96 protein-coding genes, 1 tRNA gene and 2 pseudogenes (1 of these 99 running past the window's edge) are annotated in these 108,253 nt (G+C 54.5%); 44 read left to right on the forward strand and 55 right to left on the reverse strand.

The features are described 5' to 3' along the window. The 4 genes in view from ABK821_RS12220 to ABK821_RS12235 are tightly spaced (at most 59 nt apart) and all read left to right on the forward strand, a layout consistent with a single transcriptional unit that may run on beyond the window. On the forward strand, window positions 1-866 hold the 3' portion of the coding sequence (locus tag ABK821_RS12220; RefSeq protein ID WP_138360951.1) for an ABC transporter permease. Its footprint begins 76 nt before the window's first position; the window shows 866 of its 942 coding nt (coding positions 77-942); the start codon falls outside the window, past its left edge; its stop codon occupies window positions 864-866. Between the two features lie 24 nt (window positions 867-890). Then, a complete protein-coding gene (locus tag ABK821_RS12225; RefSeq protein WP_138360952.1) occupies window positions 891-1,763 on the forward strand; it encodes an ABC transporter permease in 873 nt (290 codons plus the stop codon). A gap of 23 nt (window positions 1,764-1,786) precedes the next feature. Next, entirely contained in the window at window positions 1,787-3,457 is a 1,671-nt protein-coding gene (locus ABK821_RS12230) for an ABC transporter ATP-binding protein (protein ID WP_343178208.1), read from the forward strand. A gap of 59 nt (window positions 3,458-3,516) precedes the next feature. Further along, window positions 3,517-4,992, forward strand: coding sequence for an amidase (locus ABK821_RS12235; protein ID WP_241675626.1), 1,476 nt, complete (start codon window positions 3,517-3,519; stop codon window positions 4,990-4,992). Between the two features lie 416 nt (window positions 4,993-5,408). Here ABK821_RS12235 and ABK821_RS12240 read toward each other — a convergent pair whose 3' ends face one another. From ABK821_RS12240 to ABK821_RS12290, 11 genes and pseudogenes are all read right to left on the reverse strand, one after another. Beyond that, window positions 5,409-6,107, reverse strand: coding sequence for a hypothetical protein (locus tag ABK821_RS12240; protein WP_343178209.1), 699 nt, complete (start codon window positions 6,105-6,107; stop codon window positions 5,409-5,411). A 210-nt stretch (window positions 6,108-6,317) separates the two neighbouring features. Then, a pseudogene (locus tag ABK821_RS12245) lies at window positions 6,318-7,235 on the reverse strand (primase-like DNA-binding domain-containing protein); the annotation flags it as partial. Window positions 7,236-7,350: 115 nt separating this feature from the next. Further along, complete coding sequence (locus ABK821_RS12250) at window positions 7,351-8,277, reverse strand: DUF4435 domain-containing protein (protein WP_343178210.1); 927 nt, start codon at window positions 8,275-8,277, stop codon at window positions 7,351-7,353. Between the two features lie 7 nt (window positions 8,278-8,284). Then, a complete protein-coding gene (locus tag ABK821_RS12255; RefSeq protein WP_343178211.1) occupies window positions 8,285-9,721 on the reverse strand; it encodes an AAA family ATPase in 1,437 nt (478 codons plus the stop codon). 147 nt (window positions 9,722-9,868) lie between these two features. Further along, window positions 9,869-11,047, reverse strand: coding sequence for a tyrosine-type recombinase/integrase (locus tag ABK821_RS12260; RefSeq protein WP_343178212.1), 1,179 nt, complete (start codon window positions 11,045-11,047; stop codon window positions 9,869-9,871). Between the two features lie 162 nt (window positions 11,048-11,209). Continuing rightward, window positions 11,210-11,304 (reverse strand) — tRNA-Sec (locus ABK821_RS12265). Window positions 11,305-11,648: 344 nt separating this feature from the next. Next, the gene (cysE, locus tag ABK821_RS12270) at window positions 11,649-12,470 is read right to left on the reverse strand and encodes a serine O-acetyltransferase (protein ID WP_138360954.1); all 822 of its coding nucleotides are present in this window, start codon (window positions 12,468-12,470) and stop codon (window positions 11,649-11,651) included. Between the two features lie 339 nt (window positions 12,471-12,809). Further along, entirely contained in the window at window positions 12,810-13,838 is a 1,029-nt protein-coding gene (gpsA, locus tag ABK821_RS12275) for an NAD(P)H-dependent glycerol-3-phosphate dehydrogenase (protein ID WP_343178213.1), read from the reverse strand. Then, window positions 13,838-14,305, reverse strand: coding sequence for a protein-export chaperone SecB (secB, locus tag ABK821_RS12280; RefSeq protein ID WP_138360956.1), 468 nt, complete (start codon window positions 14,303-14,305; stop codon window positions 13,838-13,840). The genes gpsA and secB overlap by 1 nt, the downstream gene beginning before the upstream one ends. Window positions 14,306-14,362: 57 nt before the next feature. Beyond that, window positions 14,363-14,614 (reverse strand): glutaredoxin 3, encoded by a 252-nt coding sequence (grxC, locus tag ABK821_RS12285; RefSeq protein ID WP_138360957.1) that lies wholly within the window; start codon window positions 14,612-14,614, stop codon window positions 14,363-14,365. A 109-nt stretch (window positions 14,615-14,723) separates the two neighbouring features. After that, window positions 14,724-15,155, reverse strand: a complete 432-nt coding sequence (locus tag ABK821_RS12290) for a rhodanese-like domain-containing protein (protein ID WP_138360958.1) — start codon at window positions 15,153-15,155, stop codon at window positions 14,724-14,726. Between the two features lie 244 nt (window positions 15,156-15,399). On the opposite strand from ABK821_RS12290, the gene gpmM reads away from it, so the two are divergent. Genes gpmM through ABK821_RS12305 form a run of 3 tightly spaced genes read left to right on the forward strand, consistent with a single transcriptional unit; the run spans window position 15,400 to window position 19,149 of the window. Further along, entirely contained in the window at window positions 15,400-16,944 is a 1,545-nt protein-coding gene (gpmM, locus tag ABK821_RS12295; protein WP_343178214.1) for a 2,3-bisphosphoglycerate-independent phosphoglycerate mutase, read from the forward strand. Between the two features lie 9 nt (window positions 16,945-16,953). After that, the gene (gene envC / locus ABK821_RS12300) at window positions 16,954-18,225 is read left to right on the forward strand and encodes a murein hydrolase activator EnvC (RefSeq protein WP_138360960.1); all 1,272 of its coding nucleotides are present in this window, start codon (window positions 16,954-16,956) and stop codon (window positions 18,223-18,225) included. 3 nt (window positions 18,226-18,228) lie between these two features. Beyond that, the gene (locus ABK821_RS12305; protein ID WP_171034867.1) at window positions 18,229-19,149 is read left to right on the forward strand and encodes a divergent polysaccharide deacetylase family protein; all 921 of its coding nucleotides are present in this window, start codon (window positions 18,229-18,231) and stop codon (window positions 19,147-19,149) included. Here ABK821_RS12305 and ABK821_RS12310 read toward each other — a convergent pair. The 3 genes from ABK821_RS12310 to kbl form a co-directional block, all read right to left on the reverse strand. Further along, window positions 19,146-19,943 (reverse strand): glycosyltransferase family 2 protein, encoded by a 798-nt coding sequence (locus ABK821_RS12310; RefSeq protein WP_138360961.1) that lies wholly within the window; start codon window positions 19,941-19,943, stop codon window positions 19,146-19,148. The two genes, ABK821_RS12305 and ABK821_RS12310, sit on opposite strands and share 4 nt — an antisense overlap. A 365-nt stretch (window positions 19,944-20,308) precedes the next feature. After that, entirely contained in the window at window positions 20,309-21,334 is a 1,026-nt protein-coding gene (gene tdh / locus ABK821_RS12315; RefSeq protein ID WP_138360962.1) for an L-threonine 3-dehydrogenase, read from the reverse strand. A gap of 9 nt (window positions 21,335-21,343) precedes the next feature. Beyond that, a complete protein-coding gene (gene kbl, locus ABK821_RS12320; protein ID WP_138360963.1) occupies window positions 21,344-22,537 on the reverse strand; it encodes a glycine C-acetyltransferase in 1,194 nt (397 codons plus the stop codon). 442 nt (window positions 22,538-22,979) lie between these two features. On the opposite strand from kbl, the gene rfaD reads away from it, so the two are divergent. From rfaD to rfaC, 3 genes are read left to right on the forward strand one after another with little or no spacing between them, the layout of a single operon-like run. Continuing rightward, the gene (gene rfaD / locus ABK821_RS12325) at window positions 22,980-23,912 is read left to right on the forward strand and encodes an ADP-glyceromanno-heptose 6-epimerase (protein ID WP_138360964.1); all 933 of its coding nucleotides are present in this window, start codon (window positions 22,980-22,982) and stop codon (window positions 23,910-23,912) included. Between the two features lie 9 nt (window positions 23,913-23,921). After that, the gene (gene rfaF, locus ABK821_RS12330; protein ID WP_138360965.1) at window positions 23,922-24,980 is read left to right on the forward strand and encodes an ADP-heptose--LPS heptosyltransferase RfaF; all 1,059 of its coding nucleotides are present in this window, start codon (window positions 23,922-23,924) and stop codon (window positions 24,978-24,980) included. A 3-nt stretch (window positions 24,981-24,983) separates the two neighbouring features. Beyond that, window positions 24,984-25,955 carry a lipopolysaccharide heptosyltransferase RfaC gene (gene rfaC, locus ABK821_RS12335; RefSeq protein WP_343178215.1) on the forward strand — a complete coding sequence of 324 codons (972 nt, stop codon included), beginning with the start codon at window positions 24,984-24,986 and terminating at the stop codon, window positions 25,953-25,955. 180 nt (window positions 25,956-26,135) lie between these two features. Here rfaC and ABK821_RS12340 read toward each other — a convergent pair whose 3' ends face one another. Further along, the gene (locus ABK821_RS12340; RefSeq protein WP_138360967.1) at window positions 26,136-27,098 is read right to left on the reverse strand and encodes a polysaccharide deacetylase family protein; all 963 of its coding nucleotides are present in this window, start codon (window positions 27,096-27,098) and stop codon (window positions 26,136-26,138) included. A gap of 111 nt (window positions 27,099-27,209) precedes the next feature. Here ABK821_RS12340 and rfaQ point away from each other — a divergent pair, with 111 nt between their 5' ends. The 7 genes from rfaQ (at window position 27,210) to coaD (ending at window position 34,142) form a co-directional block, all read left to right on the forward strand. Continuing rightward, the gene (rfaQ, locus tag ABK821_RS12345) at window positions 27,210-28,286 is read left to right on the forward strand and encodes a putative lipopolysaccharide heptosyltransferase III (RefSeq protein WP_142503201.1); all 1,077 of its coding nucleotides are present in this window, start codon (window positions 27,210-27,212) and stop codon (window positions 28,284-28,286) included. Next, window positions 28,283-29,410: a glycosyltransferase family 4 protein gene (locus ABK821_RS12350; protein WP_395033945.1), complete on the forward strand. Its 1,128-nt coding sequence runs from the start codon at window positions 28,283-28,285 to the stop codon at window positions 29,408-29,410. The genes rfaQ and ABK821_RS12350 overlap by 4 nt, the downstream gene beginning before the upstream one ends. A 2-nt stretch (window positions 29,411-29,412) precedes the next feature. Further along, window positions 29,413-30,507: a glycosyltransferase gene (locus ABK821_RS12355; protein WP_395033946.1), complete on the forward strand. Its 1,095-nt coding sequence runs from the start codon at window positions 29,413-29,415 to the stop codon at window positions 30,505-30,507. Window positions 30,508-30,536: 29 nt separating this feature from the next. Then, the gene (locus ABK821_RS12360; protein ID WP_138360971.1) at window positions 30,537-31,526 is read left to right on the forward strand and encodes a glycosyltransferase; all 990 of its coding nucleotides are present in this window, start codon (window positions 30,537-30,539) and stop codon (window positions 31,524-31,526) included. Between the two features lie 92 nt (window positions 31,527-31,618). After that, window positions 31,619-32,893: a lipid IV(A) 3-deoxy-D-manno-octulosonic acid transferase gene (waaA, locus tag ABK821_RS12365; protein WP_138360972.1), complete on the forward strand. Its 1,275-nt coding sequence runs from the start codon at window positions 31,619-31,621 to the stop codon at window positions 32,891-32,893. Next, window positions 32,893-33,669: a glycosyltransferase family 2 protein gene (locus ABK821_RS12370; RefSeq protein ID WP_138360973.1), complete on the forward strand. Its 777-nt coding sequence runs from the start codon at window positions 32,893-32,895 to the stop codon at window positions 33,667-33,669. The genes waaA and ABK821_RS12370 overlap by 1 nt, the downstream gene beginning before the upstream one ends. Then, window positions 33,666-34,142 (forward strand): pantetheine-phosphate adenylyltransferase, encoded by a 477-nt coding sequence (gene coaD, locus ABK821_RS12375; protein ID WP_138360974.1) that lies wholly within the window; start codon window positions 33,666-33,668, stop codon window positions 34,140-34,142. Before ABK821_RS12370 ends, coaD begins: the two co-directional genes overlap by 4 nt. A gap of 118 nt (window positions 34,143-34,260) precedes the next feature. Here coaD and ABK821_RS12380 read toward each other — a convergent pair whose 3' ends face one another. From ABK821_RS12380 to ABK821_RS12395, 4 genes are all read right to left on the reverse strand, one after another. After that, window positions 34,261-35,976 (reverse strand): AsmA family protein, encoded by a 1,716-nt coding sequence (locus tag ABK821_RS12380; RefSeq protein ID WP_395033947.1) that lies wholly within the window; start codon window positions 35,974-35,976, stop codon window positions 34,261-34,263. 145 nt (window positions 35,977-36,121) lie between these two features. Beyond that, a complete protein-coding gene (locus tag ABK821_RS12385) occupies window positions 36,122-37,513 on the reverse strand; it encodes an NCS2 family protein (RefSeq protein ID WP_138360976.1) in 1,392 nt (463 codons plus the stop codon). Between the two features lie 433 nt (window positions 37,514-37,946). Beyond that, complete coding sequence (gene glpK / locus ABK821_RS12390) at window positions 37,947-39,458, reverse strand: glycerol kinase GlpK (protein WP_138360977.1); 1,512 nt, start codon at window positions 39,456-39,458, stop codon at window positions 37,947-37,949. 21 nt (window positions 39,459-39,479) lie between these two features. Continuing rightward, entirely contained in the window at window positions 39,480-40,340 is an 861-nt protein-coding gene (locus ABK821_RS12395) for an MIP/aquaporin family protein (RefSeq protein ID WP_138360978.1), read from the reverse strand. A gap of 444 nt (window positions 40,341-40,784) precedes the next feature. Here ABK821_RS12395 and zapB point away from each other — a divergent pair, with 444 nt between their 5' ends. The 4 genes from zapB (at window position 40,785) to ABK821_RS12415 (ending at window position 44,645) form a co-directional block, all read left to right on the forward strand. Continuing rightward, the gene (zapB, locus tag ABK821_RS12400; protein WP_171034868.1) at window positions 40,785-41,030 is read left to right on the forward strand and encodes a septal ring assembly protein ZapB; all 246 of its coding nucleotides are present in this window, start codon (window positions 40,785-40,787) and stop codon (window positions 41,028-41,030) included. Window positions 41,031-41,178: 148 nt separating this feature from the next. Then, window positions 41,179-42,168, forward strand: coding sequence for a sulfate ABC transporter substrate-binding protein (locus ABK821_RS12405; protein WP_138360979.1), 990 nt, complete (start codon window positions 41,179-41,181; stop codon window positions 42,166-42,168). Between the two features lie 170 nt (window positions 42,169-42,338). Further along, the gene (locus ABK821_RS12410) at window positions 42,339-43,094 is read left to right on the forward strand and encodes a CDP-diacylglycerol diphosphatase (protein WP_138360980.1); all 756 of its coding nucleotides are present in this window, start codon (window positions 42,339-42,341) and stop codon (window positions 43,092-43,094) included. A gap of 246 nt (window positions 43,095-43,340) precedes the next feature. Continuing rightward, a complete protein-coding gene (locus tag ABK821_RS12415) occupies window positions 43,341-44,645 on the forward strand; it encodes an SLC13 family permease (protein ID WP_138360981.1) in 1,305 nt (434 codons plus the stop codon). 58 nt (window positions 44,646-44,703) lie between these two features. Here the strand turns inward: ABK821_RS12415 and tpiA are convergent, their stop codons facing one another. Together tpiA and ABK821_RS12425 are read right to left on the reverse strand one after the other, a co-directional pair. Then, window positions 44,704-45,471, reverse strand: a complete 768-nt coding sequence (tpiA, locus tag ABK821_RS12420) for a triose-phosphate isomerase (RefSeq protein ID WP_138360982.1) — start codon at window positions 45,469-45,471, stop codon at window positions 44,704-44,706. A gap of 108 nt (window positions 45,472-45,579) precedes the next feature. Further along, window positions 45,580-46,179, reverse strand: a complete 600-nt coding sequence (locus ABK821_RS12425; RefSeq protein WP_138360983.1) for a DUF1454 family protein — start codon at window positions 46,177-46,179, stop codon at window positions 45,580-45,582. Window positions 46,180-46,291: 112 nt separating this feature from the next. Between ABK821_RS12425 and ABK821_RS12430 the strand changes: the two genes are divergently transcribed. After that, window positions 46,292-46,720 carry a DUF805 domain-containing protein gene (locus ABK821_RS12430; RefSeq protein WP_138360984.1) on the forward strand — a complete coding sequence of 143 codons (429 nt, stop codon included), beginning with the start codon at window positions 46,292-46,294 and terminating at the stop codon, window positions 46,718-46,720. Here ABK821_RS12430 and fpr read toward each other — a convergent pair whose 3' ends face one another. The 7 genes from fpr to gmk all read right to left on the reverse strand — a co-directional run bounded on the left by fpr (window position 46,721) and on the right by gmk (window position 54,633). Then, on the reverse strand, window positions 46,721-47,467 hold the full coding sequence (gene fpr, locus ABK821_RS12435; protein ID WP_138360985.1) for a ferredoxin--NADP(+) reductase: 747 nt from the start codon (window positions 47,465-47,467) through the stop codon (window positions 46,721-46,723). A 95-nt stretch (window positions 47,468-47,562) separates the two neighbouring features. Then, window positions 47,563-48,573, reverse strand: a complete 1,011-nt coding sequence (gene glpX / locus ABK821_RS12440; RefSeq protein WP_138360986.1) for a class II fructose-bisphosphatase — start codon at window positions 48,571-48,573, stop codon at window positions 47,563-47,565. A 53-nt stretch (window positions 48,574-48,626) separates the two neighbouring features. Continuing rightward, entirely contained in the window at window positions 48,627-50,708 is a 2,082-nt protein-coding gene (gene recG / locus ABK821_RS12445; RefSeq protein ID WP_142503192.1) for an ATP-dependent DNA helicase RecG, read from the reverse strand. Between the two features lie 4 nt (window positions 50,709-50,712). Next, window positions 50,713-51,402 carry a tRNA (guanosine(18)-2'-O)-methyltransferase TrmH gene (gene trmH, locus ABK821_RS12450; RefSeq protein WP_138360988.1) on the reverse strand — a complete coding sequence of 230 codons (690 nt, stop codon included), beginning with the start codon at window positions 51,400-51,402 and terminating at the stop codon, window positions 50,713-50,715. A gap of 138 nt (window positions 51,403-51,540) precedes the next feature. After that, on the reverse strand, window positions 51,541-53,661 hold the full coding sequence (spoT, locus tag ABK821_RS12455; protein WP_138360989.1) for a bifunctional GTP diphosphokinase/guanosine-3',5'-bis pyrophosphate 3'-pyrophosphohydrolase: 2,121 nt from the start codon (window positions 53,659-53,661) through the stop codon (window positions 51,541-51,543). Window positions 53,662-53,679: 18 nt separating this feature from the next. Then, entirely contained in the window at window positions 53,680-53,955 is a 276-nt protein-coding gene (gene rpoZ / locus ABK821_RS12460; protein WP_004106927.1) for a DNA-directed RNA polymerase subunit omega, read from the reverse strand. Between the two features lie 54 nt (window positions 53,956-54,009). Then, complete coding sequence (gene gmk, locus ABK821_RS12465; RefSeq protein ID WP_138360990.1) at window positions 54,010-54,633, reverse strand: guanylate kinase; 624 nt, start codon at window positions 54,631-54,633, stop codon at window positions 54,010-54,012. Window positions 54,634-54,891: 258 nt separating this feature from the next. On the opposite strand from gmk, the gene ligB reads away from it, so the two are divergent. The 5 genes from ligB (at window position 54,892) to fabY (ending at window position 60,362) form a co-directional block, all read left to right on the forward strand. Next, a complete protein-coding gene (gene ligB / locus ABK821_RS12470; protein WP_138360991.1) occupies window positions 54,892-56,568 on the forward strand; it encodes an NAD-dependent DNA ligase LigB in 1,677 nt (558 codons plus the stop codon). Between the two features lie 920 nt (window positions 56,569-57,488). Continuing rightward, window positions 57,489-58,088 carry a glucose-1-phosphatase gene (gene yihX, locus ABK821_RS12475; RefSeq protein WP_308561994.1) on the forward strand — a complete coding sequence of 200 codons (600 nt, stop codon included), beginning with the start codon at window positions 57,489-57,491 and terminating at the stop codon, window positions 58,086-58,088. Continuing rightward, on the forward strand, window positions 58,082-58,942 hold the full coding sequence (locus ABK821_RS12480) for a virulence factor BrkB family protein (RefSeq protein ID WP_138362809.1): 861 nt from the start codon (window positions 58,082-58,084) through the stop codon (window positions 58,940-58,942). Before yihX ends, ABK821_RS12480 begins: the two co-directional genes overlap by 7 nt. Beyond that, window positions 58,939-59,376 (forward strand): D-aminoacyl-tRNA deacylase, encoded by a 438-nt coding sequence (dtd, locus tag ABK821_RS12485; protein WP_138362810.1) that lies wholly within the window; start codon window positions 58,939-58,941, stop codon window positions 59,374-59,376. Before ABK821_RS12480 ends, dtd begins: the two co-directional genes overlap by 4 nt. Window positions 59,377-59,420: 44 nt before the next feature. Beyond that, entirely contained in the window at window positions 59,421-60,362 is a 942-nt protein-coding gene (gene fabY, locus ABK821_RS12490; RefSeq protein ID WP_171034944.1) for a fatty acid biosynthesis protein FabY, read from the forward strand. A gap of 19 nt (window positions 60,363-60,381) precedes the next feature. On the opposite strand, the gene ABK821_RS12495 is transcribed toward fabY, so the two are convergent. From ABK821_RS12495 to fdnG, 5 genes are all read right to left on the reverse strand, one after another. Beyond that, window positions 60,382-61,299, reverse strand: a complete 918-nt coding sequence (locus ABK821_RS12495) for an alpha/beta hydrolase (protein WP_142503189.1) — start codon at window positions 61,297-61,299, stop codon at window positions 60,382-60,384. A gap of 182 nt (window positions 61,300-61,481) precedes the next feature. Beyond that, window positions 61,482-62,411 carry a formate dehydrogenase accessory protein FdhE gene (fdhE, locus tag ABK821_RS12500; RefSeq protein ID WP_138362813.1) on the reverse strand — a complete coding sequence of 310 codons (930 nt, stop codon included), beginning with the start codon at window positions 62,409-62,411 and terminating at the stop codon, window positions 61,482-61,484. A 526-nt stretch (window positions 62,412-62,937) separates the two neighbouring features. Then, window positions 62,938-63,567 carry a formate dehydrogenase cytochrome b556 subunit gene (gene fdoI / locus ABK821_RS12505; RefSeq protein WP_138362814.1) on the reverse strand — a complete coding sequence of 210 codons (630 nt, stop codon included), beginning with the start codon at window positions 63,565-63,567 and terminating at the stop codon, window positions 62,938-62,940. Continuing rightward, the gene (fdxH, locus tag ABK821_RS12510) at window positions 63,564-64,466 is read right to left on the reverse strand and encodes a formate dehydrogenase subunit beta (RefSeq protein WP_343178860.1); all 903 of its coding nucleotides are present in this window, start codon (window positions 64,464-64,466) and stop codon (window positions 63,564-63,566) included. Before fdxH ends, fdoI begins: the two co-directional genes overlap by 4 nt. 12 nt (window positions 64,467-64,478) lie before the next feature. Next, window positions 64,479-67,529: a formate dehydrogenase-N subunit alpha gene (gene fdnG / locus ABK821_RS12515; protein ID WP_142503187.1), complete on the reverse strand. Its 3,051-nt coding sequence runs from the start codon at window positions 67,527-67,529 to the stop codon at window positions 64,479-64,481. A gap of 191 nt (window positions 67,530-67,720) precedes the next feature. On the opposite strand from fdnG, the gene fdhD reads away from it, so the two are divergent. The 6 genes from fdhD to ABK821_RS12545 all read left to right on the forward strand — a co-directional run bounded on the left by fdhD (window position 67,721) and on the right by ABK821_RS12545 (window position 73,322). After that, entirely contained in the window at window positions 67,721-68,521 is an 801-nt protein-coding gene (gene fdhD / locus ABK821_RS12520) for a formate dehydrogenase accessory sulfurtransferase FdhD (RefSeq protein ID WP_374043500.1), read from the forward strand. Window positions 68,522-68,649: 128 nt separating this feature from the next. Continuing rightward, window positions 68,650-68,862 (forward strand): YdgH/BhsA/McbA-like domain containing protein, encoded by a 213-nt coding sequence (locus ABK821_RS12525; protein ID WP_138362818.1) that lies wholly within the window; start codon window positions 68,650-68,652, stop codon window positions 68,860-68,862. Between the two features lie 527 nt (window positions 68,863-69,389). Continuing rightward, window positions 69,390-70,601, forward strand: coding sequence for a PfkB family carbohydrate kinase (locus ABK821_RS12530; RefSeq protein WP_138362819.1), 1,212 nt, complete (start codon window positions 69,390-69,392; stop codon window positions 70,599-70,601). 16 nt (window positions 70,602-70,617) lie between these two features. After that, on the forward strand, window positions 70,618-71,541 hold the full coding sequence (locus tag ABK821_RS12535) for a dihydrodipicolinate synthase family protein (protein ID WP_343178859.1): 924 nt from the start codon (window positions 70,618-70,620) through the stop codon (window positions 71,539-71,541). 15 nt (window positions 71,542-71,556) lie between these two features. Further along, window positions 71,557-72,048 carry a YhcH/YjgK/YiaL family protein gene (locus ABK821_RS12540; RefSeq protein ID WP_343178858.1) on the forward strand — a complete coding sequence of 164 codons (492 nt, stop codon included), beginning with the start codon at window positions 71,557-71,559 and terminating at the stop codon, window positions 72,046-72,048. After that, window positions 72,045-73,322 (forward strand): MFS transporter, encoded by a 1,278-nt coding sequence (locus tag ABK821_RS12545; protein ID WP_343178857.1) that lies wholly within the window; start codon window positions 72,045-72,047, stop codon window positions 73,320-73,322. Before ABK821_RS12540 ends, ABK821_RS12545 begins: the two co-directional genes overlap by 4 nt. 230 nt (window positions 73,323-73,552) lie before the next feature. Here ABK821_RS12545 and rhaM read toward each other — a convergent pair whose 3' ends face one another. From rhaM to rhaB, 9 genes are all read right to left on the reverse strand, one after another. After that, window positions 73,553-73,867 (reverse strand): L-rhamnose mutarotase, encoded by a 315-nt coding sequence (gene rhaM, locus ABK821_RS12550; protein WP_138362823.1) that lies wholly within the window; start codon window positions 73,865-73,867, stop codon window positions 73,553-73,555. Beyond that, on the reverse strand, window positions 73,864-75,012 hold the full coding sequence (gene fucO, locus ABK821_RS12555; protein ID WP_138362824.1) for a lactaldehyde reductase: 1,149 nt from the start codon (window positions 75,010-75,012) through the stop codon (window positions 73,864-73,866). Before fucO ends, rhaM begins: the two co-directional genes overlap by 4 nt. Window positions 75,013-75,145: 133 nt before the next feature. Next, entirely contained in the window at window positions 75,146-76,150 is a 1,005-nt protein-coding gene (locus ABK821_RS12560; RefSeq protein ID WP_343178856.1) for an ABC transporter permease, read from the reverse strand. Beyond that, entirely contained in the window at window positions 76,147-77,151 is a 1,005-nt protein-coding gene (locus ABK821_RS12565) for an ABC transporter permease (protein ID WP_142503183.1), read from the reverse strand. The genes ABK821_RS12560 and ABK821_RS12565 overlap by 4 nt, the downstream gene beginning before the upstream one ends. Further along, complete coding sequence (locus ABK821_RS12570; protein ID WP_343178855.1) at window positions 77,151-78,662, reverse strand: sugar ABC transporter ATP-binding protein; 1,512 nt, start codon at window positions 78,660-78,662, stop codon at window positions 77,151-77,153. The genes ABK821_RS12565 and ABK821_RS12570 overlap by 1 nt, the downstream gene beginning before the upstream one ends. A 145-nt stretch (window positions 78,663-78,807) precedes the next feature. Next, window positions 78,808-79,794 carry a rhamnose ABC transporter substrate-binding protein gene (gene rhaS, locus ABK821_RS12575; RefSeq protein ID WP_343178854.1) on the reverse strand — a complete coding sequence of 329 codons (987 nt, stop codon included), beginning with the start codon at window positions 79,792-79,794 and terminating at the stop codon, window positions 78,808-78,810. Window positions 79,795-79,989: 195 nt separating this feature from the next. Then, on the reverse strand, window positions 79,990-80,820 hold the full coding sequence (gene rhaD, locus ABK821_RS12580; protein ID WP_142503182.1) for a rhamnulose-1-phosphate aldolase: 831 nt from the start codon (window positions 80,818-80,820) through the stop codon (window positions 79,990-79,992). 59 nt (window positions 80,821-80,879) lie between these two features. Further along, complete coding sequence (rhaA, locus tag ABK821_RS12585) at window positions 80,880-82,139, reverse strand: L-rhamnose isomerase (protein WP_138362830.1); 1,260 nt, start codon at window positions 82,137-82,139, stop codon at window positions 80,880-80,882. Then, entirely contained in the window at window positions 82,136-83,602 is a 1,467-nt protein-coding gene (rhaB, locus tag ABK821_RS12590; protein ID WP_138362831.1) for a rhamnulokinase, read from the reverse strand. Before rhaB ends, rhaA begins: the two co-directional genes overlap by 4 nt. Window positions 83,603-83,913: 311 nt before the next feature. On the opposite strand from rhaB, the gene rhaS (ABK821_RS12595) reads away from it, so the two are divergent. Together rhaS (ABK821_RS12595) and rhaR are read left to right on the forward strand one after the other, a co-directional pair. Beyond that, entirely contained in the window at window positions 83,914-84,750 is an 837-nt protein-coding gene (gene rhaS, locus ABK821_RS12595) for an HTH-type transcriptional activator RhaS (RefSeq protein ID WP_142503180.1), read from the forward strand. Window positions 84,751-84,905: 155 nt separating this feature from the next. Further along, the gene (gene rhaR / locus ABK821_RS12600) at window positions 84,906-85,754 is read left to right on the forward strand and encodes an HTH-type transcriptional activator RhaR (RefSeq protein WP_343178853.1); all 849 of its coding nucleotides are present in this window, start codon (window positions 84,906-84,908) and stop codon (window positions 85,752-85,754) included. A gap of 6 nt (window positions 85,755-85,760) precedes the next feature. On the opposite strand, the gene rhaT is transcribed toward rhaR, so the two are convergent. Then, complete coding sequence (gene rhaT, locus ABK821_RS12605; RefSeq protein WP_308561980.1) at window positions 85,761-86,795, reverse strand: L-rhamnose/proton symporter RhaT; 1,035 nt, start codon at window positions 86,793-86,795, stop codon at window positions 85,761-85,763. A 291-nt stretch (window positions 86,796-87,086) separates the two neighbouring features. Between rhaT and sodA the strand changes: the two genes are divergently transcribed. Next, a complete protein-coding gene (gene sodA, locus ABK821_RS12610; RefSeq protein WP_138362835.1) occupies window positions 87,087-87,707 on the forward strand; it encodes a superoxide dismutase [Mn] in 621 nt (206 codons plus the stop codon). 72 nt (window positions 87,708-87,779) lie between these two features. Then, window positions 87,780-88,454 carry a 6-hydroxyaminopurine reductase gene (gene yiiM, locus ABK821_RS12615; protein WP_142503178.1) on the forward strand — a complete coding sequence of 225 codons (675 nt, stop codon included), beginning with the start codon at window positions 87,780-87,782 and terminating at the stop codon, window positions 88,452-88,454. Window positions 88,455-88,493: 39 nt separating this feature from the next. On the opposite strand, the gene cpxA is transcribed toward yiiM, so the two are convergent. Beyond that, complete coding sequence (gene cpxA / locus ABK821_RS12620; protein ID WP_138362837.1) at window positions 88,494-89,867, reverse strand: envelope stress sensor histidine kinase CpxA; 1,374 nt, start codon at window positions 89,865-89,867, stop codon at window positions 88,494-88,496. Next, the gene (cpxR, locus tag ABK821_RS12625) at window positions 89,864-90,562 is read right to left on the reverse strand and encodes an envelope stress response regulator transcription factor CpxR (protein ID WP_138362838.1); all 699 of its coding nucleotides are present in this window, start codon (window positions 90,560-90,562) and stop codon (window positions 89,864-89,866) included. The genes cpxA and cpxR overlap by 4 nt, the downstream gene beginning before the upstream one ends. A 149-nt stretch (window positions 90,563-90,711) precedes the next feature. Here cpxR and cpxP point away from each other — a divergent pair, with 149 nt between their 5' ends. The 3 genes from cpxP (at window position 90,712) to pfkA (ending at window position 93,428) form a co-directional block, all read left to right on the forward strand. Beyond that, window positions 90,712-91,215 carry a cell-envelope stress modulator CpxP gene (gene cpxP, locus ABK821_RS12630; RefSeq protein WP_138362839.1) on the forward strand — a complete coding sequence of 168 codons (504 nt, stop codon included), beginning with the start codon at window positions 90,712-90,714 and terminating at the stop codon, window positions 91,213-91,215. Window positions 91,216-91,365: 150 nt separating this feature from the next. Continuing rightward, window positions 91,366-92,262 (forward strand): CDF family cation-efflux transporter FieF, encoded by an 897-nt coding sequence (gene fieF / locus ABK821_RS12635; protein WP_138362840.1) that lies wholly within the window; start codon window positions 91,366-91,368, stop codon window positions 92,260-92,262. 203 nt (window positions 92,263-92,465) lie between these two features. Continuing rightward, complete coding sequence (gene pfkA, locus ABK821_RS12640) at window positions 92,466-93,428, forward strand: 6-phosphofructokinase (protein ID WP_138362841.1); 963 nt, start codon at window positions 92,466-92,468, stop codon at window positions 93,426-93,428. A gap of 59 nt (window positions 93,429-93,487) precedes the next feature. Here the strand turns inward: pfkA and rraA are convergent, their stop codons facing one another. The 7 genes from rraA to priA form a co-directional block, all read right to left on the reverse strand. Beyond that, window positions 93,488-93,973: a ribonuclease E activity regulator RraA gene (gene rraA / locus ABK821_RS12645; protein WP_138362842.1), complete on the reverse strand. Its 486-nt coding sequence runs from the start codon at window positions 93,971-93,973 to the stop codon at window positions 93,488-93,490. 92 nt (window positions 93,974-94,065) lie between these two features. Further along, on the reverse strand, window positions 94,066-94,992 hold the full coding sequence (gene menA / locus ABK821_RS12650) for a 1,4-dihydroxy-2-naphthoate polyprenyltransferase (protein WP_138362843.1): 927 nt from the start codon (window positions 94,990-94,992) through the stop codon (window positions 94,066-94,068). 207 nt (window positions 94,993-95,199) lie between these two features. Further along, window positions 95,200-96,534 (reverse strand): HslU--HslV peptidase ATPase subunit, encoded by a 1,335-nt coding sequence (gene hslU, locus ABK821_RS12655; protein WP_138362844.1) that lies wholly within the window; start codon window positions 96,532-96,534, stop codon window positions 95,200-95,202. 9 nt (window positions 96,535-96,543) lie between these two features. Beyond that, entirely contained in the window at window positions 96,544-97,074 is a 531-nt protein-coding gene (gene hslV / locus ABK821_RS12660) for an ATP-dependent protease subunit HslV (protein WP_138362845.1), read from the reverse strand. Between the two features lie 90 nt (window positions 97,075-97,164). After that, window positions 97,165-98,121 (reverse strand): cell division protein FtsN, encoded by a 957-nt coding sequence (ftsN, locus tag ABK821_RS12665; protein ID WP_138362846.1) that lies wholly within the window; start codon window positions 98,119-98,121, stop codon window positions 97,165-97,167. Window positions 98,122-98,211: 90 nt separating this feature from the next. Beyond that, a complete protein-coding gene (gene cytR, locus ABK821_RS12670) occupies window positions 98,212-99,240 on the reverse strand; it encodes a DNA-binding transcriptional regulator CytR (RefSeq protein ID WP_142503177.1) in 1,029 nt (342 codons plus the stop codon). A 150-nt stretch (window positions 99,241-99,390) separates the two neighbouring features. Further along, window positions 99,391-101,586, reverse strand: a complete 2,196-nt coding sequence (gene priA / locus ABK821_RS12675; protein ID WP_343178852.1) for a primosomal protein N' — start codon at window positions 101,584-101,586, stop codon at window positions 99,391-99,393. Between the two features lie 241 nt (window positions 101,587-101,827). Between priA and rpmE the strand changes: the two genes are divergently transcribed. Continuing rightward, window positions 101,828-102,043 (forward strand): 50S ribosomal protein L31, encoded by a 216-nt coding sequence (gene rpmE, locus ABK821_RS12680; protein ID WP_138362849.1) that lies wholly within the window; start codon window positions 101,828-101,830, stop codon window positions 102,041-102,043. Between the two features lie 101 nt (window positions 102,044-102,144). Here the strand turns inward: rpmE and metJ are convergent, their stop codons facing one another. Further along, a complete protein-coding gene (gene metJ / locus ABK821_RS12685) occupies window positions 102,145-102,462 on the reverse strand; it encodes a met regulon transcriptional regulator MetJ (protein WP_004869405.1) in 318 nt (105 codons plus the stop codon). A 267-nt stretch (window positions 102,463-102,729) separates the two neighbouring features. Between metJ and metB the strand changes: the two genes are divergently transcribed. Both metB and ABK821_RS12695 read left to right on the forward strand, forming a co-directional pair. Then, window positions 102,730-103,890, forward strand: coding sequence for a cystathionine gamma-synthase (gene metB / locus ABK821_RS12690; RefSeq protein ID WP_308561969.1), 1,161 nt, complete (start codon window positions 102,730-102,732; stop codon window positions 103,888-103,890). 2 nt (window positions 103,891-103,892) lie between these two features. After that, window positions 103,893-106,325: a bifunctional aspartate kinase/homoserine dehydrogenase II gene (locus ABK821_RS12695; protein ID WP_138362851.1), complete on the forward strand. Its 2,433-nt coding sequence runs from the start codon at window positions 103,893-103,895 to the stop codon at window positions 106,323-106,325. 135 nt (window positions 106,326-106,460) lie between these two features. Here ABK821_RS12695 and ABK821_RS12700 read toward each other — a convergent pair. Next, window positions 106,461-106,598, reverse strand: a pseudogene (locus ABK821_RS12700) (carboxymuconolactone decarboxylase family protein); the annotation flags it as partial. A gap of 362 nt (window positions 106,599-106,960) precedes the next feature. On the opposite strand from ABK821_RS12700, the gene metF reads away from it, so the two are divergent. Further along, window positions 106,961-107,848 carry a methylenetetrahydrofolate reductase gene (metF, locus tag ABK821_RS12705; protein ID WP_142503173.1) on the forward strand — a complete coding sequence of 296 codons (888 nt, stop codon included), beginning with the start codon at window positions 106,961-106,963 and terminating at the stop codon, window positions 107,846-107,848. 188 nt (window positions 107,849-108,036) lie between these two features. Here metF and ABK821_RS12710 read toward each other — a convergent pair. Next, window positions 108,037-108,253 (reverse strand): hypothetical protein (locus tag ABK821_RS12710; protein WP_395033948.1); only part of this gene is annotated, 217 nt, incomplete at its 5' end.

Raw genomic sequence — 108,253 nt, forward strand, 5'->3', positions numbered from 1 at the left:
TCGTGCGCCTGACCCCCGGCGATCCGGCGGCCATTATCGGCGGCAATGGCGCCAGCAGTGATGATCTGGAGCGTATTCGCAGCCAACTGGGACTCAACTTGCCACTGTGGCGGCAGTTTGTTATCTGGTGCCAGCATCTGCTGAATGGCGATCTGGGTTACTCCTTCTTCCTTAATACTCCGGTCAGCTCGCTAATCTCTCAGCGCCTGGGGCCGACGCTATCGCTGACATTGTTGACGCTACTCTTCACCGTGGTCATTGCCGTGCCGCTGGGCACGTTGGCAGCATGGCGGATGGGCGGGTGGCTGGACAGGGCCGTGATGGCATTTTCTGTTGCTGGTTTTTCCGTTCCGGTATTTGTTATCGGCTATGTGCTGATCTACTTCCTGGCAGTAAAAACGTCATTATTTCCGGTTCAGGGCTATCAGCCGTTGTCTGCGGGTTTCTGGCTCTGGCTGAACCATTTGATTTTGCCCTGTCTCTCTTTGTCTATTACCTACGTCGCTTTGTTGGCGAGGATGACGCGCGCGGCGGTCAGTGAGGCGCTGACTGAAGACTATATTCGCACTGCGCGGGCGAAGGGTATTCGCGAGTGGCAAGTGGTCACGTTTCATGCTTTGCGTAATGCGGCGGTACCCATCGCAACCATTATCGGCATTAGCGCGGCGTTATTGCTGGGTGGCGTTGTGGTCACGGAAACCGTATTTGCGGTACCGGGTCTGGGCCAGTTGACGGTAGACGCGGTACTTAACCGTGATTTTCCGGTACTACAGGGCGTGGTGCTGTTTTTTGCGCTGGCCTATGTGGTGGTGAATATGCTGGTGGATATTAGCTACCTGGTACTCGATCCGCGCATTCGTTATTGAGGCGTTAACTGAAGAGGCTAAGCAATGAACACACTGACAACGTTGTGGCATAACCTTTCGGTCCGTTCGGGTGGCGCAGTTCTCATATTGCTGCTGTGTTTAGGCGGGTTGGCGCCGCTGCTGGGAACGTTCGATCCCGCCACCATGGATTACAACTTTATTTCCGTTGCTGCCGGTACTCGGGGCGAGGTGACGCTGGTAGACGGTGAGGTCATTCCCCATCTGTTTCTGATGGGGAGCGACAGCATGGGGCGTGATATCTGGAGCCGGGTTCTGTTCGGTACCCGTATTTCGCTGTTGGTGGGGGTCGCCACTGCGCTGATTGCGGTGGCCGGTGGCAGTCTGCTAGGGATGCTTGCGGGCTATTACCGTCGGCTGGACATGATTCTGATGCGTATTGTCGACGGTATGATGGCCATTCCCTCCGTGCTGCTGGCAATTACGCTGGTAGCGATGCTGGGAGCCAGCCTGCCCACGGTAGTGCTGGCGATTGCGATCCCCGAAGTGCCGCGGGTAACACGATTGGTGCGTTCCCTGGTCATCAGCCTGCGTGACGAACCTTTTGTTGAAGCGGCAAGGACCATGGCAACGCCCTCAATCACCATTCTTTGGCGCGATATTCTGCCTAATGCTCTGGCGCCGATTCTGGTTCAGGGGACGTTTATTGCTGCTTCCGCCATCATCACGGAAGCCATCCTGAGTTTTCTGGGGCTCGGTCTACCGGCGGATATACCTACCTGGGGCAATATCATGTCTGAAGGGCGCATTCAGTTCGCCCAGCATCCCGGGAATGTGCTGTTCCCGGCGCTGTTTCTGGTTCCCGCCGTTCTGGCATTCAATCTGTTGGGTGACGGACTGCGTGATGTTTTCGACCCTAAACTCGCCCGGCGCGCCTGATGGCCGACCATAAGGAGGTAACCATGTCTGCCGTGTTTACGCTTGATTTCGACCCCGGCATCATTCCTCACAGCGATCCGGCGCTACTGACTATTGAGGGCCTGAAAATTGCGCTCCCCCCGGGCGGCGATCGCGCGGAGGCCATTGAAGATCTCTCTTTATCGCTGCCGGCAGGACGTACTTTGTGCGTGGTCGGGGAGTCCGGTTCCGGAAAATCAGTTCTCGCCATGACGTTGATGGGGTTGTTAGACCCTGAGCTGAGCGTACAAGCCGGCAGGGTGAAGATTGGAGAAACCCTGTTACTTGACCAGGGGCGTTATGCGTCGCCTTCGGTGATCAATGCGCTACGCGGCGCACAAATCGGCATGGTATTTCAGGAACCGATGACGGCACTCAACCCGGTGGTGACCTGCGGTAAACAACTTGACGAAATGCTACGGGCGCACCAGCGCTTATCCCGCCGCGAGCGGCGGGCAGCAATCCTGGCGATATTTGCCCGGGTCCAGTTGCCAGATCCTGAGCGTATCTATCACAGCTATCCCCATCAGCTCTCTGGCGGTCAGCGGCAACGGATTGTGATCGCGATGGCCGTGATCCTGCGCCCAAGGCTGTTGATTTGCGATGAACCCACCACGGCGCTGGATGTGACTACCCAAAAAGAAATCCTCGGTTTGATCCGCGAACTGCAACAGGAAAACGACTGCGCGGTGTTGTTTATTACGCATGACATGGGGGTGGTGGCGGAAATTGCCGACAGCGTCATGGTGATACATCTCGGGAGGGTGGTTGAGCAGGGCGACGCCGCCCAGGTGTTGCGCCAGCCGCGTCAGGCGTATACCCGAATGCTGCTGGGTAGCGTTCCTGACGGCATACCACGGCGTAGCGGAGATAAACGGCGTGGCCAGCCTTTGTTGAGTGCCGAGCTGGTCGCTAAAACCTATACCCGACGTTCGCTTCTGGGACGCAGCCAAAGGATAGCGGCTTTAAATGACGCCAGTCTGGCCGTGCATTACGGAGAGACGGTGGGCATTGTCGGGGAATCGGGCTCCGGTAAATCGACCTTTATCCGTTGTCTGATGCGGCTGATCGACCCATCCTGCGGCGTGATTCGTTGGGGGGAAAAAGAGGTGCAGTCTTGTCGGGAGAGCGAATTATGGGCGCTGCGTTCCCGGGTACAGATGGTATTTCAGGATCCTAACCGCTCGTTTAATCCCCGTCGTACCGTTGGATCGTCGATTTGTGAAGGCGCTATTAACTTTGGCCTCGACCGCGCGAGCGCATGGGCGCTCGCGGAAACATTAATGGATCGCGTGCGGCTGCCTCGCGAGGCGTTATTTCGCTTTCCTCGTCAGTTTTCCGGTGGTCAGCGTCAACGGCTGGCTATTGCCCGAGCGCTGGCTTGTCGTCCACGTGTTCTGGTGGCCGATGAAGCGGTATCGGCGCTTGATGTATCGGTCCAGCAACAGATCCTTTCATTGCTGGAAGAGATTCAACGCGATCTTGGGCTGGGAATGATTTTTGTTACTCACGATCTGCGTGTGGCTGCGCGTTTGTGCGATCGGCTAATCGTGATGCAGAAGGGCGAAATTATTGAACAGGGGCCGACAGCCGAGCTGTTTGCCGCGCCAAAACGGGCCTACACGCGGAGTTTATTGGCTGCGATGCCGCGCTGGGAAGCGCCAGCGACGCTTTAATCTGCCGTATCCGGTCCGCAAAACGACAATATTCAGTGTGACAAGTACAGGATAGCGTGATGATGAAAAACGTAATGAGTTGGGATGAATGGGGTGCCTGTGATGCAACCGCGATGGCAGAGCTAATTAAAAAAGGAGATGTCACACCAACGGCGTTAGCGCAACAGGCGGCGCAAGCCACAGCGCTGGTGAATCCGCATCTCAGTGCCGTCGTTGAACTGTTCGATGATGTTATCGCCGATCCGCAACGCGATGGCACCCGACTTGACGGACCGTTCGCCGGCGTACCTTTTTTGATCAAAGACCTGGGGCCGGGAGTGAAAGGCCGTTTGCAGGAACAAGGGTCGAAATTTATGCGCGGCAACAGGCCTACTGAAGATGCGTTTCTTACCACCAAAATCCGTGCTGCCGGGCTGAACATCATTGGGCGTAGCGCCGCGCCAGAATTTGGCGTCTGCGGTTCGGCGGAAAATCCCGACATATATGTGACGCATAATCCCTGGAACCCGGATTACACCACGTTTGGTTCTTCTGCTGGGGCGGCTGCGTCGGTTGCGGCTGGAGTGCTTCCCCTTGCACATGCGACTGATGGCGGCGGTTCTATCCGCATTCCCGCCGGATCTCACGGGTTGATCGGTCTGAAATGTAGCCGCGGCGTTTTCTCTATTGCTCCCGGGCTTTCTGATATCAGCGGTTATGTTTCCACTCAAGGTTGCGTGAGTCGTAGCGTCCGGGATTCGGCTCTGTTTGTCGACAGCTGTCGTGGCGGCGCACCAGGGGAATTTATGCCCTACTGGCAAAGCAATGAGCCGTTTAGCGAACTGATTAAACGCGATCCTGGTCGATTGCGTATCGCGGTATCACACCAATGGGGGCAATATCATGCCGACCCGCATTTTGTCAGCGAGCTGGAGCGAACGGTAACGCTGTTACGAGAGCTGGGGCATGAGGTGGAATGGGTGACGCCGGATATCGATTTTGACGCCGCATTCGCGGCGCAAACCACCTGCTATATTAGCAATTTTGCCCAGTTTATTCAGCGTTTACTGGAGAAGAAAGGCCTTTCCTCCCCGCCGGAAGATCAGGTGGAGCCAATTAACATCAAAATCTGGCAGAAAGGGATTGATATGTCCTATAGCGAACGGTGGAAGATGCAGGATGTGTTTAACACGACATCGCGCAAGCTGGGGCAGTTTTATGAACAATGGGATATCATTCTGACGCCTACTTTTTCAAAACCAACGCCATTGATGGGCGAAAAAAAGTACCTGACCCTGAGTGATAACCCGGATGTATTGAGCTGGTTTTATGACTTGTGGGACATTTTTTCTTATACACCGCTCGCCAGCTTAACCGGCACGCCCGGTATTTCTGTGCCGCTGGCCTGGCAGCAATCCGGCATTCCGCTGGGAATGCATTTTCAAACCCGGCAGGCCAATGACGGAACATTATTACAGTTGGCAGCTCAGTTGGAACGCGCTCTGGACGGGCATTTCCTGCGCGGAGCCCGACCTCAGGTACATGTGACACGCTAACTTGGCTTATTTTGGCCATTTTTATGGGAAATGGCCATTTTTACCGCTCTTACTTCAATAACGCGTTTTCTTCCCGCTTTGCCACGCGAATCGAGTATTCCGGGTGACAAACCATCAAATTTTCTGCTTGTGGGCTGAGGAAGTGATTGTCCTGCACTTTGCCAGTAGATTCAGCGTGTCCCCGTTGCCTTATGTGTTACGAGTGATGGAGATTTGCGGATGAGGCATTTGCGAAAATAAAGCGACTTTTTGGATGTTATCGGCGGGGGAGAAATGACGTTTGGCGGAAGATCACAGGAGTCCTTTTTTAAATATAAAATACTGTTTTTATTGCATTTTGTTTCAATGTTGTATTTTGGTTATACACATCGCTATACACATTTTTCCAAGTGTATGGTTCAATCTGACGGATAAAGCTAAAGTCCCTTCATCATCTCTCGAGCTGTTTCAATTAACTCTTCTGAAGGTTTAAATCTAGACATATGACGGACACATATTACAGGGATTTTCACATCATTTATTACGGCTGAGAAAGCGAAAGTTGTGTAATAACCCTTCTGCTGCGTATAGATGAGAGTGCTTGGATCACCGAAGTGTTTTAGCAAAATATTTGCTGCTGAAATGCTTTGTAGGCTATTGCTATAAGCGATAATCAGTTCAGGCTTACACAGAGGGATTGTGACATTCTCAAAAAATCTTGTTGAGTATTTTACGAGTTGTTCGACAGTTAGTTTGTGTCGACTCGCCTCCTGTTTGAGTGCTGAAGCATTGGTTGAGCACATCATTAGAGCATTCGTAAATACTACGTCTTCCCATCTGTAACCGAGGCTGATAGGTAGCTGTTGTAGTCGCTTAGCTAGGTGAGTAATTCCCCATTCCCCTTGCGTCCCTAAATGGACATTCGAGACAAGAGGCTTTGAATGATCCTGAATAATAGACTGGCTGTTGGTCATATGGGAATCAGCCGACGAACCATTGAAGCCCATCACAATGAGGCGTTTGCGTATAGGTGGGGAGGCTATTAATTCAAAAGCAGAATCGTAAGGTCTGCCGGGCAAATCAGCCAAGCCAAAGCGAGAAAGCCCTCCAAGAATAAAGTCTCTAGTCTTATCCATTATTCAAATTCTCTTGTGAAACCTCATACCGACATCATACGCAAAAAAAGTTTTTTTGCATTTAACTGTTCACACTGTTCACCTTTGACTTTTTATTAATAATTTCATAGTGATACGGGGTGAATATACGGTGAAGGGTGAACAGTGGAGTGTTCACCTTGTGGCAATTGCCGGAAAGAAAAAGACCGGCTGTAGCCGGTCTGGAGTGGGTTATGTCGCTGCGGGTTCGTCGCATTTCGGCAGCCAGTCGCCGTAGCTTTCTTCTTTCAGCGACAGGTTAGTTTGTATCCCCTGCTTTGTGTGCCGCTTTTCATAATTCAGGCCGTACTCTTTCAGCATCATGGGCAGCCCCAGCCCGAACATTTTCAGGCTGAGCACGTTCCTGTATCCGTTAGCCTCCATATAGGCCAGATACGCGTGATAGAGATATTTACGGTAATTGCGCGGGACGATGCTGGCATTACCCATAAACATCCCGTTGGTCTGCGGCAGCATTTCCAGATAGCCGCAAAAATCAAACGTCGGGTCAGCATCACGCTTGATGCTGAGCGCTTCATCGGAGTTCTGCTGCGACTGGAGCAGTGCGCGCGCGGCCATCGGGTCGCTGAATTTCTGCATAAGCTGGCGCACGATAACGGCCAGCTCGCGCGCAATTTTATCCCTGAGCTGCGGGTCGCGCTCTTCCGGGGCAATCTGCTCCGGGAAATGAATAATCACCCGGCGACGCGACACACCGCCACTGCGGTCAGTGAAGCGCATTGGGTTATTGTTCACGGCCAGAATCACCGCAGGGATATGCGTTGAGTACGGATTCTGGTATTTCGGGTCAACTGAAACTGCATCGCCGCCGGTGATGGCCTTCAGCCCTGCACCGTCACCGCTCCATTTTTCCTGGTCAGGCAGACGTATCAGCGAGAAGCCAATCAGGGATGCACGCTTGCGCGGGTCTTCCAGCGTATCGATATCGGCCGACGTGGCGTTATCCTCTCCGGCGAGCAGGGTCGCAATTTCGGCCAGAATACTTTTCCCACTTCCGCCGGGACCGGTGACTTCGAGAAAGAGCTGCCAGTCGTAGCGGTTCGCCAGCACCATAAACAGCGCGGCCAGAATCACGTCGCGTTTTTCTGGTCTGCTGCGCCAGTTGCGGCGCAGCCTGAGGCCACCTTTGCACCTGCATTAAAAGCAGTCCCTTAAGCGGGCAGGCGTGGCGGGGAGAGCATTGCGCGCTGTGTTTAATTATGAATTAATTAATTCTTTTTAAAAAAGTATCCAATTCTTTTACTTTCATACATGCAGGGACAAGCCTCGCGATTGATAGATCAGTATGATCGTATTGTTGTTTGGATAATTTTTTTACATTCGCTGCTGGAGTGTCAGAATTTAATTTGTTTTCATTGTTTATATTTTCTATCCTTGAGTTGATGTATTTTTTTATGCGAATTAACCACTCGCTTACAAAATAGTAAACATACTTACCTCTAGTAAGTTTGTCGTTATCTAGCGTAGAAATTACATTGTAATAATTCCATTCATCTTTGGTGAGGTTTTTTAATCGCTCAGTAATGAAGGGGATTTCACTTATTTTTAGAGTAACTTTGTCTTTTTCAATTTTGTCGAATACATCACTATTGGAAGGGAACTCAATCCCTAGGCCAAGTATTCTAGACATATAAAGTTGCACAGATATGTTTTTTATCTCAGAATAAAAACTGACCTTTGCTTTAGTATAATGTTCCATGACACTATCTATAATTTTTCTATGCCTTTCATCAAATTTAAATGTTGAGACTATAAAATGTTTTATCACTCTATCATCGGATAATGGATTTTCAATGGCATAAAATGGAAGGGTTACTATGTTTTTGTTAAAGTAGCAAAAGTTAGAATAATCTTGATCAACAAAAAAATATGTGTTTGTTAACTTGTCACTATTTTCTTCATATAGTTCTTTATAAAGTGAAATTGATTGATCTTTTCCTGCACCATTTATATGGGTATATTCTTTATCAAACCCCGAAATAGTTATAGCATGATGATAGAAATCATAGTCATCATCACCCTCGAAAACAAATAAAGTTTTTCCAGCCTCTTTGTTTTTTATTAGCTTTAATCTCAAAACGCACGGTTTTTTGATAGCATCCATCATCATGTTAAAACGAAGATCGTCCATTTTATCCTCAATGCTTGATAACTTTTAAAGATTTTACTTGGGTTTTCAGTTCATTATTAAAAACAAAAGGTGAATGTGTTATTGCAAGCATTTGAGTAACTGAAGGACTATTCACTATGTCTACGAGGACATGCTCTTGCCATTCAAGTGAAAGTGATAATTCTGGTTCGTCTATTAAAACAATTTTTTTCTTAGTATGGTCAAGATACATATGAGCCATTAAAGAAATTATTTGCTTTTCACCAGATGAAAGGTCTTCTAATTCAATGGTGTTGTTGGTATATAAATCCTTTACAATAACCTGTAATGTTTCAATATCAAAGTTTAGTGATTTTGAATCATCTGATAACTGTAGATATTTATTGCAAATGGTAACGAAGCTCTCTATTTTGAATTCAAGCTCTTTTGTTGAGTCAATGACAGCCTTTAACTTCGATAAAAAGTAGCTCAGCATGTCATTTGATGCGAGCATGTCTTTATTTTCCATAATATTTGTAACTTCTTGAATTATCCTCTTATTGCTTTCCTTATCTTTATTAACGACCCTGCCTAAAAACCTTGATAATTCAGATACAGACGGCAGTTTAGGTCTTGTTGGAGCACTGGCTTTTCCTGTCATCATATCTTCAATTATGGTTGCACTTAACGTTCTATAGCCTAAACTAGAGCGCCGCTCAATGGAGGAGCTTAAATCCTTTAATTTTGATTCAACATCAAATAATCCAAATTCTATATTTGAGCCAATTTCACTTTCCTCTCGAATGCTGATGACCTCTCCATCTCTAACGACAAGTTTTTCATTTTCATCTCGAGTAAACTTATCACGCAGTGTAGATTTTTCAATGCGACGATATGTGGGTAAGTAAATCACTTCTATATTTTTTGTTTTTTGTTTTATTTCCTCTATTGCTTGAATAGTTTTAGACAATTCAGGTTTACTTACATCGAAAAGATCAGGCTTTTCAAGAGATGAATAATGATTTTTTAATAATATTTTAATCTCGGCTAATGTTGAATCGATATCACTGAAATTATAAGGAGTTGAATGATACATTTTTTTGTACCATGGAGTCTGACGGGCATCCCTCACAGATTTATGCCTTAAGAAGGCTAAAGCATCTTCAATTTGTGTATTATTGAGTTTTCTTGTGATTTCATGAAATCTAGATGGTAATAATGCACTATTTAAAAAATCAGAATAACTTAACTCTGCAATATTTAATGTGAAGTTTTGATCGGTAAACTCAATTTCAATACTTTCACACTTGATTCTTCTCAATTCATCAAGTTCACCTTTTAGGGTGGATTTGAGCGCATTGATTAATGTAGTTTTACCAGCGCCATTCTCTGCTATAATAATTGTGCTTTTTTCATTAAAAATTAAGTGTATATCTTTATAACCATATAATTTGTTAATTGAGAATTTTTTTAATTCTATGCTCATTGCGAGACTCCTTTCTATTAAAAACATTAATATATTTCAAAAAAACAACAGTTTCCAGTATGTATCTGTATGATATTTGCTATATCCTCGTAATCGCTTGATAACTAATCAATTATATTCACTTCGAACGTTGCTTGTGACTTTTGATTACCTTATATTGCATATATAATTAGCATACCAATTCATCATTTTTTTTCTGCCTTCAAAATACTGAGCATGGTTATATGTCCCACGAATACTGTTTTTATCCACATGTGCTAATTGCATCTCAATCCAAGCAGTATCAAAGCCTTGTTCGTGCAGAATTGTCGACATTGTATGCCTAAAACCGTGACCAGTAGCACGTCCTTTGTAACCAAGTAACTCAATCACTTGCGATACACTTTCTTTCGAGATTGGTTTAGTACGGTTATTCCTACCAATGAAAATGTATGGGTAATGGCCGGTAATGGGCTTGAGCTGCTTAAAGAGGTCAATCACTTGAGTAGATAAAGGGACAATATGAGGCCTACGCATTTTCATCCGTTCTGCCGGGATTTCCCACACACCTTTTTCGAGATCGACTTCATCCCATGTAGCAAATCGCATCTCCTGTGTTCTTACACCAGTTAACATGACTATCTTTGTAGCATTTTTGGTGATGATGCTTCCGGTATACGCTTCAAGATCCCGAATAAAATGAGGCAACTCTTCGGCAGATAAAAAAGGGTGGTGCTTTTGTTTAGGAACGGCTAGAGCGATAGCTAAATCAGGTGCTGGATTGTACTCAGCGCGGCCAGTTATGATTGCATAGCGATAGACCTCGCCGCATCTTTGGCGCACTTTTCTGGTCTTCTCTAGTGCTCCACGCTTCTCTATTCGTCGCAATACTTCAAGCAGTTCTAATGGTTTGATTTCACTGATAGGGCGTTTACCAATAAACGGGAACACATCTTGTTCAAATGTCTTAATGATTTCTTCGCGATAGGCTACTGTCCAGCGGTCAGCTTTGTTGGTGTGCCATTCTCGACATATGACTTCGAATGAGTTCTCTGTTGAGATTTGCTGTGCCAGCTTTTGGGCTTTACGTTCTTCTACTGGGTCTATGCCGTTTGCTACCTGCTTACGAGCTGTATCGCGTTTCTCACGTGCTTCTGCGAGGCTCACAAGGTCGTAGCTGCCAAATGACATTAGCCGTGCTTTACCGGCAAAGCGAAAGCGAAAGCGGAAGCGCCAGCCCTTTGAGCCGTCTGGATTGATAAGCAATGACAGGCCTTGCCCGTCGTTCAATGTGTATGGCTTGTCTTGGGGCTTTGCTCGTTTGATTTGTATATCTGTAAGTGCCATGTGTATAAGCCATAAATGTGTATAAAAAATCTATACACATCACTATACATATTTTTCATGGATTCAGGGAGATCTTGTCGGACTGCTACGGATGATTAATCTACAATGGTGATTGAAAATAAAGAATTTTTAAGACTTTCTCGGATGGGTGAGGAGGAACTTTGGCGGAAGATCACAGGAGTTGAACCTGCCCGGGACCGCTGGCGGCCCCAACTGGATTTGAAGTCCAGCCACCTCACCGGAGATGACGATCTTCCGCGCCTCGATTGCTACATGGAGGCGGGCGCATTATAGCTACTTTCCTGCATTAACCACATCCCCCAACGCACTTTTTTACTGTGAAAACTGGGCTTTACAGAACCTTCCGAAACAATTCCTTGCAAAATCCGTGGGTTACAATTCTGAACGATTTTCAGGTTAACCCTGTTGCCACATTGCTGACAGATCGTTTGCTGACCTCTTATGCTGTATCCCGGTTTTTGGGCTGCAGAATTTTTTCTGATGGCGTGAAAAATATCAATAGTGGACGATGATAAGCACGTTATTCAGGATGACTCTGACCCTGTGTGTACGCGAAGGGAGCCTCGCTGCCGGGAACGCGTTAAATACCATCACCGTATTCAAAGGTATGGTGTATCCCATTGAAATGCTGATCCATATCCATCGCGGGCTTATCGCTCTCCGGCTTGCCGACGATGCGAGCGGGAACGCCTGCGGCGGTGGTATGCGGCGGTACCGGCTGTAACACCACGGAACCGGCGCCGATTTTCGCGCCACAGCCCACTTCAATATTGCCGAGAATCTTCGCTCCGGCACCAATCATCACGCCTTCGCGAATTTTCGGGTGGCGATCGCCGCTGGTTTTACCGGTACCGCCAAGCGTCACGGATTGCAGAATGGATACATCATCTTCAATCACCGCCGTTTCACCGACGACAATACCGGTGGCGTGGTCAAGCATGATCCCGCAGCCAATCTTCGCCGCCGGATGGATATCCACCTGGAAGGTTACAGAAACTTGATTTTGCAGGAAAATCGCCAGTGCCTGACGCCCCTGGTTCCACAGCCAGTGGCCGATACGATAGGCCTGCAGCGCGTGAAACCCCTTCAGGTAAAGCAGCGGCGTGGAATATTTATCCACCGCCGGGTCGCGGGTGCGCACGGCCTGAATATCGCAGGCGGCTGAGGCGATCATTTCCGGGTCAGCGGCATAGGCTTCTTCCACCACTTCACGAATCGCGATAGCGGGCATAATCGGGGAGGCCAGTTTGTTTGCCAGCATATAGCTCAGCGCGCTGCCGAGGTTTTCGTGCTTGAGGAGTGTGGCGTGGTAAAAACTGGCGAGCATCGGCTCACAGTCTGCTAAAGCCCGGGCTTCGGCTTTAATATTATTCCAGATAGTATCCAGTTCTTCACACGGCATTGCTGACTCCAGACGATATAATAATGACCGGCCAGTTCTTTGCTGACCGGGTCATACAGACGATAAATGTTCCCTTGTGACGATCCCCATTATACTCGCCATCCTTCATGTTGCCTCTGTGGTGGCTGTGCTGATTCGCCCCGGTTTAGTAAGCCCCGGGGATTCGATTGCTTGCCGCCTTGATGCAACTTGCATGAATGATTTTGTGTATATACTTCAGGCTGCATAGACGCTGGCTGCTGATTTACTGGTCTCATTCATGAGACTTACCCTTGCGAGCCATTACTCCGCGACGGCGAGATCCTTTCCGGACATGCTTATCGCTTTCTGCAGCACGAATTATTTCGTGGAGAAACTGCTTCGCTCGTCCTTGCGTTCACGACCTAATAAGGTTAATGCTGCCTCGCGCGTAATTTTTCCGCAATACAATACCTGATAAATTTCCTCAGTTATTGGCATTTCGACGCCTAAACGCTGCGCCAGCACGCGAACTTCTTTGGTATTACGGTAGCCTTCAACCACCTGACCAATTTTATCCTGTGCGCTTTGCACATCCATGCCCTGACCGAGCATCATGCCGAAGCGGCGGTTACGCGATTGGTTATCGGTACAGGTCAGCACCAGATCGCCCAGCCCCGCCATGCCCATAAAGGTTTCCGGATCGGCGCCAAGCGCCTCTCCCAGACGAGACATCTCCACCAGTCCGCGGGTGATAAGCGCGGTGCGCGCGTTGGCGCCGAAGCCAATACCGTCCGACATCCCGGCGCCGATGGCGATAACGTTTTTCACCGCGCCGCCGAGCTGAACGCCAATAAAATCCGGGTTGATATAGACGCGGAAGCTCTTGCCGCAGTGCAGCAGGATTTGCAGGTCGTCAGCGAACTGCGGTTCGGTGGAGGCCAGGGAGATAGCCGTCGGCAGGCCTGCCGCCAGCTCTTTGGCGAACGTTGGACCGGAAATTACCGCCAGCGGGATATCATCGCCCAGCGCTTCCCGCGCCACATCCTGCAGCAGACGGCCGGTTTCTGCTTCGAGGCCTTTTGTCGCCCAGACCAGGCGCGCATCAGGGCGCATCAGCGGTTTAATCTGCCGCAAAACCTCGCCAAATACATGGCTTGGTACGACGACCAGGATGTCGCGGCTGGCTGCCAGCGCGGTCGCCAGATCGCTCTCCAGATGCAGCGTATCAGGAAAAGGCACATCAGGAAGGAATGCGGCGTTGCAGCGATCGTGTTGCAGCGTCGCAATATGTTTCGGGTCATGGCCCCAGAGCACAACATGGTGGCCATTTCTTGCCAGGGTGATGGCAAGAGCGGTGCCGTAAGAGCCGGCACCGATCACAGTCATTGCAGCATTAAGCGCGTTCATCAGGCATCCTGATGTTGTTCAGCACCTTCGCCAGTTTGCTGCTGCAGATAGTTCATAAACAGCGCATCGAAGTTCACTGGCGCAAGGTTCAGTTGCGGGAAGGTACCGCGAGAAACCAGGCTGGTGATGCACTCACGCGCGTACGGGAACAGAATGTTCGGGCAGTATGCGCCGAGGCAGTGCGCCATCTGGGTGCCTTCAATGCCATCAATGGAGAAAATACCGCCCTGCTGTACTTCACACAGGAATGCAGTTTCTTCGCCCAGCGAGGCGGTGACGGTCACACGCAGCACCACTTCATACACGCCTTCAGCGAGTTGGCTGGACGCGGTATCCAGATCAAGTTTAACTTCCGGCTGCCAGTCTTTCTGGAAAACTTGCGGAGCATTCGGCGCTTCGAAGGAGATATCCTTGGTGTAGATACGCTGAATCTGGAAAGTCATTTCGGTGCTGTTTTGTTCTGACATAGTAAAACCCTTTCGTGTTGTCCTTAAATACGCCCGTCGATGGGATGGGCGTAAAAATTAGCGCAAGAGGGGATCGAGTCCACCACGTGAATCAAGCGCGTACAAGTCGTCACAGCCGCCAATGTGCTGCGTATCAATAAAAATCTGCGGAACCGTCGTCCGGCCGCTGCGCTGAATCATCTCTTCACGCTTTGCGGCATTGCCATCGATAGGCAACTCGTTGAACGTCACGCCCTTGCTGTTCAGCAGCGCTTTCGCACGCACGCAGAACGGACAGGTCGCTTTGGTATAGATATCAATATTGGCCATGACTTCACTCCTGTTTTACCCGCGAGGATTTTACGCCGCAGACATCATTTCCCCCTGACGAAAAGGCGCCAGAGGGAAAACGCGCTACGCCATAAAAGGCGCGGGTAAATTATTTACCGCGTACCAGCGGAAGGTTTTCGCCGCTCCAGCCGGCGATGCCTTCTTTCAGTACGAAGACCTTTTCAAAACCGGCTTTATTCAGCGCGCTGGCGGGTTCTTGCGCCTGCATACCGGAGCCGTCTACCACTATAATGGGTTGCGCTTTGTGCTTTTCCAACTCGCCGACGTTATTTGCTTTGATATCGCTCGGCAGCAGGTTAACGGAGCCAGCAATATGGCCTTTACGAAAATCGTCACGCTGACGCAGGTCGACAACCACAGCATCTTCTTTATTGATCAGGCGCGTCGCTTCACCACGGGTGATGACTTTAACTTTCGACATCAGCCCTTTAAAGGTAGTGAACAGCACCGCCACCAGCAACGCGACCCACGCGATGCTCAGGACGGGGTGACGGCCGATGAATTGCATTATTTCTTGCATGGGGGGTTACAACTCCCGACTAAGTGATAAAAAAACCAGGGAAGGAGTATACCTGTGCATTGCGGCAAATACAGCCAGTGAGCACGATGTAATGTATTTTCTGCGGTTCGTCACGAAAAAAAACCGCTTTCAAGCTAATGCTGCGCTCTGGCCGCTCTCTTTCTTTGATCTTTTACGGTAATTTGATCGATTCAGCTGTAGTAAAATTACGCAAATTTTTGTCTTTGAGCATGAGGTTGTCGCAATGTCGGTTTCTAAAAAACCTATGGTACTGGTGATTCTGGATGGCTACGGCTATCGCGAAGAGCAGCAGGATAACGCAATTTACAGCGCAAAAACCCCCGTTATGGACGCATTGTGGGCGAAACGTCCTCATACCCTGATTGATGCTTCCGGTCTTGAAGTGGGCTTGCCGGATCGTCAGATGGGCAACTCCGAGGTGGGCCACGTCAATCTTGGCGCAGGCCGCATTGTCTATCAGGATCTGACCCGCCTGGACGTTGAAATTAAAGATCGCGCATTTTTCGCTAACCCGGTACTGACAGGCGCTGTGGATCAGGCGAAAAACACAGGTAAAGCCGTGCACATTATGGGTCTGCTCTCTGCGGGCGGCGTACACAGCCATGAAGATCATATTATGGCGATGGTGGAACTGGCCGCGGAACGCGGCGCAGAAAAAATTTACCTGCATGCTTTCCTTGACGGTCGCGATACCCCGCCGCGCAGTGCTGAATCTTCGCTGAAAAAGTTTGAAGACAAATTTGCCGCATTAGGCAAAGGCCGCGTGGCTTCTATCGTTGGTCGTTACTATGCGATGGACCGCGACAACCGCTGGGATCGCGTTGAGCAGGCTTACGATCTGCTGACCCTGGCAAAAGGCGAGTTTCAGGCGGATACCGCCGTCGCGGGTCTGCAGGCGGCTTATGCTCGCGACGAAAACGATGAGTTTGTGAAAGCGACGGTTATCCGCGCAGAAGGCGAAGCCGATGCGGTAATGGAAGATGGCGATGCGCTGATTTTCATGAACTTCCGCGCCGACCGCGCGCGTGAAATCACTCGTGCGTTTGTTAATGCTGATTTTGACGGCTTCGCTCGTAAGAAAGTGGTTAATATCAACTTTGTGATGCTGACCGAATATGCTGCTGACATCAAAACCGCCGTCGCTTATCCGCCTGCTTCGCTGGTGAACACCTACGGCGAGTGGATGGCGAAGCACGATAAAACCCAACTGCGTATTTCTGAAACGGAAAAATATGCGCACGTAACCTTCTTCTTTAACGGCGGCGTCGAAGAGCCGTTCAGGGGCGAAGATCGTATTCTGATCAACTCGCCGAAAGTGGCAACCTACGATCTGCAGCCGGAAATGAGTTCTGCCGAGCTGACCGAAAAACTGGTTGCCGCGATCAAAGGCGGTCAGTACGACACTATCATCTGCAACTATCCGAACGGCGATATGGTTGGCCACACCGGGGTGATGGAAGCCGCAGTGAAGGCGGTGGAAGCGCTGGATCACTGCATCGACCAGGTCGCTCAGGCGGTAGAGTCGGTCGGCGGCCAACTGTTAATTACCGCAGACCACGGCAACGCCGAACAGATGCGCGATCCCGCCACCGGCCAGGCGCATACCGCGCACACTAACCTGCCGGTTCCTCTGATTTACGTTGGCGATAAAAACGTCAAAGCGGTCAACGGCGGCAAACTTTCCGACATCGCGCCGACGATGCTGACGCTGATGGGAATGGAAATCCCGCAAGAGATGACTGGCAAGCCGCTGTTCATCGTGGAATAATCCTTCCCCATGAGGGGAAAGGCGACTTATTCAACTACATGGATCGCAACGGCAGTTCGATCCGTCCTTTACGCCAGCGCGCTTAGCGCTGGCGTATTGCTGTGCGCCGCATCTGCGCATGCAGATGATCGTGACCAGCTAAAATCCATTCAGGCCGATATCGCCGCCAAACAGCGGGCGATTAAGCAGCAGCAGCAGCAGCGCGCTTCCCTGCTCGCCCAGCTTAAGGCGCAGGAAGAAGCCATTTCCGCCGCCGCGCGTAAACTGCGAGAAACCCAGGAGACGTTGAATCAGCTGAATAAGCAGATCGACGAAATGAACGCCGCGCTTGCGAAGCTGGAACGCCAGCGCGCTTCACAGGAGCGTAATCTGGCGGCGCAGCTTGACGCCGCGTTTCGTCAGGGGCCGCATACCGGCATCCAGATGATCCTCAGCGGCGAAGAGGGCCAGCGTAATGAGCGTCTGCAGGCCTACTTTGGCTATCTGAACCAGGCGCGTCAGGAGACCATCGCCCAGCTAAAGAAAACGCGTGAAGAGGTGGCGGTGCAGAAATCCATGCTGGAAGAGAAACAGAGCCAGCAGCAAACCCTGGTATATGAGCAACGCGCCCAGCAGAACAAACTGGAACAGGCGCGCAACGAACGTAAAAAAACCCTCGCCAGCCTTGAATCGTCGATCCAAAAAGGTCAGCAGCAGCTGAGTGAAATGCGGGCAAACGAATCGCGCCTGCGTAGTCGTATTGCGCAAGCGGAGGCGGCAGCCAAAGCCCGCGCGGATCGTGAAGCCCGTGAAGCGCAGGCGGTGCGCGATCGCCAGCAGGAAGCTTCACGTAAAGGTACCACCTATAAGCCCACTGAAAGCGAACGTTCGCTGATGTCCCGTACCGGTGGTCTTGGCGCGCCGCACGGCCAGGCTTTCTGGCCGGTACGCGGGACAATTCTGCATCGTTATGGCGAACGGCTGCAAGGTGAACTACGTTGGAAGGGGATGGTTATCGCTGCGTCTGAAGGCAGCGAGGTTAAAGCGATCGCTGATGGCCGCGTTATTCTTGCCGACTGGCTGCAGGGCTATGGCCTGGTCGTCGTCGTTGCGCACGGTAAAGGCGACATGAGTCTTTACGGCTATAATCAAAGCGCGTTGGTCAGCGTTGGCACTCAGGTCCGGGCGGGTCAGCCGATCGCGCTCGTTGGCAGCAGCGGTGGTCAGGGCCGTCCGTCGCTCTATTTCGAAATTCGCCGCCAGGGTCAGGCGGTCAATCCACTGCCGTGGTTGGGAAGATAAGTTTTGCTTCAGTTTCGCCGAATTGTACTCGCAGTAACCACTACACTGATTATGGCGTCGCCGGTTTTTGCCGGCAAACTCTCCATCGTTATTGACGACTTTGGTTACCGTCCGCAAACAGAAAATCAGGTGCTGGCGCTGCCTGCGACGATTTCCGTTGCCGTACTCCCTAATGCCCCTCACGCCCGTGAAATGGCGATCAAAGCGCATAATCTCGGGCACGAAGTGCTGATTCACCTGCCGATGGCGCCGATAAGCAAACAGCCGCTGGAAAAAGACACGCTTCGTCCGGATATGAGCAGTGACGAGATCGCGCGTATTATCCGCGACGCGTATGGCAAAGTCCCCTACGCCGTGGGGCTGAACAACCATATGGGCAGCGCCATGACTTCGAATCTGTTTGGCATGCAGAAGGTGATGCAGGCTCTGGAGCACTACAACCTCTATTTCCTTGATAGCGTCACCATCGGCAACACTCAGGCCATGCGCGCGGCGCAGGGCACTGGCGTGAAGGTGATTAAGCGTAAGGTGTTCCTCGACGATACGCAGAACGAAGCGGATATCCGCTATCAGTTCAATCGCGCGATTGCTCTGGCGCGCCGTAACGGGTCGGCGATCGCCATTGGCCATCCCCATCCAACCACGGTACGCGTACTGCAGCAGATGGTGTATAACCTGCCGTCAGATATTACTCTGGTGCGCCCGAGTAGCCTGCTCAACGAGCCGCAGGTCGACACCTCAACGCAGCCGGTTCAGCCGCCGCGTAATCCGTTCCGCGGCGTGACGCTGTGTAAAACGAAGCATCCGCCGAAGCCGGTAAATGCCAGCCGCTTCTTTACCATTCTCAGCGAAAGCATCAGCCAGAGTACGCTGGTGCAGTACTATAAATTGAAGTGGCAGGGCTGGAATAGCCCAACTCACTAAACCGTTCGGGAATCCGTGTGCTTTTTCGCCGCGGGTTCCTGCTTATCCTGATGGGCATACCAGGCCTTAAAGTATTTCAGAAAGCTGTAAAACGTCGCGTATAGCCCGGTCACCACGCCTACCTTACCTTTCCGCCATGCGCCGCTGAACAGATACCACTTAAAGAACGCGCCAATTGCGCTGATAATTCCGCGCCCGATCGACGGCCTGATCTTCTGATGCACAACCAGCCGCGTGGTGTAGCTATTCAGCTTACTGAATACCTCGTGCAGGGAATAGAAAGTGTCATGGCGAACGAAACCCGGCAGCTTACTGTCGTGTTTAAAACCCACTACCTGATCGTCCACCGGGCGGTCATTGAATCTGGCAACGGCGCGATTAAATAAGCGCACCGGAAAATCCGGCGATGACACCGGGTAAATGGTGCGCACTTCTTCACCCAAAACAAACCAGTAGCGCGGCAGACGCCATGCACAGGCTGGGTCAGGCTCATCACCCGCCTTTAGCGCCAGAATTGCCGCTGTTACCTCATCATCAAGAATTTCATCGCTATCCATACACAGTACCCAGTCATGCGTAGCCCGTGAGATGGCGTAATTCATCTGCGCGCCGTGAGTGACATAAGGATGATGGTGAGCGGTGAGGCCAAATTGCTGGCAAATCTGCAGCGTGGCATCCGTGCTGCCTGAGTCGATGACGATAAGTTCATCGGCTACCTTGAGCAAAGGGGGTAAAACTTCCCGTAACAAGCGGGATGAATTACAGGTCAATAAGCATACAGAAAGTTTAAGCATGTTTTTTGTAAGGGATAAACGTTGACTAAACAGACTGTATAAATGATTAAGTAAGAAAGCACTTTAAAAAAAGTGCGGCGTGGGAGCGATATCGTAAAACTGTAAGTTAATTCTCAAAAATCGTCCGGGTCATGCCGGTCAGTTAAGTAAGTCATCGGGTTTCTATGTGGCTTCATTTGCCAGCGAGTATTGTCTTTTTTATAACTTTCAGCACTCCGGTAGCTGAAGATTTGCAGGGGGTTGGGCGCGAGTAAAACGCCCCCATGCTATTCACAGGCTGCGGAGATGGCGAATATCTTCTTTCTGACCGGTAATAAAGCCCGGCAAGACCCGCTGGCGCTTTTTATGGCGCCGCGCGGGTTAAATTAATCCCAGTTGAGGATCACTTTTCCGGACTGACCGGAACGCATGGCATCAAAGCCCTGCTGGAAGTCATCAATCGCAAAACGGTGGGTGATAATCGGCGACAGATCGAGACCAGACTGGATGAGCGCAGCCATTTTGTACCAGGTTTCAAACATTTCCCGGCCATAAATCCCTTTGATAAACAGCCCTTTAAAAATTACCCTGGTCCAGTCGATAGACATATCCGATGGCGGAATTCCGAGCATCGCGATTCGCCCGCCGTGGTTCATGGTATCCAGCATGGTACGGAACGCTGATGGCGCGCCGGACATCTCCAGACCGACATCAAAACCTTCGGTCATGCCCAGCCCGGCCATCACCTCGTTAAGGTTCTCTTTCGCCACGTTTACCGCCCGGGTAACCCCCATTTTACGCGCCAGATCCAGACGATATTCGTTCACATCGGTGATCACGACGTTACGCGCGCCGACGTGCTTCGCTACCGCTGCCGCCATCACGCCGATCGGGCCTGCGCCGGAAACCAGCACGTCTTCACCGACCAGATCGAAAGAGAGCGCGGTATGAACCGCATTACCAAATGGATCGAAAATCGACGCCAGATCGTCAGAGATATTGTCCGGGATTTTAAACGCGTTAAATGCCGGGATCACCAGATACTCAGCAAAGCAGCCCGGACGGTTTACGCCAACGCCGGTAGTATTGCGGCACAGATGCGTGCGTCCGGCACGGCAGTTACGGCAGTGGCCACAGGTAATATGCCCTTCACCGGAAACGCGATCGCCAGTCTTAAAACCGCGAACTTCCTGGCCAATACCTACCACTTCGCCGACGTATTCATGGCCTACCACCATCGGAACCGGAATGGTTTTTTGTGACCAGTCGTCCCAATTGTAGATATGCACGTCGGTACCGCAAATCGCGGTCTTACGGATTTTAATCAGCAAATCGTTGGGGCCGACCTCCGGTTCCGGTACGTCGGTCATCCAGATGCCTTCTTCCGCCTTCAGTTTGGATAATGCTTTCATATCACACCCTCAGGCAATGACGCCCAGTTGTTTACCGATGCGGGTAAAGGCCGCCACCGCACGTTCAATTTGTTCAGGGGTATGCGCCGCAGACATCTGGGTACGGATACGCGCCTGGCCTTTTGGCACCACCGGATAGAAAAATCCGGTGACGTAAATGCCTTCTTTTTGTAACTCGCGCGCAAACGCCTGCGCCACGGTAGCCTCGCCGAGCATCACCGGGATAATGGCATGATCGGCACCCGCCAGAGTGAAGCCCGCGGCGGTCATTTTTTCACGGAACAGACGAGCGTTAGACCACAGACGATTGCGTAATTCGCCGCCTGCCTCCACCATCTCCAGCACTTTGAGGGAGGCGGCAACAATCGCCGGAGCCAGCGAGTTGGAGAAGAGGTACGGACGAGAGCGCTGGCGCAGCCATTCAACAACCTCTTTACGCGCCGCGGTATAACCGCCGGATGCGCCGCCCAGCGCTTTACCCAGGGTGCCGGTGATAATGTCTACCCGGCCCATCACGTCGCAGTATTCATGGGAGCCGCGGCCGTTTTCGCCCACGAAGCCGACGGCGTGGGAGTCATCGACCATCACCAGCGCATCGTATTTATCCGCCAGATCGCAAATGCCTTTCAGGTTGGCGATCACGCCGTCCATGGAGAATACGCCGTCGGTGGCGATCAGCACATGGCGCGCGCCGGCCTCACGGGCTTCTTTCAGACGGGCTTCCAGCTCCTGCATATCGTTATTGGCGTAGCGAAAGCGCTTCGCCTTGCACAGGCGCACGCCGTCGATAATCGATGCATGGTTCAGGGCGTCGGAAATAATCGCGTCTTCTGCTCCGAGCAGGGTTTCAAACAGACCGCCATTGGCGTCAAAGCAGGAAGAGTAAAGAATGGCATCTTCCATGCCGAGGAAATCCGCCAGCTTCTTCTCAAGCGCTTTATGGCTGTCCTGAGTGCCGCAGATAAAGCGCACGGAGGCCATGCCAAAGCCGTGGCTGTCCATCCCACTTTTCGCGGCGGCAATGAGCTCCGGATGATTGGCAAGGCCCAGATAGTTATTGGCGCAGAAGTTAATCACCTGGCTGTTGCCGACGGTGATAGCGGCTTGCTGCGCCGAAGTGATAATACGTTCTTCTTTAAACAACCCCTCCGCACGCGCGGTATCCAGGTCATTGGTTAACTGTTTGTAGAAATCCCCACGCATTGCAATTCTCCAGATTCGGCCAAATTTGGCACATATTACCTAAAGCTATACGTTGATACGAGATGATGCATTACCAGATGAATTATTTGCAGCATATACCCGTCATACTTCAAGTTGCATGTGCGTTGGCTTTCCTCGTTCACCCCAGTCACGTACTGGAGTACGCTCCCGGGGATTCACTGCGTCGCCGCCTTCCTGCAACTCAAATAATTTAGGGTATAGATACGTTATCCGTCGGCTGCAACGCCGGTCACCGCGCTATCCTTGTTGCTGGCGGTTTCGCCGCCTGCCGCCCTGATGCATCCTGAATGATCTTGTGGATAAAACGTGAGACCTGCGGCACCTTCTCGGCGAAGGGCTGAAGCCTTTACGATGTGGTGATATGATAGAAATATTCGTGTCCGGATTGTCTCTGGACTCCCTACATTTAAAGGTTACAGTTATGATCATCGTTACCGGCGGCGCAGGCTTTATCGGCAGCAATATCGTTAAAGCGCTGAATGACCAGGGCATTACCGACATTCTGGTCGTGGATAACCTGAAAGACGGCACCAAATTCATCAATCTGGTGGATCTGAATATTGCCGATTATATGGATAAAGAAGACTTCCTGATCCAGATTATGGCTGGCGAGGAATTCGGCGATATCGATGCTATTTTCCATGAAGGCGCTTGCTCTTCCACCACTGAGTGGGACGGCAAGTACATGATGGATAACAACTATCAGTACTCAAAAGAAGTGCTGCATTACTGCATGGAGCGTGAAATCCCGTTCCTGTACGCTTCTTCCGCGGCGACCTACGGTGGCCGCACCAGCGACTTTATCGAATCCCGCGAATATGAGCAGCCGCTCAATGTTTATGGTTACTCCAAATTTCTGTTCGACGAATACGTTCGCCAGATTTTGCCGCAAGCGGATTCGCAAATTGTCGGCTTCCGTTATTTCAACGTTTACGGGCCACGAGAAGGCCATAAAGGCAGCATGGCGAGCGTCGCTTTCCATCTCAATACTCAGTTGAATAATGGCGAAAACCCGAAACTGTTCGAAGGCAGCGACGGCTTCAAGCGCGACTTCGTCTACGTCGGCGACGTTGCCGCGGTGAACCTGTGGTTCTGGGAAAGCGGCGTGTCCGGTATTTTCAACCTTGGCACCGGTCGCGCGGAATCCTTCCAGGCAGTCGCCGATGCGACTCTGGCTTATCATCAGAAAGGCAGCATCGAATACATTCCGTTCCCGGATAAACTAAAAGGCCGCTATCAGGCGTTTACCCAGGCGGATCTGACTAACCTGCGCGCTGCGGGCTATGACAAACCGTTTAAGACCGTCGCCGAAGGCGTAACGGAATATATGGCCTGGCTCAATCGCGACGCGTAAGAAGTAAGCATGAAGATATTGGTGGTGGGCCCGTCTTGGGTGGGCGACATGATGATGTCGCAAAGTCTGTATCGCACGCTCAAGGCGCGCTATCCCCAGGCGATAATCGACGTGATGGCGCCCGCGTGGTGTCGTCCGTTGCTGTCACGTATGCCGGAAGTTAACGAAGCGATTCCGATGCCGCTCGGTCATGGCGCGCTGGAGATCGGCGAACGACGTAAGCTGGGACACAGCCTGCGCGAGCGTCGCTACGATCGCGCTTACGTGCTGCCGAACTCGTTTAAATCCGCTTTAGTTCCTTTTTTTGCCAATATCCCGCTGCGCACCGGCTGGCTCGGCGAGATGCGCTACGGCCTGCTAAACGATGCCCGCAAGCTGGATAAAGCGGCCTGGCCGCTGATGGTTGAACGCTATGTGGGTTTAGCCTACGACAAAGGGGTGATGCGCTCGGCGAAAGACCTGCCGCAGCCGCTGCTCTGGCCGCGACTACAGGTTCATGAAGGCGAGAAATCACAAACCTGTAGCGCGTTCAATATCTCAGCAGATCGGCCGATTATCGGCTTCTGCCCCGGCGCGGAGTTCGGCCCGGCGAAACGCTGGCCGCACTACCACTACGCAGAACTGGCAAAACAGCTTATTGATGACGGTTATCAGATCGTTCTGTTCGGTTCCGCTAAGGATAACGACGCGGGTAAAGAGATCGTTGCGACGCTGAGCAGCGAGCAGCAGGCATGGTGCCGCAATCTGGCCGGGGAAACTCAGCTTGAGCAGGCCGTTATCCTGATTGCCGCCTGCAAAGCGGTGGTCAGCAACGACTCCGGCCTGATGCACGTCGCAGCCGCGCTGGACCGCCCGCTGGTGGCGCTCTATGGTCCGAGCAGCCCCGACTTCACGCCGCCGTTGTCGCATAAAGCGCGCGTTATCCGCCTGATTAGCGGCTACCACAAAGTACGTAAAGGCGATGCTGCCGAAGGTTATCACCAGAGCCTGATCGATATTACCCCACAGCGCGTACAGGAAGAGCTAAATGCGCTGTTGCTGGAAAAAACGGAACAAAAGGAAGCGTAGCGGATGCGGGTATTAATCGTAAAAACCTCGTCCATGGGCGACGTGCTGCACACGTTGCCCGCGTTGACCGATGCCGCGCAGGCCTTTCCTGGTATTCGCTTCGACTGGGTGGTTGAGGAAGGTTTCGCCCAGATCCCTTCCTGGCATGAAGCCGTCGACCGGGTTATCCCGGTGGCGCTTCGCCGCTGGCGCAAGGCGTGGTTTTCCGCGCCAGTTAAAGCTGAGCGCAGGGCCTTTCACGACGCCATACAGGCGGAAAAGTATGACGCCATTATTGATGCTCAGGGGCTGGTGAAAAGCGCCGCGCTGGTGACCAGACTGGCTCGCGGCGTGAAGCACGGCATGGACTGGCAGACCGCGCGTGAACCGCTGGCGAGCCTGTTTTATAACCGTCGTCATCATATTGCTAAAGCGCAGCACGCCGTTGAACGCACCCGCGAGCTGTTCGCCAAAAGCCTCGGCTATACTCAGCCGCAAAGCCAGGGCGATTACGCCATCGCCCAACATTTTTTGCGCCAGGATGACACCTCTGCCGCGCCGTATCTGGTGTTTCTTCATGCCACGACCCGCGATGATAAACACTGGCCGGAAGAGAACTGGCGGGCGCTTATCGCGCTGCTGGCCGACAGCGGTCTGATAGTGAAGCTGCCGTGGGGCGCGCCGCACGAAGAGGCGCGGGCCAGACGGCTGGCGGAAGGGCACGATTTTGTCGAGGTGCTGCCGCGTATGAGTCTGGAACATGTCGCTCAGGTGCTGGCTGGCGCGCGCGGGGTGGTTTCCGTCGATACCGGACTGAGCCATCTCACCGCCGCGCTCGATAAACCGAACTTCACGCTGTACGGCCCGACCGATCCGGGATTGATTGGCGGCTACGGTAAAAATCAGTATGTGGTGCGCCCTGAAAGCGGTAACAGCACCGGGGATATTGCCGCTTCTCAGGTGCTGCAATTGTTGCAATCTCAGGGGCTGGCTTAATGGCGTGATGATTTACGCTGCCTGGCGCTACATGTATTGACAACATCATCTGTATCGCCAGCGCTAACGCCGTAACCTGTCGGACAAGAGGAAACGGCCACGCTGGTTAATCTGAGTGACATGAGGAATAGCCAGCAGAACGCTGTGCTGCTGATTACACCGATGCCGGGCCACGAGCTTTTATCGCTGCGCGTATTTCTGTTGGTAGTATTCCGCCAGCGTCATCCCCTTCACCTGCGGCGCCAGCCAGCTGAAAAACGCCTCCAGATCGGCGTATAAGCGCTCGATATCCTGCTCGTTCTTAAACGTCGGGCTGCCGCCAGGCATGTACTCGGAAGAGTGCAGCATATATTCGACGTAGTCATTGCCCTGCGCCAGCGTCTGCTGAACAACGTTCTTCATCGTCTCGACGTTGCCGCCCATCGGGCGCAGCCAGTGTACCGACGGGGAGCGCACTTTACCGCGCAGGCGGTCGTAACCCTGTTTCAGGCTATTCATCCACGCCGAATGCTTGAACTGAATGCTCATTGGCACTTCAAGCAGCGGTGAGTGGCCTTCGCGGCTGATATCATTTTCATCAAGGAAGTAGGCATGCTGGGGGAAGCGGCGATAATCGGTGCCGCCGTCGCCCTGCGGCGCGCCTTTGGCGGTTTTCCAGTTCACCCGCGGCGTTACCGAGCAATCCACCTGATAACCATACTCCACCAGCAGACGCGCGTAGCGCTCATCAAATGCCCAGCGTCCGGCGCGGTGGCTGACCATTTTGGTCTGGAAGGTGTCCTCCAGCAGTCGGGTCATATAGTCGACTTTTTCACGCATCAATGCATCGCTGTACTCGATCAAATACGGTTTATGCCGCCAGTCGTCATCGGTGAGCGGATCGGTCGGCGGACTGTTCCAGGCATGAAGATGCATACCGATTTCCGCAGTTCCCCGGGCGATGACATCTTTGGCGAATTCGATATACGCGGGATCGATGGCCATCTCATAGTTGGTCAAATATACCGGTTTGAAGCCATACTTTTCGCAAAGCTGCTGAAAACGCGGTAAATAGCGTGCATTCTCGGTGGTGATGCTGTCATGTTTTTGCCAGAGGTTGTCGCCCTCTGTATCAATCGTGATGAGAAATGCGGGTTTGTGCACGAAAACGTCCTCAGGTCATACCTATCGGCTCATGGTAGAGCAAGACAACGCTTCTCTCAATCTATCTGATCCCCTAGAATTGGAACCTTGATCCTGAATGAAGAACAGAGCATGACGCCTGAAACCCGCACTTCCGGCCGCGTGAACCCGGCGCGAATCCTGGTCATTAAGCTTCGCCATCATGGCGACATGTTATTGATAACGCCGCTTATTCATGTGCTAAAACAGCAATATTCCACCGCCTGTGTGGATGTGCTGCTTTATGAAGAAACCCGGGATATGCTGGCGGCAAATACCGATATCAACCACATTTATGGCATTGACCGGCGCTGGAAAAAACAGGGAACCGCGCATCAGCTTAAGATGGAGTGGCGGCTTATTCGCACCCTCCGCCAGCAGCGCTACGATATGGTGTTTAACCTTGCCGATCAGTGGCCCAGCGCGATCATCAGCAAACTGACCGGCGCGGCGACCCGTATCGGTTTTGACTTCCCAAAGCGTCGGCATCCGGCCTGGCGTTTTTGCCATACCGCACTTGCTTCCACGCAGCAGCATAATCAACTGCATACGGTTCAGCAGAATCTGTCGATTCTGGCGCCATTAGGGCTGAATATTGACGATGCGCCGGCAAAGATGGGCTACAGCGAGCAGGACTGGGCCACCAGTTGCGCGCTGCTACCAGATGGGTTTCAGGACCGCTACATTGTGATTCAGCCAACCTCCCGCTGGTTCTTTAAGTGCTGGCGAGAAGAGCGTATGAGCGCATTAATTAACGCCCTCTCTGCGGCGGGTTACCCGGTGGTGCTGACTTCCGGGCCGGACGCCAAAGAGAAGCAAATGATAGCCACCATTATGGCGGGCTGCCCCGATGCCCGCCTGCACTCCCTTGCCGGGCAACTGACCCTGCGCCAGCTGGCGGCGCTTATCGCTCATGCCCGCCTGTTTATCGGCGTCGATTCCGTACCGATGCATATGGCCGCCGCGCTGGGCACGCCGCTGGTGGCGCTGTTCGGCCCCTCCAAACTCACCTTCTGGCGACCCTGGCAGGCGCGGGGCGAGGTGATCTGGGCGGGGGATTTCGGCTCTATTCCCGATCCTGATGATATCGACACCGACACAGACGAACGTTATCTCGATTTAATTCCCACCGACGCGGTTATCGCGGCGGCGAAAAAGGTACTGGCATGAGTAAATTCAGGCTGGCTCTGGTACGCCAGAAATATCGCCCGGATGGCGGCGCGGAACGCTTTGTCTCCCGCGCGCTGGAAGCCCTCGACGACAGTGACCTTGAACTGAACGTCATCACCCGTGAGTGGCAGGGGCCGGTGAAACCGGAGTGGAACATTCATATCTGCAACCCGCGCAAATGGGGGCGGATCAGCCGCGAGCGTGGATTTGCCGAAGCCGCGCGCCAACTGTGGCAGCGCGAGTCTTTCGACCTGGTGCAGAGCCATGAACGCATCCCCGGCTGCGACCTGTATCGTGCCGGAGACGGCGTACATCGTCGCTGGCTACAGCAACGCTCGCGCATTTTACCCGGCTGGAAAAGCCGCCTGCTGTTTGCTGACCGCTATCATCGCTATGTGATGCAGGCTGAGCGCGAAATGTATCTGGATTCGCACCTGCGCGGCGTTATCTGCAACGCGGAGATGATTAAACAGGAAATCATTGAAGACTTCGGTCTGCCGGCGGAGAAAATCCACGTTATCTATAACGCTATCGATAATCAGCGTTTTCTGCCGCCTGCGGAAGCTGACTTTGCCGCGCTGCGCGCCAAATGGGATCTTCCGCAGCAGGCGACCTGCCTGATCTACGTGGGCTCCGGGTTTGAGCGTAAGGGGCTGGATGCGGCGATTCGCGCCATCGCCCCCACCGATCGCTACCTGCTGGTGGTCGGTAAAGATAAAGAGCAGAAGCGTTACCAGCAACTGGCGAAAACCCTGGGCTGCGAGGCGCGGGTCCGCTTTTTCGGTATGCAGTCGGAAACCCTGCCGTTCTATCAGATGGCCGACGGTCTGCTGCTGCCAACGCTGTACGATCCGTTCCCTAACGTGATCCTTGAAGCGATGGCCTGCGGTCTGCCGGTGATCACCACCACTGGCTGCGGCGGCGCGGAATTTATCGTTCAGGGGCGCAACGGTTATGTTTGCGATGCGCTGGATATTCCGGCCCTGCGGGAGTCGGTTATTGCGCTCCCCGCCCGCGCTTTAGGTTCGGCAGAAGGCGAATGCGCCCGCGAGCGTATCATGGCCTGCACCAGCGAACGCTTATCGGCGCAGTTGCTCTCCCTTTATCAGGATTTGGTGAAATAACAATGCGCATACTGTTTGTCATCGACGGTCTGCCGGGCGGCGGCGCGGAAAAAGTGGTGTTGACCCTGGCGGAGCAGTTTCTCAGCGAGGGCGAACAGGTCTCGCTATTTTCCCTGCGCGACGTCTGCGATTATCCGTTGCCGGAAGGCCTGGATTATCAGGTCATCGTTGACCGTTGCCGCAAACCGTGGCGCAAGCTAACCGAGCTTTCCCGACGCGCGCGCCAGCTTGATGCGGCAGTGGAGAAAGCGGAACAGCAGGGGCGTTTCGACCTGGTGCTCTCGAATCTGCATAAAACCGACCGTATTGTCCGCCGCAGTCGACTGTTGCGCGGGCGTAACCTCTGGTTCTGCCTGCACGGTATGTTTTCCGCTTCATATCTCGGCCATCGCACCGGCTTCGATCGCTGGATAAAGCAACAGAAGATCAAGCGCGTTTACCAGGGGCGCAACATCGTTACCGTCTCCGATGCGGTTGGCAGGGATCTGGTGGAACAGTTCGCTATTCATCCCGCCCAGTTGAAAACTATTTATAATCCGTTTGATATCGCCGCCCTGCGCGCCGCGGCGGCAGAAGCCAGCGAGCGGCCTGAGGGCGACTATATCATTCACGTAGGACGCTTCCATCCCGGCAAACGTCACGATCGGCTGATTGAAGCCTATGCGCAGAGTGGTATTGATGCGCCGCTGGTGCTGTTGGGGCAGGGGAAAACGGAGCAGGAACAGCGCCTGCGTCAGCTGGCGCAGACGCTGCAGGTTGGCGATCGCGTCCTGTTTAAAGGCTTCCAGAAAAACCCGCAGCCGTGGATTAAAGGCGCGCGGATGCTGGTGCTGAGCTCCGATAGCGAGGGCTTCGGCAATGTGATCGTTGAAGCGCTGTTGCTGGAGACGCCGGTCGCCAGCACCCGCTGTCCGGGCGGCGTGAGCGAAATTTTAACCGGCGGGCTATCGCGCGGTCTGGCGGATCTGAACAGCCAGGCACTGGCTCAGACGATGCAAAGCATTTACCATAGCCCGCCTGCCATCGACGTATCGGCGCTGGAAAAATTTAGCGTCGCGTCGATTTGTCAGCAGTACCGTCAGCTGCGCAGCGTCTGACACCGTTATTTAACCAGGACGAATGAGTGATGAGTCAAACGCCTTTGTTGAGCATCGTGGCCGCCGTTTATAACGGTGAAAAATTCCTTGCGCAATTTTTTGCGTGTCTTGAGCAACAGCAACTGGAAAGCTATGAGCTGATCCTGGTAAACGACGGTTCGACGGACGGCAGCCTCGGGGTTATTGACCAGTGGAAAGATCGTCTGCAAAACGTGAAGGTGCTGGAGCAGGAAAATCAGGGCGTTTCGGTGGCGCGTAATACCGGGCTTGCGGTGGCCGCCGGTAAGTACCTGGCCTTCCCGGATATTGACGATAAGTTTTACCCTGGCATGTATCGTACCCTGCTGGAGATGGCGGAAAAGGGCAACCTCGACGTAGCGACCTGCAATGGCCGCTACGTCTACGAGACGAAAAAAGATATCCACCCCATTTTCCCGCCCGACCGTCTGCGGTCTACCGGCGTGTTGCCCGGCCACGCGTGGTTAAAGCAGGCGCTGGATTCACGCAAGTTCCTGCATGTCACCTGGCTGAATATCTACCGTCGTGCATTTATCGCTCAGCACAACTTTCACTTTGAGCCGGGTCTGCGCCATCAGGATATTCCCTGGACCACGGAAGTGTTGCTGGCGGCTGAACGGGTGCAGTACACCAGTGAGCCGTTCTACGATTACTATATTCATTCGCAATCGGTGTCGCATAAGCCGGATAACGACGATACGCTGATGCGCTCGGCGCGCCACTATATGAAGATTCTGGAGATGCTGGAGATTATCAACCAGCGTTATCCGGATAAGGTTCGCGATATTTCCGCCTGCCGCTGGCAGATAGCCAAAGAGGGGCTGGGAATTATCCATACCTTCGATAGCATGAAAGATGAGGCAAAAAAACATATTATCGTTAAAGAATTTTTTGAGCGCGGCATCTGGCGTCTGATCTGGAAAAACGCCCGTACGCCGCGTTTACGCTGGCGTCTCGGGCGCCGCTATCTGCGCATCAGGCGCTATCGCGACGCGGCTTAATACAGAATCCCTTCGTTTCTGCCAAAGAGATAGCTTTACGCGGGGTAAATGCTTAGAATTTGCCCGCAAAAACATAAATACGGATAAATCGCTTGGAATTGCTTTATACCGCCTTACTCTACCTTATTCAGCCGCTGGTGTGGCTGCGGTTGCTTTTACGCAGCCGTAAGGCCCCTGCCTATCGTAAACGCTGGGCGGAGCGTTATGGCTTCTGTCAGAACAAGGTAGAACCGGATGGCATTTTGCTGCATTCCGTTTCCGTAGGCGAAACTCTGGCGGCTATCCCGCTGGTACGCGCGTTACGCCATCGTTACCCCTCTCTGCCGATTACTGTCACTACCATGACCCCAACCGGTTCGGAGCGAGCGATGTCCGCTTTCGGTAAAGACGTGCATCACGTCTATCTGCCTTACGACCTGCCCGGTGCGATGAATCGTTTCTTCAATACTGTACAGCCGAAACTGGTTATCGTCATGGAGACCGAGCTATGGCCGAATATGATCGCAACGCTGCATAAGCGTAAAATCCCGCTGGTGATCGCTAACGCCCGTTTGTCCGAACGTTCGGCGAAGGGTTATGCCAGACTGGGCAAATTTATGCGCCGTTTGTTGAGCCGCATTACGCTTATCGCCGCGCAGAATGAAGAAGATGCAAACCGCTTTATTAGCCTGGGTCTGAAGCGCAATCAACTGGCGGTCACCGGGAGTCTGAAATTCGACATCTCGGTGACGCCGGAGCTGGCCGCACGCGCCATTACTTTGCGTCGCCAGTGGGCACCGCATCGCCAGGTCTGGATTGCCACCAGCACCCACGACGGCGAAGAACAAATTATTCTCCAGGCGCACAGAAAGCTGCTGGAGACCTTCCCCGGTCTGCTGTTGATCCTCGTCCCTCGTCATCCGGAGCGCTTTATCGACGCCCGCGAGATGGTGCGCAAAGCGGGGATGAGCTACACCCTGCGCAGCACCGGTGAGATTCCCTCTGGCAGCACTCAGGTGGTGATTGGCGATACCATGGGGGAACTGATGCTGCTGTACGGCATTGCCGACCTTGCGTTTGTCGGCGGTAGCCTGGTGGAACGCGGGGGCCATAATCCGCTGGAGCCCGCTGCCCACGCAATCCCGGTGCTGATGGGCCCGCATACTTTCAATTTCAAAGATATCTGCGCCAGGCTGCAGCAGGCCGACGGCCTGATTACCGTCACCGACGTCAGTTCTCTGGTGACGCAGGTGTCTAACCTGCTGACGGATGAAGACTACCGCCTGTGGTATGGCCGCCACGCGGTGGAAGTGCTGCACCAGAACCAGGGCGCGCTCTCCCGTCTGCTACAGTTACTGCAACCCTATCTGCCACAGCGGAGCCATTAATGTCGCCTCGACTTTCGGTCGTGATGATCGCCAAAAACGCCGCAGATCTGTTGCCCGATTGCCTGGCGTCGGTAAACTGGGCCGATGAAATCATCCTGCTGGATTCCGGCAGTAGCGACAATACGGTTGAATTAGCCCGCAGCCTGGGCGTGCAGGTTCATATCAATCGCGACTGGCAGGGCTACGGAATTCAGCGTCAGCGGGCCCAGGAGTACGCCTCCGGCGATTACGTACTGATGCTCGATACCGATGAGCGCGTCACCCCAGAGCTTGCGCAAGCTATCCGCAGCGTGCTGGCCGCACCGCAAACCGGCGCGATATACAGCATCGCCCGGCGCAACTATTTTCTTGGCCGCTTTATGCGCCACAGCGGCTGGTACCCTGACCGCGTGATGCGCCTGTATCAACGCGAGCGTTATCGCTATAACGATAATCTGGTACATGAATCTCTCGACAGTAAAGGCGCGCAGGTCGTTGAACTTTCCGGCGACTTACTGCATTTAACCTGCCGTGATTTTTCCGCCTTTCAGCAAAAGCAGTTAGCTTATGCCGCCGCCTGGGCGCTGGAGCGTTACCAGAAAGGTAAAAAAACCTCGTTGGTTGCGATCTTCGGCCATACTCTGGGAGCATTTGTGAAAACGCTGCTGCTGCGCGGCGGAATTCTGGATGGCAGACAGGGCTGGCTGCTGGCGGTGGTCAATGCGCAATATACGTTTAATAAATACACCGAGCTGTGGGCGCTAAGCCGCGGCTACTCGGAGAAAGTGTCATTATGAGCACAAAAGCGATCTATCCGGGAACCTTCGATCCTGTCACTAACGGCCATATTGATATCGTCACCCGTGCGGCCAGCATGTTTGATAAAGTCCTGCTGGCGATCGCCGCCAGCCCGAGTAAAAAACCCATGTTCACCCTCGATGAGCGGATTGCGCTGGCAACGCAGGCCACGGCGCACCTGGTCAACGTTGAAGTTATTGGCTTCAGTGATTTAATGGCTAATTTCGCCCGCGCGCAGCAGGCGAATATTTTAATTCGCGGTCTGCGGGCGGTAGCGGATTTTGAATATGAGATGCAGCTGGCGCATATGAACCGGCATCTGATGCCAACGCTGGAAAGCGTTTTTCTGATGCCGTGCAAAGAGTGGTCGTTTATCTCGTCATCGCTGGTCAAAGAAGTCGCGCGCCACCAGGGCGATGTCTCCCACTTCCTGCCCGCTAACGTACACCAGGCACTGCTGAAGAAGTTGTAGATCGCCCCTCAATTTGCAGGCCGTTCACAGGCTGAGGATATAACCGATGTCCTCGTAATGGCGGTGAACGGAACAGTCCGCCGAACAAAAACAGGCGAAAAGAAAATCCCCCTCGCATTTAAGGCGTGGCAACTGTTGGAGCTGAAGGCTCCTGAGTCGTAGTGACGTCTCCATTGTGCATTATCTGCGCAACCTGCTGCTTCTCCATATTGATCGCACTAAGCTGGCCGTTGACGGTTGGCTTCAGCGACGCATCGGCCAGGACGCTGCCGGTAGCGGTCAACTGGAGATTACCGTCGCCGGAAATCGGCAGCGCCGGCCAGCCCCACGCCTGTAAAATATTCAGCGGCACGCCGCGGCCATTCAGACTTACATTAACCCGTCGCTGCGGGAGCTGTGAGACCACCGCTGTGGCCTGCAAAATGCCGCGTTCAGTAAAGGCGCTGAGTTCGTTAATGTTCACCGTTGAGGCGTTTGCGCTAAGCTTCAGCGATGGACGGCGGACGTCGATACGATTAAAGGTGGCGGCAGCGGCGTTCAGCGTCGCACTGCCGTTCCATATGCCCCAGCTGCGGTTTTTCACCAGCTGTAGCTCGCCGCCGTAGCCATCAAGGGCGGTAATCTGCCACGGGAATGTCGGTTCAACATCAATAATCAGGTTACGGCTGGCGCTAAATTTTTTCAGCGTCAGGCTTTGCAGCCACTCCGGTAGTGGTTCCATCCACAACTGCTTCCAGTTGGCGGGCAGGGTATATTCGAGACCCGCGAACGCGGTGTCATCCAGCACCAGGGCACGGTCGGCGCGCAGCCAGTTGCCGGACGTGCGCACCATCCCTCCCTCCCAGCGCGAGGTGAACTGGCGCAGGGCGAGGCCCTGCGGCGAGAAACCGGCGTTGAGAATAGGATCGAGAAAATGCAATGAGCCGTAAATAAATTCGTCGGCATTCATCGACAGCGCACCATCCTGGCTTTGCCAGTCGCCGTGATTCAGGGCGAGGTTGCGCAGATTTAGATCGAGGTTGGTGACCGCCCAGCCAGGCCCCTGCAGGCTGGCGTCGGTGATATCAATACGACCAATTTGCAGAGAAGGAAGGGTGCCCAGTGGCGCAAAAAAGTCGGCAAGCGATTTATTGCTTTGCAGGCGGATCTCGTTGAGGCGTAAATTATTGACCTGCCAGCCACCGTCGGCGCTACGTTTCGCCGTGCCGGTGAGTGTGCCGCGCGCAACATCCGCTCCGATGGTTGAGAGCGTCACTTCCCCGTTATCAATATTGCCCTGAATCAGCACATTGCTGGCTTCAATCCCGTTGAGCGTCATTGATCCGGCGCTCATCTGAATCTGTGTTTTCTTGCCAAGGACATTACCGGCTTCCGGTACCCATGGGCTGACGCCGCCGGTGACGCGTTGAGCGCTGAGATCCCAGTCGCTTTCCGGGCTGTTGAACGCCATGTTGCGCAACTGCAGACGGTCCGCAGCAAACGGCAGTGCCGCGGAAGACGGCGAGAAATTGAGCGTGCCGTTACTGAGAACAATATCGTCAGCGTGCAGCGGGTTGCTAAACTGGCGACTGCTAAAACCGATATCCACCGTTTTAGCGACCAGCGTGGCGGGTTTGCCGTCGCGACCGAGGGTGACGTTTTGCAGCCGCAGGTGCAGGGGCGAGGAGAAATTATGCTCCATCTTGTCGAAGGAGACCTGCCAGCCAGTACCGTCGCTTAGCCAGGCGCTGGCCTGGCGCGCCCCCCAGCGGGTTTGCAGCAGGAAATAAGCGGCGATAACCGCCACCAGCAGGGCAATCAACAGCCAGAGAATCAGCTTTTCGAGAAATTTCATGGTCTTCGATCCTGAGCGAGGCATATAAGGCTGTTATGCCCGAATTATGCACAATCCTCAAGACAGGAATTGTGTAATGAGATGATGTGGCGTTGATGATACTCGCGCCCCGACCATCAGTATGTGGCCGGGGCACCAGACAGGATCAGTTTTTTTCTGGCGGGAAAATCAGATTCAGTATAATTGCCGTGATACCACCGGCAGCGATACCGGAAGAGAGCAGATTCTTCAGCCAGTCAGGGGCGAACTGCAGGATCAGCGGCTGTTGGGAGACGCCAAGACCGACGGCCAGCGACAGGGCGATAATCAGGATTGCGCGGCGGTTCAGCGGCTCGCGGGAAACAATACGCACGCCGGAAGCGGCGATAGTCCCGAACATCACCAGCGTTGCGCCGCCGAGTACCGGCTCAGGAATATGCTGTACGAAACCGCTTACCGCCGGGAACAGACCGAGCACGATCAGCATCAACGCCACGACGAACCCGACATAGCGGCTGGCGACGCCGGTCAGTTGGATGACGCCGTTGTTCTGGCCGAAGCATGAATTGGGGAAAGTATTGAACACCGCAGAGACAAACGAGTTCAGACCGTTTGCCAGCACGCCGCCTTTCAGGCGTTTCATATATAGCGAACCGGAAACCGGCTGCTCGGAGACGTCAGAAGTGGCGGTGATATCGCCGATGGTTTCCAGCGAGGTAATCATAAATACCAGCATCAGCGGCAGTAGCAGGTTCCAGTCGATGCCCAGCCCATAGTAAAGGGGGGTTGGCACCATAATCAGGCTGCTTTCCGTCGGGGCGCTATTGGTCGGAAGCATACCCAGGAACCATGCCGCCAGATAACCGGCCGCCATCGCGATAACCAGGGAAGCGATGCGCAGGTACGGATTGCGTTGGCGGTTAAGGATAATAATCAGCGCCAGGACGATACCTGCCAGTAGCAGATTTTTCGGCGCGCCGAAGGTATGATCGGCCATCGCCCCGTAGCCGCCTCCGATGGAGGTCAGGCCAACCTGAATCAACGACAGGCCGATAATCATCACCACCACGCCGGAGACCAGCGGGGTAATGATACGGCGTGCGAGGTGCAGCACGCGGGAGAGTACCATTTCCGTGCAGCTGGCCAGCATCAGCGTACCGAACAGCGCGGCCATCATGGTCGGCACATCGGCGCCGCCGGTTTTCAGCGCGGTCCCCCCCATAATGAGCGGCGCGACAAAGTTAAAGCTGGTGCCCTGAATAGAGAGCAACCCGGAACCAACCGGGCCCCAGGCCTTAATTTGGATAATTGACGCCACACCGGAGGCGAAGAGGGACATGCTGATGATGTGTTGTGTGTCCTGAGCAGGAAGGCCCAGAGCCTGGCAAATTAACAGCGCCGGGGTGATTACCGCGACAAACATCGCCAGCAGGTGCTGGAAAGCGGCGAATAACGTTTGCGGTAACGGCGGGCGGTCTTCAAGCCGATAGATCAATTCGCTGGTTTGCTTATGCGCAATCGGTTGCGCATTTTCTGGCTCTGCGGTATTCACGGACATCACAACAATCCCAAAAGTGGCAAAGCAGGAATTTTATCGGACTGCCGGTCAAAAGCAAACGTTTGCCAATGTTTCATCGGTAAATATTGCTACAGGGGAAATACGCTAATTTATTGTTAACACTTTGCATCATTGATCGCAGCAGTATCCCGACAAAATATCTTTTTTTGTCACTTTTCTCTGCTCTTCTGATGAAAAATTCTTCCTGATTTCTCGGGATCGGCCATCCGGCGCCTTGCGGTGTGCGAATGCATTCGGTGTCGATAAGACGTCGTTCCGGTCAGTGAGAGGACTGTCTGGACGTTGATGATCATAAAAACAGCGTATTGCAACCGAATCCGGGCAGAAAAAGCCCGGATTGGCGAGGTATGCCCGTCCGGGCCTGGGTGATTACCCTGCCAGCGGGCGAGAGTGGAACTCACCCGCGACAATATTACCCCTCGTCGTGCTCTTCCCACGCCAGGGCGCGTTTTACCGCTTTCTTCCAGCCGCTATAGCGATAGTTACGCTCGGTGGTTTCGATCCCCGGACGGAACTCGCGCTCAATAACCGCTTTTTCCTGCAGCTCATCCAAGTTCTGCCAGAAACCGACCGCCAGACCAGCCAGATAGGCTGCGCCCAGCGCGGTAACTTCACGTACTTCCGGGCGCTCCACGCGAGTGCCGAGAATATCGGACTGGAACTGCATCAGGAAGTTGTTGGCCACAGCGCCACCGTCGACGCGCAGAGCGTGCAGACGAATTCCGGAGTCTGCCTGCATGGCTTCCAGCACATCGCGGGTCTGATAAGCAATCGACTCCAGCGTCGCGCGAATAATGTGATTCGCGTTCACGCCGCGGGTCAGACCGAAAATCGCGCCACGGGCATACGGATCCCAGTACGGCGCCCCAAGGCCGGTAAACGCCGGTACCACGTACACGCCATTGGTATCTTTCACTTTGGTGGCGAAATATTCGGAATCGAACGCGTCGCTAATCAGCTTCATTTCATCACGCAGCCACTGGATGGAGGCACCAGCCATAAACACCGCGCCTTCCAGGGCGTAGTTCACCTCACCGCGGGGGCCGCAGGCGATGGTGGTCAGCAGACCATGCGTTGACGCCACGGCTTTTTCGCCGGTATTCATCAACATAAAGCAGCCGGTGCCGTAGGTGTTTTTCGCCATCCCTTCTTTAACGCACAGTTGGCCGAATAGCGCAGCCTGCTGGTCGCCCGCGATACCGGCGATGGGAATACGCGTGCCGCCTTTACCGCCAATATTGGTCTGGCCGTACACTTCGGAGGACTTGCGCACTTCCGGCAGCATGGCGCGCGGGATATCCAGCGCATCAAGCATTTTGTCGTCCCAGTCCAGCGTGTGGATATTGAACAGCATGGTACGTGAAGCGTTGGTGTAATCGGTAACGTGGACGCGCCCCTGGGTCATTTTCCAGATAAGCCAGGTATCCACGGTGCCGAACAGCAATTCGCCGCGTTTCGCGCGTTCGCGCGCGCCATCGACATGGTCGAGGATCCACTTCACTTTGGTGCCGGAAAAGTAGGGGTCAACCACCAGGCCGGTGGCCTTGCGGATGTACTCTTCCATACCGTCGCGCTTAAGCTGCTCGCAGATTTCAGCGGTACGACGGCACTGCCAGACGATAGCGTTGTAAATCGGCTTACCGGTCTCTCGCTCCCACACGATGGCGGTTTCACGCTGGTTGGTGATGCCAATCGCCGCGATTTGATCGGAGCTGATATCGGCTTTTGCCAGCACTTCTACCAGCGTCGAGCTTTGCGATGCCCAGATCTCCATTGGGTCGTGTTCAACCCAACCCGGGCGGGGATAGATTTGTTCGAATTCTCGCTGAGAGACGCTGACGATATTGGCATCGTGATCCATTACAACGGCGCGGGAACTGGTGGTGCCCTGGTCGAGCGCTACGATATATTTTTTGTCGGTCATAGTATGAGTCCCGTAGTCAGATTACAGCGAAGCTTTGTGTTGCGACGTTGAGTGTGAAGTGGTTGCTGCTTTTTCTTCGACTTCGACGACGCAGGTGTCGCAGGGGAGATGGCGGCCAATCAGCTTGCGGTAGCCGAACGCACCCAGTGCAGCACCGACCACTGGCGCACAGAGCGGCACCAGGAAATAAGGGATATCTTTGCCGCCAGTGAAGGCGATGTTTCCCCAGCCGGCCAGCCAGGCGAAGGCTTTTGGGCCAATATCACGCGCCGGGTTCATGGCGAAGCCGGTCAGTGGGCCCATAGATGCGCCAATAACGGCGATCAGCAGGCCGATCAACAGCGGGGCCAGCGGGCCACGCGGCACGCCATTACCATCGTCAGTCAGCGCCAGAATGACGCCCATCAGGATAGCGGTAATCACCATTTCTACCGCGAAGGCCTGCACAAAATTGATATGTGGATTGGGGTAAGTGGAGAATATGCCGGCCAGTTCAAGACTTTCGACGCTACCGCGCACCATATGGTGAGTATGTTCGAAATCGAAGAAAAGATTGTAATAAAGCCCGTAAACCAAAGCCGCAGCGCAAAAGGCGCCAGCGAATTGCGAAAAGATAAAAGGAACGACTTTACGACCATCGAAACAGGCGAACAGCCATAGCGCGATGGTAACCGCCGGGTTAAGGTGCGCCCCGGACACGCCTGCGGTCAGGTAAATCGCCATTGCGACACCGAGACCCCAGATGATGCTGATTTCCCATTGACCGAAGCTGGCCCCCGCGACCTTGAGCGCAGCGACGCACCCAACGCCGAAAAAGATCAACAACCCGGTACCGAGGAACTCTGCAATGCACTGGCCTTTTAGTGTTGATGTTTGGCTCATAATTGAATCCTGAAGCGTAATGATGGTTATTGTATGTCTGAAGGTCGCGGGCGACCACGCTGCCGTGTAGGCATAGTGTTAATTTATCGTTAACGAGCAAAAACGAGAAATATCGAAATTCAAATGTGTGTGCTGCGTCAAGAAAATGAGCGTTTTCGCGCTATAAACGGGTGTTCAGCCATTTTGCGGGAGCGTTTCACCGCTCAATTTTTTAACCTGAAGATTAACAATTATGAAAAAGTCGCGGGGAAACACAGTTAGCAGACCAGGTAAAGGCTGAAAAGTGTTGCAAACCGCAATCTGCGCGGCTTGCCGCTGGACAGTGACGGCGGGGCTTCATACAATCGACTACATCATTACTGTAGTGCGCTAATTTTCGTTAAGGCGTCAACGCGTATACGAAACGGACGGTTTCTATCAACGCCTTGCAAGTTCAGGAGAGGTATGACGATGTCATTAGAAGTGTTTGAGAAATTAGAATCTAAAGTTCAGCAGGCGATTGATACCATCACTCTGTTACAGATGGAAATCGAAGAGCTGAAAGAAAAGAACAACACGCTGGCGCAGGAAGTACAGAGCGCGCAGCACACCCGTGAAGAAATTGAGCGTGAAAACGGTCAGTTGAAAGAACAGCTGCAGGGCTGGCAGGATCGTCTGCAGGCGCTGCTGGGCCGCATGGAAGAAGTATAATGATTTCCCCCTCTCCCGTTTGGGAGAGGGTATTCCCCCCCGCTTTATATATTCACAAGTTATAGCAAATCTTTTTTTATTCTTTAATCATCGATTGGCTTTCTGGCACGCTTAACCCCTCACAACACAACACAAAGAGAGCGGTGCGATGAATAAATGGGGCGTAGGGTTAACTCTGTTGCTGGCATCCGCCAGCGTTCTGGCAAAAGATATTCAACTATTAAACGTTTCTTACGATCCGACGCGTGAGCTGTACGAACAGTACAATAAAGCGTTTAGCGCGCACTGGAAGCAGGAAACTGGCGACAACGTGGTGATTCGCCAGTCTCATGGCGGCTCCGGCAAACAGGCGACCTCGGTAATCAATGGCATTGATGCCGATGTTGTCACTCTTGCGCTGGCCTATGACGTCGACGCGATTGCTGAGCGCGGCCGGATTGATAAAAACTGGCTGAAACGCCTGCCGGATAACTCGGCGCCATATACTTCAACCATTGTGTTCCTCGTACGTAAAGGCAATCCCAGGCAGATTCATGACTGGAACGACCTGATAAAACCAGGTGTGTCGGTGATTACTCCGAACCCGAAAACTTCCGGCGGCGCGCGCTGGAACTATCTGGCGGCCTGGGGCTACGCTCTGCATCATAACAATGGCGATCAGGCTAAAGCTCAGGCGTTCGTGAAAGCGCTGTTTAAGAACGTTGAAGTGCTGGATTCTGGCGCGCGTGGCGCAACCAACACCTTTGTCGAGCGCGGCATTGGCGATGTGCTGATTGCCTGGGAAAACGAAGCCCTGCTGGCGACGAGCGCGCTGGGTAAAGATAAATTTGAAATCATCACCCCGAGTGAATCGATTCTGGCTGAGCCGACCGTTGCTGTCGTTGATAAAGTGGTCGACAAAAAAGGAACCCGCCAGGTGGCGGAAGCGTATCTGAAGTATCTCTACTCGCCGGAAGGCCAGGAGATCGCGGCGAAGAATTTCTATCGCCCACGGGACCCTGAAGTGGCGAAAAAATATGCCAGTGAGTTCCCGAAACTGAAGTTGTTCACTATTGATGATGTATTTGGCGGCTGGACTAAAGCCCAGAAAGAGCACTTTTCTAACGGCGGCACCTTCGATCAGATTAGCCAGCGTTAATTCTCTTAGTTTGTCCCCGGCGGCACCCTTGCCTGTCGGGGAGCGACGTTCATGCAGCGTGGCGGTTTTGCCGCCTCACCGCCGGAAAAGGATTCCGTAACTCTCTTCTGTTTTCATTTAGTCATTAAACTGCGCTACTCTTCCGTTTCCGGTCGAGACAGGAAAACATAATGCGAAGAGTACGGTATCTTTTATTAGCGTTGCTGGTTGTGGTTCTGGCGGCGATTGCTGGCGGTTATCACTGGTTCCATTCCGGCAATCCTGACGCGTTGCGTCACATTGTGCTGCAACAGTGCGTCCCTGACCAACAGCAGAATCATAATCCTGCGCCCTGTGCGGAAGTGAACCTGAAGGCTGGCTATGTTCTGTTGAAGGATCGCAATGGTCCGCTGCAGTACCTGTTGATGCCGACTTACCGTATTAACGGTACCGAAAGCCCGTTGTTGCTTAACCCATTGACGCCAAACTTCTTCTGGCAGGCCTGGCAGAGGCGCGAAATCTTGAGTCAGCATCGTGGTTCCGCCGTATCGGATAATGTGGTCTCTTTGGCTATCAACTCACGCAGCGGGCGTACGCAAAATCATCTCCATATTCATATCTCCTGCCTGCGGCCTGATGTTCGAACGCAACTGGATAACGAAGCGTCCGCTATTAGCAGCCGCTGGTTGCCGCTGCCCGGTGGGTTAATGGGCCATAAATATCTGGCGCGTCGGGTTACCGAAACGGAGCTGGCGCAGCGCAGCCCGTTCCTGATGCTGGCGGAAGAGGTGCCGGAGGCGCGGGAGCATATGGGCCGCTTTGCGCTGGCAATGGCGAAACAGAGTGACGGATCGCTGGTACTGCTGGCGACCGAGCGTAATTTGCTGACGCTCAATCGCGCATCGGCGGAAGAACTTCAGGATCATCGTTGCGCGATCCTGCATTAACCCCGCGATATCCGCCATTTTTATGGCCTTCAGCATTGGGGGCCGCAAATTCATCGCGCACTTACCGCATGGAGGCGGTACGCATCAGGGACGCTGGTGAGAACGTAAGGGCGCATCCAGAAGTGGCCGCCAGATGAAAGTGGCGTGCTGATGGCTTGCTTAGCTGGCTGGCATTACATCATCTCAAGCGTTTACCTGTCTTACTGGCTGGCGTATTCTTGCTGAAAAAAACGACAGGAGACAGGTATGTCACTCTGGTTGTCCCATCCTCTGTTCCTTCCTACGATTATCGTTGGTATCACTATTCTTCTTTGGGCGACTTCGCTGCTGCCGGAGTTTTTGACCGCGTTGCTGTTTTTTGCCGCCGCAATGATTGCCAAAATCGCTCCGCCGGATGTTATCTTCGGCGGCTTCGCCTCATCGGCTTTCTGGCTGGTATTCAGCGGCTTTGTGCTGGGGATCGCCATTCGCAAAACCGGTCTGGCGGACAGAGCGGCGCGGGCGCTATCGTCGCGGTTGACCAATTCCTGGCCGCTGATGGTTGGTAGCGTAGTGCTGCTCAGCTATGCCCTGGCTTTCGTTATGCCATCCAATATGGGGCGCATTGCGCTGCTGATGCCGATTGTTGCGGCGATGGCGAAGCGTGCGGGTATTGAGGATGGCACGCGCCCCTGGTACGGGCTGGCGCTGGCGGTTGGGTTCGGTACCTTTCAACTGTCCGCCACGATTCTGCCTGCCAACGTACCGAATCTGGTGATGAGCGGCGCGGCGGAAGGGTCATACGGTATCCACCTGAATTACGTGCCCTATTTACTGCTCCATACACCGGTGCTCGGCTGGTTGAAAGGGGCGGTGTTGATTGCGCTGATATGCTGGCTGTTTCCCGGGCAACCCCATCCGCCGAGCGATATGACGCCGCAGCCGCCAATGAGCCGTGACGAGAAGCGCCTGGCGTGGATGTTGGCGGCAGTATTGACGCTGTGGGTGACGGAGAGCTGGCACGGCGTCGGGCCAGCCTGGACCGGGCTGGCGGCGGCAGCGATCACGCTTCTGCCGCGGATCGGTTTTATTCGCGGCGAAGAGTTCTCCAGCGGGGTGAATATTCGCACCTGCCTCTATGTTGCCGGAATTCTGGGGCTGGCGATCACGGTGACTCAAACCGGTATTGGTCGTGTGATGGGGAATGCGTTGCTGCATATTATGCCGCTGGATCAAGAGAGCCCGTTCACCAGCTTTCTCGCATTGACTGGTATCACCAGCGCGCTGAACTTTATTATGACCGCTAACGGCGTGCCGGCGCTGTATACCACCTTCGCTCAGAGCTTTGCCGATGCCACCGGCTTCCCGCTGTTAAGTGTGATTATGATTCAGGTGCTGGGCTACTCTACGCCGCTGCTGCCGTATCAGGCGTCGCCGATTGTGGTGGCGATGGGGCTGGGAAAAGTCCCTGCGCGTGCCGGCATGCTGCTGTGTATTGCGCTGGCGGCAGTGAGCTATTTGATTCTGCTGCCGCTGGATTATCTGTGGTATCAGGCGTTGGGGAAATTGTAGCAGGATAAAAAGAACCCGGACGTTTTGTCCGGGCCATCTGTATTGTAACTATTGTATCTTACGCATTTTTTGCCGCTTCAGCGGCTTTAACGATCACTGCGAAAGCGTCAGCTTTCAAGGATGCGCCGCCAACCAGCGCGCCGTCGATATCCGGCTGGGTGAACAGCTCCGCCGCGTTGCCCGCGTTAACGGAACCGCCATACTGGATGATGACTTGCTCAGCCACTTTCGCATCGGCTTTCGCGATGTGGTCACGAATAAATTTGTGTACCGCCTGAGCCTGAGCCGGGGTAGCGGATTTGCCGGTACCGATTGCCCACACCGGTTCGTAAGCGATAACGGCGCCTTCGAACGCGCTCGCGCCCTGAGTTTTCAGAACGGCGTCGATCTGACGCGCGCACACTTCTTCCGTTTTTCCCGCTTCGTTTTCTGCTTCGGTTTCACCGATGCACAGTACCGGGATCAGCCCCTGTTCTTTCAGAACAGCGAATTTTTTAGCGATAAATTCATCGGATTCTTTGTGGTAGGTACGACGCTCGGAGTGGCCGATAATGATGTACTGAGCGCCGATGTCTTTCAGCATTGCGGCAGATGTTTCGCCGGTGAATGCGCCGGACAGGTTCAGGTCAACGTTCTGCGCGCCCAGGTGAATGTGGCTGCCTGCTGCGGCTTGTTTAGCCAGGTCGATGTACATCTCAGGCGGAGCAATGGCAACGGCACAGCCGGTTACGCCAGCCAGTTCGGTACGCAGGTTAGCGACCAGTTCGTTTACCATGTGGCGGCTGCCGTTCAGTTTCCAGTTACCCATCACTAAAGGATGTCGCATTTTTATTCTCCACGCTTTAAAGCGAATTAAGGAATATAGCCGCCCCCGCGGGCAGCATGGTCTGTGAAACAGTATAGAGATTCATCCCTGGAAAGGCTTTGCTTTTTGTCATTTATTGTTGTTTTCCAGCGTTTCAGATAGCGCCAGCTTAATCGGTTCAACAGCGAAGGTTAGCCCCTTTTCACCGTCGTCAGCCACAACATAGCGCACCGCGCCTTCGCTTTCCGTGAAATAACGCTTTCCTTTCCCTGCGGCCAGCAATTTTTGCAGCTTCTGCTGGCTTTGTATCTGGCTAAGCGTAGGCACGAAAGCGCGTATTACGGCACTCATATACTCCTGCGCTTTGGCTTTCGCCGCTCTTTGCTGCGGCCCCTCAATCGGCAGCCAGGTGATTTGCATTGATTTAATTTTGAGCGTCCCGCGCTCAAGGGCGGTAGAGGCGTAAAGGTTTTCGTTAATTTTGCTGGCGGCGCGGGTCAGGTTCGCCTGGTCCCGGCTGGAGGTAATGGCGCGAAATTCATTGAGTGGTAGATTTGGATTATTCGCGTTAAATTTTTCCCGAAACTCGCTGATGGAGGTATCAAAAACCGGCGAGCCCGGGAGAAGATAGGGCGCCGTGGTGGTGGACTCAGACCCGGCGGACAACGCTTCCGGGCCGACGGATAGCGCCGCCAGGCCAATAAAACATAAGGTTGTCCACTTCTTCATACCCATCTTTCCTTTTTTTGTCTGCAGATGATTAAAACGATAACCGCCGCGCTTGTCAAAAAGTCACTCCTCCAGGCTAAACTACGCCAGTGATGATCATAAGGAATAAAATATGTCCCTACAGCAGTGGCTATTCTCAATTAAAGGGCGGATTGGACGCCGCGATTTCTGGATCTGGATTGCTATCTGGATAATGACCATGAGCGCGCTGTTTACGCTGGCTGGCAGTAATCTTCTCAATTTGCAAACGGCGGCTTTTATTCTGGTGTGTCTGCTGTGGCCCACGGCGGCAGTCACCGTTAAACGCCTGCACGATCGGGGAAAATCCGGGCTCTGGGCGCTACTGCTGATTCTGGCGTGGATGCTGCTGGCGGGTAACTGGTCCATGTTGCCCGGCGTCTGGCAGTGGGGCGTAGGGCGGTTCATTCCGACGCTGATTATCGTCATGATGCTTATTGATCTGGGCGCATTTGTCGGCACCCAGGGGGCGAATAAGTTTGGTGCCGAGACGCTGGATGTACGCTGGAAAGCGGCGTCCTGACTACCAGTAGTGTTCGGCAGTCATATGGCCAGGGCGGCGACGCAGATGCTTGCGCATCTGCCGGGTCTCTTTCAGCAACTGCTGGGTGTCGCGCACCATCTGCGGGTTCCCACACAGCATGACGTGGCTGTTATCGGCATTCATCGGCAGGCCAACGGCCTCTTCCAGCGCGCCGGTTTCAATCAGGAACGGAATCCGTCCCGTCAGCATACCCGGCACGCTTTCCCGGCTGACAACCGGCTGAATGCGGAGTTTACCCGCATAGTGTGCTGCCAGCGCCTGCATCTGCGGCAGGTAGCTGAGGTCGGCGGCATACCGCGCCGCGTGTACCAGCACCACGTTTTTAAAGCGCTCCAGGTCTTTCCCCTCTTCCAGAATCGACAGGTACGGGCCAATCGCCGTACCCGTGGCTAACATCCACAGCGTGTCGCAATCCGGTACTTCGTCCAGCACAAAGAAACCGGCGGCCTCGCTGACAACCTGCACTTCATCTCCCGGCTTCAGCGCCGCGAGCCGTGGGCTGAGTTTGCCCTCCGGTACGGTTACCAGGTAGAACTCAAGATCAGGATTCCCGGGCGCGTTGACGTAGGAATAGGCGCGCTGCACGCGTTCACCGTCAACATCCAGCCCCAGTTTGGCAAACTGCCCTGCGGTGAATGGATCAACCGGCGCGTGAACGGTGAGGCTAAACAGTGCATCAGTCCAGTTCTGCACTTTTATCACTTTGCCTGTAACCCAGTTTGCCATAACGTCTCTCCTTTCAATCTTGTTAGCGTATCTTCACCGCGACGAGAGCAGATTTCCAGCCCGAAAAGGCCGGAAAGCTCGATTGATCAAATGATTTACAGGATGTGTAACTGGATATCCGGATCTTTGCGATCGAGATAATGAATCGACTGAATACGGCGGATGGTACGGGATTTTCCGCGGATGAGCAGCGTTTCGGTGGTGGCCATATTCCCCTTGCGCGTGATACCGTCCAGCAGATCGCCTTTGGTGATGCCGGTGGCGGAAAAAACCACATTGTCGCTGCGCGCCATATCGTCCAGGCGCAGCACTTTGCCCGTTTCAATGCCCATTGCCTGGCAGCGCTGCAGCTCGTTTTCGCCGATGCGGCGGTTCTCTTCGTTGTCGCCTTTTACGTGATGACGCGCCAGCAGACGGCCATTCATATCGCCGTCCAGCGCGCGAATCACCGCTGCGGACACCACACCTTCCGGTGCGCCGCCGATACCGTACATGACGTCAACTTCGCTGTCTGGCATACAGGTGAGAATGGATGCCGCGACGTCGCCATCAGGGATGGCGAATACGCGCACGCCCAGTTTTTGTAGTTCAACAATAACGTCATCGTGACGTGGTTTGGCTAAAATGGTGACCGTTAATTCACTTAGCGGTTTGTTCAGCGCGCTGGCGATGTTATGCAGGTTTTCCGCCAGCGGCAGGTTGAGATCAATAGCGCCTTTCGCCCCCGGACCGACAATCAGCTTCTCCATGTACATATCCGGCGCGTTGAGGAAACAGCCCTTATCGCCTACCGCCATGACCGCCAGCGCGTTGGCCTGGCCCATCGCCGTCATGCGCGTGCCTTCGATGGGATCGACGGCGATATCCACCGCATCACCGTTGCCGGTACCGACGCGCTCGCCAATATACAGCATCGGCGCTTCATCGATTTCGCCTTCGCCGATCACGATCGTGCCGTCAATATTGACCAGGTTGAGCATAATACGCATGGCATTGACGGCTGCGCCGTCGGCAGTGTTTTTATCACCACGACCCAACCATTTATAGCCCGCCAGCGCGGCGGCTTCGGTGACACGCGAAAATTCGATGGCCAGTTCTCGTTTCATAATCCACTCATCTGAAGAAAAATTATGCGCAGCGTGGTGAGAGGACCTTTGCGCTACGCGTTGGAATAGCGTTCGGTTTCCGGCATCCAGCGCTCAATAAGCGCCTGAGCTTGCCGGGGATAGCGCTCGTGAATATGACGGGCGATACGCTGAACCTCCGGGATCATCGCCTGATCGCGCAGTAAATCCGCCACTTTGAATTCCGCGTTGCCGGTCTGACGGGTGCCGAGGAGCTCGCCGGGGCCGCGAATTTCCAGGTCTTTCTGGGCAATGACGAAACCGTCGTTGCTATCGCGCAGCACCTGCAGGCGCTTTTGTGCGGTTTTTGAGAGCGGCGATTTGTAGAGCAACACGCAGTGAGAGGCCATCGCTCCGCGCCCGACGCGCCCTCTGAGCTGGTGAAGCTGCGCCAGTCCCAGACGTTCCGGGTTTTCGATAATCATCAGGCTGGCGTTGGGCACGTCAACGCCGACTTCAATCACCGTGGTGGCGACCAGCAGATGCAGCGCACCTTGCTTAAACGCGCTCATTACCGCCTGTTTTTCGGCAGATTTCATACGCCCGTGTACCAGGCCGATATTCAGCTCCGGCAGAGCCAGTTTTAGCTCTTCCCAGGTGGCTTCCGCTGCCTGGGCTTCCAGCAGATCCGATTCTTCAATCAGCGTACAGACCCAGTAGGCCTGGCGGCCTTCATGGCTACAGGCGTTACGCACACGATCGATGATATCGCTGCGGCGGGTATCCGGAATCGCCACCGTAGTGACTGGCGTGCGGCCCGGCGGCAGTTCGTCGATAACGGAAGTGTCGAGATCGGCGTAGGCGGTCATCGCCAGAGTCCGTGGAATCGGGGTCGCGGTCATGATCAACTGATGAGGATGAAAACCCTGCTGTTGGCCCTTCTCCCATAACGCCAGGCGCTGGTGGACGCCAAAACGGTGCTGTTCGTCGATAATGACCAGCGCCAGGCCGTTAAACTGTACCTGTTCCTGGAAGATGGCGTGGGTACCGACAATCATCTGGACCTGGCCGCTGGCGATCGCCTCCTGTTGCGCCAGACGGGCTTTGCCTTTTTGCTTGCCCGCCAGCCAGCCGACTTCAAGGCCTAAAGGTTCGAACCAACTGCGGAAGTTATGCGCATGCTGTTCTGCCAGCAGTTCGGTCGGCGCCATTAGCGCTACCTGCTTGCCGTGGGCGATAGCGCGCAATGCGGCAAGCGCGGCGACCAGGGTTTTACCGGAACCTACATCACCCTGTACCAGACGCATCATCGGTACATCCAGCGCCATATCACGCTCGATTTCAGCCGTCACGCGCGCCTGAGCGCCAGTAGGTGTGAACGGAAGAGAGGCCAGCAGCTTATCTTTTAGCGTATTGTCAGCGCTGAGTGCGAGGGCGTGGTAGCGCTGGGCGCCCGCCCGCAACGCCAGCATGCTGAGGTTATGCGCCAGCAGTTCTTCCAGAATGAGACGCCTCTGCGCCGGATGTTTACCGCTTTCCAGTTCGCTGAGCTGTAAAGAGGGCGGCGGGCGATGCAGGGTGCGCAAGGCTTCTGGCAGGCTCATCATCCCCTGGGCCAGCTCCGGCGGCAGCAGCTCATTGATTGCGCAGGTTTCAAGTAGTTCCAGCGCCTGGTCGGTGAGCTTACGCAGGGTCGCCTGCTTGACGCCTTCTGTCGTGGGATAAACCGGGGTCAGCGTTTCCTGTAAATCGGGGGGACTCATATCGCCCTGAACCCGGTATTCCGGGTGGATCATTTCCGCCCCGTGTTTACCGCGTTTCGCTTCTCCGTAGGCCAGTACGCGGCGCCCGGTCGCCAGGCTATTTTTCATTGCCGCGCTGAAATTGAAAAAGCGTAGGGTGAGGATGCCGGAACCGTCGCTGATCTGACAGGTCATCATCCGGCGACCGCCGAAGGTGATGTTGCAGTTGAGAACTTCACCTTCGACGGTGGCGTACACGCCGGGCAACAGTTCGCTGATTTGATACAGGTGAGTACGGTCTTCATAACGCAGCGGCAGATGCAGAAGCAGATCCTGCACCGTATGCAGGCCAATTTTCGCCAGTTTGCTGCTCTGTGCCGCGCCAACGCCGGTTAGGGTATTGAGAGGGATGGCATCTAACAGGCGACCTTGCATAGTTTTATCCCGCCGCCTGCATGGTGGCCCACCAGGCGGCATCGGCTTCAACTTCCCCCTGCTCGTTGACGTGGGGGTAGGGCAGGCCTTTACGTTTCGCGACCTTTGCCAGCACCGGATAGCCGCCTTCAAACAGCAGACGCTGCTGGTCTTCTTCCGGCAGCATGCTGTTCTCGCGCTGGTACATGCCGGCATTTTGCCGCTGGCGCTGGGCTTCATACAGAATGAGCGCCGAGGCAACGGAGACGTTCAGCGACTGCACCATGCCAGTCATTGGGATAATGATGTCCTGATCCGCCAGGTCTAACGCTTCCTGAGTGATACCCGTTTTCTCCTGACCCATCAGGATGCAGGTTGGACGGGTATAGTCGATTTCACGAAAATCAACGGCTTTATCAGAGAGATGAGTTGCGAGGATTTGCATCCCCTGACTTTTTAAATGGGCGACCGCATCGCCAATAGTTCGGTGGGTTTTGACCTGTACCCAACTGTTGCTGCCAGCCGCCGCGGAGGCCATGGTGCGCATACGGCTACCCGGCCAGATGGCGTGGACTTCATGCACGCCGACGGCGTCTGCGGTACGGATCACCGCAGAGACGTTATGAGGTTTGTGGACCTGCTCCATGCAGACCGTCAGATCAGGCTGACGTCTGGCGAGCATTTCACAAATACGCGCATAACGCTGTGGGTTCATATGCTCTTATCCTTCAAATTGCGTCGGCGTTGGTTGCGGGTGACTCGATTTATCGCCTCCCCCCTTCGGGGCAGTGTAAGCGCTGTTCAAAATGCGAAAGCGTTTCGGGAGGCAAGCAAAATGATTTTGTGTATCAAGCTAGTTTCGGTTACGGGTGACTTTTATCACGTCCGGCATCACGCGGATCTTGCGCATAATATTTGCCAGATGCACGCGGTCGCGCGCGGTGAGACGAATAAAGGCGCTGTATACGCGGCCATCTTTTTCTTCCGTATTCAGACTTTGAATATTGGAAGATGCGGTGTTGATCGCCGCAGTCAGGTTAGCCAGCGCGCCCTGGTGGTTGAACATATCCACCTTAATTTCGGTGATAAACTCCTGCGCCGTCTCTTTATCCCACTCGACCGCCATAAATTTCTCCGGCTCTTTCTGATAGCCGCGAATATTACGACAGGACTCATGGTGGATAACCAGCCCTTTGCCGGGGCTGACGTGCGCAATAATGGGGTCGCCGGGAATCGGGCGGCAGCATTTGGCAAACGTCAGCAGCACGCCATCTGCGCCTTTAATCGGCAGATGGTTGTGCCCCGCAGGCGCTGGTTGTGCCGGCACGGCGGGGGTTTGCCCTTGCTGCAGATTCCTTGCGACCACGACGCTCATGGCATTGCCGAGGCCGATTTCAGCCAGCAGATCGTCAAGGGTTGCCAGCTTGATGCGCTCAAGTTCATGCTGAATATTCTCTGGCGGAATTTCAGCCAGCTTACGACTGCCGCCAAGCGCGTGGTTGAGCAAGCGGCGTCCGAGGCTGACGGAGTCTTCGCGCTTGAGGTTTTTCAATAACTGGCGAATCTTGGCGCGTGCTTTCGAGCTGACGACAAAATTCAGCCACGCCGCGTTGGGACGCGCGCCAGGCGCGGTAATAATCTCTACCGTCTGACCGCTGGAGAGCGGCTGCGACAGCGGGTATGGCTGACGATCTACCCGTGCACCGACGCAGGCATGGCCGATATCGGTATGCACCGCATAGGCGAAGTCTACCGGCGTAGCGCCAGTGGGCAGTTCAACAATGCGCCCTTCCGGAGTGAAAACGTAAATCTCATCCGGGAACAGATCGGATTTCACGCTTTCAATGAATTCAAATGAACTACCGGCGCTTTGCTGGAGCTCCAGCAGGCTCTGCATCCAGCGCTGGGCGCGGATTTGCGCGGTGGTGCTACTTTCGCCGCCGTGCTCTTTATAAGCCCAGTGCGCCGCAACCCCCATTTCCGCCATCTGGTCCATGTCCTCGGTACGAATTTGCACCTCAACCGGGACGCCGTGCGGGCCGATCATCGAAGTGTGCAAAGACTGATAGCCGTTCGCTTTCGGAATGGCGATATAGTCTTTAACGCGACCGGGACGCGGCTTGTAAAGGCTGTGCATCTGGCCCAGCACGCGGTAGCAGGTGTCAGAGTCATGCACGATTACGCGGAAGGCGTAGATATCCATGATCGAGTGAAAACGCTGCTCTTTGAGCACCATTTTGCAGTAGATAGAGTATAAATGCTTTTCGCGACCGCTCACGCGACAGGGAATCCCCGCTTCCTGCAAACGCCCTTCGATCTCAGAGAGGATTTTTTGAATCATCTCTTTGCGGTTGCCGCGCGCCGCTTTAACCACCTCTTTAATGACGCGGTAGCGGTTAGGGTACAGCGCTTCAAAGCCCAGCTCTTCGAGCTCGGTTTTGATGTGATGGATACCTAAACGGTGCGCCAGGGGGCTATAGATTTCCAGCGTTTCGCGGGCGATACGACGACGTTTATCCGGGCGCAATGAACCCAGCGTGCGCATATTGTGGGTGCGGTCAGCGAGCTTGATAAGGATGACGCGGATATCCTGCACCATCGCCATAATCATTTTGCGAAAGTTTTCAGCCTGGGCCTCTTTCTTATCGCGAAATTTCAGCTTATCAAGCTTTGACACCCCCTCAACCAGTTCAGCAACGCTTTTCCCAAAAAGCTGCTCCATGTCCTGGTAGGTGGCGGGGGTATCCTCTATCACATCGTGCAGCAGGGCGGCCATGAGCGTTTCGTGGTCGAGTTTCATTTCGGCCAGAATACAGGCTACCGCTACCGGGTGTGTGATATAGGGTTCACCGCTCGAACGTGTCTGACCCTCGTGAGCGTCACGTGCAACGAGATAAGCCTGCCGAAGACGTTTAATTTGCTCTTCCGGCAGGTAGTTTTGAATCAGCTGATTCAGGCTTTCAAACAGATACAAGGGCGACCCGCTGTGTGATTAACGACGACCTTCAGCAATAGCGGTAACGGCTTGTAATTCAGCGGCTTCCTGCTCTTGCTGTTCCTGGCGCTCACGAACGTCGAGGATCTTGTTGTTGATCAGACCTTCTTCGATTTCGCGCAGTGCGATTACGGTAGTTTTATCGTTTTCTTCCGGTACGAGCGGATCCTTTCCGCCTACCTGCATCTGACGAGCGCGACGCGCGGCGACCAGTACCAGGTCAAAACGGTTACCAATTTTCTCTACAGCGTCCTGAACAGTTACGCGTGCCATACTTAAAATGCTCCACAGGTGAAGAAATGACTGGGCATGATACTGAAAGTGGGTTCAGTCTGCCAACAGTTTGCTGATTAAAGCGCCATGTCGCAGCTTTTGGCGGCTCATGCGCAGGCGTTCGGCGCGAATAATAATTTTCAAATCGCTTAACGCGGTATCAAAATCATCATTCACTATAAGGTAATCATATTCCGCGTAATGGCTCATTTCTGCAACTGCCTGAGCCATACGTTTCGCGATAACCTCTTCGCTGTCCTGACCGCGGCCGCGCAGGCGACGGTCAAGCTCATCTTTGGACGGCGGCAAAATAAAGATGCTGCGCGCGCCAGGCATTCTGTTACGGATTTGCTGTGCGCCCTGCCAGTCGATATCAAGGAAGACATCGACGCCGGTCGCCAGTACCTGTTCGATAGCTTCGCGAGAGGTGCCGTAATAGTTGCCAAAGACTTCTGCATGTTCAAGAAAAGCGTCTCTGTCAATCATCTTTCTGAATTCGTCATGATTAACAAAGAAATAGTGTTCACCGTGCACTTCACCCGGGCGTGGCGCGCGTGTGGTATGCGAAACAGAAACCTGAGAGTCGTACAACGGTTGGGTTTTTAATAAAGCCTGAATCAGGCTGGATTTACCTGCGCCGCTAGGGGCGGAAACAATATAAAGCGTGCCTTGAGCCATGAGTGTCTTATGTATGTGGTGGTCAAAATAGAGCTTACATACGAGCCTATTATACACGCTGCCGCAGCGTGACGTAGTCCTTGTCACACTTTTTGCGTTGTTTCTTTCATTTTGCCTGCTGTTTTCCTGATTTCCAGGGGTGTTGCAGAAATAACGCAGAAAATCTGGATGTCAGTTGGTCCTGTTAAAAAATCACCCATCGCCGAGGAAAACGCAACTGCGGCACAATGCCCGACGAGAAAACAGGAGGGCATCGTGATGCAAAAAGGAATCTGGGCACTGCTGCTATGGGGGCTGGTGTGTGATGGCTACGCCGCCTGTCCTGCGTGGCCGCAGGACAGAGCGGAACGGGAAATCGAGCGCCTCAGTCAGCAAATAACAAAATGGAATAATGCCTATTGGCATCAAGGAAACAGCCCGGTAAGCGACGAGGTCTATGATCAACTGGCGGCGCGACTGGCATACTGGCAGCGCTGCTTTACCAGCAACATCCCCGCACATGATGAATTTCCTGCGTTAAAAGGCGACGTCAGGCATCCGGTGGCGCATACCGGCGTGCGCAAACTGGCGGATCAAGCCAGCGTGGCGCGCTGGATGCGCGATCGGAGTGGCTTGTGGGTACAGCCTAAGGTGGATGGTGTCGCGGTTACCCTGGTTTACCGGCAAGGTCGTTTGGCGCAGGCGATAAGCCGGGGAAATGGCCTGGCTGGTGAAGACTGGACGGCGAAAATCCTGCAGATCCCTTCCGTACCCAAGTCTGTGGATGCTGAACTTGCCAACAGCGTGCTGCAGGGTGAACTGTTCCTGCTGCGAGAGGGGCATGTGCAAAAACAGATGGGAGGCATGAACGCGCGGGCAAAAGTTGCTGGCATGATGATGCGCCAGGCAACTGCTGTGGATCTCGATAAGCTGGGCGTATTTATTTGGGCATGGCCCGATGGCCCGGCGAATATGAACCAGCGACTGGCATTACTGCAGCAGAATGGCTTTATTCATAGCGCGCATTTTTCACATTCCGTCGCTCATGTACAGCAGGTTGCGCAGTGGCGTCAACGTTGGTTCAGCTCGCCGCTGCCTTTTGTGACCGATGGCGTTGTGGTGCGACGGGAACGAGAGTCCGCCGGGCGCTTCTGGGGGCCGGGGCAGGGCGACTGGGTTATTGCCTGGAAATATCCGCCAGCTTCACGGGTTATGGAAGTTCACGGTATCAGCTTTAGTATCGGGCGCAGCGGTAAGATCGCGGTGGTCGCGCACCTTGAGCCGCAGCAACTGGACGATAAGCGCGTGCGGCGAGTGAGCGTCGGCTCGCTCTCCCGCTGGCAAAATCTGGATATCGGCATTGGCGATCAGCTACAAATTAGCCTCGCCGGACAAGGCATACCGCGTATCGATTCCGTTGTCTGGCGCACGGCGCTGCGCAATAAGCCGCGGCCTCCTGAGGCGCGTTTTAATTCGTTAAGCTGTTATTTCGCCACGCCTGAATGTGCGGAACAGTTTCTCTCACGGTTGGCGTGGCTTTCATCCCGGGCGGCTCTTGATATTGAGGGCGCGGGAGAGACGCTATGGCGGACAGTACACGATGCCCGGCACATGGATCACATCTTTTCATGGCTGGCGTTTACCCCGGAGCACCTGCAAACCATACCGGGAATATCAGCGCAGCGCGGGCTTAGGCTGTGGCATCAGTTTAATCTCACGCGTAAACAACCCTTTCTGCGCTGGGTGCAGGCAATGGGTGTTCCTGTTCCGCAGAGCGCATTTTCAGGATTGAGGAAAGACGACTGGCAGCGGTTACTGGAAAAAGATGAAGAGCAGTGGCGGCGTTTGCCTGGTGTTGGCGCGGAGCGGGCGCGACAGCTGGTGACATTTTTACATAGCCCGAATATTGCCGTGCTGGCAAAGTGGCTCAGCGAGCAACGAATTTCTGGGTTCTGAAACAATTGATGTGCGCTGTGATTGTAATGAAAAATAGGCCACTCCAAAGGCTTGCGCAGTACCCGGGTGGGTAATAAATCCGGGCAATATCACGTAATGCTTGTCAGTTAAGGGCTGTCAGTTGCGTTTATGGCTGGCTGAGCGGTTCCGTTAATCGGTGGTTCTGGCGAGCATGACGCATTTTTCGTTTTCACCCATTCAGATTCCGTGGTCTGTTCCGTTCACGATAAATACGCGGATATTCGTTATATCCACAGCGTGTGAACGGGCAGGGGGACGTTTCGCCCATCCCCCTGCACCCCCGGCATGGCGCTGAAAACCTGCCGCTGCGCGGTCTGCTCCACTCCGGCTTCATCTGGCGGACCGGGCGGGACTCGACGCTACTCGTCCCATCCCTGGGACTCGCCCTTCCAGGGCCAGCGCAAGCGCTGTTCAAAATTGCTCCCGGCAATTTTGTCCCTGTCTCGACCCGCCCTCTGGCCGCCGTCCTGGCGGCCAGTTCTGGATGTGCGCCTGCGTTCTCGCCAGGTTTCCTTGATGCGCCCAACCCCCATGCGGTGAGTCCGTTATTCGTCAGTGGCTTTTCAGAGGCTGAAAATCATAAAAAAAGTTATATCCTTTATATTTCAGCCCGTATCAGCTCAGTAAGCGAATCAACCGAATTAGATTTTCGTTTAAACCACCAATAATGCGATTGCCGCTGACAAATAAAACAAAAGACAACACCGATGATTTGCTTAAGTGAGCGGCATTGGGGCAATATCACGGCAGTATTATCGACCCTTTGATAGCATTATACGTCGTTGAGATCGCCTCCTCAGTTCCAGGCACGTTTAAGAACATTCAGTTCCCGCTCTCGCATGGTCAAACTTCTCCTTTCCCGCTACAGTTAATTTTCCACGGTACAAAAGGAGAGGACCATGCTCTATATCTTTGATTTAGGTAATGTGATTGTCGATATTGACTTTAACCGCGTGCTCGGGACATGGAGTGATTTAACGCGCATCCCTCTTGCGACACTGAAGCAGCATTTCACTATGGGGGAGGCGTTTCATCAGCATGAGCGCGGCGAAATCAGCGATGAAGATTTTGCCGCAAAGATGTGCCACGAAATGAATATGTCGCTGAGCTACGAGCAGTTTTCTCATGGCTGGCAGGCTGTTTTTGTTGCCCTGCGCCCGGACGTTATCACGATCATGCAAAAATTACGTGAACAGGGGCATCGGGTGGTGGTGCTGTCGAATACTAACCGTTTACATACCACTTTCTGGCCGGATGAATACCCGGAGATACGCGCTGCCGCTGACCATATCTATCTTTCGCAAGAGATGGGGATGCGTAAACCCGAAGCGCGGATCTACCAGCGTGTTCTCGAATCAGAAGGTTTCCCGGCTGAGAATGCGATCTTTTTCGACGATAACGCCGATAATATCGCGGGGGCTAATCTGTTAGGCATCACCAGTATTCTGGTGACCGGAAAGGAGACCATCCCTAACTATTTTGCCAAACAGTTATGTTAAAAACCGTTCATCAAAAAACAACGCGCAATGTGCGGCTGCTGGCAGGCTGGCTAAAGCTGTTATGGCGGCGTATTGATGAAGATAATATGACGACTCTGGCGGGCAACCTTGCCTATGTATCGTTGCTCTCCCTTGTGCCGCTTATCGCCGTGATTTTCGCGCTGTTCGCGGCATTTCCGATGTTTTCTGACGTCAGTATTCAGATTCGTCATTTTATTTTTGCCAATTTTATCCCGGCGACCGGGGATGTCATTCAGGGCTATATTGAGCAGTTTGTGGCTAACTCCCGGCGAATGACCGCCCTGGGCGCTTTCGGTCTGATCGTGACATCGTTGCTGCTGATGTATTCCATTGATAGTGCGTTGAATACGATCTGGCGCAGTACCCGAAAGCGACCAAAGACATACTCCTTTGCGGTTTACTGGATGATCCTGACTCTGGGGCCGCTACTGGCGGGGGCCAGCCTGGCGATCAGTTCTTATCTGCTGTCGTTACGGTGGGCAAGTGAACTGAATAGCTTTATTGATGATGTCCTGCGCATTTTCCCGTTGCTGTTATCCTGGGTGGCATTCTGGCTGCTCTACAGCATTGTGCCGACGACACAGGTATGCAACCGCGATGCGGTGGTTGGTTCGCTGGTCGCCGCGCTGCTCTTTGAAGCAGGCAAGAAGGCCTTTGCTTTATATATCACCGCATTCCCGTCATATCAGTTGATTTACGGCGTGATTGCCGTGGTGCCTATTTTGTTCGTCTGGGTGTACTGGACGTGGTGTATCGTCTTGCTTGGCGCTGAAATTACTGTCACTCTCGGTGAATACCGCAAACTGAAAAAAGAAGAAACAGAACAATCATGATTGCATTAATTCAACGCGTATCCCGAGCCAGCGTTACCGTGGAGGATGACGTGACGGGTGAAATTGGCCCAGGGCTTCTGGTGCTGCTGGGTGTCGAGAGCGACGATGATGAGCAAAAGGCGAACCGTCTATGCGAACGCGTACTGGGATACCGTATTTTTAGCGATGCCGAAGGCAAGATGAACCTTAACGTACGGCAGGCTGGCGGCAGCGTGCTGGTGGTCTCACAGTTTACGCTGGCGGCGGATACCGGGCGCGGAATGCGTCCCGGATTTTCTAAAGGGGCGGCGCCGGATAAAGCGGAAGCGCTGTACGAATATTTCGTTGAGCGCTGTCGCCACCAGGAAATGAATACACAGACCGGAAGATTTGCTGCCGATATGCAAGTTTCGCTGGTGAATGATGGCCCAGTGACTTTTTGGTTGCAGGTATGAGCCAGTTTTCAGTCAGGCAGCGGATAACAAAAGAGAGTACAGCTATGTATCACCTTCGTGTACCGCAAACAGAAGAAGAGTTAGAGAGCTACTATCAGTTTCGCTGGGAGATGCTGCGTAAGCCGCTGCATCAGCCGAAAGGCTCCGAGCGGGATGCCTGGGATGCGATGGCGCACCACCAGATGGTGGTCGATGAAGAGGGCAATCTGGTTGCCGTCGGGCGACTATATGTCAATGCGGAGAATGAAGCTTCCATTCGCTTTATGGCTGTGGATCCCTCGGTACAGGATAAAGGTCTGGGAACCCTGATGGCGATGACCCTGGAGTCCGTTGCCCGTCAGGAAGGCGTTAAACGCGTGACCTGTAGCGCCCGCGAAGATGCGGTGGACTTCTTTGCTAAGCTCGGTTTTGTCAATCAGGGTGAAATTACCACTCCGACCACCACCCCGATTCGCCATTTTTTGATGATCAAGCCGATTGCCTCGCTGGACGATATTTTACACCGCGGCGACTGGTGCGCTCAGCTACAACAGGCCTGGTATCAGCATATCCCGCTTAGCGAGAAAATGGGCGTGCGCATTCAGCAGTATACCGGGCAAAAATTTATCACCACCATGCCGGAATCCGGCAACCAGAACCCGCACCATACGCTGTTTGCCGGCAGCCTGTTTTCACAGGCAACGTTAACCGGCTGGGGGCTTATCTGGCTGATGCTGCGTGAGCGGCATCTCGGCGGCACAATTATTCTTGCCGATGCGCATATTCGTTATAGCCAGCCCATTAGCGGACGCCCCAGCGCCGTTGCCGATCTCGGCTCCCTGAGCGGCGATCTCGATCGTCTGGCGCGAGGGCGCAAAGCGCGCGTTCAGCTACAGGTTGAACTCTTTGGCGACGACCAGTTGGGTGCGGTTTTTGAGGGGATCTACATTGTTCTTCCCGCGAAGCCGTTCGGCTCGTATGAAGAGGGCGGGAACGAAGAAGAGTAGTTTCCCTGCGTGCTTATCTCTATTGGCCTGGTGATTTAACCCGCCAGGCGATATCCCTCATAGCGCTTCGTGCCGCCGGGCTGATTCCCCCTGACTGAAAGAAGCCATGAATCACCCCGAGATAGCGCTGACAGGTGCAGTCAACGCCCTGCTCAACCATGTGCCGATACAGCGCTTCGCCTTCATCACACAAGGGATCGTATTCCGCGGTCAGAATATGCACTGGCGGTAAGCCATTAAAGTCGTTACGCCACAGCGGGCTGGCTTCCGGATGACGGCGTTCTGTTGATGAGAGGTACATTTCATAGCCACTGAGCAGCGTATCCTCGGTGATGATGTAATCTTTACCGTTGTCGATATAGCTCTTCATGCTGGCGGTGGCATCCAGCATCGGGTAAATCAGAATCAGTTGCGCTGGCTGCCAGCTATGGGCAGCTTTAAGGCGCAGAGCGGTCACTAATGCCAGATGTCCTCCGGCGCTATCGCCAGCAAGCGTAATACGGGAAGCGTCGATTGCGAGTCGTTCTGCGTGGCGATGAATAATCAGCGTTCCCTTTTCCGCATCGTCATGCGCGGCAGGGAAAGTCTGCTCTGGCGCTAGCCGGTATTGCATGGCGATAACCCGACAGCCGCTATGGTATGCTAACTGGCGGAGCTGATTGTCATGAGTGGCGAAACCGCCGCTGATAAAGCAGCCGCCGTGGAAATAGATAACGGCAGGGAGAGCGCCAGAAGCGTTAAGGGGAGAGACAACGCGAAATGCCATGCCCTCAAGCTCGATATCTTCTACCTGAACGCGCTTTTCCTGTTCTCCAGCCAGTACCGTACTGGCGATATAGCCGCGTCTACGGTCATCAATATTCTGTTCGCGCGATGAGGGGCGGCCTGCATCGATAAATTCCTGAACCAGTTCTGCAATGCCTTTTTCAAGCGCCATTTGTTATTCTCTTTCCTGTTTGGATATACAGTATTTTGGCCTGGTTTTTAATAAAAGAAAACGGCAGATTTCAGTCAAGGGATGCAATGCGATGCTAAAGAGTTTACTGGAATACCAGACGTGATGACGTCTTACTTATTTGTAAGCCGGGCAGCAAGCGCCGCCCGGCATAACGTCAGCAACTACTCCCCTTCTCCCGGGAACAGGAATGGGTTGATGGAGCTGCGGGCAAAACCCTCTTGTTCCATACGCGCGTCCAGCACCAGAGATGCCAGGTCATCGGCGACGGCGTCAACGTTTGGATCTTTTTCCTGATAGAGAATTTTCAGGTAAGTCCCACAGTCGCCACAGCTTTCGGCTTTAATCGCCGCTTGCTCGTTATCCAGCGACCAGTAGTGCAGATCCCGGGTCTGTTCGCAGTTGCTGCATTTCACGCGTACCACGTGCCACTCGGTTTCACACAGGTTACAGTGGAGATAACGCAGACCCTGGGTGGTGCCAATTTGTACCACGCTGGAGACCGGCATAGAACCGCATACCGGACAGAACTGACGCTGCTCACCATATTCCGCGCGGGCTTTTCCAGGGATCAGGCTGGCCATCTGCGCCCAGTAGAGCGACAGCGCGGCCCAGATGAACGGTGCTTTATCGCTGCTGACCGACGTGAAATCAGACGCAAACAGCGCGCTTGCCATCAGTTCCAGCTCCTGCTCCGAGGCCTTCTCCAGATTCTCGATAACCGCCAGCGCCGGGCCGCTCATTTCAGGCTTCAGCTCGGCAATCAGCGAATGCAGCAGCTTATGCCAGTGCTTATCACGAGGCAGAATGTGGATATCGAGCGGCGGTTTACCCTGCGCGTTCGCTTCTTTGATGCGCGTAGTCAGATCCATCTCCAGCGGGTGGTCGTACAGCACCACTTCCTGCGCATGGGCGATCAGCGCGGCAAAGCGCAGGTAATCGCCCAGCGGGTTATTTTCAGCCAGTTCGCGCAGGCGTGTGGCGCGACGGTGATATAAATTTTTTAGCCGGGGGAATAATAGCGGCGGGATCATATCCGTCGCGCGTTTTTCGCTCTGTTCCAGCTCGTCTTGCGGGATGATACGAATGCTCATTGAGTCACTTCCTGGTTGGGCAGGCTATCCCCTGGTTTTTCAGGCTGCGCCAGCGTTGGTTGCGCGCGTTTGCCGTTTTGATGCGACCAGAAATCCATGAGGTATAAAGTGGCCTGCTCTGTAATTTGGCGGGCATCATGTCGTCCGCTCTGTGAATATCGCTAATGATAACCGTAATTGACCTACGGGATATACCTATGGCATCGCAATGTGTACGTTACGATACCCGATGTTGATACCGCAGACTATGCGCCGTGCAGCTGTGGATAGCTCGTCGTGGACTCAAGCGGTGCAATAGCTAAGCTGCATGTCTGCTCTGTTTGCGACGCAATACCGATTTTCGCGCGAGGGCGAACCCACGCAGTCCGGGGATTCACGATATGTCTTTTTAGTAAAAGTATCTATTCGATGCTCATATGACCAGAATCCCGGTTGGTTCGCTGTCTGTATAAAGCGGTATCCGCTAAAAAAATGGCGTCGATGCACGACGCCATTTTCGCGAGCCACAACATACTTGCGCTAATGGTTAGCGCTTATCCTGCTTTTCGCTAACCTCACGGTACCAGCGCGGGTGATGCTTCTTCGCCCATGTCTTCGTGACCCAGCCTTCCACCATCGCGGTAATCGTGCCTTTTACCCACAGCGCGGCGTAAATATGCACCATGATAACCACAATTAGCGCCACGGCGGAAAACGAATGCAGCAGCAGCGCAAAGCGGATCACCGGAATGGAGAACGCTGGCGCAAAGTACGGACGCCAGATAATCACCCCGCTTACCAGCAGCAGCACCAGGAGGATAATCGCCGCCCAGAACACGCATTTCTGGCCGAAGTTATAGCGCCCGGTGTCGCCCACTTCCTCATTAACGACGATCTTGCGAATATTCTTCGCCCAGAAGATATCGTCCCGGTTGATCAGGTTGTGATGCCAGTAACGGAAGAACATGATGATGAACGAAGCAAACATGATTACGCCGACAAACGGGTGCAGAATGCGCGCCAGCTGTGGGGTACCCATGATTTGCATCAGCCAGTTGAAGGACGGGAAGAAGAAGCCCAGCCCGCTCACCGCCGCCAGCACGAAGCAGAAGGCGGTGACCCAGTGGTTGATTCGCTCTGGCGCCGTATAGCGCACGATGGTGTCACGTCTTTTCATTTGCGCACCTCGTCATTCTCTTCATGCAGGTTGTCTTCTTCCTCTTCTGCACGGTTCGGGCCGACACCGACATAGTGGAAGATGCTGGCGGCGAAGGTAGCCGCAAAGCCGACCGCCGCAAGAGGTTTCCAGATGCCTTTCCAGAACTTCACGGTGGCGCTGATTTCCGGATTTTCCGGCAGGCCGTGATACAGATTCGGCTTGTCGGCGTGGTGCAGCACGTACATCACGTGCGTACCGCCGACGCCTGCCGGATCGTACAGTCCGGCGTTGTCGTAGCCGCGGGTTTTCAGCTCGGTCACGCGCTCAGCCGCCAGGGTTTTCATATCCTCTTTGGAGCCAAAGTGGATAGCGCCGGTGGGGCAGGTTTTCACGCAGGCCGGTTCCTGTCCCACTGTTACGCGGTCGACGCACAGGGTGCATTTGTAGACGCGGTTGTCTTCCGGGTTCAGGCGCGGCACGTTAAACGGACAGCCGGCGATGCAGTAGCCGCAGCCGATGCACTGCTCGGACTGGAAGTCGACGATGCCGTTGGCATACTGAATGATCGCCCCTTCCGCCGGGCAGGCCTTCAGACAGCCCGGATCGGCGCAATGCATACAGCCATCCTTGCGGATAAGCCACTCCAGTTTGTCGTTCTGCTCTACTTCCGAGAAGCGCATCACCGTCCAGGATTTGGCGGTCAGATCGGCGGGGTTATCGTATACCCCGATGTTATGACCAACTTCATCACGGATGTCGTTCCATTCTGAACACGCCACCTGACAGGCTTTACAGCCGATACAGGTGGTGACGTCGATAAGCTTCGCCACCTCTTCCTGATACTCTCGCGCCCGCGGCGCGGGAGTGAAACCGTTAGTCGCGGAACGACGAACGATGTCTTGCGATTGATAAGCCATAGGTCGTCTCCGTTACACCTTTTCCACATTCACCAGGAAAGATTTGAACTCCGGCGTTTGTGTGTTCGCATCACCGACAAATGGCGTCAGGGTATTGGCGATAAAGCCTTTCTTCGCCACGCCCTCGTAGCCCCAGTGAATCGGAATACCGATAGTGTCGATATCTTTACCGTCTGCTTTCAGCGTGCGAATACGCTTAGTCACCACCGCCTTGGCTTTGATATAGCCGCGGTTAGAGGAGACCTTAACGGTATCGCCGTGAGCGATGCCGAGTTTATTCGCCAGCTTCTCGCCGATCTCCACAAACTGTTCTGGCTGTGCGATGGCATTCAGCAGCGCGTGCTTGGTCCAGTAGTGGAAGTGCTCGGTCAGGCGGTAAGTGGTGCCGACGTACGGGAATTTCGCCACTTTGCCCATCTGCTCAAGGTCGTCTTTAAAGACGCGAGCGGCCGGGTTAGAGACCACATTCGGGTGCAGCGGGTTAGTTCCCAACGGCGTTTCAAAGGGTTCGTAGTGTTCCGGGAACGGCCCTTCCGCCATCTTATCGATCGCGAACAGGCGCCCCATCCCTTCCGGCTGCATGATAAACGGCCCAACGTCGCTGCCAGGCGCGGCGGCGCTGTAGTCCGGGATATCAATACCTCCCCATTTTGCGCCGTCCCATTTCAGCAACTGGCGTTTCGGATCCCACGGTTTCCCCTGGGTGTCAGCGGAGGCGCGGTTATACAGAATGCGGCGGTTAAGCGGCCATGCCCACGCCCAGCCCAGCGTATTGCCGAGGCCTGACGGGTCGGCGTTATCACGGCGCGCCATCTGGTTGCCGTCCGGCGTCCAGCTACCGGTGAAGATCCAGCAGCCGCTGGCGGTGGTACCGTCATCCCGCAACTGCGCGAACGAACTCAACTGCTGGCCTTTCTTGACGATCACCGCGCCGGTTGCCGGATCGATAAGATCCGCCAGCGCTTTACCGTTGCTCTCCATCGCCACTTCTTCCGAAGCGGGTTCATGAGGGGTGGCGTAGTTCCACGTCATGTTCAGCACCGGCTCTGGCGTTGTGCCGCCCTGTTCGGCGTACATCTTACGCAGACGCAGGAAGATACCGGCCAGAATCTCGCCATCGGTGACGGCAATTCCGGGGGCGTCCGCGCCTTTCCAGTGCCACTGCAGCCAGCGGCCGGAGTTAACGATAGAACCGTTCTCTTCGGCGAAACAGGTGGATGGCAGGCGGAACACTTCGGTCTGGATTTTCGACGGATCAACGTCGTTCGACTCACCGTGGTTTTGCCAGAAGGTGGACGTTTCGGTATTGAGCGGATCGATGGTCACCAGATACTTCAGTTTTGAAAGCGACGCCACGATCTTGTTTTTATTCGGGAATGAGGCCACCGGGTTAAAGCCCTGGCAGATATAGCCATTCACTTTACCCTGGCTCATCATCTCGAAATACTGCAGCACGTCGTAGCCTTTATCCCACTTCGGCAGCCAGTCAAAGCCCCAGTTGTTTTCTGCTGTGGCTTTATCGCCAAAGAAGGCCTTCATCATGGAAACGAAGAATTTCGGGTAGTTGCCCCAGTAGTTCACCTGGCCCTTCAACAGCGGTTTTGGCGTGTTGGCGGCGAGGTAGGTTTGCAGATCGGTCTGTTTTTCGTTCGGCAGCGTCAGGTAACCCGGCAGGCTCTGCGACAGCAGGCCGAGGTCAGTCAGCCCCTGGATATTGGAGTGACCGCGCAGGGCGTTGACGCCACCGCCAGCCATCCCCATATTGCCGAGCAGCAGCTGGATCATCGCCATCGTACGAATGTTTTGCGCGCCGATGGAGTGTTGCGTCCAGCCGAGCGCATACAGGAACGATGCGGTTTTATCATGGGCGCTGGTTTCCGCGATATATTCGCAGACTTTCAGGAAGTCGGCTTTTGGCGTACCGCAGATGTTTTCGACAACTTCCGGTGTATAACGGGAAACGTGCTGTTTCAGCAGGTTCCAGACGCAGCGCGGATGTTGCAGCGTGGTATCGCGTCTGGCAAAGCCGTTTTCATCCAGCTCATAATTCCAGGACGTTTTATCGTACTTGCGGGCTTCCGCGTCGTAGCCGCTGAACAGACCGTCTTCAAAGCTGTAATCCTCACGCACGATCAGGCTGGCGTTGGTATAGGCTTCGGTATATTCACGGTTGATTTTTTCGTTGTTCAACAGGTACAGCATGACGCCTGACAAGAAGGTAATGTCAGTACCGGAGCGAATGGGGGCATAGAAATCGGCCACCGATGCGGTACGCGTAAAACGGGGATCGATCACAATCAGCTTCGCGCCATTGTGAATTTTGGCTTCCATCGCCCAGCGGAACCCGACAGGGTGCGCTTCAGCGGCGTTACCGCCCATTACCACGACGAGGTTGGCGTTTTTGATGTCGACCCAGTGGTTGGTCATCGCACCGCGACCAAATGTTGGAGCAAGACTTGCTACCGTTGGTCCGTGTCAGACGCGCGCCTGGTTGTCGACCGCGAGCATGCCGAGCGATCGGGTAAATTTCTGGGTTAAATAACCGGTTTCGTTACTGGAAGCGGAGGCGCACAGCATACCGGTGGTCAGCCAGCGGTTAACGGTGGTGCCCGCGCTGTTTTGCGCGATAAAGTTGGCGTCGCGGTCCTCTTTCATCAGCTTAGCGATGCGGTCAAACGCCTCATCCCAGCTGATTTGCTGCCACTTATCGGAGCCTGGCGCACGGTATTCCGGGAATTTCAGGCGGCTTTCGGAGTGGATAAAGTCCACCAGACCGGCCCCTTTCGGGCAGAGCGCACCACGGTTGACCGGGTGATCCGGGTCACCTTCGATATGGAAGATTGACGCTTTGGCATTTTTTGCGCCGTCGCCGAGGCTGTACATTAACAGCCCGCAGCCAACGGAACAGTAAGTGCAGGTGTTACGGGTTTCGCGGGTGCGCAGCAGTTTGTACTGCCTGGTTTCCGCGAGCGCTGCGCCGGGGGCAAAGCCCAGCGCCGCTGCCGTCGTTCCTGCCATACCGCCAGCGCAGATCTTAAAGAACTGCCTTCTGCTGACCTGCATGGTTCGCTCCTTGTTTCGACATTGTCACGTATAGTTATTTGCTTTGCGGTAAGAGCCGCGAAGGTTCAGAATTGAGGTAATTTCCCTCGTTCCTGAAGGGATATAAATAGAATACCACATTGTGTGTGTGCCTGTTCCAATACGGTTAAGATAAAGTGAACAAGAACCCTCATAAACAAGTCGAAAACGTGATGGATATCACGGGTTGTCGCCAGGTCGCGCTCTGGAAGCGTGAAAATTTGCAACAGCCTCAGCCAGACACGCTGGCTGAAGAAGTTCCGGTCGCGTTGGTTTACAACGGGATCTCGCACGTGGTGATGATGGCGACGCCGAAGGATCTGCAGCAATTCGCCGTAGGCTTTTCCTTATCTGAAGGGATTATTGAAAGCCGACGCGAGATTTATGGGATCGATGTCGTACAGGCCTGTAACGGTCTGGAGGTGCAAATTGAGCTCTCCAGCCGCCGTTTTATGGGGCTGAAAGCGCGTCGTCGCGCGCTGGCCGGGCGCACCGGATGCGGGGTATGCGGCGTTGAGCAGCTCAACGATATCGGCAAACCGGTGCAGCCGCTGCCGTTTACTCAGACATTCGATCTGGCGAATCTCGATCGCGCGCTGGCGCATCTGCATGATTTTCAACCGATAGGTCGCCTTACCGGCTGTACGCATGCTGCGGCCTGGGTTGACCCTTGCGGCGCTCTTGCGGGCGGCTACGAGGACGTTGGCCGGCACGTGGCGCTGGATAAACTCCTCGGACGCCGCGCCGACGTAGAGGGGGACTGGGGCAGCGGCGCCGCGCTGGTCTCCAGCCGCGCCAGCTATGAGATGGTGCAGAAGGCGGCGATGTGCGGAGTAGAAATCCTGTTTGCGGTTTCCGCCGCCACCACGCTGGCGGTGGAGGTTGCCGGACGTTGCAACCTGACGCTGGTGGGATTTTGTAAGCCCGGCAGAGCGACGATCTATACCCATCCGCAGCGGTTAATTGCGGGTTAAATTTAAATCAATTTTTTTGAATGAGAAAAGCAAATCCTTCCGCTTTTTGTTTAGTGATGTGAAGGCTACTATTTATCACATCAAGGCACAACGCCTTATCTAAACAACTAACGTAAAGGGTTTATATCATGAAAAGCATCAAAACTTTTGTCGCAGTTATCGCTATGGCCGCTTCTTTTGGTTCCTTCGCCGCTGAAACCGTAACCGCTTCCGCGGCAACGATGGACGGCGCGGAAGCGAAAATCGCCGCTCAGGCCCAGGCTGCTGGCGCAGCGTCTTACAAAATTACCGAAGCCTTTACCGGTAACCATGTGCATATGACGGCGGAACTGAACAAATAAGCTTAAGAGCTACTGTCGAAAGAGCGCCTGCGGGCGCTTTTTTTGTGTCTGGTGGTTCAGGTACGGCAATTTACTGAATTGCGTTACCTCTCGACTCAGCGGGGTGACCAATCATTCAGGTGAATTTAATATCATCGTGTGGTCTGAATTAATCCGCTTTCTCCTCATCTGGTTCCCGGAAACCGCGATTCCCGGTGCGTCATCATTAGCATTAGCGACTTTCGGTGGATTCCACCGTCACGACTATTTTGTAATTGTACATTGCAGATTCCCTTAATTTTGCAGGCGATGCGAACACCTTATCCGACCTACCCTCTCTTTATTTGCAACAGCGCCGTCGCGACATTGTCGTCCGGAGAATGTCTGGCGACGGCCCTGGGGCTCTCCAGTTCGGTGCATTAAATCGATTTCAGGCGAGAGAATCGCGCATTTTTGTTTGCTTCCGTTTTGCCTGAAAACATGAGATTGATGTCACTCTTCCGCCCTCAGACGGCTCGTATACTGCAATGGTGGCATCGGGGTTAATTATGTTTCTTGAAGAACGTAGAAAGTCTATTTTGCGATATTTAGATGAGCATGAGCGTGGCCATGTGAATTATTTTTCTACTTATTTTAATGTCACGAAAGAAACGATACGCAGTGATTTAAATGCGCTTGCAAATATGGGTCTGGTGCAGCGCTGTTATGGTGGGGCCATTATTTTACGCCGTAGTTTGCAGGCCGAGCTTATTTCGGAAACCGGTGATAGTTTTGAGGTACTGCTGCGACCTGTTAATCACCGTAAATCACCAGGTGATGAACGCCAGAAAGGAAAATTTATGCAGGGTAAGGTATGTGTATTCGGCTCGTTCAATGTTGATATTGTCGCTAAGGTTGAGCGTTTCCCGCGGGGAGGCGAGTCGCTGATGGCGCTGGGCAGCAGTCTGGGGCCTGGCGGGAAAGGGGCAAACCAGGCAACCGCCGCCAGCAAAGCGGGTGCCCAGGTGCATTTTGTCGCCAAAGTGGGCAAAGATCAGTTCAGCAATTTGGCGGCAGAACATTTAACGCGTTCGGCCATTCACTCTTACACCCTGTATCAGTCAGAGAGTGAACCGACCGGGAATGCGATTATTTACGTTTCTCAGGAGAATGGCGAGAATATGATCGCTATTTATTCTGGGGCAAATACCACCATTACCCACAGTGAAATTCAGGCAATTATTCCTGAGTTATCGTCATCTGATGTGTTATTAGTGCAACTGGAAAATAACTTCGATGCGACGCATTCAATTATTAAAATAGCTCACGATTTGGGTAAGCGCGTTATTCTCAATCCGGCACCTTATTCTGCTGAAATTATTCATAGCATTCCCTTTGTTGATGTGATTACGCCGAACGAAACGGAAGCCTCTTTATTATCGGGTATCGACATCAAGGATCTTGATACGGCAAAAGAAGCCGCCCTGCACATTGCCGGGCTGGGCGTTAAGAAGGTGCTGATTACCATGGGATCGCGCGGTGCGTTGCTGCTGGACAACCATCAGTTTAGCCATATCCGCGCTTTCCCTGCCGTCACCGTGGATACCACCGGTGCTGGCGATGCTTTTAACGGCGCGCTGGCCGCTTCGCTTGCCGCCGGAAACAGTCTGGTGCAGGCCGCAACCTGGGCCTCCGCCTTCGCCTCTCTGGCCGTTGAGCTGGAAGGGGCATCCAACATGCCTGACTTCGAACAGGCAAATGCACGACTTCGGACCCTCTGAATCCAGGAAAAATAAGATGAAAACGATCAACGGTATTGTTCCAGTAATGCTGACGCCATTTACAGCTGACGATCGGATTGATTATCCGGCGCTGGCGAAATTAATCGACTGGTATCTGGAGAAGGGGGTTGATGCGCTGTTTGCCGTCTGCCAGTCCAGTGAAATGCAGTTCCTCTCCTTAGCGGAGCGCGTCGAACTGGCACGCTTTGTGGTACAGCACGTTAATGGCCGTATTCCGGTTATCGCCTCTGGTCATATCAGCGACGATCTTGAAGCGCAAAAAACCGAACTGCTGGCAATGGCGCAGACCGGCATTGATGCTCTGGTGCTGGTGACCAATCACCTCGATCCGCGTAATGAGGGCAGCGAGGTCTTCCACGCCACGCTCAATGCGCTGCTGGAAACGCTGCCAGCCTCTCTGCCGCTCGGCCTTTACGAGTGTCCGGCACCGTATCGCCGCCTGCTTAGCGATGATGAATTTTCCTGGTGCGCTAACAGCGGTCGCTTCATTGTACTGAAGGATGTGAGTTGCGATCTGCCGACCGTTGAACGTCGCGTACGTCTGGCGCAGGGTACGCCGCTCAACGTCATTAACGCCAACGCGGCCATTGCGTGGCCAGCGATGCTCGCAGGTTCCCAGGGCTTTAGCGGCGTGTTTACCAACTTTCATCCTGAACTGTACAGCTGGTTGTGGCGGGAAGGAAAAAACCAGCGCGCGCTCGCCGATGAACTGGCGATTTTCCTCTCGCTGGGGGCTGTGACCGAAACGCTGGGTTATCCGAAAAACGCCAAAATTTATCATCAGCGGCTGGGGACTTTTGATGGCATTACCTGCCGGGTCAACAAAGATGATGTGCTGAATAAGTTCTGGGGACTGACGGTGATCCTTGACCAGATCCGCGCCGGAACCGAACAGTGGCGTCAGCGTATCGCGGGCTAAGCGGAGGATACCATTATGATAGTAACCAGCCTGCAGGCATGGCCCGCGCAAGAGTCGGCTTACCATCCGGTCATTCGTCAGGCGCTGGCTTTTCTTGCGCAGCATGACTTTCAGGACTTCGCGCCGGGCAAAATCGACCTGATCCCCGGCAAACTGTTCTGCCTGTTGCAGGAGATGGACAGCGTTCCCTTTGCGGCGTCGCGCCCGGAGTCGCACCGCCAGTTTATCGATATTCAGTATTTGATCTCGGGTCATGAGCGGATCGGCGTTAGTCGCGTTGAAAGTGCACGACATACTGTTGTTGATGACCATACGCCGCAGCAGGACATTATGTTCTGGCAGGTTAAAGAAGAAGAGATCCAGCTGGAACTGACGCCCGGTATGTTCGCGATTTTCTTCCCGCAAGATATCCACCGTCCATGCTGTCATCCGCAGGGGGGCGGCGTTAACCACCTGCGCAAGGCAGTGATTAAAATCGATCGCCAGTTACTTGAGGAGGCGGTATGAGCACCGTGAATCCGACTTCCGCCACGGCAATTTCGCCGCCGACGCTTTCCCGACGTCGCTGGGGGATTATTTTAATTCTGCTGCTGGCTGCGGTGGTGAACTACCTTGACCGCGCCAACCTGAGTATCGCCAATACCACTATCTCCAGGGAGTTTGGTTTCTCCGGCACCGAAATGGGTCTGCTGTTGTCGGCATTCCTCTGGCCTTATGCGCTGGCTAACCTGCCTGCCGGATGGCTGGTGGACCGTTTTGGCCCGAAGAAGATGTTTACCAGTGCGCTGACGCTGTGGTCCGCCGTGACCTTCCTGATGGGATTTGTGAACACTTATAGCTTTTTCTACGGCTTGCGGGTATTGCTGGGGATAGCGGAATCACCGTTCTTTACCTCGGGGATCAAAATTACCCAAAGCTGGTTTGCGGAGAAAGAACGCGGTTTGCCGACGGCAATCATCAATACTGGTTCGCAAATCGCTAACGCCGTTGCGCCGCCGCTGCTGACTATCCTCTTGCTGTGGGTTGGCTGGCGCGGGATGTTTATCACCATCGGTCTGTTGGGGATTCCGTTAGCGCTGGCATGGCTGAAGTTTTATCGCGATCCAGACGCACGGGAAGCGATGCTTATCCATACCGGGCAGGTCGCCGGGAACGCAATGGATAAACCGCAGGTCAGTTGGGGCCAACTGTTCCGCAACAAAACCACCTGGTTCATGATTTCCGGCAACTTCTGCATCATGTTTACCATCTGGGTGTATCTGACATGGCTGCCGGGTTATCTGGAAACGTCGCTGGGATTCAGCCTGAAGCAGACGGGTTTTATTGCATCCATTCCGTTCTTCGCCGGTATTCTTGGCGTGCTATGCGGCGGGATGATTTCTGACCGTCTGATTCGCAGAGGAGTGAATACGGTGACGGCGCGTAAGGTGCCAATTGTTCTGGGCGCGGTAATGGCGGCCTGTTTCGTGATGCCAATTCCGTTTGTAAGCAACAGCGGTACGGCGATTACGTTGCTGACGCTGGGCTATTTCTGTTCGCAGATGCCGTCCGGGGTGATCTGGGCGCTGGCCGCGGATATGGCACCTAAAGAACAGGTTGCTTCTCTCGGCGCGATCCAGAACTTTGGCGGTTTCCTTGGCGCGGCGCTGGCGCCGGTGATCACCGGGATTATTCTGGATGTGACCGGGCACTTTACCAACGTCTTTATTCTCGGCGGCTGCCTGCTGTTCCTTGGCGCCTGTTTCTATGGCTTCTTTGTGCGCAAACCGTTAGCACAGTAGTTCTCTCCCCAGACAGAGCGCCGACTGGCGCTTTGTCTCTCATATTGCGGGCTATTCGCCGCACTCTTCCACGCAAACTGAGAGACTTATTGCCGCTTATGTTTATTTCGCGCCGTGGATGATTAACCGTGGATGGTTTGATGGCACAGGGGAATAATGGCTTCGCTTTAAATCGGTTTTCTTATTCACTGCAAAGTTGCCCCGCCAGGTTCAGCGGGGCAATTATGGGGTTAATCCAGATAAAACACGCCTTTTAGCTCTGCGCTTACCGGACTGTTGTCCGGGTTGGCAGGCATCACATCGCGCATATGTTTCCACCAGCGCTGGCATACCTCGGTACTGGCGACGGCGTCCCAGCGCGCTTCTGATTCAATCTCCACCGTCGCAAACAGCAGGTTGCGCTCTTTATCGAGATAAATCGCGTAGTGGTGCGCGCCGTGGGCTTTCAGCACCGCTTCCAGTTCCGGCCAGATCGGATTGTGGCGGCGCTGATACTCTTCATGAGCGTCCGGATTTACCTGCATAACAAAAGCTTTACGGATCATAATGCCTCCAGATAGAGTTCGCGGACTTCATCGCGGCTGGCGGTGCGCGGGTTACATGGTGCGCATGGGTCGGCCAGCGCTTTGTCCAGCCAGCCTTCGATATCCTCTTTATTAACGCCAAGCTGGCTGAAGCCTTGCGGAATACCGACGCGTTTGCTCAGAGCGCGGATGGCGTTGATCGCCTCTATGCTGGCGGCTTCATCGCTCATGCCGCGGGTATCGACGCCCATTGCCTGCGCCACGCGGGCAAAGCGAGAGACCGCGTTCGGGCGGTTAAAGTTTTCGATGATCGGCAGCAGGATCGCGTTGCATACGCCGTGCGGCAGATTGTGGGTCGCGCCCGGCTGGTGGGCGAGGGCGTGAACCAGGCCAAGACCGGCGCTGTTAAACGCCATGCCCGCCAGATACTGACCGAATGCCATCTGCTCGCGGGCTTCCAGGTCGTGCCCGTCGTCCACGGCTTTTGGCAGCCACAGATTGATCAGGCGAATAGCTTCCAGAGCGTTGGCATCGGTCAGCGGGTGCGCGCCAATGGAAACGAAGGCTTCGATCGCGTGAGTCAGCGCATCCATACCGGTGGCGGCGGTAATGGCTGCAGGAATATCCAGCATCACGCTGGCGTCATCGACGGCGATATCCGGGATGATATTCGGGTCGATAATCACCTCTTTCACCTGGCGTGCGGAGTCGATGATCACCGCGTTACTGGTCATTTCTGCGGCCGTCCCGGCGGTGGTGTTGATCGCCACCAGCGGCACCCCGGCGTTTTTCACTTTGCCGACGCCGGAGTAGGCAGTTGATGGCGCCGGGTTGGCGGTCAGTATTTTTACCGCTTTGGCGGTATCAATCGGGCTGCCGCCGCCAAAGGCGATAAGGTAGTCGCAGCCCGCGTTCTGATACGCCGCGTAACCTTTTTGCACCAGCGCTTCGGTTGGGTTAGGGAACACGTCGTCAAACAGATGATAAGGCATTTGCTGCGCATCCAGCGCGGTGAACAGGCTGTCGAGCAGGCCCAGTTTCACCAGTTGACCATCGGTGACGATCAGCGCTTTACCCCACTGTTTACCCGCCACCAGCTTGACCATATCGCCGATTGCGCCGGCGCCGTGGAGGCTGATTTTGGGAAGTGCCAACATAAAACTCATGATAATTCTCCTTAAATATCTATTTTGGGAAATCCGTTCCCCTCACCCTGCTCCTCTCCCCAAAGGAGAGGAAGAAAGGCCGCACCGTACAGTTCCCTCTCCCCGAGGGGAGAGGGTCAGGGTGAGGGGGAAATTAAATGCGTCTTCGTTGCATAATCCGCTTTGTAATAATCGGCAGCGAAATCACCACAATCAGCATCGCGCCGATAATGATCGACATCACGATGCCCGGCACGTTGAGCAGGCTCAGGCCGAACGTTACCAGCCCCATCAGAAAGGCGGCGATAATCACCCCTGGCATGCTGCCGGAACCGCCGAGAATATTGACGCCGCCGAGTACCGTCATGGTGACCACCGCCAGCTCCCAGCCCATCGCCAGCGTCGGGCGGGTACTGCCGAGCCTTGAGGTCAGCAATACCGCCGCCAGTCCCGACATCAGTCCGACCAGCGCAAACAGCGCCAGGTTGTGGCGCTTGACGTTGATGCCGGAGAACCAGGCCCCGGTGGGGTTATTGCCGATGGCGTAAGTCCGGCGGCCAAAGTTGGTCTTATGCAGCAGAAAGGTAAAGGCGACGGCGAGGAGGATAAACAGCGCGAACTCGAAAGAGAGCGCGCCCCACACGTAGCCCTGACCGAACCAGGCGAAGCTATCCGGGTAGTGATTCAGCGCCTTGTCACCCAGCAGGATGTAGGTGATCCCGCGATACAGGCTCATGGTGCCGATGGTGATGACAATCGACGACAGATTAAAGCGCGTTACCAGGATGCCGTTAAACAGGCCGCACAGCAGCCCGACGCCCAGGCCGACGGCCACCAGCAGCGGCGTATCCATGCCCGCTGTCGCGCAGAATCCCATCACCGTGGAACTGAGCGCCATCGTCGACGCCACCGAGAGATCGATTTCTCTGGCGATAATCAGCATCGCCATCGGCAGCACGATGATCGCTTTTTCGGTGAAGTTAAACGTGGCGTCCGACAGGTTCCAGATATCGAGGAACCAGGGGGAAGCGAGGGCGTTGCCGATAAATACCGCCAGGGTCACCGCCAGCAGAAATCCTTCCCAGCACAGCAGGCGGCGCAGCGGCGACGGCGCGTCCGTAGCGTTTTTCATCTCTGCAGATAGCATCATTTTGCTCATGATTTCACCGCCTGTTTCTGTCGGGCTAACGCCGCGTTGCGCAGAATTAATCGTCCATGTCCCTTATTGCTGCGTTCGTTAAGTAGCACCGCAATCACGATAACCGCGCCGGAAATGGCCATCTGCCAGAATGGCGAGATCCCGATCACCGGCAGCGCGTTATTGATCACCCCAAGGAACAATGCGCCGCACAGGCAGCCGAGCACCCGGCCGGTTCCGCCCATGGTGCTGATGCCGCCGATGACGCAGGCGGCGACCACCTGTAATTCAAAACCGTTGGCGACATCGACGTAGGCGACGGCAAAGCGCGAAATCCACAGGTAGCCGCAGAATCCGGCCAGCGCGCCGGAAAGGCAGAAGCTGACGAACTGCATTTTCCCGGCGTTAATTCCGGTGTAATACGCCGCCGTAGCGTTACCGCCTGCGGTGTACAGCGCTCGTCCGCTACGGCTGTAGCGTAAGAAATAGCCGACCAGCAGTAGCGCGGCGATGGCGTACCAGCTCAGCAGCGGCAGGCCCAACAACGAGGCGCGCGGCAGGCCGAGAAAGCTGGCGCTCATCTGGTGCGAATTGACCCAACTGCCGTCGGAGAGCAGGAAGATAATGCCGCGATAAATACTCATGGTGCCGAGCGTCACCACAATGGCCGGAATCCCGAGCCGCCAGACCAGCAGGCCGTTAATCGCCCCCATCAGCAGACCCAGCAGGGTTGCCAGCGCCAGCAGTGCCAACACGGGAATCCCTGGATAGTGGGCGTTGAGCAGCGCGACAATCATGCCGGTCAACGCCAGGTTGGCGGCCATCGACAGGTCGATACCTTTGGTGAGCAGCACCATCATCTGGCCGAGAGCAAGGATGATCAGAATGGCGGTGTCGTTAAACATCTCCACCAGATTACCCGGCGAGACAAACGACGGCGTCCGGCTGCCGATAGCGGCGATCATCACCACGATGACCGTCGCCAGCAGCGCTTCGCGGTGTTTAAACAGTTGTCGTCCCATTACGCCGCCTCCTGACTTGTGCCGCTGGCGGCGCTGACGATGGTTTCCGCCGTCGCCTCACCGGCGCGGTATTCCGCGACCATCAGCCCTTCATGCATGACGATAATCCGGTCGGCCATGCCCATCACTTCCGGCAGTTCCGAAGAGACCATAATGACCGCCAGCCCCTGGCTGACCAGTTCGGACATAAACTGATGCACCGCCGCTTTGGAACCGATGTCGATACCTTTGGTCGGCTCGTCGAGGATAATGACTTCCGGGTGGGTCGCCAGCCATTTGCCGATCACCACTTTTTGCTGATTACCGCCGGAGAGGGTCTCCACCGCCTGACGCCAGCTAAAGGCTTTGACCTGCAAGCGCGAGGCGTACTCATCCGCCAGCCGCCATTCGCGGGCGTCGTTAAGCACCCCATTGGGGTTCAGTTTGCTGAGCTGCGGCAGGCTGATGTTCTGGGCGATTGGCAGGGCGATAATCGCCCCTTGCTTCTGTCGTTCTTCCGGCACGCAGACGATACCGGCGCGGATAGCGTCGGCAGGCTGGCGAAAGTGGACGGTTTCGCCCTTCAGCACGATCTCGCCGCAGGAGGGATGCGAAACGCCGGAGAGCGCCTGCATCAGCTCGGTACGTCCGGCGCCCACCAGGCCGTAAAAACCGAGGATTTCACCTTTGCGCAGGCTGAAGTTGATATGGGCGAACTCGGTAGGATGACAGAGATCTTTTACCTCCAGCACTGTTTCCCCCGGGACACAGTCGACTTTCGGGTAGGTTTGGGTAATCGCGCGGCCTACCATCATCGCCACCATCCGCTCCTCGGTGATGTCGTTAATTGCCCCGGAGTTGACGTAAACGCCATCGCGCAGAATGGTGTAGTAATCCGCCAGTTCGAAAATCTCATCGAACTTATGTGAGATAAACAGAATCGCTTTGCCGTCCTGCTTCAGGCGTTCAACGATCTGATAAAACTCCAGAATTTCGTGTTGTGAGAGCGCGGCGGTGGGTTCATCAAGGATCACCACCTGGGCATCAAAGGAGAGCGCTCTGGCAATCGCCACCATATGGCGTTGGGCGATGCTGAGGGTTTTTAGCGTCGCGCGCGGGTCGATCTGCACTTCAAGGCGGTTGAGAATTTCGCTGGTTTTGCGGTGCATCGCGGGCCAGTCGAGCTTCTTCAGCAAGCCGGTATAGAGATAATGGCCGACGAAAATATTTTCGCTGACCGAGAGTTCGTCAAACAGCACCGTTTCCTGATGGATCGCGGTGATCCCCACCTTATGGGCTGATTCCGGATTGGGCAGGTGGATTGGAATCTCTTTATAGAGAATATCGCCCTCTTCAGGCTGATAAATACCGGTCATCACTTTGACCAGCGTGGATTTGCCGGCACCGTTTTCGCCAATTAAGGCGGTCACTTTGCCGGGCCAGAGATCGAGCTGTACGTTCTCAAGGGCGCGCACACCGGGAAAGACCTTGGTGATGCCCTTAAGAGACAGCAGAGGCGTGGATGCGGACATGATAATTCTCCGTAAAAATCACCCCTTACCCGAACCCTCTTCCCGGAAGGGGGAGCGAATTGTGCGGCGCGCCCTGCATCATTGCGCAGAGGGCATCGCTTTCTTCCTCTCCCTTTGCGAGAAGGCCGGAGTGGGGGCTCAGGGATTAGAAAATTTTTGAGAACTTATCAATGTTGCTGGCATCGTAGATGAACGGTTTGCCCATCGCGCCGTTACCATCGGCATCCAGCTTCACTTTACCCAGTTTGCCCATACTGGCTTCGGTTTTGCTCGCCGTGCCTTTGACTAAATCGTCGGCGAGGTAAGTGGCGGCGTAGCCAAGATCAATGGGGTTCCAGATGGCGAAGCTTTTGCTGGCGCCGGACTTAATCGCTCCGGCCATTTCTGACGGTAGCCCCAGCCCGGTCACGTACACTTTGCCGATTTTGCCCTGGTCTTTTACCGCCTGCGCGGCGGCAACGATCCCTACCGACGAAGGCGAAACGATCACTTTCAGATCCGGATATGACTTCAGCAGCCCTACCGCTTCGCGGTAGCTTTTATCGGACAGGTCATCTCCATAGGCGACGGTCACCAGATGGACCGACGGGTACTTCGGCAGCACCTTTTTCATCTCCTCAATCCAGATGTTCTGGTTAGTGGAGGTCGGGGTGGCGCTTAAAATCGCCACATCGCCTTTTTCAACGTTCAGCGCTTTTAGCGCATCGGCGGCGAGCCTGACGTTGGTTTCGCCAATTAAGGCGTTATTGGACGGATTAAGGTGGATCTGGCGGCCCGCAGGGGCGACGCCGGAGTCCCATGAAACCACTTTAATACCGCGTTGCATTGCTTTTTTCAGCACCGGCACCACGGCGTCGGGATCGTTAGCGGAAATGGCGATCGCATCGACTCTTTGAGCGATCAAGCCATTCAGCACTTCGATCTGCGCTTCGGCGGTAGTGGTGGTCGGGCCGGTATAGATAACATTTACATCGCCTAACTCTTTGGCCGCCTCCTGGGCACCAACGTTTGCCGCTTCGAAGAAGCCATTTCCCAGTGATTTCGCCACAAGGGCGATTTTAACTTCCGCTAAAGCAGAACCGGACAACGCCAGGGCGGCAACGGTGAGGATCAAGCTTGTCTTTGTTTTCATTGCTTTTACTCCACATGATTGAGTTAGATTCCCGTCGTTTTCCGCCTTTGCAGCGTTGTCGCTTGATTCCGTGACTTACGCGTGTAAGCGCCGGAGGAGTTACTGCGACACCTACTTTCTGCATGGCGAAATACTCAGAGAATATTTTGCAGGTGACAGAGTTCGCCCCATCTCAGTGAGCGGGGCGCGATGTTGTTATTGATAAAGGTCTAACGCGGACTGCATTGGTTGAACATTAAAGCGTTTGCCGAGGGCAATCAGCTCTTCGCGAGTGATGGTTTGTTTCATTCCTCCCATTGAATAGACTTTCACCAGAACTTCAGCAGATTTTTCGGCGGTATCGATCAGGCCGAAGGTTTCGTCCAGATTGGGGCCGCTGCCGAAGACGCCGTGGAACGGCCACAGCACCAGCGAGTGTTTTTGCATTGCCTCGGCGGTGGCCTGACCGATTTCGTCAGTACCTGGCACCATCCACGGCAGAATGCCGACGCCGTCCGGGAACACCACCAGACATTCGGTGCTGCCTTCCCACAGTTTGCGGGTGAACAGCTCGCTGCTGTTTTCCAGCACGTAGGTCAGGGCGATCAGGTTGGTAGCGTGGCAGTGCATGATCACGCGGTCTTTGCCGTTGGTCAGTTTGATGCGCTCGCTGTGCGACAGGAAGTGCGCCGGTAGCTCGGAAGTGGGCACCGCATCGTGAGTCAGTCCCCACAAAATATGGTATCCCGCGCCGTCACTGTCGACTTTCACGACCCCGAGATTCGCGGCAGGGTCGAGCTGGACGTTGCGGAAGAATTTACCGGAGCCGGTGACAATAAATGGCTGATTGGCCAGCGTTGGCATCGGCTGGCTCAGGGCGATATAGCGCGGTTTAGCGTGGAAATCTGCCGCGTAGGGTTCGATATCCGCTTCGTCGAGACGCAATGTCAGGTTGCCGCCGTTGCGCTCGTCCCAGCCTTTGAGCCAGGCGTCGGAAGTGGCTTTAATCATGCCCTGGACGAACCAGGCGTCGAGAATGGTCTGCATAGTCTAGTGTTTCCTGTTGATTCGGCGCGGGTCAATCACCCGCCATGTGCCGCTTATGGTTATCCGCGCTGGCTCAGAACCGCATTTTCGTAAGCCCGTACGTTATCCAGCCACTGGCTGCCTGCCGGCGTATCGTGACGCTGGCAGTACATCTCCCAGATAGCCTGCCACGGCAGAGATTTCTGCTCTTCCAGCAGCGCCAGACGGGCGGTGTAATCGCCGTCGATTTCCAGCTGGCGCAGTTGTTCGGTTGGTTCCAGCAGGGCGCGCAGCAGCGCTTTTTTCATATTGCGGGTACCGATAACCCATGCCGCGATGCGGTTAATCGACGCATCGAAGAAATCGAGGCCGATATGCACGCGGTCGAACAGGTTGTGGCGGATGATTTCGCTGGCGATAGCCTGGGTTTCATCATCCAGCAGCACCACATGGTCGCTGTCCCAGCGTACCGGGCGGCTGACGTGCAGCAGCAGATGCGGGATATAGAGCATCGCGGCGGAAATTTTGTCAGAGATGACTTCTGTCGGGTGGAAGTGGCCGGCATCCAGGCACAGTGCGGTCTGACGGCTGGTGGCGTAGCCCATATAGAACTCATTGGAGCCGACGGTGTAGCTTTCCGCGCCGATACCGAACAGTTTGCTCTCCACGGCATCAATGTGGTGAGCCGGGTTGAATTTCTCGCTGATGACTTCATCAAGCGCATTCAGCAGACGCTGGCGCGGAGCGAAGCGGTCAACGGTGATATCTTTCATGCCGTCCGGGATCCAGATATTCATGACCGACGCGGTGCCTAACTGTTCGCCGAAATATGCGGAAACCCGGCGGCTGGCTTTACAGTGATCGATCCAGAACTGGCGGATTTCATCGTTCGCGTGCGACAGCGTAAAACCATCGGCGCTTAGCGGATGCGAGAAGCAGGAGGGGTTAAAATCCAGCCCGAGATTGTTGGCTTTCGCCCATTCCACCCAGTTTTTAAAGTGTTCCGGCTTGATTTCATTACGTGGAACCGGAGTATCCGATTCCAGATAGAGCGCGTGCAGGTTCAGGCGTTTTGGCCCTGGGATCAGGCTCAGCGCCTGTTCGAGGTCAGCGCGTAGTTCGGTTGCGTTACGGGCTTTACCCGGATAGTTACCGGTGGCCTGAATGCCGCCGGTGAGACTCCCTTCCGGGTTTTCGAAACCGACGACGTCATCGCCCTGCCAGCAGTGCATGGAAACAGGCAGGCGGTCCAGCTGGCGCAAGGCCTCCTCGACATCCACGCCGATGCTGGCGTAACGCTGTTTGGCAATTTCCCAGGCTTGTTCAAGTTGAGTGGTCATGCGCAAAGCTCCTTGTTCTGTTGTGGCTGAAACTGCGCAACGAAGCGAGCAATTTCATTTTCAGGATTAGGGGTAAACGTGGTGAGGGCATAGTTCTGTCGCACCACCTGACGGAATTCATCGACGTTATTCAGTTCGTCGAGGGTCATGAGCTGGATACCGATATTTCCCAGCGTGGAGGCTTCGATGGGGCCGGCGATCACGGTGATACCGCAGGCGTCCGCGCACAGCTGGTTGAGTAGTTCGTTCTGGCAGCCGCCGCCAACGATATGGAGCTGGCTGAATGGCTGACCGCGAAGGGTTGCCAGTTCATTGAGTACCCGGGCGTACAGCAGCGCCAGACTGTCGAAAATGCAGCGCGCCAGTTCAGCGTCATTATCAGGTATCGGCTGCCCGGATTCGCGGCAGGCGGCCTGGATTTCGGCGCTCATATTGGCCGGATTGATAAAGCGATCGTCGTTACAGTCAATGATGGCGCGGCAGGCCGGAAGCGCGGCGGTACGCGCGATCAGTTGCGGCAGATCGCTGACGTTTTGCTCTTTCAGCACCCGTTGCAGTAGCCACAGGCCCATAATATTTTTCAGCACCCGATAGCGGCCTTCAGCGCCGCCTTCGTTGGTGATATTTGCCTTCAGCGCCTCCTCGCTGGTGCAGGGGATTTTGCTTTCAAAGCCCATCAGCGACCAGGTGCCTGAAGAGAGATAAGCGGCGTTTTTACCGGCCAGCGGCGAAGCGATGACCGCGCTGGCGGTATCGTGGCTGGCGACGGCCACCACCGGGATGGGGTTGCCCTGCGGGCAGATCCAGTGGCCGATAACGTTGCCGGGATGCGTCGGCGTACCGAACCATTCGCGCGGCGCGCCGGTCCAGTTCAGCAGCTCTTCGTCCCAGTTATCGTTATTGATATTGACCAGTTGCGTGGTGGTGGCGTTGGTGTATTCCCAGTTCATGTTACCGGTCAGGCGAAAGCTGAAGTAGTCCGGGATCAGCAGCGCGTGCGCGGCCTGGCTGACCAGTTCCGGCTGCTGTTCAACCACCGCGCGGAGCTGATAAAGAGTGTTAAACGGCAGAAACTGAATACCGCTGCGGCGATAGATTTCCTCGCGACCTAATTGCTCTTCGGCATGGCGCATCAGCCCCTGGGTACGCGCATCGCGATAGGAAACCGGCAGGCCGACGCGCTGGCCCTGTTTATCCAGCAGGACATAATCCACGCCCCAGGTATCGATACCGATGCTATCGATCAGGATGCCCTGTTCGCATACCTTGTTCAGCCCGAGGCGAATTTCGCCTTCCAGGCTATCGATATCCCAGCAGTCGAATCCATTGACTTTCTGTAAATGATTGGCAAATCGGTGAACCTCACGCAGCGCCAGGGTTTGCTGCCCGGAGGTATAGCTGGCGAGCATCACCCGCCCGCTGGAGGCGCCTAAATCAACGGCGACACAATGACGAAAACGCATAGGAAGTTCCTTGTGAAAATCATTGCATGCAGTCTAAAAAAGTCGCGCCTGGCTCACCTTCTTGTTACTGACAGGTGAAATTCGCCCCTGGCAAGAAAGCAAAGGTGACCGTGAGAGATGTCACAGTTTTGTTTTGTCAACGATGCGTCGGGAGATGTGATGTTGTCCGCAGTTCCCGATCTTTCCCGTCGTTTCTTGAAAAAGCGGCAGGTTTTACGAATTTTGCGGTCAAAAATTGAAGGCTGGATTGCCGCCCCTTGATTACTATTTGCTCCACTGATTGATAAAATTTCTCATTTCGAGGAGCGGCTATGACCATGTTGCACTGTGTGGATTTCTTTAAGTCCGGCGCTTCAACTGTCGCCATTGAACCGCGGCTTCCGCAATCGGCCTTTCCGGAGCATCACCATGATTTTCATGAAATTGTTATCGTGGAGCACGGCACCGGGATTCATGTTTTCAACGGTCAGCCCTATACCATCAGCGGCGGATCGGTTTGCTTTATTCGCGATCACGATCGTCATCTCTATGAGCACACGGACAATTTATGTCTGACCAATGTGCTCTACCGCGCGCCGGACGCGTTTCGTTTTTTGTCCAGCCTGAACGAATTGTTGCCGAAGGAGCAGGAGGGGAATTATCTCTCGCACTGGCGGGTCAACCAGAACGTTTTACAGCAGGTTCGTCAGATTGTGAGCCAGATAGAGAATGTGGGCGTGGACGCGGATATGCATTCCATCGCCAGCCGTGAAATTTATTTTATGCAACTGCTGGTGTTACTGCGTAAAAGCAGCCTGGCGGAAGAGACGACAGACAATGATGCGCGGCTCAATCATCTGATGGCCTGGCTCGAAGACCATTTCGCTGAAGATGTTTGCTGGGAAGAGGTGGCTGCGCAGTTTTCCCTGTCATTGCGCACGCTGCATCGGCAGTTAAAACAGCAAACCGGTCTGACGCCGCAGCGCTATTTGAACCGGGTGCGGTTGATAAAAGCGCGGCATCTGTTGCGGCATAGCGATGACAGCGTGACGGATATCGCCTATCGCTGCGGGTTCGGCGACAGTAACCACTTTTCTACGCTTTTTCGCCGGGAATTTGACTGGTCTCCGCGCGATATTCGCCAGGGGCGTGACGCCATTCTTCAGTAACGCGAGAGCAGTCAACGTTTTAGCAGACATAAACGCGAATAATATGCCCTGAATAATTCGGGTTGCAGACGTTCTGTACAGCGCTTGCGCTGGCAACGCGCAGGCAACCTGAAGTATGACGAGTATCAAACGTTATTCGCCCTGGAGTTGATGCTGTGGTAGGTCAGCTGATTCTTCGCAAAGATGAATTTTTTGCCTCCCCCGCTCAGGCGGTGGCGGTCGCCGATCGCTACCCGCAAAACGTCTTCGCCGAACATACCCATGAATTTTGTGAACTGGTGCTGGTGTGGCGCGGTAACGGTCTGCATGTCCTTAACGATCGTCCGTGGCGTATTACCCGCGGCGACCTGTTTTATATTCGCGCGGAAGATAAACACTCCTACGCCTCAGTTAATGATTTAGTCCTGCAAAACGTGATTTATTGCCCGGAGCGGCTGCGGCTCAACTTTGACTGGGCAGCGTATATACCCGGCCTGTTCGGTACTCCGTGGGTCCCGCACTGGCGGATTGGCAGCAGCGGCATGGCGCAGATCAGGCAGGTGATTACTCAACTGGAGCATGAGAGCTGCCGCAGCGATGCGCGGGCTGATGATATGGACGAACTGCTGTTCGCGCAGTTGGTGCTTATGCTTCAACGCTATCGCTACGCCACCGATAATCTGGCGGCGACCCAGAGTGAAGCGCTACTCGATAAACTGCTCACCGAACTGGCCGGCAGCCTGAATCGCCCTTTCTTTCTTGACCGGTTTTGCCAGCGGGAAGGGTGCAGCGAACGTGCGTTACGCCAGCAGTTTCGTCAGCAGACGGGAATGACCGTTAACCATTACCTGCGCCAGTTACGCATCTGCCATGCCCAGTATCTGCTGCAGCACACGGAACGGTTGATTGGCGAAATAGCGATGCAATGCGGGTTTGAAGACAGTAACTACTTTTCGGTGGTGTTTAACCGCGAGATTGGCATGACGCCTGGGCAGTGGCGGCAGCGCAGCCGCACTGCCGCATAACTCCGCTTAGTTCGCCATGCCGAGGCCGACGATATTGGCGGCAATAATAATCACCACGCAGCCGAGGCTCAGTACGCTCACCGGGCGACGACCGGCGTTTTTCCACTCTTTCAGCACCAGACCGACCAGGCCGCCGCACAGAACATAGAAGCTCATATGCAGCATCCAGCTCATGTAGTCATACTGCGCCGGAATCCGGGCATGGCCCCAGGCATAGAAGAAGAACTGGAGATACCACATCAGGCCGCCCAACGCGGAAAGCAGAATATTGCTGATGATCAGCGGTTTTGCCAGTGAGAAGTCGGCTTTTATCGACAGATCTTTTACTTTTGCCAGGCGGATAAAGCAGAAGCCGAGATTGATCACCGCGCCACCGCCCATAATCACCACGTAGCTTGGCAGCGCAATGTAGAGCGGGTCAACGCCGAGCGCGGCGGCGGCTTCATGCATCGGTTTGGCGGCATTCATCGCAAATGACATACCGGCAGAGAAGATGCCGCACATCACCGCCAGTATCAGCCCTTTTTTCAGGTTGAACTCCTCTGCTTTGATGCCCATTTTTCGCTCTTTAAGCTGGCCGGCGCGGGTGACGATACCCACGCCAATCACCGCAACCAGCACGCCGAGCAGCGTCAACTGGCCGCCTTTGGTGTTAATTAAGGTATCGAACTGACCATTGATAATCGGAGTCATTAGCGTGCCGACGATCAGCGTAATGCCGATGGCGATGCCGATTCCCATCGACATGCCGAGGTAGCGCATGGTCAGACCATAGTTGATATTGCCGATCCCCCACATTGCGCCGAACAGGAAGACGGGCAGAAGAGTGGAAGCGCTAAAGGAGCTGTAATAAGCCCAAAAATCAGGCAATAGCATGGCACTGATGGCCCAGGGCAGAATCAGCCAGGAGACGACTCCGCCAATAGACCACATGGTTTCCCAGGACCAGTGTTTAACTTTCTTGAACGGGGCATAAAAACAGGCCGCGCTGGCCGCGCCTATTAAATGCCAAAAAATACCCATCGTAATCGCGTGATCCATTGATTTTATCCTCATCTATTTTTTATCGGATAAATCTTCTTCCGACACTGGAGAGTGTAAAAATCGATCACTTTTTCCGCCTTTAAGCTGTTGCCACCAGAAACGTCATTCTGGCAACCATCAACTTAATTAGTTGTTCTGCATCACAAAATCGGTTGTATAACGGACTGTTATAACCTTATTAAAAATACGGCATTGATAAGCGTTTTCAATATCATTTAATTAACTATAATGAACCAACTGCTTACGCGGCATTAACACTCCCGCCGCTCGACAATAATGGAGATGATTATGAGTTATACACTGCCAGACCTGCCGTACGCTTATGATGCCCTGGAACCGCACTTCGACAAGCAGACGATGGAAATCCATCACACTAAACACCACCAGACCTATGTTAATAATGCCAATGCCGCGCTGGAAAGCCTGCCGGAATTCGCCAGCCTGTCCGCTGAAGAACTGATCACCAAACTGGATCAGCTGCCAGCAGACAAAAAAACCGTTCTGCGTAACAACGCGGGCGGTCACGCTAACCACAGTCTGTTCTGGAAAGGGCTGAAAACCGGTACCACGCTGCAGGGCGACCTGAAAGCAGCTATCGAGCGCGATTTCGGTTCCGTTGACAACTTCAAAGCGGAATTTGAAAAAGCCGCAGCCACCCGTTTCGGCTCCGGCTGGGCGTGGCTGGTGCTGCAGGGCGACAAACTGGCGGTGGTTTCTACCGCTAACCAGGATTCCCCGCTGATGGGTGAAGCTATCTCCGGCGTTTCCGGCTTCCCGATTCTGGGCCTGGACGTATGGGAACACGCTTACTACCTGAAATTCCAGAACCGTCGCCCGGACTACATTAAAGCGTTCTGGGACGTGGTGAACTGGGACGAAGCCGCAGCGCGTTTTGCCGCCAAAAAATAAGGTTGCATTGTGCTGAACGAGAAGCGAGTCTGATGGCTCGCTTTTTTTATATTTGCAGCACAAGGAGCAGCGATGCACTATCCGGTGAATGTCTTTGTCGGCAAGGTAAGGGATTATGACGGCAGCCGTCCCAGCGCCATCGGTAAAATTCAGGTTGATGGCGAACTGACTCTCGGCGATTTGGGGCTGGAGGGCGATGAGCAGGCGGAGAAGAAAATTCACGGTGGGCCGGATCGTGCGTTGTGTCACTATCCCCGTGAACATTACCGTCACTGGGCCCGTGACCTGCCACAGCAGGCGGATCTTTTCTGTGCTCCGGCATTTGGCGAGAATCTTTCGACGGAAGGGCTGACGGAAAAAAACGTCTTTATCGGCGATATTTTCCGTTGGGGAGCGGCGCTGATTCAGGTGACGCAGCCGCGTTCCCCTTGCTTTAAACTTAACTATCATTTTGCCGTCAGCGACATGGCGCAATTGGTGCAAAACAGCGGCAAAACCGGCTGGCTGTATCGGGTGCTGGCGGGCGGGCAGGTGTTCAGCGATTCGCCGCTGGAGCGGGTTTCCCGGCTAAGCGATATCAGCGTCCATGAGGCGGGCGTGATTGCCTGGCAAATGCCGTTTGATGATGAGCAGTATCATCGCCTGCTGGCGGCCGCCGGGTTGTCGGTAAGCTGGAGCCGGACCTTGCAAAGACGGCGCTTAAGCGGACAGATTGAAGACAATTCGCGGCGGTTGTGGGGGAAATAATGTTCCCGGCTGGGGCAGCCTCAGCCGGGAGTGATGGCATCAGGTTCGCTTATACAGCGGCAGCCAGATAGTTAAGCGTAAACCGCCCAGCGGGCTGTCATCGGCTTTTACCCAACCGCGATGCTGTTGAATCGCGGTTTCGACAATCGCCAGTCCCAGGCCCGTGCCGCCAGATTCGCGATCGCGCGCTTCATCGGTGCGGTAGAACGGGCGGAAAATTTGCTCGCGATCCTCCGGGCTCACGCCAGGGCCATCGTCATCAACGTTAATCGTAATCCCGTCTTTGTCTACCGAGAAGCTGACGGAAATTTTAGTATGCGAGTAGCGCAGCGCGTTACGCACGATGTTCTCCAGCGCGCTTTCCAGCGCATTGGGATTACCGTACAGCGGCCAGGGCCCTGGCGGATACTCCACGGTGAACGATTTCCCTACCTGTTCGGCTTCAAATGTGGCGTTATCCAGCACTTCGCCCCAAAGCTGGTTGGCTTTTACCGTCTCGCTGACCAGCGCGGTTTTCGCTTGATTGCGCGACATTACCAGCAGGTCGTTGATCATGCTATCCAGCCGTTGGGCCTCCATCTCAATACGTTCCAGCTCTTTACTCTCGCCGCTGCGGCGGCGCAGTAGCGCCGTACCTAACTGCAAACGTGTGAGCGGCGTGCGCAGCTCGTGGGAGATATCGGATAGCAGACGATGCTGGCTGGACATCATGCGCTCCAGGGCCGTCACCATCTGGTTAAAGCTGGTTCCGGCGGCTAAAAACTCCTGCGGGCCGGATTCCAGCTCCGGGTGTTGTCGCAGGTTGCCCTGGGCGACCTCATCGGCGGCATTTTTTAGCTTACGTGCCGGTTTTGCCAGACTCCACGCCAGCCATAATAGCAGCGGAGCGCTAACTAACATGGTAACGATCAGCAGCAGTAACGGTCGATCGAAAAGCAGATTGATAAAGTCTGATTGCGAAGTGTTGGCAGGCCGAAGCAGATAGAGCTGGTAATTATCTTCCCCATCTTTGACGGAAAAAGGCCCGACCATTTCCAGGCGGCCATAGCGCTTTTTCTGCGGGTGAGCGGCGTTATCCGCCTGGCCGATAAAATTGCGGATGATCTGCATTTCGTTGCGTTCGGCACCGATAACGCGGCCTTCACTGGTAACCAGCAGTAAACGCTGGCCCGGCGGCGCCCACTTATCAATGGCGCGAAACAGACGACGCCACCACATCAGGTCGTTCGGCGGATCGTTCGCCAGCTCGGCCTCAACGTGTTGTTCGATCATGATGCCCTGACGTTGCTCACTCTCCAGCAGCTCCGTCATCTGGCGCGAATCCAGCTTGGGCAGCATCAAAACCAGCATCAACACCAGTGCCAGCGTCAGCCAGAAAATAGCGAAGATGCGTGCGGTCAAACTACCGATCATGAAGCCGATACCATCAGATAACCGCGTCCACGCAGGGTTTTAAACCAGGGATGGCCATCTTTGCGTTCCGGCAACTTACGTCGCAGGTTGGAGATATGCATGTCGATCGCACGATCGAACGGCGTCAGGCGTTTACCTAATACCTCCTGGCTCAGATGTTCACGCGATACCACCTGGCCAAGATGCTGCGCCAGCAGATAGAGCAGGGTGAATTCAGTACCGGTGAGCTCCAGCGTCTGACCATCGAAACTGGCTTCCTGGCGACCAGGGTTAAGGCTTAGCGCGTCCACTTCCAGCGTAGGCGAGCCGGCCTCGGTCGTTTGCTGCTGCTCGCTCCAGTGCGAACGGCGCAGAATAGCGCGTATACGCGCCACCAGCTCACGATCGTTAAACGGCTTGGGCAAATAGTCGTCCGCGCCCAGCTCAAGGCCGAGAACGCGATCCAGTTCGCTGCCGCGGGCCGTTAGCATGATGACCGGGGTCTGGTGTGTCTGACGCAACTCTTTAAGCGTATCGATACCGTTTTTCTTCGGCATCATCACATCAAGCAAAAGTAAATCAATGCTGTCGTCCAGAAGAGTCAGCGCCTGTTCCCCGTCATGGGCCACGAGCACATTAAAACCTTCCATATCGAGCAGCTCTTTTAACAGGGAGGTGAGCTCCCGGTCATCATCTACTAACAGGATTTTATTCATTGTTTAAATACCTCCGAGGCAGAAATTACGTCATCAAGGCTCGCTAATCCATGACTTTACGTTGTTTTACACCCCCTGACGCATGTTTGCAGCCTGCATCGTAGACTCTCTCTCGTTGAATCGCGACACAAACGTTTTGGGAGTATGTGATGCGCAATGTTCTCGCTGCCGTCATGGCCTCAACGTTGATGCTAAGTGTATCCAGCATGGCCGCTGAAATCGCAGCCAGCGTTAACTGGCTCCCCGGTGATGACGACAGCCAGCGCAACAGTCAGGGCCATATGTTTGACGGCATAAGTTTAACCGAACAGCAACGGCAACAGTTACGTGATCTTATGCAGCAGGCACGCCACGACAGGCCACCTGTTAATGTTAGTGAAATGGAGACAATGCATCGTCTTGTCACCGCAGAAAAATTTGATGAAAACGCTGTGCGCGCTCAGGCAGAAAAGATGGCGCAGGAGCAGGTTGCCCGCCAGGTTGAAATGGCAAAAGTGCGCAATCAAATGTATCACCTGCTAACGCCAGAGCAGCAAGCGATTTTAAATACTAAGTACCAGCAACGAATGGATCAGTTGCGTGAAGTTTCAAGGATGCAACAAGGCTCAGCAATAACGTTTTCGAGTAATAGCAGTACCCTGCAACCCCAGTAACAAACCCTGTTTTCCTTGCCATAGACACCATCCCTGTCTTCCCCCACATGATGTGGGGGTTTTTTTTATCTGTAATTCGGCGTTTTCCTTGTTCCCTGTCCCGGTAAAAGATCGGGTTATACTAAGCGCATTGCGAAGCAAGGAGCGTTTATGAATCAATCCTATGGGCAGTTGGTGAACCGCGCAGCTATTGCGGCGACGGTGATGGCCTCTGCGTTACTTTTGATCAAAATTTTTGCGTGGTGGTATACCGGCTCCGTGAGTATTCTGGCGGCGCTGGTGGATTCGCTGGTGGATATCGCCGCCTCGCTGACTAACCTGCTGGTGGTGCGTTATTCGCTGCAACCGGCTGATGAAGAACATACCTTTGGCCACGGCAAGGCGGAGTCACTGGCGGCGCTGGCGCAAAGCATGTTTATTTCCGGATCGGCGTTATTTCTTTTTTTGACCGGCATTCAGCACATTGTGCGTCCTGAGCCGATGAAGGCTGCCGGCGTTGGGATGGTGGTAACGCTGGTTGCGTTGTTAAGCACGCTGGCGCTGGTGACGTTCCAGCGCTGGGTGGTGAGAAAAACGCAAAGTCAGGCGGTGCGCGCGGATATGCTGCACTATCAGTCCGATGTTATGATGAACGGTGCAATTCTGGTGGCGCTCGCCCTCTCCTGGTACGGCTGGCATCGTGCCGATGCGCTGTTTGCATTAGGCATCGGTGCCTATATTCTATATAGTGCGCTGCGGATGGCTTATGACGCTGTTCAGTCATTGTTAGACCGCGCTCTTCCTGATGAGGAACGCCAGGAAATTATCAATATCGTGACCGGCTGGCCTGGGGTTAGCGGGACGCACGATCTACGAACGCGGCAGTCAGGGCCGACTCGCTTTATTCAGATTCATTTGGAAATGGAAGATAGCCTCCCACTGGTTCAGGCGCATAAGATTGCCGACCAGGTGGAACAGGCGATTCTGCGCCGTTTTCCGGATTCTGATGTCATTATCCATCAGGACCCCAACTCTGTGGTGCCGCTTGCGCAGCAGGGTGTTTTATGAGCTTTAGGTTATAGTCTGTAAACTTGATGTAAAAGTGTGGGGCGGATCGGCATTTTTTGTATAAATTACCGCCATTTGGTCTGACCTGAATCAATTCAGCCAGAAGCGTTTGATATACTATTGCAATTATTGATGTGCACTCCTGGTGAGAGGGCGCTTCAGGCAACAGGATTATTTTTTGCTTCCTAAGTTCAGAGGTAGTCATGATTAAGAAAATCGGTGTGTTGACAAGTGGCGGTGATGCTCCGGGCATGAACGCAGCAATTCGTGGCGTTGTGCGCGCAGCATTAACGGAAGGTCTGGAAGTTTTTGGAATCTATGACGGTTACCTCGGCTTGTATGAAGATCGTATGGTTCAGCTCGACCGCTACAGCGTCTCCGATATGATCAACCGCGGCGGCACTTTCCTGGGGTCAGCGCGCTTTCCGGAATTCCGTGAAGAAAAGGTGCGCGCCGTCGCTATCGAACACATGAGAAAACGCGGTCTGGATGCGTTAGTGGTTATCGGCGGTGATGGTTCCTATATGGGCGCCATGCGTCTGACCGAGATGGGCTTCCCCTGCATCGGCCTGCCAGGCACGATCGACAACGATATTAAAGGCACTGACTACACCATTGGTTTCTTTACCGCGCTGAGCACGGTTGTTGAGGCGATTGACCGCCTGCGCGACACCTCCTCCTCTCACCAGCGCATTTCTGTCGTTGAGGTCATGGGGCGTTACTGCGGCGACCTGACGCTGGCGGCGGCAATCTCCGGTGGCTGTGAATTCATCATGGTTCCTGAGGTTGAATACACGCGTGAAGACCTGGTGGCTGAAATTAAGGCCGGTATCGCCAAAGGCAAAAAGCACGCTATCGTGGCCATCACTGAGCATATGTGCGACATCGATGAACTGGCTCAGTTTATTGAGAAAGAGACAGGCCGTGAAACGCGCGCGACCGTTCTGGGCCACATTCAGCGCGGCGGTTCTCCGGTTCCTTATGACCGTATTCTGGCATCCCGTATGGGGGCGTATGCGATTGAACTGCTGTTGCAGGGCTTCGGTGGCCGCTGCGTCGGTATTCAGAACGAGAAACTGGTGCACCACGACATTATCGACGCCATCGAAAACATGAAGCGTCCGTTCAAAAGCGACTGGCTGGAGTGCGCGAAGAAGCTGTACTAAAGGTTCTGGCGGTAACAACAAGGCCTTCTCTCTGAGAAGGCCTTTTTTACGAGTGGATGTTACTCAATATCCAGGGGATCTTCGGAGAGGATGATCCCGGTATTATCGGCGTACAGATGATCGCCGGAAAAGAAGGTGACGCCGCCGAAGTTGACGCGAATGTCGCTTTCGCCAATACCTTCGCCCGCTGCGCCCACAGGAATAGCAGCCAGTGCCTGGATGCCAATATCCAGGTCTTCCAGATCGTCAACCTGGCGCACCGCGCCATAGATGACTAACCCTTCCCACTCGTTTTGCACGGCCAGGCGCGCCAGGTCTGCGTCAATTAACGCACGCCGAACGGAACCACCGCCATCAACCAACAGGACATGACCTCGGCCGTTCTGTTCGAGCAGATCGTAGAGCAACCCGTTATCCTCGAAACATTTCACCGTGATGATTTGTCCCCCAAACGACGACCGCCCCCCAAAATTGGAGAACAGAGGTTCCACGACGTTGACATCCTCCTGGTAGATGTCACAAAGCTCGGAAGTATCGTATTTCATAGGCTTAACGTTCAGTTGCTGCGAGAATTTCCAGTATATCGCGTGAATCGTGTTGTTGGCAAAATCATCAATTGTTAATTGATATTTGTCAGTTAACCGACAAGCTTATTGCAAATAATTCCGATAACAAACAACAGGTTGGTCAGTAAAGCGCCTTTTACGGTTCTTTCCAGCATCGGACGCATCGCTATCGGATCGCGCTCGCGCATCACAAAACGCGCCTGCTTGACCAGCAGAGGCGTAGCCAACAGGAACAACCAGCCCCAGAGGCTATGAAGGGACATGAGATTAAACAGCGCCAGGCACAGCAGCGAGCCAATCAACAGACAGGCATGATAACGGCGGGCGTTAACGGGCCCCAGACGTACCGCAAGGGTGTTCTTACCGTTGTCGCGGTCACTATCGATATCACGCAGGTTGTTAATATTCAGTACCGCCGTTGCCAGCAGGCCGCAGGCGGTTGCCGGTAAAAAAATGACCGCTTCAACGCTGTGTACCTGGAGGTACCAGCTTCCGACGACGCTGAGCCAGCCGAAAAATACCAGCACCGAAATATCGCCGAGACCGATATATCCGTAAGGACGCGTGCCGACGGTGTAAGTAATGGCCGCGATGATGGCCAGCCCGCCAAGCACCATAAAACCAATAAAGTCGGCCATAGTTTGCCAGGCAAAAAACAGCAGCGCCAGACCGGAGAGACAAATCAGCACCACGGTCAGCATTAACGCGCGTTTCATCTGCGCCTGGGTGATAGCCCCTTTTTGCATGCCGCGCAGGGGGCCAATGCGATCGGGTTTGTCGCTGCCTTTTACCGCGTCGCCATAATCGTTGGCCAGATTGGAGAGTATTTGCAGTAAACCCGCGGTAATAATGGCCAGTAGGGCGATCCAGGGATCGAAACGCCCCTGATGCCAGGCAAGAGCGGAGCCGACAATGATAGCGGCGAAGGCCAGAGGTAATGTTTTCGGGCGCAGGCTTTCCAGCCAGGCCTGGGTGCGAGTGATAGCGTGTTCAGTCATATGTCCCGGCCAATAAAAAATGGGGCTCTACCCATCATACTTCAAGCTGCGGGTGCGTTGGCTGCGGATTACCCGGCCCACCCATGGGCTTCGCCCCGGCGGGCGGGCACCAGCGTTGTTCAAAACGGTCAACCGTTTTGTCATGCAACTTGAATTATCAGGGTATCTATAGCCCCATCTATAGTGATGAAATTATATTGAACCGGATTATAAGATAAAACGACTCAGATCTTCATCTGCCACCAGTACATCCAGATGCTTACCGACATATTCCGCATCAATGGTCACGGTTTGCCCATTCATTTCACTGGCGTCGTAGGAGATGTCTTCGATCAGACGCTCCAACACGGTATGCAGACGACGGGCCCCGATGTTCTCGGTGGTTTCGTTAACCTGCCATGCGGCCTGAGCGATGCGCTTGATGCCATCTTCCGTGAACTCGATATTGACGCCTTCGGTTGCCATCAGCGCTTTATACTGCACAGTGATGGAGGCGTTTGGCTCGGTCAGGATGCGCTCAAAATCGTGTGTGGTTAGCGCTTTCAGTTCAACACGAATCGGCAGACGCCCTTGCAGCTCAGGGATCAGGTCCGATGGACTGGCCACCTGGAACGCCCCGGAGGCGATAAACAGGATGTGATCGGTTTTGACCATTCCGTGTTTGGTGGAGACCGTGCAGCCTTCAACCAGCGGCAGCAGGTCGCGCTGCACGCCTTCGCGTGAAACATCGGGGCCAGAAGTGTTGCCGCCACGCTTACAGATTTTGTCGATTTCGTCGATAAACACGATACCGTGCTGTTCAACGGCCTCAATGGCATCCTGCTTCAGCTCTTCCGGGTTTACCAGTTTCGCCGCTTCTTCTTCAACCAGCAGCTTCATCGCGTCTTTGATTTTCAGCTTACGCGGTTTTTGCTTCTGACCGCCGAGGTTCTGGAACATAGACTGCAACTGGCTGGTCATCTCTTCCATGCCCGGAGGGGACATGATTTCAACGCCCATCGGCGCAGCGGCGAGCTCGATCTCAATCTCTTTATCGTCAAGCTGCCCTTCACGCAGTTTTTTGCGGAAAGACTGGCGCGCCGCGGAAGGCTCCTGAGGCTGTTCGGCCTGACCCCAGTTGTTTTTTGGCGGGGGGATCAGTACGTCGAGGATGCGTTCTTCCGCCAGTTCTTCTGCGCGATAGCGGTTTTTATCGATGGACTGCATGCGAACCATTTTGATCGCCGCATCGGTCAGATCGCGGATAATTGAATCCACTTCCTTACCAACATAGCCCACTTCAGTGAATTTCGTCGCTTCGACTTTGATGAACGGCGCGTTGGCGAGCTTTGCCAGACGGCGTGCGATTTCGGTTTTACCGACGCCGGTAGGGCCGATCATCAGGATATTTTTCGGTGTGACTTCGTGACGCAGCTCTTCGTTAAGCTGCATACGACGCCAGCGGTTGCGCAGCGCGATGGCGACGGAACGCTTGGCGGCATCCTGGCCGATAATATGTTTGTCCAGTTCGCTGACAATTTCGCGTGGGGTCATTTCAGACATGGGAGATCCTTACGCTTTAGACGGTAATTCTTCGATGGTATGGAAGTGGTTGGTATAAATGCAGATATCACCTGCAATATTCAACGCTTTCTCTGCGATATCGCGTGCGCTCATATCGGTATTTTCCAGTAAAGCACGCGCCGCAGCCTGGGCGTAAGGACCGCCGGAACCGATGGCAATCAAATCGTTTTCTGGCTGCACCACGTCACCGTTACCGGTGATGATAAGTGATGCGTTTTCGTCAGCTACGGCCAGCAGGGCTTCCAGCTTGCGCAGCATGCGATCGGTTCGCCAGTCTTTCGCCAGTTCAACGGCGGCTTTGACCAGATGTCCCTGATGCATTTCCAGCTTACGTTCAAACAGTTCGAACAGCGTGAAAGCGTCAGCGGTGCCGCCAGCGAAGCCTGCGATCACTTTGTCGTTATACAGACGGCGCACTTTTTTCACGTTGCCTTTCATTACGGTGTTGCCCAGTGTGGCCTGGCCATCACCAGCAATCACGACATGACCGTTACGGCGAACACTTACAATTGTAGTCACGAGCAGACCCCTTGGTTACAAAAGCGAAATAGAGGCCCCGCAGTGATGCGGGGCAGAATGCAATTATAGATGGGGGGGATTTTGCGGGTTTCAACCCCTGACGGCGAGACGAATGCAGTTTGCGTGTCCGGCCATTTTCAGCCGTTCAATCATATTGCTGGCGTTTTCTTTGCCCTTCAGCGGCCCAATCACTACCCGGTTCCAGCCGTTATTGGTGGTGATGTGCGAGGAGAAGCCTTCAAATGCCAGTTGAGCACGAACGGTCTCCGCCTGCTCGGCGCCTTTGAAAGACCCACACTGAATCATCCAGCTACGATCGTCTTTTTTCTCCGTCGCCGCGGCTTTTGGCGCGTCCTCAACGCGGGTCACCGGAGCGGCGGCCTGAGTTTTAGGTTGCGTCGTATTGGTATGCGCAGGCGTTTGCAGCAGATCCTGATACGGCTGCTGATTTGATGCAGTTTGTTTCGGCTGCTGTACCGGTTTGGGCTGCTCCACAACCCGCGGCTGGGTGCGCGGCTGCTGGATCGGTGCCTGCTGCCGGGACTGCGCTAACTGTTGCTGAGCCAGACGCTGACGCTGCAGCGTTTGCTGGCGCTGTGCCGGTGTTTGTTCGTTCCACGGCACTTCGGTCAACTGCGTGGGCTGTTGACGCATATCGGCCTGCATTTGCGCCAGTAGCTGACGCTGCTCGTCCGTCAGTTGCTCCGGCTTCATGACTTCGCCGCCGGCTGTCGGTTCCGTTGGCGCACGTACTCCAGGCTGGCGGCTCTCCAGCTCTTTAATATAGCGCCAGCGCTCTTCTGGCTTTGGCGGTAAACCGTTGCCTGTCGCCTGGCGATTTTGCAATACCGCGGTTTCTTCTTTCTTATGGTGCGTAATGAAGTACAGTCCACCGATAAAGGCCACCAGCACGGCTGCCGCGATTGCGACCATAGCGGGTGACACCGCAGAAATGCCGCTTTGCTTGTTCCTTGAGCTTCGGGTATTGCTCTTTTTGCGCCGCGAAGAAGCCGGTTGGCTGCGGCGTACATAATCTCGTTGTGCCACTATCGTTTCGCTGTCTTATTCGTTTTTCAGCCCGACATGTTACTTAAGTGGCGGGCCTTTGACCAGAAGAGCAGGCCCGAAAGCCTGTGGTTATGTTCGGATATTGCGCGTACTACCGCGAATAATCAGCTCGCAGTCGAGTAGTCGTGAACCGCTGTTGACGTTATGCCCATGCAACTGATCCAGCAAAAGCAGCATCGCTTCGCGGCCAATATCAAAACGTGGTTGCGCAACTGTCGTCAATGGCGGATCGCAAAATTCAGACAAAGAGATGTTATCAAAACCCACAATAGAGAGATCTTCAGGCACTTTCAGACCGCGGCGTTTTGCCAGCGATAGCGCGCCCAGCGCCATAATATCGCTATGACAGAAGAGCGCCGTTGGCGGCACTGGCAGCGCCAGAAGTTGCTCCAGCGCCATGGCGCCGGCTTCATAAGTAAAATTGCCACGGGCGATGTAGTGCGGATCGACGGTTATTCCGCTGCGGCGCAGCGCCTGGACATAGCCTTGCAGGCGATAATGACATAGCGGCATCTCTTCCGGCCCGGCGATACAGGCAATGTGGCGGTGCCCCAGCTCGCGCAGGTAGTTAACGGCATTGAATGCGGCGGTGAGGTTATCAATATGCACTGTCGGCAGCTCCAGCTCGGGAGCAAACTCGTTAGCCATGACCATTGGCGGCAGATTGCGCTGCTCTTCCACGCCAGCATCGAAGGGTAAACGGGAGCCCAGCAGCAGCATCCCGTCGATCTGCTTGGTGATAATCAGATCGATAAAGGTTTTTTCCTGGCGATTCTGGTGGGCGCAATCGCCAATGAGGACCAGATATTCCTGCTTTGCCGCCGTGACTTCAATACCGCGAATAATCTCGCTGAAAAAGGGATCGCAAATATCGGGCACAATCACCAGGATGGTGCGCGATTCATTGCGTTTCATATTGCGTCCGAGCGATTGCGGCAGATAGCCGACTTCAAGTGCGGCCTGCTCTACCCGATTGCGGGTACTCTGCGAAACCTTATCGGGGTTCATTAACGCTCGGGATACGGTTGCCGTGGAGACGTTTGCCTTCTGGGCGACGTCTTTCATGGTGGCGGCAACAGCCTGTTTTTTGGGTTTCACCTGTTTTCTCCTCGCTGACCGGCGCAGACACATCCCTGGCGTTCTGACATCAGCCACATTTTTAACAGATAGTACATCCAGAGAGTTACAGAATTTTCATCAAAAACGTGATGGAGGTTAGATTTTTCGATCCGCCTCGCAATAGACGTCTTAGCTTTCAATAGGATCGACATCCACAATCCATTTCACTTTGCGTGCTTCCGGTAGCGTGTTTATCAATGCCAGCGTCCCGCTGACGATATGCTGCAGATGCATGCGCGACGGGTGCTGGAGAAGAATTTGCCAGCGCCAGCGCCCTCCGCGCTTTGGCGCCAGCGCCGGAACAGGACCGAGTATCCACAGCTTATTGTCGGCCAGCGGGCTGGCCTGTAATAGATTGCGTAACTGCTGTAAAAAGAGCGGGGCCTGCTGATTGGTATGATCTTCCGCGCGAATCAGTACATGGCTGGTCCACGGCGGGAGCTGCATGCTTTGTCGTTCTGCCAGAGCCTGCCCGGCAAAGGCGTCATAGCCTTTATACAGCAGCGTTTGCAGCAACGGGTGTTCCGGGTGGTGAGTCTGCAGGATCACCTCGCCCTGTTTACCGGCACGTCCTGCCCGACCTGAAACCTGAGTGTAGAGCTGGGCGAAGCGCTCCGCTGAACGGAAATCAGCGGAAAATAGCGCGCCGTCAACATCCAGCAGGGAAACCAGCGTCACGTCCGGGAAGTGATGGCCTTTCGCCAGCATTTGGGTGCCGATAAGAATACGCGCGCCGCCGCGATTCACGTCGGCAAGATATTGCTCCAGCGCACCTTTGCGGCTGGTGGTGTCTCTGTCGATACGCGAAATGGGTATACCAGGAAACAGCGGGCCCAGCGCCTGTTCAAGCTGTTCGGTGCCCAGGCCGACCGGTACCAGGTGCGTCGAACCGCAGGAAGGGCACTGGCGCGGAACCGGGCGCTGGCTGTCGCAGTGGTGGCAGCGCAGATGCTGCTGGGCCTGGTGCAACGTATAGTAGCTGTCGCAGCGCGGGCATTCGGCGATCCAGCCGCAGTCGTGACACAGCAGCGCCGGCGCGAAGCCGCGGCGGTTTAAAAACAAAATCACCTGGTTATCGGCCTGTAGATGCTGACGCATGCGACCGATCAGCGCCGGAGAAAGCCCGGCCTGCAACGGCTGACCTTTTAAATCCAGAACATGTTGTTGAGCCGGGCGCGCATTGCCTGCGCGTTTGGTCAGTTTCAACTGGCGATACTTGCCCTGGCGGACGTTATGCAGCGTCTCCAGCGCCGGCGTCGCCGAGCCGAGAATGATCGGAATTTGCTCGCTATGGGCGCGCCAGACCGCGAGGTCCCGTGCGTGATAGCGCCAGCCTTCCTGCTGTTTATAAGAGCTGTCGTGCTCTTCGTCGATCACGATCACTCCGAGATCTTTAAATGGCGTAAACAGTGACGAACGAGTGCCGATCACAATCGCCGCTTCACCGTTTTTGGCTTTCAGCCATGCGGAGAGGCGCTCGCTGTCGTTAAGGCCCGAATGCAGTACTTCTACCGGGGCGTTAAAACGGTGGCGGAACCGGGCGATAGTCTGCGGCGTCAGGCCGATTTCCGGCACCATGACCAGCGCCTGACGCCCCTGCGCCAGTACGTTTTCGAGAACGCTCAGATAAACTTCCGTTTTCCCGGAGCCGGTGATCCCGGCCAGCAGCCAGGCGGAAAAACTGTCTGAGGCGCTGTGAATGGCCCCAACGGCGGTCGCTTGTTCGGTGTTGAGGCGCAGGCGCTCGCCGGGCACCGAAAAGCTTGCCCGCCAGTCGGTAATGGCCGGCGCTTCGCTGGCCAGTTCGGCAAGACCTTTACTCCTCAGTGCCTGTAAAACGGTATCGCTAAATTCCAGCTCGGCAACCTGATGCCGCCAGATTTTTCCCTGACGCAGGGCCACCAGCGCTTTTTGCTGCTTTGGCGAGCGCTTAAGGCTGTTTATGTCAACCGCTTGCCCCTGTTCGCTGGCAAACCAGTACCATAGCGGGGTCGCGTTGGCAGGTTTCCCCTGGCGGAGCGGAATGGGCAGCGCGTGGAATAACACATCGCCAATGGGATGGTGGTAGTAGTCCGCTGCCCAGAGCAGCAATTGCCAGACTGAAGAGGAGAACACCGGTTCGGTGTCGAGGGCCTCAGCAACCGGCTTGAGGTCGTCGAGCGGTAATTCACTGTGTGTGCCGATCGACACGACAATGCCCGTCCGTTCCTGTTTACCGAACGGGATGCGCACGCGGCAGCCTGCTTTGACCGGCATACCGTCAGGCAGCACATAGTCAAAGGTGCGGGGCAGCGGAACGGGCAGGGCAACGTGAGCGACGAGCATGTAATCTTCCTGACTTGAAATCTGGCGGGTTAGTATACACATTGTGGTAAAGGGGCGCGGATCAGTTTGCATATGCTGGTTAAATTCTGTATGATTCGCCGCCTTTGATGCATGTTGTCCGGCATCAAAATCTATTACCCGGGGATTTCACTTAGCGGGATCGCGCCGGGAAATTATTAACATCGCGTGGTGTCTGGCGTTAGGGCTGGAAGAGCGACGCGGCCTTAACTGAGGTTCTCCCATGAAAAAAGATATTCATCCGAAATACGACGAAGTTACTGCTTCCTGCTCTTGCGGTAACGTCATGAAAATCCGTTCTACCGTAGGTCACGACCTGAACCTCGACGTGTGCGGTAAATGCCACCCGTTCTACACTGGCAAGCAGCGTGATGTTGCGACCGGTGGTCGTGTTGACCGCTTCAACAAGCGCTTCAGCTTACCGGGTTCCAGCAAGTAAGTTGCTGAAGAAGCCGCCTCAGGGCGGCTTTTTTGTGTTTTTCGCAGTGCAATACCGCGAAAGGAAAAGGGCAGAAGCGCACTTTTGCCCTTTTTACTGGCTTAATATTCCCACGTATCCGGGTCGATCCCCATCTCACGCATAATCTGTTTCGCCGCTTCCGGGATTTCATCGCTGCGCTCTTTACGCAGGTCTTCATCGTTAGGTAACGGTTGACCGGTAAAGGCATGCAGGAATGCTTCACACAACAGTTCGCTGTTGGTGGCGTGACGCAGGTTGTTCACCTGACGACGCGTGCGTTCATCGGTGAGGATTTTTAACACCTTCAGAGGAATGGAAACCGTAATTTTTTTTACTTGCTCACTCTTCTTACCGTGCTCAGCGTATGGGCTGATATATTCGCCGCTCCATTCAGCCATGAGTTACCTTAATCCTCTGTTTATTTAGTTAAGGGCCAGAAATGCAAATTCAGGCCATACTTGCGCGTAGTTTACCGTAGAGGGGCGCGTCTGACACCAAACAAGCCGCCATGGATGTGCGCTAATGCATATAATTTTAACGGCTATTTCTCGTTTGCTCAATCTATACGCAAAGAAGTTTAGATGTCCAGATGTATTGACGTCCATTGTAACAATGTTTACTCTGGAACCTGACTTTTCACCGATTCAGCTCAGGAACTCCCCAACATGACGCGTAAACAGGCCACCATCGCAGTGCGTAGCGGTTTAAATGACGACGAGCAGTACGGTTGCGTTGTCCCGCCGATTCACCTCTCCAGCACCTATAACTTCACCGGATTTAACGAACCTCGCGCTCACGACTATTCTCGCCGCGGTAACCCAACCCGTGATGTGGTTCAGCGTGCGCTGGCAGAGCTGGAGGGCGGCGCAGGAGCGGTTCTGACCAATACCGGTATGTCGGCGATTCTGCTGGTTACCACCGTTTTCCTGAAACCTGGCGATCTGCTGGTGGCGCCGCATGACTGCTACGGCGGCAGCTATCGCCTGTTTGATAGCCTGGCAAAACGCGGCAGCTATCGCGTGCGGTTTGTCGATCAGAATGACGAACAGGCGCTGAGCGCCGCGCTGGCGGAAAAACCGAAGCTGGTGCTGGTGGAAAGTCCAAGTAATCCATTGCTGAGGGTGGTGGATATTGCGAAAATCTGCGGGCTGGCGCGTGAGGCTGGCGCGGTGAGCGTCGTGGATAACACTTTCCTGAGCCCGGCATTGCAGAATCCGCTGGCGCTGGGCGCCGATCTGGTGTTGCATTCATGCACCAAATATTTGAACGGCCACTCTGATGTGGTGGCCGGAGTGGTGATCGCCAAAGATCCGGCCACTGTCACCGAACTGGCATGGTGGGCGAATAATATCGGCGTTACCGGCGGCGCATTTGATAGCTACCTGCTGCTGCGTGGTTTACGTACGCTCTCTCCGCGTATGGAGGCGGCGCAACGTAATGCGCTGGCGATTGTCGACTATCTGAAATCGCAACCGCTAGTAAAAAAACTGTACCATCCGTCGCTGCCGGAAAACCAGGGACATGAGATTGCGGCGCGTCAGCAAAAAGGTTTTGGCGCAATGTTAAGTTTCGAACTGGATGGCGATGAGCAGACGCTGCGTCGTTTCCTGAGTGGACTATCCCTGTTCACGCTGGCGGAATCACTGGGAGGCGTAGAAAGCCTGATTTCCCATGCGGCGACAATGACTCACGCGGGCATGTCGCCTGAAGCGCGTGCGGCAGCGGGGATCTCAGAAACGCTGTTACGTATTTCAACCGGTATTGAAGATGGTGAAGATTTAATTGCCGATCTGGAAAATGGCTTCCGGGCAGCAAACGAGGAATAAACATGAGTGTGATTGCGCAGGCAGGGGCGAAGGGTCGTCAACTGCACAAATTTGGTGGGAGTAGTTTAGCTGATGCGAAATGTTACCTGCGCGTCGCGGGGATCATGACGGAGTATTCGCAGGCGGGCGATATGATGGTCGTCTCTGCAGCAGGCAGTACCACCAACCAGTTGATCAGTTGGCTGAAGCTCAGCCAGACGGATCGCCTCTCTGCGCATCAGGTGCAACAATCGCTTCGTCGTTATCAGATGGATCTGATATGTGGATTATTGTCAGCGGAGGCTGCGGATACGCTGATCGCGATGTTCATTCAGGATCTTGAACGGCTGGCCGCTCTGCTTGATGGCGGTGTTACGGATGCAGTCTACGCCGAGGTGGTCGGTCACGGTGAAGTCTGGTCAGCTCGCCTGATGGCGGCGGTGCTGAATCATCTGGGTATGGACGCCGCCTGGCTGGATGCGCGTAGCTTCTTACGCGCCGAGCGCTCCGCGCAGCCGCAAGTGGATGAGGGGTTGTCTTATCCACTTTTGCAACAACAGATGGCACAGCATCCGAATAAACGCCTGGTGGTGACGGGCTTTATTTCGCGCAACAACGCCGGGGAAACCGTGCTGCTGGGGCGTAACGGTTCCGACTACTCCGCCACGCAAATTGGCGCCCTGGCCGGGGTGTCTCGCGTTACTATCTGGAGCGACGTGGCCGGGGTCTACAGTGCGGACCCGCGTAAGGTGAAAGATGCCTGTCTGCTGCCGCTGCTGCGTCTTGATGAAGCCAGCGAGCTGGCTCGTCTGGCGGCACCGGTGCTGCATGCCCGTACGTTACAGCCGGTATCCGGCAGCGATATCGATTTACAATTACGCTGTAGCTACACCCCGGATCAGGGGTCGACGCGTATCGAACGCGTGCTGGCTTCCGGCACCGGGGCGCGTATTGTCACCAGCCATGATGATGTCTGCCTGATTGAGTTCCAGGTGCCGGCGGGTCAGGATTTCAAACTGACATATAAAGAGCTGGATGCGATTTTAAAACGCGCTCAGCTGCGTCCGCTGGCCGTCGGCGTTCATGCCGATCGTAAGCTGCTGCAGTTTTGCTATACCGCCGAAGTTGCTGACAGCGCGCTGAAACTCCTGGATGAGGCTGGCCTGCCGGGCGAGCTGCGCCTGCGTCAAAATCTGGCGCTGGTGGCGATGGTCGGCGCGGGGGTGACCCGTAATCCGCTGCACTGTCACCGCTTCTGGCAGCAACTGAAAGGGCAGCCGGTGGAGTTTACCTGGCAATCAGAAGAGGGGATCAGTCTGGTGGCGGTGCTGCGCGCCGGGCCAACCGAGAGCTTGATTCAGGGCCTGCATCAGTCGCTGTTCCGCGCGGAAAAGCGTATTGGTCTGGTGCTGTTTGGCAAAGGGAATATTGGTTCCCGCTGGCTGGAACTGTTTGCCCGCGAGCAGACCACGCTTTCCGCGCGCACGGGTTTTGAATTTATCCTTGCCGGGGTAGTGGATAGCCGCCGTAGCTTGCTCAATTATGCCGGTCTTGATGCCAGCCGCGCGCTGGCTTTCTTTAATGATGAAGCCGTGGAACAGGATGAAGAGTCGTTGTTCCTGTGGATGCGCGCGCATCCGTACGATGATTTGGTGGTGCTGGACGTGACAGCCAGCGAACAACTGGCCGATCAGTACCTCGATTTCGCCAGTCATGGTTTCCATGTTATCAGCGCAAATAAGCTGGCGGGCGCCAGTAGCAGCAGTAAGTATCGTCAAATCCGCGATGCGTTTGAGAAAACGGGCCGTCACTGGCTGTATAACGCCACCGTGGGGGCCGGTTTGCCGATAAACCACACGGTGCGCGATTTGATTGATAGCGGCGATACCATTCTGGCGCTGAGCGGCATTTTCTCCGGCACGCTCTCGTGGTTATTTTTGCAGTTTGACGGTACGGTGCCGTTTATTGACCTTGTCGATCAGGCCTGGCAGCAGGGGTTGACTGAGCCGGACCCGCGGGTCGATCTTTCCGGGAAAGATGTCATGCGTAAGCTGGTGATTCTGGCGCGTGAAGCGGGCTATGACATCGAACCGGATCAGGTACGCGTCGAATCGCTGGTGCCAGTTCACTGCGAAGAGGGGTCTGTCGATCATTTCTTCGAGAATGGCGAAGAGCTGAATGACCAGATGCTGCAGCGCCTGGAAGCGGCGCGTGAAATGGGTCTGGTGTTGCGCTACGTGGCGCGTTTTGACGCCAATGGTAAAGCGCGCGTGGGCGTTGAAGCAGTGCGCGAAGATCATCCTCTGGCGTCGCTGCTGCCGTGTGATAACGTTTTTGCTATCGACAGCCGCTGGTATCGTGATAACCCGCTGGTGATCCGCGGGCCGGGCGCCGGTCGCGACGTCACCGCCGGCGCGATTCAGTCCGATATTAATCGACTGGCGCAATTGCTGTAAGATCGCGTAAAAGGTTCGTGTAAGCGCAGGCCATTTTATGCTGTCGCGCCCATCCGCCGTCCTGGCGGCCAGAGGATGGGCGCCTGGGTTCTCAGCAGAACGTCCCATTAACCTGACATAGCGGATCTTTTCAGATTAATGTGCGGCAAAAACTTCTTTGGCGGCAAACAGGCCATTCAGAGCCGCCGGGAATCCGGCGTACACCGCCATCTGCATAATAACTTCCGTCATTTCTTCTCGCGTCAGCCCGACATTTAACCCTGCGGCGAGATGCTCTCATTGCCGTATCACAAGCCGTTAATCGCAGCATTACTCGCATCATTTTCGGCCATTCAGCTTGAATGGGTAGTGTTTCGCCATCTGGACGATGCCAGCCAGCAGCTTCCGCCTGGCCTGGGTGTTGTGACACTGCCTGGCAACAATCGTTTGTCTGATGAGTTGATAGCAGTATTTGAAAAATCATGGGGTTAGTGGACGTGACATGAATCAATTTCATCTTGTCTGAATATTCCTCACTCTTTACGCTGATTTTTCTATTGACGCCTGCATACTTTTCCGTCATTTTTACATCTGGACGTCTAAACGTATAGAAGTTCGCGATACGACAAACAAAAATGCGATTGATGAGGTAAGGTATGAGCTTTTTTCACGCCAATCAGCGGGAAGCCCTGAATCAGAGCCTGGCGGAAGTGCAGGGGCAGATTAATGTCTCCTTTGAATTCTTTCCGCCGCGCACCAGTGAAATGGAGCAAACACTATGGAAATCCATCGATCGCCTGAGCAGCCTGAAGCCGAAATTTGTCTCCGTCACCTATGGGGCTAACTCCGGTGAACGCGATCGTACCCATAGCATTATTAAAGGGATAAAGGAGCGTACTGGCCTGGAAGCGGCGCCGCATCTGACCTGCATTGACGCCAGTCGTGATGAGCTGCGTACCATCGCCCAGGATTACTGGGACAGCGGGATTCGCCATATTGTTGCGCTGCGCGGCGACCTGCCGCCGGGCAGCGGCAAGCCGGATATGTACGCGGTCGACCTGGTCACGCTGTTGAAAGAGGTGGGGGATTTTGATATCTCCGTCGCCGCTTACCCGGAAGTGCATCCGGAAGCTAAAAGCGCGCAGGCAGATCTGTTGAATCTGAAGCATAAAGTGGATGCGGGGGCGAATCGCGCGATTACCCAGTTCTTCTTTGACGTGGAAAGCTACCTGCGTTTTCGCGACCGTTGTGTCTCCGCCGGCATCGACGTAGAGATTATTCCGGGTATTCTGCCCGTTTCGAACTTTAAACAGGCGAAAAAGTTTGCCGATATGACCAATGTCCGTATTCCGGCGTGGATGGCGAAAATGTTCGAAGGCCTGGATAATGACGCCGAAACTCGCCAACTGGTGGGAGCCAACATCGCCATGGATATGGTGAAAATTTTAAGCCGCGAAGGCGTCAAGGATTTCCACTTCTACACGCTAAACCGTGCGGAAATGAGTTACGCGATTTGCCACACCCTGGGCGTGCGTCCGGCATAATTATTTTCTCAGCGGCGGCGATACTCTCTCGCCGCCGTTTCTGGGTTCCGTGACCCGGCAGAATCGTTAAAACAGGTTTGTTATCCGTCTCATACATACCCGCCAAAGGTGGGCATGTGTGCCTGATGCCGTTCACTTAAGCAAATCATCGGTGTTGTCTTTTGTTTTATTTGTCAGCGGCAATCGCATTATTGGTGGTTTAAACGAAAATCTAATTCGGTTGATTCACTAACTGAGCTGATACAGGCTGAAATATAAAGGATATAACTTTTTTTATGATTTTCAGCCTCTGAAAAGCCACTGACGAATAACGGACTCACCGCATGGGGGTTGGGCGCATCAAGGAAACCTGGCGGGAACGCAGGCGCGCATCCAGGACTGGCCGCCAGGACGGCGGCCAGAGGG

The organism is Klebsiella sp. KE9456 (genome assembly GCF_043832615.1).
Taxonomy (GTDB): domain Bacteria; phylum Pseudomonadota; class Gammaproteobacteria; order Enterobacterales; family Enterobacteriaceae; genus Klebsiella; species Klebsiella indica.

Coding starts and splice junctions, on each gene's coding strand:
- ABK821_RS12225 (WP_138360952.1), top strand. CDS start 891: ATGAACACACTGACAACGTTGTGGCATAACCTTTCGGTCCGTTCGGGT.
- ABK821_RS12230 (WP_343178208.1), top strand. CDS start 1,787: ATGTCTGCCGTGTTTACGCTTGATTTCGACCCCGGCATCATTCCTCAC.
- ABK821_RS12235 (WP_241675626.1), top strand. CDS start 3,517: ATGATGAAAAACGTAATGAGTTGGGATGAATGGGGTGCCTGTGATGCA.
- ABK821_RS12240 (WP_343178209.1), bottom strand. CDS start 6,107: ATGGATAAGACTAGAGACTTTATTCTTGGAGGGCTTTCTCGCTTTGGC.
- ABK821_RS12250 (WP_343178210.1), bottom strand. CDS start 8,277: ATGGACGATCTTCGTTTTAACATGATGATGGATGCTATCAAAAAACCG.
- ABK821_RS12255 (WP_343178211.1), bottom strand. CDS start 9,721: ATGAGCATAGAATTAAAAAAATTCTCAATTAACAAATTATATGGTTAT.
- ABK821_RS12260 (WP_343178212.1), bottom strand. CDS start 11,047: ATGGCACTTACAGATATACAAATCAAACGAGCAAAGCCCCAAGACAAG.
- cysE (WP_138360954.1), bottom strand. CDS start 12,470: ATGCCGTGTGAAGAACTGGATACTATCTGGAATAATATTAAAGCCGAA.
- gpsA (WP_343178213.1), bottom strand. CDS start 13,838: ATGAACGCGCTTAATGCTGCAATGACTGTGATCGGTGCCGGCTCTTAC.
- secB (WP_138360956.1), bottom strand. CDS start 14,305: ATGTCAGAACAAAACAGCACCGAAATGACTTTCCAGATTCAGCGTATC.
- grxC (WP_138360957.1), bottom strand. CDS start 14,614: ATGGCCAATATTGATATCTATACCAAAGCGACCTGTCCGTTCTGCGTG.
- ABK821_RS12290 (WP_138360958.1), bottom strand. CDS start 15,155: ATGCAAGAAATAATGCAATTCATCGGCCGTCACCCCGTCCTGAGCATC.
- gpmM (WP_343178214.1), top strand. CDS start 15,400: ATGTCGGTTTCTAAAAAACCTATGGTACTGGTGATTCTGGATGGCTAC.
- envC (WP_138360960.1), top strand. CDS start 16,954: ATGAGGGGAAAGGCGACTTATTCAACTACATGGATCGCAACGGCAGTT.
- ABK821_RS12310 (WP_138360961.1), bottom strand. CDS start 19,943: ATGCTTAAACTTTCTGTATGCTTATTGACCTGTAATTCATCCCGCTTG.
- tdh (WP_138360962.1), bottom strand. CDS start 21,334: ATGAAAGCATTATCCAAACTGAAGGCGGAAGAAGGCATCTGGATGACC.
- kbl (WP_138360963.1), bottom strand. CDS start 22,537: ATGCGTGGGGATTTCTACAAACAGTTAACCAATGACCTGGATACCGCG.
- rfaD (WP_138360964.1), top strand. CDS start 22,980: ATGATCATCGTTACCGGCGGCGCAGGCTTTATCGGCAGCAATATCGTT.
- rfaF (WP_138360965.1), top strand. CDS start 23,922: ATGAAGATATTGGTGGTGGGCCCGTCTTGGGTGGGCGACATGATGATG.
- rfaC (WP_343178215.1), top strand. CDS start 24,984: ATGCGGGTATTAATCGTAAAAACCTCGTCCATGGGCGACGTGCTGCAC.
- rfaQ (WP_142503201.1), top strand. CDS start 27,210: ATGACGCCTGAAACCCGCACTTCCGGCCGCGTGAACCCGGCGCGAATC.
- ABK821_RS12350 (WP_395033945.1), top strand. CDS start 28,283: ATGAGTAAATTCAGGCTGGCTCTGGTACGCCAGAAATATCGCCCGGAT.
- ABK821_RS12355 (WP_395033946.1), top strand. CDS start 29,413: ATGCGCATACTGTTTGTCATCGACGGTCTGCCGGGCGGCGGCGCGGAA.
- ABK821_RS12360 (WP_138360971.1), top strand. CDS start 30,537: ATGAGTCAAACGCCTTTGTTGAGCATCGTGGCCGCCGTTTATAACGGT.
- ABK821_RS12370 (WP_138360973.1), top strand. CDS start 32,893: ATGTCGCCTCGACTTTCGGTCGTGATGATCGCCAAAAACGCCGCAGAT.
- coaD (WP_138360974.1), top strand. CDS start 33,666: ATGAGCACAAAAGCGATCTATCCGGGAACCTTCGATCCTGTCACTAAC.
- ABK821_RS12380 (WP_395033947.1), bottom strand. CDS start 35,976: ATGAAATTTCTCGAAAAGCTGATTCTCTGGCTGTTGATTGCCCTGCTG.
- ABK821_RS12385 (WP_138360976.1), bottom strand. CDS start 37,513: ATGTCCGTGAATACCGCAGAGCCAGAAAATGCGCAACCGATTGCGCAT.
- glpK (WP_138360977.1), bottom strand. CDS start 39,458: ATGACCGACAAAAAATATATCGTAGCGCTCGACCAGGGCACCACCAGT.
- ABK821_RS12395 (WP_138360978.1), bottom strand. CDS start 40,340: ATGAGCCAAACATCAACACTAAAAGGCCAGTGCATTGCAGAGTTCCTC.
- zapB (WP_171034868.1), top strand. CDS start 40,785: ATGACGATGTCATTAGAAGTGTTTGAGAAATTAGAATCTAAAGTTCAG.
- ABK821_RS12405 (WP_138360979.1), top strand. CDS start 41,179: ATGAATAAATGGGGCGTAGGGTTAACTCTGTTGCTGGCATCCGCCAGC.
- ABK821_RS12410 (WP_138360980.1), top strand. CDS start 42,339: ATGCGAAGAGTACGGTATCTTTTATTAGCGTTGCTGGTTGTGGTTCTG.
- ABK821_RS12415 (WP_138360981.1), top strand. CDS start 43,341: ATGTCACTCTGGTTGTCCCATCCTCTGTTCCTTCCTACGATTATCGTT.
- tpiA (WP_138360982.1), bottom strand. CDS start 45,471: ATGCGACATCCTTTAGTGATGGGTAACTGGAAACTGAACGGCAGCCGC.
- ABK821_RS12425 (WP_138360983.1), bottom strand. CDS start 46,179: ATGAAGAAGTGGACAACCTTATGTTTTATTGGCCTGGCGGCGCTATCC.
- ABK821_RS12430 (WP_138360984.1), top strand. CDS start 46,292: ATGTCCCTACAGCAGTGGCTATTCTCAATTAAAGGGCGGATTGGACGC.
- fpr (WP_138360985.1), bottom strand. CDS start 47,467: ATGGCAAACTGGGTTACAGGCAAAGTGATAAAAGTGCAGAACTGGACT.
- glpX (WP_138360986.1), bottom strand. CDS start 48,573: ATGAAACGAGAACTGGCCATCGAATTTTCGCGTGTCACCGAAGCCGCC.
- recG (WP_142503192.1), bottom strand. CDS start 50,708: ATGCAAGGTCGCCTGTTAGATGCCATCCCTCTCAATACCCTAACCGGC.
- trmH (WP_138360988.1), bottom strand. CDS start 51,402: ATGAACCCACAGCGTTATGCGCGTATTTGTGAAATGCTCGCCAGACGT.
- rpoZ (WP_004106927.1), bottom strand. CDS start 53,955: ATGGCACGCGTAACTGTTCAGGACGCTGTAGAGAAAATTGGTAACCGT.
- gmk (WP_138360990.1), bottom strand. CDS start 54,633: ATGGCTCAAGGCACGCTTTATATTGTTTCCGCCCCTAGCGGCGCAGGT.
- ligB (WP_138360991.1), top strand. CDS start 54,892: ATGCAAAAAGGAATCTGGGCACTGCTGCTATGGGGGCTGGTGTGTGAT.
- yihX (WP_308561994.1), top strand. CDS start 57,489: ATGCTCTATATCTTTGATTTAGGTAATGTGATTGTCGATATTGACTTT.
- ABK821_RS12480 (WP_138362809.1), top strand. CDS start 58,082: ATGTTAAAAACCGTTCATCAAAAAACAACGCGCAATGTGCGGCTGCTG.
- dtd (WP_138362810.1), top strand. CDS start 58,939: ATGATTGCATTAATTCAACGCGTATCCCGAGCCAGCGTTACCGTGGAG.
- fabY (WP_171034944.1), top strand. CDS start 59,421: ATGTATCACCTTCGTGTACCGCAAACAGAAGAAGAGTTAGAGAGCTAC.
- ABK821_RS12495 (WP_142503189.1), bottom strand. CDS start 61,299: ATGGCGCTTGAAAAAGGCATTGCAGAACTGGTTCAGGAATTTATCGAT.
- fdhE (WP_138362813.1), bottom strand. CDS start 62,411: ATGAGCATTCGTATCATCCCGCAAGACGAGCTGGAACAGAGCGAAAAA.
- fdoI (WP_138362814.1), bottom strand. CDS start 63,567: ATGAAAAGACGTGACACCATCGTGCGCTATACGGCGCCAGAGCGAATC.
- fdxH (WP_343178860.1), bottom strand. CDS start 64,466: ATGGCTTATCAATCGCAAGACATCGTTCGTCGTTCCGCGACTAACGGT.
- fdhD (WP_374043500.1), top strand. CDS start 67,721: ATGGATATCACGGGTTGTCGCCAGGTCGCGCTCTGGAAGCGTGAAAAT.
- ABK821_RS12525 (WP_138362818.1), top strand. CDS start 68,650: ATGAAAAGCATCAAAACTTTTGTCGCAGTTATCGCTATGGCCGCTTCT.
- ABK821_RS12530 (WP_138362819.1), top strand. CDS start 69,390: ATGTTTCTTGAAGAACGTAGAAAGTCTATTTTGCGATATTTAGATGAG.
- ABK821_RS12535 (WP_343178859.1), top strand. CDS start 70,618: ATGAAAACGATCAACGGTATTGTTCCAGTAATGCTGACGCCATTTACA.
- ABK821_RS12540 (WP_343178858.1), top strand. CDS start 71,557: ATGATAGTAACCAGCCTGCAGGCATGGCCCGCGCAAGAGTCGGCTTAC.
- ABK821_RS12545 (WP_343178857.1), top strand. CDS start 72,045: ATGAGCACCGTGAATCCGACTTCCGCCACGGCAATTTCGCCGCCGACG.
- rhaM (WP_138362823.1), bottom strand. CDS start 73,867: ATGATCCGTAAAGCTTTTGTTATGCAGGTAAATCCGGACGCTCATGAA.
- fucO (WP_138362824.1), bottom strand. CDS start 75,012: ATGAGTTTTATGTTGGCACTTCCCAAAATCAGCCTCCACGGCGCCGGC.
- ABK821_RS12560 (WP_343178856.1), bottom strand. CDS start 76,150: ATGAGCAAAATGATGCTATCTGCAGAGATGAAAAACGCTACGGACGCG.
- ABK821_RS12565 (WP_142503183.1), bottom strand. CDS start 77,151: ATGGGACGACAACTGTTTAAACACCGCGAAGCGCTGCTGGCGACGGTC.
- ABK821_RS12570 (WP_343178855.1), bottom strand. CDS start 78,662: ATGTCCGCATCCACGCCTCTGCTGTCTCTTAAGGGCATCACCAAGGTC.
- rhaS (WP_343178854.1), bottom strand. CDS start 79,794: ATGAAAACAAAGACAAGCTTGATCCTCACCGTTGCCGCCCTGGCGTTG.
- rhaD (WP_142503182.1), bottom strand. CDS start 80,820: ATGCAGACCATTCTCGACGCCTGGTTCGTCCAGGGCATGATTAAAGCC.
- rhaA (WP_138362830.1), bottom strand. CDS start 82,139: ATGACCACTCAACTTGAACAAGCCTGGGAAATTGCCAAACAGCGTTAC.
- rhaB (WP_138362831.1), bottom strand. CDS start 83,602: ATGCGTTTTCGTCATTGTGTCGCCGTTGATTTAGGCGCCTCCAGCGGG.
- rhaS (WP_142503180.1), top strand. CDS start 83,914: ATGACCATGTTGCACTGTGTGGATTTCTTTAAGTCCGGCGCTTCAACT.
- rhaT (WP_308561980.1), bottom strand. CDS start 86,795: ATGGATCACGCGATTACGATGGGTATTTTTTGGCATTTAATAGGCGCG.
- sodA (WP_138362835.1), top strand. CDS start 87,087: ATGAGTTATACACTGCCAGACCTGCCGTACGCTTATGATGCCCTGGAA.
- yiiM (WP_142503178.1), top strand. CDS start 87,780: ATGCACTATCCGGTGAATGTCTTTGTCGGCAAGGTAAGGGATTATGAC.
- cpxA (WP_138362837.1), bottom strand. CDS start 89,867: ATGATCGGTAGTTTGACCGCACGCATCTTCGCTATTTTCTGGCTGACG.
- cpxR (WP_138362838.1), bottom strand. CDS start 90,562: ATGAATAAAATCCTGTTAGTAGATGATGACCGGGAGCTCACCTCCCTG.
- cpxP (WP_138362839.1), top strand. CDS start 90,712: ATGCGCAATGTTCTCGCTGCCGTCATGGCCTCAACGTTGATGCTAAGT.
- fieF (WP_138362840.1), top strand. CDS start 91,366: ATGAATCAATCCTATGGGCAGTTGGTGAACCGCGCAGCTATTGCGGCG.
- pfkA (WP_138362841.1), top strand. CDS start 92,466: ATGATTAAGAAAATCGGTGTGTTGACAAGTGGCGGTGATGCTCCGGGC.
- rraA (WP_138362842.1), bottom strand. CDS start 93,973: ATGAAATACGATACTTCCGAGCTTTGTGACATCTACCAGGAGGATGTC.
- menA (WP_138362843.1), bottom strand. CDS start 94,992: ATGACTGAACACGCTATCACTCGCACCCAGGCCTGGCTGGAAAGCCTG.
- hslU (WP_138362844.1), bottom strand. CDS start 96,534: ATGTCTGAAATGACCCCACGCGAAATTGTCAGCGAACTGGACAAACAT.
- priA (WP_343178852.1), bottom strand. CDS start 101,586: ATGCTCGTCGCTCACGTTGCCCTGCCCGTTCCGCTGCCCCGCACCTTT.
- rpmE (WP_138362849.1), top strand. CDS start 101,828: ATGAAAAAAGATATTCATCCGAAATACGACGAAGTTACTGCTTCCTGC.
- metJ (WP_004869405.1), bottom strand. CDS start 102,462: ATGGCTGAATGGAGCGGCGAATATATCAGCCCATACGCTGAGCACGGT.
- metB (WP_308561969.1), top strand. CDS start 102,730: ATGACGCGTAAACAGGCCACCATCGCAGTGCGTAGCGGTTTAAATGAC.
- ABK821_RS12695 (WP_138362851.1), top strand. CDS start 103,893: ATGAGTGTGATTGCGCAGGCAGGGGCGAAGGGTCGTCAACTGCACAAA.
- metF (WP_142503173.1), top strand. CDS start 106,961: ATGAGCTTTTTTCACGCCAATCAGCGGGAAGCCCTGAATCAGAGCCTG.